General features: G+C 72.2%; 89 protein-coding genes and 3 pseudogenes. 39 read left to right on the top strand and 53 right to left on the bottom strand.

Features of this window, described 5'->3' with window-relative positions:
* The 3 genes from ACFZAX_RS11960 to ACFZAX_RS11970 all read right to left on the bottom strand — a co-directional run.
* The coding region (locus ACFZAX_RS11960; protein ID WP_390961025.1) for a non-ribosomal peptide synthase/polyketide synthase at window positions 1-17,225 on the bottom strand (17,225 nt) is incomplete at its 3' end.
* Between the two features lie 105 nt (window positions 17,226-17,330).
* A complete protein-coding gene (locus tag ACFZAX_RS11965; RefSeq protein ID WP_390961026.1) occupies window positions 17,331-19,628 on the bottom strand; it encodes an ATP-binding cassette domain-containing protein in 2,298 nt (765 codons plus the stop codon).
* 222 nt (window positions 19,629-19,850) lie between these two features.
* Complete coding sequence (locus tag ACFZAX_RS11970; RefSeq protein WP_390961028.1) at window positions 19,851-20,192, bottom strand: DUF5132 domain-containing protein; 342 nt, start codon at window positions 20,190-20,192, stop codon at window positions 19,851-19,853.
* A gap of 582 nt (window positions 20,193-20,774) precedes the next feature.
* On the opposite strand from ACFZAX_RS11970, the gene ACFZAX_RS11975 reads away from it, so the two are divergent.
* The 6 genes from ACFZAX_RS11975 to ACFZAX_RS12000 all read left to right on the top strand — a co-directional run bounded on the left by ACFZAX_RS11975 (window position 20,775) and on the right by ACFZAX_RS12000 (window position 28,817).
* Entirely contained in the window at window positions 20,775-22,358 is a 1,584-nt protein-coding gene (locus ACFZAX_RS11975) for an ABC transporter substrate-binding protein (protein WP_390961030.1), read from the top strand.
* Window positions 22,359-22,371: 13 nt separating this feature from the next.
* Window positions 22,372-23,340 carry an ABC transporter permease subunit gene (locus ACFZAX_RS11980; RefSeq protein WP_390961032.1) on the top strand — a complete coding sequence of 323 codons (969 nt, stop codon included), beginning with the start codon at window positions 22,372-22,374 and terminating at the stop codon, window positions 23,338-23,340.
* Between the two features lie 35 nt (window positions 23,341-23,375).
* On the top strand, window positions 23,376-25,205 hold the full coding sequence (locus ACFZAX_RS11985) for an oligopeptide/dipeptide ABC transporter ATP-binding protein (RefSeq protein WP_390961033.1): 1,830 nt from the start codon (window positions 23,376-23,378) through the stop codon (window positions 25,203-25,205).
* Window positions 25,202-25,993 (top strand): ATP-binding cassette domain-containing protein, encoded by a 792-nt coding sequence (locus ACFZAX_RS11990; protein ID WP_390961034.1) that lies wholly within the window; start codon window positions 25,202-25,204, stop codon window positions 25,991-25,993. The genes ACFZAX_RS11985 and ACFZAX_RS11990 overlap by 4 nt, the downstream gene beginning before the upstream one ends.
* Before the next feature lie 291 nt (window positions 25,994-26,284).
* Window positions 26,285-27,319, top strand: a complete 1,035-nt coding sequence (locus ACFZAX_RS11995) for a beta-ketoacyl-ACP synthase 3 (RefSeq protein ID WP_390961035.1) — start codon at window positions 26,285-26,287, stop codon at window positions 27,317-27,319.
* A 157-nt stretch (window positions 27,320-27,476) separates the two neighbouring features.
* Entirely contained in the window at window positions 27,477-28,817 is a 1,341-nt protein-coding gene (locus ACFZAX_RS12000; protein WP_390961037.1) for a glutamine synthetase, read from the top strand.
* 69 nt (window positions 28,818-28,886) lie between these two features.
* Here ACFZAX_RS12000 and ACFZAX_RS12005 read toward each other — a convergent pair whose 3' ends face one another.
* From ACFZAX_RS12005 to ACFZAX_RS12090, 18 genes and pseudogenes are all read right to left on the bottom strand, one after another.
* Window positions 28,887-29,108 carry a hypothetical protein gene (locus ACFZAX_RS12005; protein WP_390961039.1) on the bottom strand — a complete coding sequence of 74 codons (222 nt, stop codon included), beginning with the start codon at window positions 29,106-29,108 and terminating at the stop codon, window positions 28,887-28,889.
* On the bottom strand, window positions 29,105-30,322 hold the full coding sequence (locus ACFZAX_RS12010) for a type III PLP-dependent enzyme (RefSeq protein WP_390961041.1): 1,218 nt from the start codon (window positions 30,320-30,322) through the stop codon (window positions 29,105-29,107). The genes ACFZAX_RS12005 and ACFZAX_RS12010 overlap by 4 nt, the downstream gene beginning before the upstream one ends.
* Window positions 30,323-30,610: 288 nt before the next feature.
* Complete coding sequence (locus tag ACFZAX_RS12015; protein ID WP_390961043.1) at window positions 30,611-31,147, bottom strand: isochorismatase family protein; 537 nt, start codon at window positions 31,145-31,147, stop codon at window positions 30,611-30,613.
* A 376-nt stretch (window positions 31,148-31,523) separates the two neighbouring features.
* The gene (locus tag ACFZAX_RS12020) at window positions 31,524-32,837 is read right to left on the bottom strand and encodes an MFS transporter (protein ID WP_390961044.1); all 1,314 of its coding nucleotides are present in this window, start codon (window positions 32,835-32,837) and stop codon (window positions 31,524-31,526) included.
* Between the two features lie 890 nt (window positions 32,838-33,727).
* Window positions 33,728-34,165, bottom strand: a pseudogene (locus tag ACFZAX_RS12025) (GAF and ANTAR domain-containing protein); the annotation flags it as partial.
* A 106-nt stretch (window positions 34,166-34,271) separates the two neighbouring features.
* A complete protein-coding gene (locus ACFZAX_RS12030; RefSeq protein ID WP_390961046.1) occupies window positions 34,272-35,171 on the bottom strand; it encodes a glycosyltransferase in 900 nt (299 codons plus the stop codon).
* Complete coding sequence (locus ACFZAX_RS12035; RefSeq protein ID WP_390961512.1) at window positions 35,171-36,046, bottom strand: glycosyltransferase; 876 nt, start codon at window positions 36,044-36,046, stop codon at window positions 35,171-35,173. Before ACFZAX_RS12035 ends, ACFZAX_RS12030 begins: the two co-directional genes overlap by 1 nt.
* A gap of 52 nt (window positions 36,047-36,098) precedes the next feature.
* Complete coding sequence (locus tag ACFZAX_RS12040) at window positions 36,099-37,109, bottom strand: glycosyltransferase family 9 protein (RefSeq protein WP_390961048.1); 1,011 nt, start codon at window positions 37,107-37,109, stop codon at window positions 36,099-36,101.
* Window positions 37,109-38,578, bottom strand: coding sequence for a PfkB family carbohydrate kinase (locus tag ACFZAX_RS12045; protein WP_390961049.1), 1,470 nt, complete (start codon window positions 38,576-38,578; stop codon window positions 37,109-37,111). The genes ACFZAX_RS12040 and ACFZAX_RS12045 overlap by 1 nt, the downstream gene beginning before the upstream one ends.
* Window positions 38,575-39,204 carry an SIS domain-containing protein gene (locus tag ACFZAX_RS12050; RefSeq protein WP_390961051.1) on the bottom strand — a complete coding sequence of 210 codons (630 nt, stop codon included), beginning with the start codon at window positions 39,202-39,204 and terminating at the stop codon, window positions 38,575-38,577. Before ACFZAX_RS12050 ends, ACFZAX_RS12045 begins: the two co-directional genes overlap by 4 nt.
* Entirely contained in the window at window positions 39,201-40,442 is a 1,242-nt protein-coding gene (locus ACFZAX_RS12055) for a glycosyltransferase (protein WP_390961052.1), read from the bottom strand. Before ACFZAX_RS12055 ends, ACFZAX_RS12050 begins: the two co-directional genes overlap by 4 nt.
* Window positions 40,439-41,401 carry a glycosyltransferase gene (locus ACFZAX_RS12060; protein WP_390961054.1) on the bottom strand — a complete coding sequence of 321 codons (963 nt, stop codon included), beginning with the start codon at window positions 41,399-41,401 and terminating at the stop codon, window positions 40,439-40,441. The genes ACFZAX_RS12055 and ACFZAX_RS12060 overlap by 4 nt, the downstream gene beginning before the upstream one ends.
* Window positions 41,398-42,405 (bottom strand): glycosyltransferase family 9 protein, encoded by a 1,008-nt coding sequence (locus ACFZAX_RS12065; protein ID WP_390961056.1) that lies wholly within the window; start codon window positions 42,403-42,405, stop codon window positions 41,398-41,400. Before ACFZAX_RS12065 ends, ACFZAX_RS12060 begins: the two co-directional genes overlap by 4 nt.
* Window positions 42,402-42,956 carry an HAD-IIIA family hydrolase gene (locus ACFZAX_RS12070; protein WP_390961057.1) on the bottom strand — a complete coding sequence of 185 codons (555 nt, stop codon included), beginning with the start codon at window positions 42,954-42,956 and terminating at the stop codon, window positions 42,402-42,404. The genes ACFZAX_RS12065 and ACFZAX_RS12070 overlap by 4 nt, the downstream gene beginning before the upstream one ends.
* Complete coding sequence (locus ACFZAX_RS12075) at window positions 42,953-43,942, bottom strand: glycosyltransferase (RefSeq protein WP_390961058.1); 990 nt, start codon at window positions 43,940-43,942, stop codon at window positions 42,953-42,955. The genes ACFZAX_RS12070 and ACFZAX_RS12075 overlap by 4 nt, the downstream gene beginning before the upstream one ends.
* Complete coding sequence (locus tag ACFZAX_RS12080; RefSeq protein ID WP_390961059.1) at window positions 43,939-45,573, bottom strand: carbamoyltransferase C-terminal domain-containing protein; 1,635 nt, start codon at window positions 45,571-45,573, stop codon at window positions 43,939-43,941. The genes ACFZAX_RS12075 and ACFZAX_RS12080 overlap by 4 nt, the downstream gene beginning before the upstream one ends.
* A gap of 11 nt (window positions 45,574-45,584) precedes the next feature.
* Window positions 45,585-46,580 carry an NAD-dependent epimerase/dehydratase family protein gene (locus ACFZAX_RS12085; protein WP_390961061.1) on the bottom strand — a complete coding sequence of 332 codons (996 nt, stop codon included), beginning with the start codon at window positions 46,578-46,580 and terminating at the stop codon, window positions 45,585-45,587.
* Between the two features lie 270 nt (window positions 46,581-46,850).
* Entirely contained in the window at window positions 46,851-47,186 is a 336-nt protein-coding gene (locus ACFZAX_RS12090; protein ID WP_390961063.1) for a CBS domain-containing protein, read from the bottom strand.
* A 164-nt stretch (window positions 47,187-47,350) separates the two neighbouring features.
* On the opposite strand from ACFZAX_RS12090, the gene ACFZAX_RS12095 reads away from it, so the two are divergent.
* From ACFZAX_RS12095 to ACFZAX_RS12125, 7 genes and pseudogenes are all read left to right on the top strand, one after another.
* Complete coding sequence (locus ACFZAX_RS12095; RefSeq protein WP_390961064.1) at window positions 47,351-47,584, top strand: HVA1 family protein; 234 nt, start codon at window positions 47,351-47,353, stop codon at window positions 47,582-47,584.
* Window positions 47,581-47,922, top strand: coding sequence for a DUF3140 domain-containing protein (locus tag ACFZAX_RS12100; protein ID WP_390961066.1), 342 nt, complete (start codon window positions 47,581-47,583; stop codon window positions 47,920-47,922). Before ACFZAX_RS12095 ends, ACFZAX_RS12100 begins: the two co-directional genes overlap by 4 nt.
* A 337-nt stretch (window positions 47,923-48,259) precedes the next feature.
* A complete protein-coding gene (locus tag ACFZAX_RS12105; protein WP_390961067.1) occupies window positions 48,260-49,147 on the top strand; it encodes an SDR family oxidoreductase in 888 nt (295 codons plus the stop codon).
* A 133-nt stretch (window positions 49,148-49,280) separates the two neighbouring features.
* Entirely contained in the window at window positions 49,281-49,883 is a 603-nt protein-coding gene (locus ACFZAX_RS12110; RefSeq protein WP_390961068.1) for an NAD(P)H-dependent oxidoreductase, read from the top strand.
* 282 nt (window positions 49,884-50,165) lie between these two features.
* Window positions 50,166-50,960, top strand: a complete 795-nt coding sequence (locus ACFZAX_RS12115) for a sigma-70 family RNA polymerase sigma factor (protein ID WP_390961070.1) — start codon at window positions 50,166-50,168, stop codon at window positions 50,958-50,960.
* The gene (locus tag ACFZAX_RS12120) at window positions 50,957-51,937 is read left to right on the top strand and encodes a polysaccharide pyruvyl transferase family protein (RefSeq protein ID WP_390961071.1); all 981 of its coding nucleotides are present in this window, start codon (window positions 50,957-50,959) and stop codon (window positions 51,935-51,937) included. Before ACFZAX_RS12115 ends, ACFZAX_RS12120 begins: the two co-directional genes overlap by 4 nt.
* A gap of 28 nt (window positions 51,938-51,965) precedes the next feature.
* Window positions 51,966-52,327 (top strand): annotated as a pseudogene (locus ACFZAX_RS12125) (cytochrome P450); the annotation flags it as partial.
* A 79-nt stretch (window positions 52,328-52,406) separates the two neighbouring features.
* Here the strand turns inward: ACFZAX_RS12125 and ACFZAX_RS12130 are convergent.
* The 6 genes from ACFZAX_RS12130 to ACFZAX_RS12155 form a co-directional block, all read right to left on the bottom strand.
* On the bottom strand, window positions 52,407-53,450 hold the full coding sequence (locus ACFZAX_RS12130; protein ID WP_390961072.1) for an NAD-dependent epimerase/dehydratase family protein: 1,044 nt from the start codon (window positions 53,448-53,450) through the stop codon (window positions 52,407-52,409).
* Between the two features lie 138 nt (window positions 53,451-53,588).
* Entirely contained in the window at window positions 53,589-54,569 is a 981-nt protein-coding gene (locus ACFZAX_RS12135; RefSeq protein WP_390961514.1) for a TIGR03557 family F420-dependent LLM class oxidoreductase, read from the bottom strand.
* 237 nt (window positions 54,570-54,806) lie between these two features.
* Window positions 54,807-55,655 carry a cytochrome c oxidase assembly protein gene (locus ACFZAX_RS12140; RefSeq protein WP_390961073.1) on the bottom strand — a complete coding sequence of 283 codons (849 nt, stop codon included), beginning with the start codon at window positions 55,653-55,655 and terminating at the stop codon, window positions 54,807-54,809.
* On the bottom strand, window positions 55,655-56,203 hold the full coding sequence (locus tag ACFZAX_RS12145; protein ID WP_390961074.1) for a DUF2243 domain-containing protein: 549 nt from the start codon (window positions 56,201-56,203) through the stop codon (window positions 55,655-55,657). The genes ACFZAX_RS12140 and ACFZAX_RS12145 overlap by 1 nt, the downstream gene beginning before the upstream one ends.
* A 280-nt stretch (window positions 56,204-56,483) precedes the next feature.
* Window positions 56,484-57,149: a hypothetical protein gene (locus ACFZAX_RS12150; RefSeq protein ID WP_390961075.1), complete on the bottom strand. Its 666-nt coding sequence runs from the start codon at window positions 57,147-57,149 to the stop codon at window positions 56,484-56,486.
* Window positions 57,150-57,268: 119 nt separating this feature from the next.
* Entirely contained in the window at window positions 57,269-58,219 is a 951-nt protein-coding gene (locus tag ACFZAX_RS12155; protein ID WP_390961076.1) for an amidohydrolase family protein, read from the bottom strand.
* Window positions 58,220-58,290: 71 nt separating this feature from the next.
* On the opposite strand from ACFZAX_RS12155, the gene ACFZAX_RS12160 reads away from it, so the two are divergent.
* Together ACFZAX_RS12160 and ACFZAX_RS12165 are read left to right on the top strand one after the other, a co-directional pair.
* The gene (locus ACFZAX_RS12160; RefSeq protein ID WP_390961077.1) at window positions 58,291-59,115 is read left to right on the top strand and encodes an IclR family transcriptional regulator C-terminal domain-containing protein; all 825 of its coding nucleotides are present in this window, start codon (window positions 58,291-58,293) and stop codon (window positions 59,113-59,115) included.
* A 389-nt stretch (window positions 59,116-59,504) separates the two neighbouring features.
* A complete protein-coding gene (locus ACFZAX_RS12165) occupies window positions 59,505-60,047 on the top strand; it encodes a hypothetical protein (RefSeq protein ID WP_390961079.1) in 543 nt (180 codons plus the stop codon).
* 447 nt (window positions 60,048-60,494) lie between these two features.
* Here ACFZAX_RS12165 and ACFZAX_RS12170 read toward each other — a convergent pair whose 3' ends face one another.
* The 3 genes and pseudogenes from ACFZAX_RS12170 to ACFZAX_RS12180 form a co-directional block, all read right to left on the bottom strand.
* Window positions 60,495-61,679, bottom strand: a complete 1,185-nt coding sequence (locus ACFZAX_RS12170) for an alcohol dehydrogenase catalytic domain-containing protein (RefSeq protein ID WP_390961080.1) — start codon at window positions 61,677-61,679, stop codon at window positions 60,495-60,497.
* 103 nt (window positions 61,680-61,782) lie between these two features.
* A complete protein-coding gene (locus ACFZAX_RS12175) occupies window positions 61,783-61,983 on the bottom strand; it encodes a hypothetical protein (RefSeq protein WP_390961081.1) in 201 nt (66 codons plus the stop codon).
* A 64-nt stretch (window positions 61,984-62,047) separates the two neighbouring features.
* Window positions 62,048-62,176 (bottom strand): annotated as a pseudogene (locus ACFZAX_RS12180) (plasmid stabilization protein); the annotation flags it as partial.
* 267 nt (window positions 62,177-62,443) lie between these two features.
* Between ACFZAX_RS12180 and ACFZAX_RS12185 the strand changes: the two are divergent.
* The 7 genes from ACFZAX_RS12185 to ACFZAX_RS12215 all read left to right on the top strand — a co-directional run bounded on the left by ACFZAX_RS12185 (window position 62,444) and on the right by ACFZAX_RS12215 (window position 70,845).
* Complete coding sequence (locus ACFZAX_RS12185; RefSeq protein ID WP_390961082.1) at window positions 62,444-63,226, top strand: VOC family protein; 783 nt, start codon at window positions 62,444-62,446, stop codon at window positions 63,224-63,226.
* A 141-nt stretch (window positions 63,227-63,367) separates the two neighbouring features.
* Window positions 63,368-64,063 carry a HemK2/MTQ2 family protein methyltransferase gene (locus ACFZAX_RS12190; protein WP_390961517.1) on the top strand — a complete coding sequence of 232 codons (696 nt, stop codon included), beginning with the start codon at window positions 63,368-63,370 and terminating at the stop codon, window positions 64,061-64,063.
* Between the two features lie 10 nt (window positions 64,064-64,073).
* Window positions 64,074-64,382 carry a CDGSH iron-sulfur domain-containing protein gene (locus ACFZAX_RS12195; RefSeq protein WP_390961084.1) on the top strand — a complete coding sequence of 103 codons (309 nt, stop codon included), beginning with the start codon at window positions 64,074-64,076 and terminating at the stop codon, window positions 64,380-64,382.
* Between the two features lie 38 nt (window positions 64,383-64,420).
* Window positions 64,421-65,473 (top strand): iron-containing redox enzyme family protein, encoded by a 1,053-nt coding sequence (locus tag ACFZAX_RS12200; RefSeq protein ID WP_390961519.1) that lies wholly within the window; start codon window positions 64,421-64,423, stop codon window positions 65,471-65,473.
* Window positions 65,474-65,593: 120 nt separating this feature from the next.
* A complete protein-coding gene (locus ACFZAX_RS12205; RefSeq protein WP_390961086.1) occupies window positions 65,594-67,873 on the top strand; it encodes a catalase in 2,280 nt (759 codons plus the stop codon).
* A gap of 162 nt (window positions 67,874-68,035) precedes the next feature.
* The gene (locus tag ACFZAX_RS12210; protein ID WP_390961087.1) at window positions 68,036-69,514 is read left to right on the top strand and encodes an aminotransferase class I/II-fold pyridoxal phosphate-dependent enzyme; all 1,479 of its coding nucleotides are present in this window, start codon (window positions 68,036-68,038) and stop codon (window positions 69,512-69,514) included.
* 140 nt (window positions 69,515-69,654) lie between these two features.
* Entirely contained in the window at window positions 69,655-70,845 is a 1,191-nt protein-coding gene (locus ACFZAX_RS12215) for an aromatic acid exporter family protein (RefSeq protein WP_390961088.1), read from the top strand.
* Between the two features lie 431 nt (window positions 70,846-71,276).
* Here the strand turns inward: ACFZAX_RS12215 and ACFZAX_RS12220 are convergent, their stop codons facing one another.
* The gene (locus tag ACFZAX_RS12220) at window positions 71,277-71,993 is read right to left on the bottom strand and encodes a hypothetical protein (protein ID WP_390961089.1); all 717 of its coding nucleotides are present in this window, start codon (window positions 71,991-71,993) and stop codon (window positions 71,277-71,279) included.
* 549 nt (window positions 71,994-72,542) lie between these two features.
* On the opposite strand from ACFZAX_RS12220, the gene ACFZAX_RS12225 reads away from it, so the two are divergent.
* On the top strand, window positions 72,543-73,532 hold the full coding sequence (locus tag ACFZAX_RS12225; RefSeq protein ID WP_390961090.1) for an NAD-dependent epimerase/dehydratase family protein: 990 nt from the start codon (window positions 72,543-72,545) through the stop codon (window positions 73,530-73,532).
* 94 nt (window positions 73,533-73,626) lie between these two features.
* Here the strand turns inward: ACFZAX_RS12225 and ACFZAX_RS12230 are convergent, their stop codons facing one another.
* Window positions 73,627-74,733 (bottom strand): ATP-binding protein, encoded by a 1,107-nt coding sequence (locus ACFZAX_RS12230; RefSeq protein ID WP_390961091.1) that lies wholly within the window; start codon window positions 74,731-74,733, stop codon window positions 73,627-73,629.
* Window positions 74,726-75,517 (bottom strand): response regulator, encoded by a 792-nt coding sequence (locus tag ACFZAX_RS12235; RefSeq protein ID WP_390961092.1) that lies wholly within the window; start codon window positions 75,515-75,517, stop codon window positions 74,726-74,728. The genes ACFZAX_RS12230 and ACFZAX_RS12235 overlap by 8 nt, the downstream gene beginning before the upstream one ends.
* 114 nt (window positions 75,518-75,631) lie before the next feature.
* Here ACFZAX_RS12235 and ACFZAX_RS12240 point away from each other — a divergent pair, with 114 nt between their 5' ends.
* Genes ACFZAX_RS12240 through ACFZAX_RS12250 form a run of 3 tightly spaced genes read left to right on the top strand, consistent with a single transcriptional unit; the run spans window position 75,632 to window position 77,690 of the window.
* Window positions 75,632-76,333, top strand: a complete 702-nt coding sequence (locus ACFZAX_RS12240) for a glycosyltransferase (RefSeq protein ID WP_390961093.1) — start codon at window positions 75,632-75,634, stop codon at window positions 76,331-76,333.
* Window positions 76,330-76,950 carry a DUF2064 domain-containing protein gene (locus tag ACFZAX_RS12245; RefSeq protein WP_390961094.1) on the top strand — a complete coding sequence of 207 codons (621 nt, stop codon included), beginning with the start codon at window positions 76,330-76,332 and terminating at the stop codon, window positions 76,948-76,950. Before ACFZAX_RS12240 ends, ACFZAX_RS12245 begins: the two co-directional genes overlap by 4 nt.
* Window positions 76,947-77,690, top strand: coding sequence for a methyltransferase domain-containing protein (locus tag ACFZAX_RS12250; RefSeq protein ID WP_390961095.1), 744 nt, complete (start codon window positions 76,947-76,949; stop codon window positions 77,688-77,690). Before ACFZAX_RS12245 ends, ACFZAX_RS12250 begins: the two co-directional genes overlap by 4 nt.
* A gap of 313 nt (window positions 77,691-78,003) precedes the next feature.
* On the opposite strand, the gene ACFZAX_RS12255 is transcribed toward ACFZAX_RS12250, so the two are convergent.
* Complete coding sequence (locus ACFZAX_RS12255) at window positions 78,004-79,233, bottom strand: molybdopterin-dependent oxidoreductase (protein WP_390961097.1); 1,230 nt, start codon at window positions 79,231-79,233, stop codon at window positions 78,004-78,006.
* 114 nt (window positions 79,234-79,347) lie between these two features.
* Between ACFZAX_RS12255 and ACFZAX_RS12260 the strand changes: the two genes are divergently transcribed.
* Window positions 79,348-80,766: a hypothetical protein gene (locus ACFZAX_RS12260; protein WP_390961098.1), complete on the top strand. Its 1,419-nt coding sequence runs from the start codon at window positions 79,348-79,350 to the stop codon at window positions 80,764-80,766.
* Window positions 80,767-80,846: 80 nt separating this feature from the next.
* Here ACFZAX_RS12260 and ACFZAX_RS12265 read toward each other — a convergent pair whose 3' ends face one another.
* Together ACFZAX_RS12265 and ACFZAX_RS12270 are read right to left on the bottom strand one after the other, a co-directional pair.
* The gene (locus ACFZAX_RS12265; protein WP_390961099.1) at window positions 80,847-81,926 is read right to left on the bottom strand and encodes a SpoIIE family protein phosphatase; all 1,080 of its coding nucleotides are present in this window, start codon (window positions 81,924-81,926) and stop codon (window positions 80,847-80,849) included.
* Between the two features lie 235 nt (window positions 81,927-82,161).
* Window positions 82,162-83,601: an FAD-dependent oxidoreductase gene (locus tag ACFZAX_RS12270; RefSeq protein WP_390961100.1), complete on the bottom strand. Its 1,440-nt coding sequence runs from the start codon at window positions 83,599-83,601 to the stop codon at window positions 82,162-82,164.
* A gap of 128 nt (window positions 83,602-83,729) precedes the next feature.
* Between ACFZAX_RS12270 and trxA the strand changes: the two genes are divergently transcribed.
* A complete protein-coding gene (gene trxA, locus ACFZAX_RS12275) occupies window positions 83,730-84,116 on the top strand; it encodes a thioredoxin (protein WP_390961102.1) in 387 nt (128 codons plus the stop codon).
* Window positions 84,117-84,417: 301 nt separating this feature from the next.
* Here the strand turns inward: trxA and ACFZAX_RS12280 are convergent, their stop codons facing one another.
* Together ACFZAX_RS12280 and ACFZAX_RS12285 are read right to left on the bottom strand one after the other, a co-directional pair.
* Window positions 84,418-84,765 (bottom strand): hypothetical protein, encoded by a 348-nt coding sequence (locus tag ACFZAX_RS12280; RefSeq protein ID WP_390961104.1) that lies wholly within the window; start codon window positions 84,763-84,765, stop codon window positions 84,418-84,420.
* 51 nt (window positions 84,766-84,816) lie between these two features.
* Window positions 84,817-85,839 carry a substrate-binding domain-containing protein gene (locus ACFZAX_RS12285; RefSeq protein WP_390961105.1) on the bottom strand — a complete coding sequence of 341 codons (1,023 nt, stop codon included), beginning with the start codon at window positions 85,837-85,839 and terminating at the stop codon, window positions 84,817-84,819.
* Window positions 85,840-86,139: 300 nt separating this feature from the next.
* Here ACFZAX_RS12285 and ACFZAX_RS12290 point away from each other — a divergent pair, with 300 nt between their 5' ends.
* Entirely contained in the window at window positions 86,140-86,607 is a 468-nt protein-coding gene (locus ACFZAX_RS12290; RefSeq protein ID WP_390961106.1) for a type II toxin-antitoxin system PemK/MazF family toxin, read from the top strand.
* Here ACFZAX_RS12290 and ACFZAX_RS12295 read toward each other — a convergent pair.
* Complete coding sequence (locus ACFZAX_RS12295) at window positions 86,592-87,488, bottom strand: TIGR02452 family protein (protein ID WP_390961107.1); 897 nt, start codon at window positions 87,486-87,488, stop codon at window positions 86,592-86,594. The genes ACFZAX_RS12290 and ACFZAX_RS12295 overlap by 16 nt on opposite strands.
* A 157-nt stretch (window positions 87,489-87,645) precedes the next feature.
* Between ACFZAX_RS12295 and egtA the strand changes: the two genes are divergently transcribed.
* From egtA to egtD, 4 genes are read left to right on the top strand one after another with little or no spacing between them, the layout of a single operon-like run.
* Complete coding sequence (gene egtA, locus ACFZAX_RS12300) at window positions 87,646-88,998, top strand: ergothioneine biosynthesis glutamate--cysteine ligase EgtA (protein WP_390961108.1); 1,353 nt, start codon at window positions 87,646-87,648, stop codon at window positions 88,996-88,998.
* Entirely contained in the window at window positions 88,995-90,341 is a 1,347-nt protein-coding gene (gene egtB / locus ACFZAX_RS12305; RefSeq protein WP_390961110.1) for an ergothioneine biosynthesis protein EgtB, read from the top strand. The genes egtA and egtB overlap by 4 nt, the downstream gene beginning before the upstream one ends.
* Entirely contained in the window at window positions 90,341-91,096 is a 756-nt protein-coding gene (gene egtC / locus ACFZAX_RS12310; protein WP_390961111.1) for an ergothioneine biosynthesis protein EgtC, read from the top strand. The genes egtB and egtC overlap by 1 nt, the downstream gene beginning before the upstream one ends.
* A complete protein-coding gene (gene egtD, locus ACFZAX_RS12315; RefSeq protein ID WP_390961113.1) occupies window positions 91,093-92,055 on the top strand; it encodes an L-histidine N(alpha)-methyltransferase in 963 nt (320 codons plus the stop codon). The genes egtC and egtD overlap by 4 nt, the downstream gene beginning before the upstream one ends.
* Here the strand turns inward: egtD and ACFZAX_RS12320 are convergent.
* The 3 genes from ACFZAX_RS12320 to ACFZAX_RS12330 all read right to left on the bottom strand — a co-directional run bounded on the left by ACFZAX_RS12320 (window position 91,998) and on the right by ACFZAX_RS12330 (window position 95,215).
* Window positions 91,998-92,912: a 1-acyl-sn-glycerol-3-phosphate acyltransferase gene (locus tag ACFZAX_RS12320; protein WP_390961115.1), complete on the bottom strand. Its 915-nt coding sequence runs from the start codon at window positions 92,910-92,912 to the stop codon at window positions 91,998-92,000. The two genes, egtD and ACFZAX_RS12320, sit on opposite strands and share 58 nt — an antisense overlap.
* Window positions 92,909-93,745 carry a GNAT family N-acyltransferase gene (locus ACFZAX_RS12325; protein WP_390961116.1) on the bottom strand — a complete coding sequence of 279 codons (837 nt, stop codon included), beginning with the start codon at window positions 93,743-93,745 and terminating at the stop codon, window positions 92,909-92,911. Before ACFZAX_RS12325 ends, ACFZAX_RS12320 begins: the two co-directional genes overlap by 4 nt.
* A gap of 216 nt (window positions 93,746-93,961) precedes the next feature.
* Window positions 93,962-95,215: an extracellular solute-binding protein gene (locus ACFZAX_RS12330; protein WP_390961117.1), complete on the bottom strand. Its 1,254-nt coding sequence runs from the start codon at window positions 95,213-95,215 to the stop codon at window positions 93,962-93,964.
* A 203-nt stretch (window positions 95,216-95,418) separates the two neighbouring features.
* On the opposite strand from ACFZAX_RS12330, the gene ACFZAX_RS12335 reads away from it, so the two are divergent.
* Window positions 95,419-95,634, top strand: coding sequence for a dodecin (locus tag ACFZAX_RS12335; protein ID WP_390961118.1), 216 nt, complete (start codon window positions 95,419-95,421; stop codon window positions 95,632-95,634).
* Window positions 95,635-96,025: 391 nt separating this feature from the next.
* Here ACFZAX_RS12335 and ACFZAX_RS12340 read toward each other — a convergent pair whose 3' ends face one another.
* Genes ACFZAX_RS12340 through ACFZAX_RS12350 form a run of 3 tightly spaced genes read right to left on the bottom strand, consistent with a single transcriptional unit; the run spans window position 96,026 to window position 99,548 of the window.
* Entirely contained in the window at window positions 96,026-96,799 is a 774-nt protein-coding gene (locus ACFZAX_RS12340) for a phosphatase PAP2 family protein (protein WP_390961120.1), read from the bottom strand.
* A 50-nt stretch (window positions 96,800-96,849) separates the two neighbouring features.
* Window positions 96,850-97,803: a YhjD/YihY/BrkB family envelope integrity protein gene (locus tag ACFZAX_RS12345; protein WP_390961121.1), complete on the bottom strand. Its 954-nt coding sequence runs from the start codon at window positions 97,801-97,803 to the stop codon at window positions 96,850-96,852.
* Window positions 97,803-99,548 carry a diacylglycerol kinase family protein gene (locus ACFZAX_RS12350; protein WP_390961123.1) on the bottom strand — a complete coding sequence of 582 codons (1,746 nt, stop codon included), beginning with the start codon at window positions 99,546-99,548 and terminating at the stop codon, window positions 97,803-97,805. The genes ACFZAX_RS12345 and ACFZAX_RS12350 overlap by 1 nt, the downstream gene beginning before the upstream one ends.
* A gap of 197 nt (window positions 99,549-99,745) precedes the next feature.
* Between ACFZAX_RS12350 and ACFZAX_RS12355 the strand changes: the two genes are divergently transcribed.
* Entirely contained in the window at window positions 99,746-100,234 is a 489-nt protein-coding gene (locus tag ACFZAX_RS12355; RefSeq protein WP_390961125.1) for a hypothetical protein, read from the top strand.
* A gap of 71 nt (window positions 100,235-100,305) precedes the next feature.
* On the opposite strand, the gene ACFZAX_RS12360 is transcribed toward ACFZAX_RS12355, so the two are convergent.
* The 3 genes from ACFZAX_RS12360 to ACFZAX_RS12370 all read right to left on the bottom strand — a co-directional run bounded on the left by ACFZAX_RS12360 (window position 100,306) and on the right by ACFZAX_RS12370 (window position 102,176).
* Entirely contained in the window at window positions 100,306-101,055 is a 750-nt protein-coding gene (locus tag ACFZAX_RS12360) for a DUF6215 domain-containing protein (RefSeq protein ID WP_390961126.1), read from the bottom strand.
* Window positions 101,056-101,382: 327 nt separating this feature from the next.
* Entirely contained in the window at window positions 101,383-101,649 is a 267-nt protein-coding gene (locus ACFZAX_RS12365) for a DUF4235 domain-containing protein (protein WP_327179476.1), read from the bottom strand.
* Complete coding sequence (locus ACFZAX_RS12370; protein ID WP_390961127.1) at window positions 101,646-102,176, bottom strand: hypothetical protein; 531 nt, start codon at window positions 102,174-102,176, stop codon at window positions 101,646-101,648. The genes ACFZAX_RS12365 and ACFZAX_RS12370 overlap by 4 nt, the downstream gene beginning before the upstream one ends.
* A gap of 172 nt (window positions 102,177-102,348) precedes the next feature.
* On the opposite strand from ACFZAX_RS12370, the gene ACFZAX_RS12375 reads away from it, so the two are divergent.
* On the top strand, window positions 102,349-104,772 hold the full coding sequence (locus ACFZAX_RS12375; protein WP_390961128.1) for an ABC transporter: 2,424 nt from the start codon (window positions 102,349-102,351) through the stop codon (window positions 104,770-104,772).
* A gap of 128 nt (window positions 104,773-104,900) precedes the next feature.
* Here the strand turns inward: ACFZAX_RS12375 and ACFZAX_RS12380 are convergent, their stop codons facing one another.
* Genes ACFZAX_RS12380 through ACFZAX_RS12390 form a run of 3 tightly spaced genes read right to left on the bottom strand, consistent with a single transcriptional unit; the run spans window position 104,901 to window position 108,302 of the window.
* Window positions 104,901-105,647 carry a succinate dehydrogenase/fumarate reductase iron-sulfur subunit gene (locus ACFZAX_RS12380; RefSeq protein WP_327179473.1) on the bottom strand — a complete coding sequence of 249 codons (747 nt, stop codon included), beginning with the start codon at window positions 105,645-105,647 and terminating at the stop codon, window positions 104,901-104,903.
* The gene (locus tag ACFZAX_RS12385; RefSeq protein WP_390961129.1) at window positions 105,644-107,593 is read right to left on the bottom strand and encodes a fumarate reductase/succinate dehydrogenase flavoprotein subunit; all 1,950 of its coding nucleotides are present in this window, start codon (window positions 107,591-107,593) and stop codon (window positions 105,644-105,646) included. Before ACFZAX_RS12385 ends, ACFZAX_RS12380 begins: the two co-directional genes overlap by 4 nt.
* 1 nt (window position 107,594) lies before the next feature.
* Window positions 107,595-108,302: a succinate dehydrogenase gene (locus ACFZAX_RS12390; RefSeq protein ID WP_390961130.1), complete on the bottom strand. Its 708-nt coding sequence runs from the start codon at window positions 108,300-108,302 to the stop codon at window positions 107,595-107,597.
* 96 nt (window positions 108,303-108,398) lie between these two features.
* Between ACFZAX_RS12390 and ACFZAX_RS12395 the strand changes: the two genes are divergently transcribed.
* Complete coding sequence (locus ACFZAX_RS12395; protein ID WP_390961131.1) at window positions 108,399-109,319, top strand: LysR substrate-binding domain-containing protein; 921 nt, start codon at window positions 108,399-108,401, stop codon at window positions 109,317-109,319.
* Between the two features lie 29 nt (window positions 109,320-109,348).
* On the opposite strand, the gene ACFZAX_RS12400 is transcribed toward ACFZAX_RS12395, so the two are convergent.
* Window positions 109,349-111,523 carry an EAL domain-containing protein gene (locus ACFZAX_RS12400; protein ID WP_390961132.1) on the bottom strand — a complete coding sequence of 725 codons (2,175 nt, stop codon included), beginning with the start codon at window positions 111,521-111,523 and terminating at the stop codon, window positions 109,349-109,351.
* Window positions 111,520-112,338 carry an SAM-dependent methyltransferase gene (locus ACFZAX_RS12405; RefSeq protein ID WP_390961133.1) on the bottom strand — a complete coding sequence of 273 codons (819 nt, stop codon included), beginning with the start codon at window positions 112,336-112,338 and terminating at the stop codon, window positions 111,520-111,522. Before ACFZAX_RS12405 ends, ACFZAX_RS12400 begins: the two co-directional genes overlap by 4 nt.
* 1,299 nt (window positions 112,339-113,637) lie before the next feature.
* On the opposite strand from ACFZAX_RS12405, the gene ACFZAX_RS12410 reads away from it, so the two are divergent.
* On the top strand, window positions 113,638-114,402 hold the full coding sequence (locus ACFZAX_RS12410; protein ID WP_390961134.1) for a hypothetical protein: 765 nt from the start codon (window positions 113,638-113,640) through the stop codon (window positions 114,400-114,402).
* 190 nt (window positions 114,403-114,592) lie between these two features.
* Entirely contained in the window at window positions 114,593-115,225 is a 633-nt protein-coding gene (locus ACFZAX_RS12415; protein WP_390961136.1) for a hypothetical protein, read from the top strand.
* Window positions 115,226-115,343 lie beyond the last annotated feature (118 nt).

Consider the following 115,343-nt stretch of genomic DNA (forward strand, 5'->3'; position numbering starts at 1 on the left):
TGCGCGAACCGGTTCGCCCGCACATCGAGCTGACGATACGTCAACTCAACCGCACCATGGACCAGCGCGACCGCGTCCGGCGTCAGGACCACCTGCGCCGCGAGGGCCTGCGGCAGCGGGACGGCGTCCACGTCCCGGGCGGTCTCGTTGTCCTGTTCCACCAATCGGTGGAGTTCGCCGGTGTCGAGGAGGCCGATGGCTCCGATCGTCTGCTCCGGGTCGGCGGTGACGGCCTGCAGCAGGAGCGTCCAGCGCCGGACCAGGGAGACGACCGTCGAGTGGTCGAACAGGTCGGTGGCGTATTCGACCGCGCCGACGATTCCGGCCGGGCTCCCGTCGGGACCGAACCGCTCGACCATGCTCACGCCGAGGTCGAACTTGGCGGTCCTGGTCGCGACCGCGTAGGTGGCGACGTCCAGCCCGGGCAGGTCGAACCGGCCCGTGGGGGCGTTCTGCACGGCCAGGATGGTCTGGAAGAGCGGGTGGTGGGAGAGGGAGCGGGACGGGTTCAGCGCCTCCACCAGATGCTCGAACGGCACGTCCTGGTGCGCGTAACCCGACAACGCCGTCTCCCGCACCCGGCCCAGCAGCTCCGTGAAACTCGGATCACCACTCGTGTCGGTCCGCAGCACCAGCGTATTGACGAAGAACCCGACCAGATCGTCCAGCGCCTCATCCGTACGCCCCGCGATCGGACTGCCGATCGCGATGTCCGTCCCCGCACCCAACCGCGTGTACAACGCCGCCAACGCCGCCTGCAGCACCATGAACAGGGTCGCCCCCGATCGTCGCGCCAACGTCGTCAGGGCGGTGTGCAGCTCCGCGTCGAGTTCCACGCCGACATGGTCGCCGTGCCGGCCGGCGACGGCGGGGCGCGGCCGGTCGGTGGGCAGTCGGAGCAGTTCCGGCAGTTCGGAGAGCTGCCGCTTCCAGTAGTCGAGTTGCTCGGCGAACCGGCTCTCGGGGTCGGCGGGGTCCCCGAGCAGCTCACGCTGCCACAGCGTGTAGTCCGCGTAACTCACTGGCAGGGCAGGCCGGTTCACCGTATGCCCTTCGCAGCGGGCCGCGTACGCCTCGGCCAGGTCGCGGGCGAGTGGCCCGGTGGACCAGCCGTCGGCGGCGATGTGGTGCATGACCAGCAGGAGTACGTGCTCGTCCGGCGTGACGGCGAACAGCTCGGCCCGCAGCGGCGGCTCTGTCGCCAGATCGAAGGGCTGCCGGGCCGACTCGGCCAGACGCTCGGGCAGTGCGGCCCGGGTCACCTCGGTCGGCAGGGCCGGAAGACGCACGGCCGAAGAGTCCAGTACGTGCTGGCACGGCACGCCGTCGACTTCGGGGAATACCGTCCGCAGGCTCTCGTGCCGGGCCACCACGTCCGCGAGCGCCTGGTCCAGCGCGCCGCGGTCGAGTGTTCCGGTCAGGCTCAGTGCCAGCGGGATGTGGTAGGTCGCGGCGGCGGCGTCCATGCGGTGCAGGAACCAGAGCCGGCGCTGGGCGAAGGAGAGCGGCACGGTCACGGGCCGCTCGTACGCGGTCAGGGCGGGTCGCGCCCGCCCGGCCCCGGTCAGCGCCTCGGCCAGACCGGCCACGGTGGGCGTCTGGAAGAGGGCGCGCAGCCCGAGCTCCACGCCGAGCACCGAGCGCAGCCTGGCGACCAGCCGGGTGGCGAGCAGGGAGTGCCCGCCCAGCGCGAAGAAGTCGTCGTCGACCGAGACCTTCGGCACGTCCAGCACCTCGGCGAACAGCCCGGCGAGGATCTGCTCCTGCGGGGTGCGCGGCATCCGCCCGCCGCCCTGCGGAGCGGATTCGGGCGCGGGCAGCGCCGCCCGGTCCAGCTTTCCGTTGGGCGTCGACGGCAACGCGTCCCTCACCACGAAGACGGACGGCACCAGGTAGTCCGGCAGGCGCTCGCGCAGGTGCGCCGCCAGCTCCGTGGGACGGACGGCCAGGTCGGCACGGGTGGCCACGTAGCCGACGAGCCGGTCGTCCCTGGCCACGACGGCCGCCTGGGCGACGGCGGGGTGCTCGGCCAGCGCGGCCTCGACCTCGCCGGGCTCGACGCGGAAGCCGCGGACCTTCACCTGCTGGTCGGCGCGGCCCACGTACTCCAGTGCGCCGTCGCTCCGACGCCGTACCAGGTCGCCGGTGCGGTACATCCGTGTGCCCACCGGCCCGAACGGGCAGGCGACGAACCGTCCCGACGTCAGTCCCGGCCGGTTCAGGTAACCGCGTGCCAGGCCGGGACCGGCGACGTACAACTCCCCTTCCACGCCCGGCGGCACGAGGCGCAGCCGCTCGTCCAGCACGTACACCCGGAAGCCCGCGACCGGTCGCCCGATCGGCGGCACACCGGATACCGCGGACAGCGGGTCGCTCATGGTCGCGCACACGGTGGTCTCGGTCGGACCGTACGCGTTGATCATCCGGCGTCCGGGAGACCAACGCTCCACCAGCTCCGGCGGGCACGCCTCGCCCGCCACCACCAGAGTGGTGGCCGTGAGCGCGGCGGTGTCCAGCGCGGCCAGCGCCGAGGGGGGCAGCGTCACGTGGGTGACGGCGAGCCGACGGTCCGTCAGGGCTTCCGACGGAGCCTCGGCCGGGGCCAGGACGAGCGCGGCGCCGCTGAGCAGGGCGCTGCAGAGGTCCCAGAAGGACGCGTCGAAGCTCGGCGAGGCGAACTGGAGCACGCGGCTGCCCGGCTTCACGCCGAGCCGGTCCGCCTGCGCGGCCACCAGGCCCGGGACACCGGCGTGGCTCACCGCGACGCCCTTGGGGCGGCCGGTCGATCCGGAGGTGTAGATCACGTAGGCCGGGTGGCGCACATCGAGCGCGACCTCCGGGTCGGTGTCCGGCCAGTCGCCCTCCGCCACCACGGCCGGATCGTCGACGACCACCACCGGACGGGAGTCCGCCAGCATGAACGAGATCCGCGACTGCGGATACCCGGGGTCCACCGGCAGATACGCCGCCCCCGCCTTCAGCACACCCAGAACCGCCACCACCGACTCCACCGACCTCGGCAGAGCCACCGCCACCACCTGCTCCGGACCGACCCCCCGGGCGATCAGCGCATGCGCGAACCGGTTCGCCCGCACATCGAGCTGACGATACGTCAACTCAACCGCACCATGGACCAGCGCGACCGCGTCCGGCGTCAGGACCACCTGTGCCGCGAAGAGCTCGGGCAGGCTCGCGCCGGGAGCCGGGTCCTGGACGGCGGGCAGCAGTTCGCCGCGTTCGCCGGCGGAGAGCAGATCGATCCCGCCGATCGGCCGGTCGGGCGCGGCGGCGACCGCGGCCAGCAGCCTGGTCAGCCTGGTGGTCAGGAGCTCGACCGTCGGGCGGTCGAACAGGTCGGTGCTGTACTCGACCGCACCGCCGAGCCCGGCCGGCGCGCCGTCGGGGCCGTATTCCTCCGCGAACCCGAAGGTCAGGTCGAGCCGCGCCGTGCCGGTGAGCACGGCCATCCCGGAGACCTGGAGGCCCGGCAGTTCGAAGTCGCCGCCCGGCGCGTTCTGCACGACCAGCCCGGTCTGGAAGAGCGGGTGGTGGGAGAGGGAGCGGGACGGGTTCAGCGCCTCCACCAGATGCTCGAACGGCACGTCCTGGTGCGCGTAACCCGACAACGCCGTCTCCCGCACCCGGCCCAGCAGCTCCGTGAAACTCGGATCACCACTCGTGTCGGTCCGCAGCACCAGCGTATTGACGAAGAACCCGACCAGATCGTCCAGCGCCTCATCCGTACGCCCCGCGATCGGACTGCCGATCGCGATGTCCGTCCCCGCACCCAACCGCGTGTACAACGCCGCCAACGCCGCCTGCAGCACCATGAACAGGGTCGCCCCCGATCGTCGCGCCAACTCGAGCAGCAGACCGTGCAGTTCGGCGTCGATCCTGAGCTCCGTCAGGTCTCCTCCGTACGACATGACGGCCGGGCGCGGCCGGTCGGCGGGGAGTCGGAGCTGCTCGGGCAGCCCGGTCAGCGCCTGCTTCCAGTAGGCGACCTGGCGGGTGAACAGACTGTCGGCGTCGTGCTCGTCGCCCAGGATCTCGTGCTGCCACAGGGTGTAGTCGCCGTACGTCACCGGCAGCGGCGGCCATGCAGGCGCCTCGCCGGCCTGCCTGGTGGTGTAGGCGGCGGCCAGGTCGCGGGCGAGCGGTCCCATGGACCAGCCGTCCCCCACGATGTGGTGCATGACCAGCAGCAGCACGTGTTCGTCCGGCGCGACGGCGAACAGCTCGGCCCGCAGCGGCACTTCCGAGGTCAGATCGAAGCCACGCACCGCCGACTCCCGGAGCAGGGATCGTACGTCCTTCTCCCCGGTGGTGCGCACGGCCAGCGGGGGAGCGACCTCGGCCGTGTCGAGCACCCTCTGGTGCGGGACTCCGCCCGTGTGCGGGAAGACCGTGCGCAGGGTCTCGTGCCGGGCCATCACGTCCACCAGCGCGGCGCTGAGCGCGCCCCGGTCGAGGTCACCGGTCAGCCGCAGGGCCAGCGGCATGTGGTACGTGGCGCTCGGCGCCCCGAACTGCTGGAGGAACCAGAGGCGCCGCTGCGCGAAGGAGAGCGGCATCGGTTCACGGCGGGGCCTGGGTACCAGGGCCCGCCGCGCGGCTTTGGCGTCGTGCAGCCCGGCCGCCATGCCTGCGGGGGTCGGGCTCCGGAACAGGGCTCGCAGCTCGACTTCGACCCCGAGGGTCGCCCGGACCCGCGAGACCAGCCGGGTGGCGAGCAGGGAGTGCCCGCCCAGCGCGAAGAAGTCCTCGTCGACCCCGACCCGGGCGAGGCCCAGGACCTCGGCGAACAGCTCGCACAGGATCTGCTCCTGGGGCGTGCGCGGAGCCCGGCCGCCCGCGGGCGTGGCGGGCTCCGGGACGGGCAGGGCCGCCCGGTCCAGCTTGCCGTTCGGTGTCAGCGGCAGCGCGTCGAGCAGCACGAAAGCGGACGGCACCATGTACTCGGGCACCCGGTCGCGCAGGTGCGCCGCGAGCGCCGCCGCGGTCGCCCCGGTCCCGTCCGAGGGGACGACCCAGGCGACGAGCCGGTCCTCCCGGGCCAGTACCGCGACCTGGGCGACGCCCGGGTGCTCGGTGAGCTGGGCCTCGATCTCACCCGGCTCGATCCGGAAACCGCGCACCTTGACCTGGTGATCGACCCGGCCGGCGAATTCCAGCTCACCGTCGGCGCGCCAGCGCACCAGGTCGCCGGTGCGGTACATCCGCGTGCCCGCCGGCCCGTACGGGTCGGCGACGAAGCGTCCGGCGCTCAGGCCGGGACGGTTCAGATAGCCGCGGGCCACTCCTGCGCCCGCGAGGTAGAGCTCTCCCGTGACGCCGGGAGCGACCGGCCGCAGGGCCTGGTCCAGCACGTACGCACGGCAGTTGGCGATCGGGCGGCCGATCGGCACCGGCTGCGGGCAGTCGGCGGCGTCGGCCGGCAGCGGATAGGCGGTGATCACATGGGTCTCGGCGGGCCCGTAGTGGTTGTGCAGCACCCGGCCCGGCCGGCGGGCCTGGAGGCGGCGCACGGCAGCCCCCAGCCGCATCGCCTCTCCGGCCTGCGCGACCAGCCGCAGGTGCGGCAGGTCAAGACCCGCCTCCTCGGCGGCCTCGGCGAGTGCCTCGATCACCAGGTTCGGCGCGAACAGCTCCTCGACCCGGTGCCGGTCCAGCCAGTGGGCGAACAGTTCGGCGCTGCGCCGCTGCTCCTCGGTCGGCACCACCAGGGTCTTGCCGTACAGCAGCGCGGAGAGCATCTCCTGGACCGAGACGTCGAAGCTGATCGCGGTGAACTGCGCGGTGCGCGTGCCTGGTTCGCCGCCGACGGCCCGGTGGTGCCAGGCCAGCAGGTTGAGCAGTCCGCCGGCGGGCATCACCACGGCCTTGGGCAGGCCGGTGGAACCGGAGGTGTAGATGACGTACGCCGGGTGCCGGTCGTCCACCGGGACGGCCGGATCGTGCTCCGGCAGCGGGCCGGAGGGTGTGACGGCCGCGAGGTCGTCGAGCACCACGGCCGGACGGGCGTCCCGCAGCATGTGGTCGATGCGGGCGGACGGGTAGTCCGGGTCGACCGGCAGGTACGCCGCGCCCGTCTTGAGTACCGCGAGGACGGCGACCACCAGCTCGGCCGAGCGCGGCAGCCGCAGGGCGACGACCTGCTCCGGGCCCACGCCCCGCGTGATCAGCGCGTGGGCCAGGCGGTTCGCCCGGCGGTTCAGCTCGCGGTAGGTCAGCACGGCGTCCTCGAACAGCACCGCCGGGGCGTCCGGAGTCTCCCGGACCCGCTCCTCGAAGAGCGCGGGCAGGGTGGCCTCGGGGGCCTCGCAGGCGGTGTCGTTGCGGCGGACCAGCAGCTCCCGGCGCTCCTCGGCCGTGAGGACGTCGATCCGGCTGAGCGGACGCTCCGGCTCGGCGACCACCGCCGCGAGCAGCCGCAGCCACCGGGCGACCAGTACCTCGACCGTGGCGGGGTCGAAGAGGTCGGTGCTGTACTCGACCCGGCCGACGATGCCCTCGGCAGCACCCGTACCACCGCGCTCCAGCAGGTGGAAGCCGAGGTCGAACATGGTCGTGGGCGTCCGGACCAGAAGAATTTCGGCGTCCAGACCGCTCAGCGCGAACTCGGTGCGAGGCACGTTCTGCAGCGCGAGCAGCACTTGGAACAGTGGCTGGCGGGCGAGCGAGCGGGCCGGGTTGAGGGCCTCGACGACGTGGTCGAACGGCAGGTCCTGGTGTGCGTAGGCGCCGAGCGCTCCCTCGCGGACCCGTCCCAGCAGCTCGGCGAAGGACGGGTCGCCGCTGGTGTCCGTACGGAGTACCAGTGTGTTGACGAAGAACCCGACGAGGTCGTCCAGCGCCTGGTCGGTCCGGCCGGCGATGAGGCTGCCGACCGGGATGTCCGTGCCCGCACCGAGCTTCTCCAGCAGCGAGGCCAGAGCGGCCTGCAGGACCATGTACACGCTGGCGCCGTGCCGCCGGCCCAGCCGGATCAGTCCGTCGTGGAGTTCGGCGTCCAGCTCGATCGCCAGGTGGCCGCCTTCGTGGGAAGGCGTGGCGGGGCGGTGGCGGTCGGCGGGGAGCCGGATCTGCTCGGGCAGGTCCGCGAGCGTCCGCTTCCAGTACGCCGTCTGGCGTGCCGACAGGCTTTCCGGGTCGGTCGGTTCACCGAGCAGTCGCTGCTGCCAGAGGGTGTAGTCGGCGTACTGCACGGGCAGCGGCGCCCACGGGGGCGCCTCGCCGCGGCGGCGGGCCGCGTACGCGGTGGCGAGGTCGGCGGCGAGCGGGCCCAGCGACCAGCCGTCGCCGGCGATGTGGTGCATCACCAGGAGCAACACGTGCTCGTCGGCCGAGATCTCGAACACCTGGGCGCGCAGGGGTGGTTCGGCCGCGATGTCGAATCCGTGTGCCACCGCCCCGGCCAGCAGTCCGGGCAGGCCCGATGCGTCGGCCCGGGTGACCGATACCTTCGGGCGCGCCTCCCCCGCGGCGAACACCTGCTGGTAGGGCACGCCGTCCACGCTCGGGAAGACCGTGCGCAGGGTCTCGTGGCGGTCGGCGAGGTCGCCCAGCGCCGCTTCGAGGGCCGCCAGGTCCAGCGTTCCCGAGAGCCGCCAGGCGAGCGGCATGTTGTAGACCGAGTCCGCGCCCTCCAGTTGGCGCAGGAACCAGAGCCTGCGCTGAGCGGAGGACAGCGGTACCCGTTCGGGCCGCTCGCTCCGCTCCAGGGCGGGCCGGGCCCGGCCCGCGCCGTCCAGTCCGGCGGCCAGCCCCGCCACGGTCGGGGTACGGAAGAGGGTGCGCAGCGGCAGCTCCACGCCCAGCGTGGTACGGACCCTGGCCACCAGCCGGGTGGCGAGCAGGGAGTGCCCGCCGAGGTCGAAGAAGTCGTCGTCGGCACCGACCCGGGGCAGGCCCAGCACCTCGGCGAACAGCCCGGCCAGCACCTGCTCCTGCGGAGTGTGCGGAGCCCGTCCGGCCGGCGTCGCGGTGGTCGCGGGCTCGGGCAGGGCACGCCGGTCCACCTTGCCGCTGGTGTTCAGCGGCAAGGTGTCGAGGGAGACGAACGCGGTCGGCACCATGTAGTCCGGCAGCCGCTCGCGCAGGTACGCCCGCAGGTCCTCCGGCCGGAGCTCCGCGCCGGTGACGGGCACCGGATAGGCGACCAGCCGGGAGTCCTGCGCCCGGTCGTGCCGGACGATCACGGCGGCACGCGCGACCTGGGGGTGGTCGGCGAGGACCGCCTCGATCTCGCCGAGTTCGATGCGGTATCCGCGGATCTTGACCTGGTCGTCGGTGCGGCCGAGGAACTCCAGGTTCCCGTCCTGGTTCCACCGCGCCAGGTCGCCCGTACGGTACATCCGCGAGCCACCGGGACCGAACGGGTCCGCCACGAACCGCCCCGAGGTCAGGCCCGGCCGGTTCAGATAGCCGCGCGCCAGCCCCGCACCCGCGATGTACAGCTCACCCGCCACACCCGCCGGCACCGCCCGCAACGCGCCGTCGAGCACGTGCAGCCGGACACCGCCGAGAGGCCTGCCGATCACCTGGTGCGGGCTGGATCCCAGGAATGCGACGACCGAGTCCACCGTGCACTCGGACGGCCCGTAGTAGTTCAGGGCGGTCACCCCGTCGGCGGCCCGCAAGCGCTCCCACAACTGCTCGGGGACGGTCTCGCCGCCCAGCCCGACCATCGTGGGACGCCACCGCGGGTTGTCCAGCAGGCCGTTCTCGACGAGGAGTTGCAGATAGGACGGGGTGCCGCCGACGGTGTCCAGTCCGGCCCGGGCGGCGTGGTCGAGGTAGGCCCGCGGATCGGACCTGGTCGCCTCGTCCAGCACGTGCAGCTCGTGGCCCGCGAAGAGGGCGATCAGCTGATCGAGTGAGGCGTCGAAGGACACGGACGTGGTCAGCCCGATCCGCATCCGCTTCTTCGCACGGAAGACCAGGGGCAACTGGTTGGCGAACAGGTTGAGGAGGCCGCCGTGGGTCGCCACCACGCCCTTGGGCCTGCCCGTGGAGCCCGAGGTGTAGATGACGTACGCCGGATGGTCCGGACCGACCGGCACCCCCGGGTCCACCACCGGGCACCCCGCCACCGACGCCGCCGTCACCGGCTCGTCCACCACCAGCCGGCCGACCGGCCCCTCCGGCAACCGGCCCCCGGTCCGCACATCCGTCACCAGCAGAACCGGACCGGCATCCCCCAGCAGATACGCGATCCGCGCAGCCGGATACTCCGGATCCACCGGAACATACGCCGCACCCGACTTCAACACCGCCAGAATCGCCACCACCAACGCGGCCGACCTCGGCAACGCCACCGCCACCAACCGCTCCGGCCCCGCACCCCGAGCGATCAACGCATGCGCCAGACGATTCGCCCGCACATCCAACTCCGCGAACGACAACGACGCGTCCGGACCCACCACCGCACACTCGTCCGGACCCTCACCCACCCGAGCCCGGAACAACTCCAGCAGACCGTCACCGGACACCGTGGCTTCGGGACCGGTCCCCAGGGCCACCAACGCGCGGTGCTCGTCCACCGTGAGCAGATCGATGCCGCTGAGCCTGCGCCGCGGATCGGCGACCGCCGCGCGGAGCAGCCGCTCCAACCGCCCGATCATCGTCTCGACGGCAGCCCTGTCGTACAGGTCGGTGGTGTACTCGACGGACCCGTCGAGGCCGTCCGGGGAGCCGTCCTCCGCGAGCCGCTCGGACAGGGTGAAGATCAGGTCGAGCTTGGCCGTGGTCGACGCCGACGGCATGTCGGCGACGCGCAGCCCGGCCGGCGCGAAGTCGGCCCGGGGCGCGTTCTGCAGCACCAGCATGACCTGGAACAGCGGGTGGTGCGCCAGCGACCGGGACGGGTTGAGGACCTCGACCAGGTACTCGAACGGCAGGTCCTGGTGCGCGTACCCGGCCAGAGCCGTGTCCCGGACCCGGTCCAGCAGCTCGGCGAACGTCGGATCGCCCGACGTGTCGGTACGGAACACCAGGGTGTTGACGAAGTAGCCGACCAGTTCGTCCTGCGCCTGGTCGGTCCGTCCGGCGACAGGGCTGCCGACCGGAATGTCGTCGCCCGCGCCGAGCTTGCTCAGCAGCGCGGCGAGCGCCGCCTGGAGGACCATGAACAGACTGGTGCCGTGCGCGCGGGCGAGTTCGCGAAGACCGCGGTGCAGCTCGGCGTCCAGCCCGGCGCTCACGGAAGCACCCCGATGCGAGGCGATCGCCGGGCGGGGGCGGTCGGTGGGCAGCTGGACGCACTCCGGCAGACCCGCCAGCTGCCGGGCCCAGTAGTCCGCGTGTCCCGCGAACAGGCTGTCCCGGTCGGCGGCGTCGCCGAGCAGTTCGTGCTGCCACAGGGTGTAGTCGGCGTACTGCACCGGCAGGGGCGCCCACCGCGGCTCCTCGCCACGTCGGCGCGCCGCGTAGGCGGCGGTGAGTCCCTGGGTGAGCGGACCCAGCGACCAGCCGTCCCCGGCGATGTGGTGGAGCACCAACTGGAACACGTGCTCGTCCGGAGCGAGTTCGAACAGCGAGACCCGCAGCGGCACTTCGGCCGCCAGGTCGAACGGACGGTCCTTCTCCTCCGCCATCAGCGCGGAGAGTCCGGTCTCGGTGGTCCGACCGACCAGCAGCCGCGGGCGGGCTGCCGCCACGTCCAGCACCTGTTGGTGCGGCGCGCCGTCCACTGCGGGGAAGACCGTACGCAGGCTTTCGTGCCGGGCCACCACGTCCGCCACGGCGGCTTCCAGTGACTGCCGGTCGAGGTCTCCGGAGAGCCGCCAGGCCAGGGAGATGTGGTAACTGGCGGCCGCCCCCTCCAACTGGTGCAGGAACCACAGTCGCCGCTGCGCGAACGACAGCGGAACCGACTCGGGTCGCTCGCGCCGCACCAGGGCGGTCTGCGCCGGCCCGGCGGCCACCAGGGCGGCGGCCAGTCCCGCCGGGGTCGGCGCCTCGAACAGGGTGCGCAGCGGCATCTCCACGCCGAGCGTCGCGCGGATGCGGGCGGCCAGGCGGGTGGCCAGCAGGGAGTGTCCGCCCAGGTCGAAGAATCCATCCTCCACACCGGCGGACGCCACTCCCAGTACCTCCGCGAACAGCCGGCAGAGGATCTGCTCCTGCGGGGTGCGCGGGGCGCGGGAGGTGGATGCCGGGGCGGTGTCCGGGGCGGGCAGGGCCCGGTGGTCCAGCTTGCCGTTGACGGTCAGCGGCAGCGCGTCCAGCATCACGAACGCCGACGGCACCATGTACTCCGGCAGCCGCTCCCGCAGGTGTCCGCGCAGCCCGGCGGCTTCGAGCACGGCGCCCCGGGCGGGTACCACGTACGCGGCCAGCCGGGTGTCGTCGGCCCGGTACTGGCGGGCCAGGACGGCGGCCTGTGCGACACCGGGGCACGCGGCCAGGGCCGCCTCGATCTCGCCGAGTTCGATCCGGAATCCGCGCACCTTCACCTGCTGGTCCGCCCGGCCCACGTAGCGCAGCGTGCCGTCCACCGCACGGCGGACCACGTCGCCGCTGCGGTACATGCGCGATCCCGGCGGTCCGAACGGGTCGGCCACGAACCGCCCCGCGGTCAGGCCCGGCCGGTTCAGGTAGCCGCGTGCCAGGCCCGCGCCCGCGACGTACAGCTCACCGGGCACGCCCGGGGCCACCGGGCGCAGACCGTCGTCGAGGACGTACGCCCGCAGGTCCGGGAGGGCCGTACCGATCCGTCCGGTGGCCGGGGAGCGGTCGAGCGCCGCGTGCGTGACGTGCACCGTGGTCTCGGTGATGCCGTACATGTTGACGAGCCGCGGCGCGTCGTCCGGGTGCCTCTCGTACCAGCTCGACAGCCGGCCGTGTTCCAGCGCCTCGCCGCCGAACACCACCGTGCGCAGGGCGAGTCGGCGGCCGGTCTCCGGCGCCTCCGCGTCCGCCTGCGCCAGCTGGTAGAAGGCGGACGGTGTCTGGTTGAGCACCGTCACCCGCTCGCGGGCGAGCAGGTCCAGGAACCGGCCGGGCGACCGGCTGGTCTCGTGGTCGACCACCACCAGGCGGCCGCCGTGCAGCAGCGGGCCCCACAGTTCCCACACCGAGAAGTCGAAGGCGTAGGAGTGGAAGAGAGTCCACACGTCCTCGGCGGTGAAGCCGAACAACTCCCGGGTGGTGTCGAACAGGCGCACCACGTTGCGGTGCGGGACCACCACGCCCTTGGGATTGCCGGTGGAGCCGGAGGTGTGGATGACGTAGGCGGCGTGGCCGGGGTCGAGGGCGATCCCCGGGTCCGTGTCCGGCAGCGCGTCAAGGTCGGCGGTGTCCAGCAGCAGCCGGTCCACGCCCTCGGCCTCCAGCCGCCCGCCGGTCCGGCTGGTCGTCACGAGCAGCGCGGGCCGGGTGTCACGGAGCAGGTAGGCGATGCGGGCGGAGGGGTACTCCGGGTCCACCGGGACGTAGGCGGCGCCGGCCTTGAGTACCGCGAGGACCGCCACGACCAGCTCCGCCGAGCGCGGCAGTGCCAGCGCCACCAACTGCTCAGGCCTTACTCCGCGGGCGATCAGGGCGTGCGCCAGACGGTTGGCGCGTGCGTTCAACCGACCGTACGTCAGGGTGGTCGCGCCGTCACTGAGGGCGGTGGCGGAGGGGTTCGCCCGTACCTGCCGCTCGAACAGCGCGGGCAGGCTGCTCTCCGGCAGCGCCCCGTCCCGGTCGGTGCCGCCCGGCAGCAGGGCCCGGAGCTCGTCGGCGGACAGCACGTCCACCTGTCCGATCCGCCGGTCCGGGCCGGCGGCGACGGCACGCAGCAGCCGCTCCCACCGCTCGACGATCCCGGCGACGGTGGCCGCGTCGAACAGATCGGTGCTGTACTCCACCACGCCCGACAGCCCGTCCTCGTCCGGCTGTTCGGCCAGGACGAAGTTCAGGTCGCACTTGGCCGTCCCGGTGGGGACCAGGTCGGTCGCCACCCGCAGCCCCGGCAGGTCGAAGGTGCCGAACGGTGCGTTCTGGAGGGTGAACATGGTCTGGAAGAGCGGGTGGTGGGCGAGCGTCCGGTTCGGGTTCAACGCCTCCACCAGGTGCTCGAACGGCATCTCCTGGTGCGCGTAGGCTTCCAGCGCCCCGGAGCGCACCCGGCCCAGCAGTTCGGTGAACGAGGGGTCCCCGGACAGGTCGGTACGGAGCACCAGGGTGTTGACGAAGAAGCCGACCAGGTCGTCCAGGGCCTCGTCGGTGCGCCCCGCGACAGGGGTGCCGATGGGGACGTCACTGCCGGCGCCGAGCTTGCCCAGCAGAGCGGCCAGACCTGCCTGCAGCACCATGAAGAGGCTGGCGCCGCCGTCGCGGGCGAGTCCGCGCAGCGCCCGGTGCAGCTCGGCGTCGATCCGCACCGGCAACTGGGCACCGCGGTAGGTCATCGCCACGGGCCGGGGCCGGTCGAAGGGAAGCTCGACCTGGTCGGGCAGGCCCGCCAGTCGCTGCCGCCAGTAGGCGAGTTGGTCGCTGAGCAGGCTGTCCCGGTCGGCGCCGTCGCCCAGCAGCTCCTGCTGCCAGAGAGCGTAGTCGGCGTACTGGACGGGGAGCGGCGACCACGGGGGCTTCGCTCCCCCGCTGCGGGCCGCGTAGGCGGTCGTCAGGTCCCGCGCGAGCGGCCCGGTCGACCAGCCATCACCGGCGATGTGGTGCGTCACCAGCAGCAGTACGTGCTCCTCGGCGCCGAGGCGGAACAGTTCGGCGCGCAGCGGCGGTTCGTCGGAGAGTTCGAAGCCGCGCCGCGCCGCCCGTGCCAGCCTGTCGGGCAGTTCGCGCTCGCCGACTTCGGTCATCCGCAGCCGCGGTCGTGCGGCGTCGGCGTCGAGCACCCGCTGCCGGGGCACGCCGTCGGCCACCGGGAAGACGGTGCGCAGGCTCTCGTGCCGCTCGGTCACGTCCGCGAGGGCGGCTTCCAGGGCGCGCGGGTCCAGGGTTCCGGACAGCCGCAGCGCCAGCGGGATGTTGTAGGTGGCGCTCGGGCCCTCCATCCTGTGCAGGAACCACAGGCGGCGCTGTGCGGAGGAGAGCGGGACCGCCCCGGGCCGCTCGCGCCGCCCGAGTGCCGGGCGCGCCCGGCCGGCGGTGTCCACCGCGGTAGCCAGTTCCGTCACCGTCGGTGCGTCGAACAGGTCGTGCAGCTTCAGCTCCACGCCCAGCACCGACCGGGCTCGGGCGACCAGCCGGGTGGCGAGCAGGGAGTGCCCGCCGAGGTCGAAAAAGCTCTCGTCCAGTCCGGCTTCGGCGACCCCCAGCACCTCGGCGAACAGCCTCTGGAGCAGGTGCTCGACCGCGGTGCGCGGAGCCCTTCCGGGTGCGGCGGGCCGCAGCTCGGGGGCCGGGAGGGCACGTCGGTCGAGCTTGCCGTTCGGGGTCAGCGGCAGCGCGTCCAGCACCACGAGGGCGGACGGCACCATGGAGGCGGGCAGCCGCTCCCGCAGCCGGTCCCGCACTCCGTCCGCCGTGACGGCCTGCCCCTCGGCGGGGACGACGTACGCGACCAGCCGGGGTTCCTCGTCGGTGCGCACCGTGACGACGGCACGCGCGACCTGGGGGTGGTCGGCGAGGACCGCCTCGATCTCGCCGAGTTCGATCCGGTGACCCCGGACCTTGACCTGGTCGTCGGTGCGGCCGAGGAACTCCAGGTTCCCGTCCTGGTTCCACCGCGCCAGGTCGCCCGTACGGTACATCCGCGAGCCACCGGGACCGAACGGGTCCGCCACGAACCGCCCCGAGGTCAGGCCCGGCCGGTTCAGATAGCCGCGCGCCAGCCCCGCACCCGCGATGTACAGCTCACCCGCCACACCCGGGGGCACCGGCCGCAACGCGCCGTCGAGCACGTACAGCCGCGCGTTGGTGACGGGCCGGCCGATGACCGCGCGCGGGCTCGACGACACGGGCGCGGCAACCGAGTTGACGGTGCACTCGGAGGGTCCGTAGAAGTTGAGGCAGGAAGTCCCGTCGGCGGTCCGCAGCCGCTGCCACAGCTCCTCGGGTACGGCCTCACCGCCGGCCGCGACCAGCGCGGGGCGGTGGCGTGGGTCGTCCAGCAGGCCGGCGGAGACGAGGTCGTGGAGGTAGGAGGGGGTGGCCTCGACGTAGTCCAGTCCGTGGGACGCCGCGTACTCGACGAGGGCCTCCGGGTCGGTCCAGGTCGCGTGGTCCAAAACGTGCAGCTCGTGGCCCGCGAAGGGGGCCATCAGCTGGTTCCAGGAAGCGTCGAAGGACACCGAGGTGGTCAGCGCCACCCTCAGCCGCTGCCGGTCCTTCAGCAGCGGTGCGAACTGCACCAGCTGATGGTCGGCGAGCAGGTTGCGCAGGCCGCCGTGGGTCGCCACCACGCCCTTGGGCCTGCCCGTGGAGCCCGAGGTGTAGATGACGTACGCCGGATGGTCCGGACCGACCGGCACCCCCGGGTCCACCACCGGGCACCCCGCCACCGACGCCGCCGTCACCGGCTCGTCCACCACCAGCCGGCCGACCGGCCCCTCCGGCAACCGGCCCCCGGTCCGCACATCCGTCACCAGCAGAACCGGACCGGCATCCTCCAGCAGATACGCGATCCGCGCAGCCGGATACTCCGGATCCACCGGAACATACGCCGCACCCGACTTCAACACCGCCAGAATCGCCACCACCAACGCGGCCGACCTCGGCAACGCCACCGCCACCAACCGCTCCGGCCCCGCACCCCGAGCGATCAACGCATGCGCCAGACGATTCGCCCGCACATCCAACTCCGCGAACGACAACGACGCGTCCGGACCCACCACCGCACACTCGTCCGGACCCTCACCCACCCGAGCCCGGAACAACTCCAGCAGACCGTCCGGGTACGGCTCCGCCACCGGACCCGTACCGAGAACCGCGAGCTCACGACGGTCCGCGGCGGTCAGCAGGTCGATCCCGCCCACCGTTTCGCGCGGGTCGTACTCCGCGACGGCGTCGAGCAGGGCGAGCAGTCGCTCCTGGTGCGCGGCGAGGTCGTCGTCGGCGTATGCCTCCGGCGCACCGTGCAGCCTGAGGAGCGGTGGGGTGCCGTCCCGGTAGTCGAACACCCAGACGGCCAGGTCGGTGGTCGACCCCGACACGAAGTGGTGCACCGAGGCGGGGTGCCCGGCGAAACTCGGCCTCGCGTTGAAGGCCATGATGTTGACGATCAGCGGGAAGGCCGTACCGATACTTCCGGGGGCGCCGAGGTCGCGCAGCAGGTCCTCGCTGCGGTAGCGCTCGTGCGCGACGGCCGACTCGACCTCCCGGGCCGCTTGGGCGACGAGTTCGCCCCAGGGCATGTCGGGGCGCACGGTCAGCCGCAGGGGCACCACGTTGGACATGGTTCCGGGCACGGACAACAGGCTGCGCCCCGAGCCCCGACGGGCGGTGACGGGAAGGGCGAGCACCACGTCCTGGGCGCCGCTCAACCGGTGGGCGTAGAGGGCGGTCGCAGCGATGACCACGCGGGACCACCGGACACCGGCCCGGCCGGCCGCGGCACGCAAGGCCTCGGGGCTCCTCAGTTCCCGCTCCCCGGCCAGGCGCAGGGCCCGGTGCGGGTCGGTCGCGGAGGTGTCGGTGAGCCGTGTCGGAGCGGGCAGATCGGCGAAGCGCCCGGTCCAGTAGGCGCGGTCGGCGGTGAAGTCGGCCGACGAGCGGTATTCTGCGTCGCTGTCGACCAGGTCCCGGAGGGAGCCGAACGGGCAGGGCGGCACGTCGCCGCCCTCGGCCAGGGCCGAGTACACCTCGCCGACCCGCTGACGGACCATGGAGCTGCTGATCGCGTCCAGCACCAGGTGGTGGTAGTTGAGGTACCAGAGGTACTCCGTCGGCGACAACCGGATCAGCGCATGGCCGAACAGCGGGTCGCGGGCGAGGTCCAACGGGCGGGACAGGTCCCGCTCCATCCACCGCATGGCCGTCGCCCGGGGATCCGGATCCGACCCGAAGTCGAGGCGCGCGGGCGCCCAGTCCCACGTCTCGCGAAGGATCTGGCAGGGGCCTTCACCCTCGTCGACGAAGGTCACGTGCAGGGCGTCGACCTCGTCCACGACCAGGCGCAGCGCGGTCTCGAACAGCTCCGGATCGACCGGACCGTGGATCTCCAGGCACTCACCGACGCGGTAGCCCGGGATCGGCGTCCGGGAGCTCTGCTCGGCGAGCCAGATCTCCCGCTGGGCCGCGGTCAGGGAAAGGACGTCGCCGTCGCGACGGGACATGGGGGTACCTCCAGAAGTATCGGGTGGGCATGCACGCAGGGCGTGCCACCGGCGCCGGTCACGGTGTGTGTCACGTGGTCGGCGAGGGGTCGCCTCGTCTGCGGGTCAGGCGGCGATGTCGCCGGCCTGGAGCTGCCAGAGGGATGCGTAGAGCCCGTGCTGGGCGAGGAGTTCGTCGTGGGTGCCCTGCTCGGCGACGATGCCGCGCTTGTCCATGACGTAGATCCGGTCGGCGTGGCGGACCGTGGAGAGGCGATGCGCGATGACGATCATCGTCCGGTCCGCCGCGAAGCTGCGCAGCGTGCGCTGGATGGCGGCCTCGGTCTCGTTGTCCACGGCGGAGGTGGCCTCGTCGAGGATGACGACGGGTGAGTCCTTGAGGATCGCGCGCGCCAGGGCGATCCGCTGCCGCTGGCCACCGGAGAGCGTGGCGCCGCGTTCACCGATCAGGGTGTCGTAGCCTTCGGGCAGGGTGGCGACGAAGGTGTGCGCCTCGGCCATGGCGGCGGCCCGGACCACGTCCTCGTGCGAGGCGCCGAAGGTGCCGTAGCGGATGTTGTCGGCGATGCTGCCGTCGAAGAGGAATGGATCCTGCGCGACGAAGCCGACGGCGTGGCGCAGGTCGTGGCGCCGCAGATCCCGGACGTCCTGCCCGTCGAGCAGCACCCGGCCCGACTCCGCGTCCTGGTAGCGCATCAGCAGTTTGGCGATCGTCGTCTTGCCCGAGCCGGTGGCTCCCACCAGGGCGGTCACCTGCCCGGCCGGGATGGTCAGGGAGAGGTCCTCCAGTGTCGCCGGGCGGCCGGGGTAGGCGAAGGTGACCCCGTCGAGGACGATCTCGCCCCGCACTTCGGTGAGTTCGAGCTGCCCGTCGCCGCTGTCGGCCTCGACGGGCAGGGCGCGCAGGCGCTGGACCCGGTCGTAGGACGCAAGGGTGCGCTGGTACTGATCGGCGATGCCGCCGAGCCGGCTCATCCGCATCAGCAGCATCTGGGGCAGTCCGATGAGTGGGCTGAACACCTCGAAGCGCAGGGTGCCGTTGAGTACCGACCGACCGCCGATCAGAAGGGTGCCGGCCATGGACGCGGTGGTCCAGGCCCGTACGGTCTCGACGTGGCGGATCGTGGTCCGGTCGGCCTGCCGGCTGCTCTCCTGCACCGACTCGCTCAGCTCGTCGACGCGTGTCGCCTCGTACTCCTCGGTGCAGAAGCTCTTGACGGTCGCACCGGCTTCGAGCGAGTTGATCACCTGGCTGCCGAGCCTGGCCCGCTGCTCCCCGGTGGCGGCGTAGGTCGCCGCGGCCTCGCCCTGGTGGCGCAGTGAGAGCCAGGCGACGATCGGGATCGGCAGGAACGCGATCCAGGCGATCTGGGGTGCCAGCAGGAGAAACGCGGGCACCAGGACGGCGAGGCTGGTGCCGAGTTGCAGAACGTCATTGGCCGGGCCGGCGAAGAAGGCGCCCAGCTGGCCAACGTCGTTGGTGAGCGCGCCGGTCACCCGGCTGGTCCGCTCGCCCTCCAGGTGCCCCAGTTCGAGGTGCTGGACGTGCCGGTAGGTACGGCTTCGCCAGTCGTGCTCGATGTCCTGGCCGAGTCGGCGCCATTGGAGGTTCGAGGCGTAGGAGAGACCGGCCACCGCGGCACATGCGGCGGCCACCAGCCCTGCCAGCCCCAGGAGTTGGGCCGATGCCGTGGTCAGGCCGAGGCCGACCAGCGGGGCCGCCTCGCCCTTGATGAGGACGAGGCCGGTCCATCCGAGGAAGGTGCCGAGCGCCATCTCGGCGGCCTGGCAGGCGACGGAGAGGGCCGCCGCCCGGTAGAGGCGGCGGCGGTGCGGACCGACGATCTCCAGCAGCGGGTGGCCTTCGGCACCGGTCCCGGCCGCGTGCCGGGCCCCCTCGGCCGTTGTGCGCCAGGCTTTCCGAAGGACGAACGCGGTCGCTGCGGCAACCCCGCCCGCCGCCACCAACTGCCCCTTCCTCGCCACCCCCTTGATCAGCGTGGCCCCGGCCACGATGCCGCCGACGGCGAGCACCGGGCGCACGACCAGGCCGCGGTCGGTCCGCGGGGCCGCGGTGACGGCGGGGCCGGCCGGCCGTGCCGGACGTCCCGCTCCGGTCGCGTTCTCCGCAACTCGGGTGACGGCTCCGCGGATGATCCGGCCGACGTCCGCGGCGAGCAGCCGCGCGTCGTGCCGGACGAGCACGCCACCGGTGACCGGGTTGGCCCGGGCCTCGGTGATCCCTGGAACGCGACGCAGCACGGCGGCGAGGATCTCGGCCGTGCGGGGGCGCCCGAGCACCAGCTCGACGTCCCAGCGCTGACGGCCCGGGACGACCGAGCGCGGGCTCGCACTCGATTCCACGGCGTGGAATCCGGCTGCGGCACCCAGTAGCGATGGCATGTGTACGATCACCTGTTTGCGGAGGTCGCGGGAATCCGTCGTGGACACGACGGAATGCGGCGACGAAGCGGGAAAGCCTGAACACGGAACGCGGCGACGGGAGGAATCACTGAGCGGCGGATCCCTGCGGCCGGACGGCCTGCCAACGGCCGCCGCCCGGGCACGCTCCGCCGAGATCGATCGGCACGCACGCCTGGCGGCGGCCCTGGTTCCTACGGGCCGTCAGTGGGACTTGCCGGAGGCGGAGCCTGCGGTCGAACGGATCTTCGGGGTCCTCGTCTCCCCTTCGGGGCGGTCGACGGCCGCGTCCTTGGTGGCGGCACGCTGGCCGACGACGGAGTGCCCTTCGGTCTCACTGGCGGCGATCTGGGCGGCCACCACGTCGGCGGCCACCTCGGCCGCGAGGTCGTGCATGTTCTCCCCGGCCTCCTGGGCCGCCTTCTTGACCTCCATCGCGATACCGACCGACGTCCTGACGACTCCGCTCACCAGCGGCTTGAGCAGGCGCTTGGCCAGCGGCGCGACGATGAGGCCGATCAGGAATGGCGGGACTACTGGCGGCATGATTCTCCATCCTCTCCACACATACGTATGACAGGGAACCCGGACATGACGACATCCGAATCAGCACACGACCGGGCGGGATTCATTCTCGAATATCCGGGACTCACCCGGCCCATCGGATTCCCGGACGCGGAACTCACCATCCGATCCCGTGATCACCGTAGCGGAATCACACCCGTCTGGGCCAAGCAGCCCTCCCCGTTCACTCGTGCGAGTGTTCATGATTCTTTGCGCGTAACCCGTGAACCATGCGCCCCAGAAAAGCACTCAATGCGATTATCCGATTATCTCTCTCGCCATATTTCCTTTCCGTGATGCCCGTCGCAGCGGCGACGGCGGGACGGCACTTTGCCTCCGCCCCGATCCGGGGAAGTCCCGCGCCCCGCGCAAGCACCCTCGCCCCCGCCCGGCCGACAGGCACGACGAGTCCAGCCCCCCTCGTACGGGTGAACCGGGATTGACCGCCCCGCAGCCCCCGACCGCCCGCCGCCCAGCTGCCAGGCGGCTCGTGCCATTCGAACGCCCTTACCGCACAAGCCAGTTGGATGACCAGGACCGACACCCCGATGGCACCATGACGCCATGTTCCGACGCTCCCCGCCGGTCGCCCTGGCGGCCGCCCTCACCGCTTCCGCCGTCGCACTGGGCGGCTGCGGCGGAAGCGCCACCTCCTCGACCACCACCCCGCTGGTGATCCGCGGCGCCGTACGGATCGCCGGGACCAGCGAGACCCCGAGTTTCGACCCGTACTCCGCGTTCGGCGCCGCCCAGTCCGGCTACGCCTACGACTCCCTGGTCAACCTCGCTCCCGGCGGTGGCCTGGTCTCCGGCCTGGCCACCTCGTGGCGGGCCACGGCCACCACGGCCACCTTCACCCTCCGCCGGGGCGTCACCTGCTCCGACGGGACCAAGCTCACCGCCTCGGCGGTGGCCCGCGCGCTCACCTACGCGGGCGACCCGGCCAACCAGCTCGCGGGCGCCCAGACCGTCCTGCCGAACGTCCCGTTCGAAGCGAGCGCCGACGACGGGGGCGGCACGGTGTCGGCGACCGCCGCCGCCCCCTTCCCGTTCCTCACCCGCACCATCGGTCTGCTGCCGATCGTCTGCCCCGCGGGCCTCGACCGGCCCGACTCACTGGACCGCACCACCCAGGGCACCGGCCCCTACGTACTGACCCGCTACACCCCCGGCGGACCGTACGAGTTCACCGTCCGCGACGGCTACTCCTGGGGCCCCTCCGGGGCGACGACCAGGGAACCCGGCCTCCCCGCGCGCATCGTCCTCTCGGTGGTGCCCCAGGCGTCCACTGCTGCGAATCTGCTGCTCACCGGGGGCGTCGAGATCGCCGGTGTGAGCGGGCCGGACCGCGCCCGGCTCACCGGACGCGGCCTGTCCACCACCGACGTGGCGACCGTGGTCGGGCTGACCTTCTTCAACCAGCGTCCCGGGCGGGTGCTCTCCGACCGGGCACTGCGCCGCGCCCTGGTCTCCGCTCTCGACCGCCGGGGGCTCGCCAACGTCGCCGTCGGCGGCACCGGAGAACCCGCCACCGACTTCGGTGCCGAGGGCTCCGTCTGCCACGCCGACCTCGCCGACGCCCATCTGCCCGCGCACGAGGCCCCCGACGCCCTCCGGGCGGCCGGCTGGACCCGATCCGCCGACGGCCCGCTCACCAAGGACGGCCGACCGCTCCGGCTCCGCCTGCTCACCAGTCCCGACCTCGGCCCGACCCTGGTCTCCGTCGCCGAGCTCATGACCCGGGAGTGGACGGCGCTCGGCGCCGAGGTCGATCTGGTGTCCGAGAGCCTGCCGGCCCTCGTCAACGCGATGTACCGGAGCGCCGAGTTCGACGTGGTGGTCGGCAGCACGCCGGGGTTCGCCCTGCCGGTCGGCTTCGTCTCCTTCTTCTCCGGCCCCACCCCGGCCCGGGGACTCAACTTCGCGGGGGTGGCCAACCCCGAGTACGACGCCCTGGTCTCCCGGGCTCTCCGGGAGACCGACACGTCGGGATGCGGCACCTGGAACCGGGCCGCCGCCGCTCTCTTCCGCTCGGCCGACGCGCTGCCGATCGCCAACGGCAGCAGCGGCCTGTACGGCTACCGCACCACCTTCACCACCACCTTCGGCGGCCGGCTCGTTCCCACCAGCATCCGCCTCCATCAGTGACCTGGGGCCCACCATGTCTGCATCCCAGCCGTCGCGGCACCCCTGGACCGTGTTCCTCGGCCGCCGCGGCGCCCGGCTGCTCCTCTCCCTGGCAGTCGTGGTCACCGCGTCCTTCGCGATGATCCGCCTCATTCCCGGCGATCCGGTCCGGGCCGCTCTCGGCGTCGACGCCTCCCCCGGCCTGGTGGCCGCCCGCCGGCACGACCTCGGGCTCGACACCCCCTTCCTCTCCCAGTACCGCCACTACCTCCACGGCCTGCTGCACGGCGACCTCGGCACGTCCCTGGTCACGGGCGCACCGGTCGCCGAGCTGGTCCGCACCCGGCTGCCCGCCACCCTGGAGATCGCCGTCCTCGCCTTCCTGACGGCCCTCACCGTCGCTCTGCCCGGCGGCCTGCTGGCCGCCGTCCGCACCCGTGACGGCCGGCGCCCGCGCACCGAGCTGGTTTTCACGGCGGTCACCGCCGGTCTGACGGGGGTACCGGACTTCGTCCTGGCCGCCGGACTCACCGCGCTGCTGGCCGTGGGCCTCCAACTGCTCCCGGTGGCCGGGGCCGCGGGCGCCGAGTCGCTGATCCTGCCCGTCGTCGCGCTCGCCCTCGCTCCCACCGCCGTACTGCTGCGCATCGTCAGGGTGGAGGCACTGAAGGTGCTGAACGAGGACTATCTGCGCACCGCCCGGAGCAAACGGCTGTCCTCGGCACGCCGCTACCTCCGGCACGCGGCACCGAACATGGCGTCCGCCGCGCTCACCGTCGCCGGAAGCCTGCTGCCCGCTCTGATCGCCGGCACCGTGCTCGTCGAGAAGGTCTTCGCCTGGCCAGGTATCGGCTCGGCCATGGCCCAGTCCGTGGTCGCGCAGGACTACCCGGTGGTCCAGGCCATGGTTCTGGTGCTCGGCACCACCGTGCTGCTCGCCGGCCTCTTGGTGGACGTGCTGCTCACCCTGCTCGATCCGCGCTCGGCGATCCGGGAGATGTGACCATGAGGCCCCTGTCCGTACGTCCACGTTCTCCCATGGCCTGGGTCACCGCGGTCATGCTGGCGTCGCTCGTCGCGCTCGCTGTGGCCGGCCCCATGGTCTGGGGTGCGGCGGCCGACCGCCCTGACCCGTCGGCCGTGCTCCAAGGCCCTTCCCCCACGCATCCGTTCGGCACCGACGGCCTCGGCAGGGACCTGCTCGCCCGCGTCCTGACGGCCACCCGCCCTTCCCTGCTGCTCGCGCTCTCGGCGGTGCTGCTCGGCGCGGGCGCGGGAGTACTCCTCGGGGCGTGCACCGCCGTCCTCGGGCGACGCGGACGGCGGCTGACCGGCGGGCTGATCAACCTCCTGCTCGCCTTCCCGGCCCTCCTCGTCGCGATGTTCCTCGCGGTCGTTTTCGGGGCGGGCGCCACCGGGGCGGTGCTGGCCCTGGCCGCGGCGGCCGTCCCGGGGTTCGCCCGGCTCGCCCAGACCCTGGCCGCAGGCGTCGCGGGCACCGATCACCTGGCCGCGGCCAGGGTGCTCGGCCTGCGCCGCCACCGCCTGCTGTGGCGGCACGTCCTGCCCAACATCGCGGAGCCGCTGCTCCTGAGCGTCACCACGGCGGGGGGCACCGCCCTGGTCGCGCTCTCGGGGCTGAGCTTCCTCGGACTGGGCGTCCAGCCGCCCGGCTACGACTGGGGACAGCTGCTCAGCCAGGGGCTCGACCGGATCTACGCCGAGCCGGTGCCGGCGCTCGCCCCCGGCTCGGCCATCCTCTACGCGGCTCTGACCTTCCAGCTGCTCGGAGAGGTCCTGGCCGGGAACGTCGCACGGCGCGGGCCCGTGCGGCGCGACCCCGCACCGGTGCCCGCTCCGAGTGGTCCCGCCGAGGACGGGCTGGTCCTCCAGGTCGAGGACCTCTCCGTCGAACTCCTCACCTCTCGCGGCACGATCCGGCCCGTGCGCGGCGTGAGCCTGTCCCTCCGGCCGGGCGAGATCGTCGGCCTCGTCGGCGAATCGGGGTCGGGCAAGTCGCTCACCGCGCTCGCCCTCGCCGACCTGCTCCCGTACGGCGCCCGGGCGTCGAGGCGCACGCTGCGCCTGCTCGGGAAGGACCTCTCCGCCCTGACACCGAAGGAACGGGACCGGCACCTCGCGACGGGCCTGTCGGTGATCTTCCAGAACCCGGCCTCGGCGCTCAACCCGTCCCTGCGCGTCGGCACCCAGCTCACCGAGACGGTCCGGGCCCACCGGGGTGCGAGCCGCGCGCAGGCCGCCGCGGATGCCGCCGACGCCCTGACCCGCGTGGCGCTGCCCCCGGCGCTGCTGCGCTCACGTCCTCACCAGCTCTCCGGCGGCCAGCGCCAGCGGGTGATGATCGCCTCGGGGTTGATGGTGCGGCCGGGACTGATCATCGCCGACGAACCGACCACCGCTCTCGACGTCACCGTGCAGCGCCAGATCACCCGGTTGCTCACCGACCTCCGGCGGGACACGTCCGCGGCGATCCTGTTCATCAGCCACGACGTCGCGCTCGTGGGCGAGTTCTGCGAACGGATCCTGGTGATGTACGCGGGCACCATCGTCGAAGCCCTGCCCGTGGACCGCCTCGCCGACGGAGCCCGGCATCCGTACACCCGGGCCCTGATCGCATCCGTACCGGACCTCACCGCCGACCGGGGCCGGCCGTTGCCGACCGTCGAGGGCGCGCCGCCCGACCCGTTCGCGCCCGCGGCGGGGTGCCCGTTCGAGCCTCGCTGCCCGCGCCGCCAGGACCGCTGTGCCGAGCAGGCTCCCCCGCTCGAGGACGTCGCCAGCGGCCACCGGGTCGCCTGCTGGCATCCGGTACCGGCGACGGCCCCGGAGGCGGTGCCCGCGTCATGACCACTCTTCAGCTGATCGACCTCATCGTCCGCCACCCCGGGCCCCGGGACTCCCCCGCCGCCGTGGACGGCGTCTCGCTGGAGATCCCGTCCGGCACCACCCTCGGTCTCGTCGGGGAATCCGGATCGGGGAAGTCGAGCCTGGCCGGCGCGATCGTCGGCCTCGTTCCCGTACACAGTGGCCGAGTCCTGGTGGACGGCCGCGAGGTGCGCACCCGTACCGTCGGCGACCGGCGGCGGGTCGGCCGCCTGGTCCAGATCGTCCGCCAGGACCCGGACACTGCGCTCGATCCGCGAATGACGGCTCGTCAGACGCTCGTCGAGGCCGCCACGGTCTTCCGCCGGCTCGACCGGGCCGCCCGCGCCGAGCGCGTCACCGAGCTGCTCGGCCTGGTCGGACTGGATCCCGGGCTCGCCGATCGCCTGCCGCGCCAGTTGTCCGGCGGCCAGCGGCAGCGGGTCGCCCTGGCCCGCTCCCTGTCCGTCGAACCGGGCCTGCTGATCGCCGACGAGGTCACCTCGGCGCTGGACGTCTCGGTGCAGGCCTCCGTGCTCAACACGATGCGGGGACTCCAGCGGCAGCTCGGGCTCTCCATGCTCTTCATCGGCCACAACCTGCCGGCGGTCTGCCACGTCTCGGACGTCGTGGCGGTCATGCGGCACGGCCGGATCGTCGAGATCGCTCCCACCGGGACGATCCTGCGCGCACCGAGCCACCCCTATACCCGGACTCTGCTCGCCTCCGTGCCGTCCCTGCGCGCCGCCGTGCCGGGGCAGAGGTCTTCCTGAAACCCGGGCCGCAGGACGCGGCGGGGCCGACCGCACGGCCGGAGAAGGGTTCCCGGCAGACGCGCTCGCGGGGCACGACACGCATTCCCAGAAATTCACTGTCAAGCGATCAAACAATTCATCACGCTATCGAATGAGAGATTGATTTTACGACCTGATTTCCGTGAGATGATGCGGCGGATTTGAATGGGACGGCCCGCCGTCACCGGGTCAATTTTCTACCGATGGAGAGATACGGAACATGGGAATTCTTCGAGGAGCAGCGGTGGCCCCCGGGCGGAGCGCCGTGACATGACCGTCGCCCCGGAACAGACCACGCTCCACCAGACCGGCGCGGGCCTGTCCGTACCGTTCGCCATCGCCGGAACGGGAATCCACCTGCCGCCGACCGTCGTCACCAACGAGGAGCTCACCCGGTCCCTGGACACCAGCGACGCATGGATCACGAGCCGTACCGGCATCCGCGAACGCCGTCGTCTGGCACCGCACCTGGCCACCTCCGACATGTGTGTCGACGCCGCCCGTCCGGCCCTGGAGGCCGCCGGTGTCGAGCCCGGTCGGCTGGACGCGGTCATCGTCGCCACCTACACCTGGGACCAGCCGCTCCTGTCCACGGCACTCATCGTGAAGGAAGCCCTCGGCGCCCACCGCGCCCTCTCCCTGGACGTCACGACAGCCGCCTGTGCCTCCGGCATCCAGGCCATGCTGATCGCCGCCCACCTTCTGCAGAACCCCTCCATCACCACCGTTCTGCTGCTCGCGGCCGACTGCGCCTCCAGGGTCACCGATCCCACCGACCGCACCACCGGTGTCTTCTTCGGCGACGCCGCGGCGGCCGTCGTCCTCACCCGCACCGACGGCCCCGGTTCGGGCCTCCTCTCCTACAGTCTGGGCTCCCGGCTGTCCTACGACGTCCAGATCCCCGCAGGAGGCTCCCGGATGCCCGCCAGCGCCGCCACCGTCGCCGCCGGGGACCACTATCTGTCCATGGACGGCCGCGCCGTCTGGAACGCGGCGACCACCTGTCTGCCCGAGAGCATCGCCGGCGCCGTTCGACGCGCCGGCGTGCCGATCGACCAGGTGCGGCACTTCTTCCTGCACCAGGCCAACCTGAACATCCTCAACGAGACCACGGCTGCCCTGGGAGTCCCGCGCGAACGCGCCCCCGTCACCATCGACCGACTGGGAAACACCGGGTCGGCCGGTGTGTTCACCGCACTCCACACGGCCGTCGCCGAAGGCTCCCTGCTCCCCGGAGACATCTACGTGCTGTCCGGCATCGGCGCGGGCTTCCAGTGGGGGTCCCTGTGCCTCCGGCACGCTTGACCGACCCATGTCCCGTACGACTCTGCGGCTGCCGGGGGCCGGTGGAACCCCGGCAGCCAGGACGGGGTGTCACGTCGCCGCTCCGGTCGTTCACGGACGAGTGAACTCCCCTACGTCCGCCGGTGATCCCGCTGCCGCGAGCGCCAGCATGGACGGCATGACCATCACGCACTCACAGGCCGAGCGGGCCGCTCGGGCCCGGGCGGCCGAAGTCCGGCTCGCCTCCGACGGAATCGACGGGGTGGTGTTCGGTTGGGTCGACAACGCCGGGCTCACCCGCGTGAAGTCCGTTCCGCTCGCCCGACTCCGGCACGCCGCCGAGCACGGTGTCGGCGCCGTCCCCTGCTTCGACGTCTCCCTGGTGGACGACTCCTTCACCACCACGGCTTCGAGTACCGGCCCGACGGGCGACCTGCGGCTCGTCCCCGACCTGGACCGGCTCACCCCGCTCGCCGCCCAGCCCGGCTGGGCCTGGGCTCCGGCCGACCGTTACGCCCAGGACGGCACCCCGCACCCGGGCTGCCAGCGAGGCTTCGCCCGCCGGGCCACCGAGGCCGTCGAGCGGCGCGGGCTCTCGGTGCGCGCCGGGATCGAGATCGAGTGGGTGGTGGCCGACGCCGCCGGAGACCCCGCGACGTCCGCGCCCGGTTACGGCATGACCCGCTTCATCGAGCACTCGGACTACCTGCGCGAGGTGCTTCGCGCCCTCACCGCACAGGGCCTGACCGTGCTGCAACTCCATCCCGAGTACGCCGCCGGGCAGTTCGAGGTCTCGGTGGCCGCCGAGGGCCCGGTCGAGGCGGCCGACACCACGATGCTGGTACGCCACACCGTCCGGGCCGTCTCCGCCCGTCACGGGCTGCGCGTCTCGTACGCCCCCGTCTTCACCGAGGGCGCGATCGGCAACGGCGGCCACCTCCACCTCAGTCTCTGGCGGCAGGGACAGAACCTCGGGCACGCCGGTCCCGGCCGTCATGGTCTGCACCCCGAGGCCGAGCACTTCTTCGCGGGAGTGCTCGCCGAGCTGCCGGCCCTGCTCGCTCTCGGCGCGCCGGCTGTCGCCTCCTATCTGCGTCTGGTTCCCTCCCACTTCGCCGGTGCCTACCGCTGCTGGGGCCTGGAGAACCGCGAGGCCGCCCTGCGCCTGATCACCGGTACCGCCGCGGGGCAGGCGAACGCCGAGGTCAAGTGCTTCGACGCGGCCGCCAATCCGTACCTGGCGGTCGGCGGGGTACTGGCCGCCGGACTCGCCGGACTCGACGCCGGCATGCCGCTGCCTCCTGAGACGCTGGGCGACCCCGCCGCGGCCGGCAACGCCGAGCGTCTCCCGTCGAGTCTGCCGGAAGCCACCGACGCGTTCGAGAAGTCCGCTCTCCTCCGGCAGGGACTCGGCCCCGAGCTGTACCAGGCCGTACTGGCCGTCCGGCGTGCCGAGGCGGAGCTGTTCGCGGGGCACACGGACTCGGACGTCATCGAAGCCGTTCGCTGGCGATACTGACCGCTCTCCCTGCCCCTCCCCCACCGCTCTCCCGAACGCTCTCCCGAACGGCGCGCACCTCGGCCAGGCTCAGGTCGGGACACCGGTGAAGCGGGTACGGCAGGGCGAGCAGTAGCCGCCGAACTCACCCTCGTACTCCAGGACGAAGCACGTCGACGGCGAGGCACGGTGCCGGGAACGCAGCGTTTCCCGCCACTCGGCCAGGCCGCTCGCCGTGCAGGCACGTGCCTCCAGCGGGACCACCGCGTCCCGGTCCGCCTCCAGGAGGTGGCTGATCCTGGTGCCGGTCATCCGCCTTCTCCGTTCCGGGCCGAGCCGGCGACGCACGTGTACGGCAGCGGCGCGAAGCCGTTGAACCCCCGGGTGGCGTAGGCGACGGCGTACGCACCGCAGGAGTGGACCCAGACCGGGTCACCGGAGGCGATGGTGCGCGGGACCCGTACCAAGCCGCCCTCCTGGGCGTACGCGTCGTCGCTGTCGCACGTCGGACCGGCCACCACCGCGTCGACGAACTGCCCGTGGGGCCCGGCCGGGAACTCCAGCCGGTACTGCAACTGATCCATCTCATAAAGTCCGTTGAACTTGCCGCAGCTGAGGTAGAGCCAGTTCTCACGCGAACCGTCGGCCCGCAGTCGGGAGGTGAGCCGGGCGACGTGGGCACGGATCGCACCGTGGTCGGCGACCAGGTGGCGGCCGGGCTCCAGCAGGAAGGAGAGTGGGGCCCCGTTGACGGCGCGCAGCCGTTCCATGCCGTCGCGCATCACCGCGAACATCTTGTCCAGGGGCGGCTCCAGCGGCCGGCCGCTGCGGTCGAGGACGCCGAGGGCGGGCAGGCCGCCACCGAGATTGATCCGGTCCAGAACGATGCCGTGCCGGTTGAGCGTCTCCAGCGAGCCGGCCAGTGTCTCGATCGCCTCGCTCCAGGCTTCGGCCGTCATCTGCTGGGAGCCGACGTGCACCGACAGGCCGGACGGCACCAGTCCGGCATCCCGGGCGGCGATGAGCACCCGCAGGGCGTCCTCGGGCGAGCAGCCGAACTTGTGGCTCAAGCCCCACAGCGCGCCGTCGCCGGTGGTCGCGATCCGGCAGAACACCGCTGATCCCGGAGCGTGTTCGGCGATCGCGGCGACGTCCTCCCGGCTGTCGGTCGCGAAGTCGCGCACGCCCAGTCGATAGGCGTCGGCGATGTTGCGGTCGGACTTGACGGTGTTGCCGTAGTGGATCAGCCCGGGGGCCACCCCGGTGCGCAGCGCCTGGGCGATCTCCTGCGGGCCGGCCGCGTCGAACCCGGAGCCGAGCCGGGCGAGATGACCGAGCACCTCATCGACCGGGCACGCCTTCATGGCAAACCGGACTGCGGCGCCGGGAAGTTCGGCGCACAGGGCGGTGTACTGGCGGCCGATTCCTTCCAGGTCGTAGATGATGGTGTCCTCGGTCGCGGCGGCGAGCGCGGCACGCAGGGCGGAACCGCCGTACCGGCCGACGGGGGGCGGGGCCGACGTCACTGCGACCGGCGCAGTCGGAGCACGTTGACCGGTTCTGCCGCGGTCGGCCGGCCGACGCTGTTCGGTGATCTGACACTTGTCGGTGGCCTGAGGCCTCACGCGTGAACTCCCTGTTCCGACTGGATGATCGATGCCCTTGGCGTCCGGCACCCATGAGAGGGAACGAGGCAGGTCACTGGTGGTTATGACGCGCGGACGGATTTCCTTCCGGCCGTACTCCACGCACGCGTGACGGCTCGGCCCTGCGCCCGCGCCGCGCAGCGGCTCGCGACCGACGCGGGGCAGTCTTCAGAACTGCGCTGCTTCGGCCGTCGTGATCGTCGCTCCCATGTTGCGTTCCATCATCAGCAGTGCGGCGGCCGCGAGTTCCTCGTGGATGTGGGCGACGGCGTCCTGCGGAATCGTCACCCGCAGGTGGCGGATATGGGCATCGAGGGCGGAGTACAGCACGCACTGTTCGGTGACCTGTCCCGTCAGCACGACGTGATCCGCCCCGAGTTGGTCGAGCAGGTAACTGAGGGGCGTCTCGTAGAAGATCGAGTGCCTGGCCTTGATCACGAACAGGGACTCGTCGTCCGGCCGCACGGGGCGGACCAGCTCCGCTCGCGGTCCGGCCAGGGCGGTCTCGACCAGCTCACCGTGGTGGGAGCGCCACTGCCCGTAGTTGTCGTTGACGAAGATGACCGGCACCCCCACGGTGCGCGCCCGCTCCAGCAGGCGTACGACGTGGGGCAGTGCCTTCCGTACGGACGGGACGAGGAGGTCCGCGTCCGGGTGATCGTACGTGTTGATCATGTCGATCACGATGAGAGCGCTCTTCCCCATACGGACCATGGTGTCAGCGCACCAGGCTCGTGCAAGTCGCGGCCGTGGAGAGCGGTCCGGCCACACTCTCCCGCCCCGGGGCCGGACGGCAGAGGAACGATCCCAGGGGGCCGGGAGCGTGGTGGTCGTGCCGTCCGTCTTCTGCTGGAAGGTCCGGTACGACTCGGGCCCCTGCTCCCGGCATGGTGTGCTCTCCTCGGTCAGCGGGCCGACGGGCCTGGCGGATGCCCGGCTCGCACGCCCGGCACACCTCAGGCTTCGTGCGGGGCGCCGGACGCGGATGCTCCTACCCCGCCGCCGTTCCGAATCACCCGCCCGGCCGGCACCGCATCGCCACGAGGGCGGGCTTCCGATGTCCGGTTCCGGGCGGCCCGCCTCACGACACCGGCAGGAAAATCTCCGTCGCCGGTGCGGCGGTCGGCACCGGATCCAGTCGCACCGGCCGCCGGGCCGCCCTGCCGTGCCGCAGCGCTCCGTAGCCAATGCCGACGGCTATGAGCAGTCCGCCGGAGACCAGAGCTCCCCGGGCTCCGGCGTACTCCACCAGCAGACCGAGGAGCGGCGGCCCGACAAGGCCCCAGGCAGTGCTCGCGCTGCGCCACACTCCGAGTACCCGGCCCCGCATCTCGGGCGCCGGATCGGTCTGCAGCACTGTGGCACCCGCGGTATCGGAGACGGACTCGACCACCGCCATGGGCACGACCAGCAGAATCAGCACGACGAGTCCCGGCGAGAGTCCCGCTGCCACCTGGAGGAGTCCCCCACACGCCGCCAGCGCCCCGACCAGACGAACGGACGGCTTGCGGAGCCGGCCCGCGACCACGGCGCCGGCGATTCCGCCGATGGCCAGCACGGTGGACACCGTGCCGAAGTCGCTCTGGCCGGCATGCAGCGGGCCGACGACCAGCACCGCCAGAGTCAGCTGGTAGTTCCGGCCGAACACCGAGCTCAGGCCGGTGATGGCGGCGAGCGCCACGAGCCGGGGCCGCCGACGGAAGTAGGCGAGCCCGGCCCGAGCGCCGCCCTCGTGGGCGGGCCGGATCCGGACGCCGCGCCGCATCGGCAGGCTTCCCGTGGTGGGACCGGCTCCTGCCTCCGCCACGGTCGTGCCGCTCCCGGTGACATCTGCCGCCCGGTGCGCGCCTCGCACCGGGCGGAGGAACGGTATGACGGCCGCGACGAAGAGGAAGGAGAGACCATTCGCCAGGTACGCCGACGCCGTGCCGAGGGTTCCCACCGCGACAGCCGCCACCGCCGTACCGGCGAGCCGTCCGGAACTGTGGACCACCGAACCGAGGGCGATGGCCGACGGCACGTCCCGGGCAGGCACCAGGTCATTGCCCAGGAGGGACGTCGCGGGGCCGTCGATCGTGTTCACGATGCCGGTGACAGCCGCCAGGAGCAGGAGCACCGGCATGCTGAGCAGATCACCGGCCATGAGGGCGGCCGTGGCGAAGGCGACCGCCCCCAACACCACCTGGCTGACCGCCGCGGTGGTCTTGCGGGGCCACCGGTCGACGGCCGCGCCTCCGACGACCCCGAGCAGCAGCCCGGGGCCTGCCTGCACCGCCAGCGACAGTCCGGTGGCTGCGGCGGAGCCCGTGATCTGCAGGACCAGGAGGTTCTGGACGGTCAACTGCATCCAGGCGCCGGTGTTCGACACGAGGTTGGCGACGGACCACCAGCGCATGCTGCGGCTGCGAAGACAGCGCCATGGGCTCCGGTCGGAAGCGGCGACCGGCTTGCGGGAGCGGGCAACCGCCAGGGAGAAAGGAGGCACAGAACGTACATTTCCGACGAGGACGGGGGGAGAGACACACGTCGGGCTGTGTGGGAGCGGTGCAGTGGTGCCTCGGTGCCGGGCAGAGGTCGCCGGGGCGATAGGAGACCCTCTGGACTGCCGGCTCATTCATCTTGACAAACCCCCCGCGACGACGGGACTCGCGCGCTGCGGCGGGACGGCCGACTCCCCCGCTTTCACCCCAAATCCCCTGGCACGTAGGCGTATACACATGCGGGTGTTTTTCCTCACGCGACCCTCCGGACCATCGGGACAGGGCCTCGTCGGCTCTCCCGTGCGCCTGAGGTGCAGGCGGTCGCCGAGGCCGACACGGCTGCGGCGACAGGCGCGTGCACGATCGCTCGGAGCCGCGGCACCGTGTCACGAGCCGCGCGATCCCGCCGCGGCCCCCGCCGGAGGGGCGCCGCGACGGCGAGGCGGGGTTGCGGGTACCGATGCGCGGTGGGGGCAGCCCGTACTCACCCCAGCCGCTGGGGACCGCTGGAGCTCGCCTCCTCTGCCACCACCGGGCTCGGGACGGACGCGCTGGACCGGCGGCGTGATCAAGAACCTTTCGGCTCAGGTCCTCACCGGCCCGTGACGGAGCGGGCCCGGATCACATCGACGGGCCCGGGGAACCGGGCGGGCGGCGGGGGCTCGACGACCGTCGAGTCGCCGTCGCCGCGTGCCTGGCTCCGGCCGCCCCCTCGCGACTCGGCAGGACCGCGCCATGAGCGCGATGCCACCCCCTGCCGCCTTCCGACCGCACCGAGGCACCGCCCGGGACACGTCACCTGCGCGGGCGGAGCCGCGCTTCGGGGGGGTGCTTCGCCGGTGATGCTGGCGATCAGCTCGGCGCACAGCGAACGAAGCTTGATGTTCCGGTGCTGTGAGGCCGTGCGCAGCACTTCGAAGGCTTTCTCCGGCGTGACCCTCTGCTGGCCGACGATCACGCCGATGGCCTGGTCGATGACCGTACGCGACTGCAGGGCCGCCTCAAGGTCGGCCGCGAACTCCTCCGTGTCCGCGATGCGCTGGGCCAGGGCGATGGCCCCGGTTGCTTGAGCGGCGAGCAGTCTCAGCTTCGTCAGGTCGGCGTTGTCGAAGACGTTCGGCAGCGGTGCGTACAGGTTGAGGGCGCCGGCGGTGTGGCTGTGCGGAGCGATGGGCAAGGAGAGCGAGGACCGGGCGCCGCAGACTGCCGCGTAGGCCGGGTAGTCGGCCCAGCGGGTCTCCCGGTGCGGTCGCCCAACGCCTCGTCAGCCGGACGCTCACCCCCCAAGCGGTGGCCGGAGCCGCGCGCCTGCCGCAGGAGTAGCGCGATCGGTCGTCGGGCCGCGTCCCTCAGCCGACGTACTGTCGAGCGGTGGACGACCTGCGCGCCAGTTCGAGCGCGCGTATGCGTGCCTCGACGTGCGGCGCCACCGGCCGGCGTTGCCGGAGCACCCATGGCAGACCGGTGGCCGCGCGTGCGAAGGCGGACAGCGAAGCCCGGTCGCGAGGGACCGTGCGCAGCAGGTGGAAAGTGCGCCGCACGGCGGAGCCCATGGGACGGCGCAGCCAGGTGAACCAGAGTGTGTTGCGCAGGCCGAGGGTCCGGCGCTCGGTGCTGTCGCGGACCGTGGACGCGGCGTGGTGGACCAGCAGATCGGGGACGTGGGCGAGCCACCACCCCCGGCTGAGCAGGTCGGTGGCGAGCAGCTCCTCCTCCCCGCCCAGCCAGAGGCCGGGATGGAACCCTCCGACCGACCGGAAGGCGTCGGTCCGCATCACCGTCGCACCGGCCAGGAAGGAGCCCAGGGCCGGTCCTGGGAGCCAGTCCGGCCCGGTGAGTGGCGAGTCACGCATGTCGGCGACGACAGGGTCGTCCTCCCCCGAGGGTTCGACGACGATGCGGGCGGTGATCGCGGCAAGGCCCGGGCGGGTGTCGAGGAGATCGGCGGCGCGCCGCAGGGAGTGCGGCTCCCACCATGTGTCGTCGTCGCAGAACGCCACGTAGGGGCTTCTCACCTGCTCCACTGCCAGATTTCTGCCGACCGCGCCCAGGTTGCGGCCGGGGGTCAGCAGGATGATCTCGGGGAAGAGGCGGCCCACCACCTCCGCCGTGCCGTCCTGGGAGGCGTTGTCGGTCACGACGACCTTGGGCGCCTCGGGCAGGGAGCGCAGGGCGTCCAGGGTGCGCAGCAGTTCCGGTCGGCGGTTGTGGGTGATCACCACGACCGTGACGCGGGGGTCCGGGTCCATCACGCGCTGCCCTCCTCTTCGGTATGCCGCACCGCGGGTGGGTGGCGTTCCAGCAGGCGTACGGCGTGTTCGACCCGGCGCGGCAGGCGGCGACGCAGGCGCAGGGCCGCGGGGAGCCGGGTGCCCGCTTGGCGCAGTGCGACTGCGGCTTCCGCGTCACCGCGCCAGGCCTCGACGCCCAACGCCAGCGTGTGCCGCAGGGCGACGCGCACGGGTCGGCGCAGCCAGGCGGTGAGCAGTGCGTTACGGCGCAGGAGCGCGGAGCGGCCGGGGCGCTCGCCGGGGTCGGGGTGGTGGTGGGCGGTGACGGAAGGGTCGTAGGAGACGCCCCAGCCGGCTGCCGCCAAGTCGTAGGCCAGCAGCGTCTCCTCCGCTCCGAAGAACAGCACCGGATGGTAGCCACCCGCTTCCAGGTGGGCGCGCCGCCGGACGACGCAGGCGCAGCCGAGGAAGCCGAGGACCGGACGGCCGGGCAGTCCGGCGTCCGACGGCAGTGGGGAGCGGGACAGCAGTTCGTTCAGCGGATCGTCCCGTTGCTCCGGGCCGACCAGGCTGCGTGCGGCCAGGAGTCCGAGGCGCGGGTGGGCGTCGAGCAGGTCCGCGGCGCGCCGTAGAGCGCCTGGCCGCCACCAGGAGTCGTCGTCGCTGAAGGCCACGTAGGGGGTGGTCGCGTGGCGCACGGCCAGGTTCCGGCCCAGCGCCCCGGTGTTGCGGCCGGGGGCCAGCACCAGCGCACCCATCGGGTGGGCACGCAACGCCTCGGTCACCGCCGGATCGAGTCCGTTGTCGACCACGACGACAGGGGGGCGTTCGGGCAACGCCGCCAGCCGGTCGAGCGTGCGCAACGCACTGGCCGGGCGGTCCTTGGTGATCATGGCGACCGTGGTCCGGTCGTCGGCCGCGCACGCGTCGTCGAGTCCCCGGATGTCACGCACGTCCGTTCACCTTCACCGGCTGGGAGCCCTCCCTGCCCGTGCTCCGGCGACCGACGTGGGACAGGGCGGCGGCGAGCACCTCGTCGGCACCGATGCGCAGCAGCGACGGGTCGGCGGACGTGCCGTGGGGGTCGCCGGGCGGGCCGGGATACCAGAGCGAGGTGTGGCGCGGATCGTCCGGGGGTGGCCCCCACAGACGCGGCGCCACCGGGCCGAACAGCGTCACGGACGGCGTGCCGTGCGCCACGGCGAGGTGCGCGGGCCCGGTATCGCCGCTGACCACGCATCCGGCGTCCGCGATCAGCGCGGAGAGTTCGGCGAAGGGAAGCCCGCCGGTCAGTACGTCGTGGGGCCCGAGCCCCGCGCCCCGGGCCACCGCCGCGGTCAGCTCCTCCTCGGCGGGCCCACCGGTCACCACGACCCGGTGGCCCTCCGCGACCAGTCGCTGGACGACCACCGTGTACCGCCGGACGGGCCAGCGCCGGGCGGCCGCCTCGGCGCCGGGATGCACCACCACGGCGTCGGGCGCCGGTGACGGGCAGGACGGCCTCGCCAGGCGGACGTCGTCGGGGTCCGCGTCGATTCCGTAGGCACGCAGGAGCCGGCACCACCGGACGCGCTCGTGGTCCTCGCGTTCCCACCGGGGGGGCGGGAGCCCGTCCGAGGACGGGCAGGCGTACGCGAGGACGCGGCGCGGACGGAGGGCGGCGAGGGCTGCGTAGCTCTCCGGCCCGTTGCCGTGGAGGTCGACGGCGATGTCCGGCGCGGCGCCGTACCAGCCGGTCAGTGCCGGTACTCCGCGCCGGGGCGCCGTCGCCGGGAGGATGGTGTCCACGGCGCCGGTGGCCAGTGCGGCGTCCCGCAGGGACGGCGGCGTGGCCAGGACGATCTCGTGGTCGGGGAAGCCGCGGCGCAGGCCCCGCAGCGCGGGCACGGCCGCGAGGAGGTCGCCCAGTCCGAGGGCGCGCAGGACGAGAAGGCGGGGCGGCGGGGCGGACGTCATCACCGCCTCCTTGCGGGGCGGAGCGCGTCGGCCGCCGGTCCGCGGGCCGCCCGCTCCGCGAGCCGGGTGGTGGAACGGCCGTCCAGGTACGGCAGGAGCACCACCTCTCCTCCCCAGCTCCGTACCAGCGCGGCTTCGGGGAGCTCGGCCAGGGCGTAGTCGCCGCCCTTGGCCCAGACGTGCGGGCGCAAGGAACCCAGCACATGTTCGGGGGTGTCTTCGTCGAAGACGGCGACGGCGTCGACGCAACCGAGGGCCAGCAGAACCTGGATACGGTCGGCAGCCGGCACGAGCGGCCGCGAGCCGCCCTTGCGCCGCCGGACCGAGGCGTCGGAGTTCACGCAGACGACGAGGCAGTCGCCGATGCGCCGGGCCGCCTGGAGCAGCGCCACGTGGCCGGCGTGCAGCAGGTCGAAGCACCCCCCGGCGGCCACGACCGTACCGCCGCCCTCCCGCACCCGGCCGGCCAGGGCGAACGGATCGGGGCCGGTTTCCGTGGGCGGGGGTTCCACGGGCCGGGCCGTGGCGGACGGCGTCGTGCCGATGCGGAGCGCCCCGGCACCGCCGGCCTCGACGTACCGGGTGGCTGCGCGGACGGCCTCCTGCACCGCGGTCTCCGGCAGCTCTCCGTCGGCGAGCAGGCCCGCGGCGGTCGCGGCGAAACAGTCACCCGCGCCGCAGGCGTCTCCCCGCACGTTGCGGGCCGTGGACAGGACGAGGGGGTCCCCGCCGTGCGAGAGCAGCGCTCCTTCACCGCCGAGGGTCACCGCGACGGAGGTGACGCCCCAGGCACGGACCAGCTCCCGGGCGTCGTCCGCCGGACCGCGGAAGCCGGCGTGGGTGCCGACCCGCACCTCGTCCGGCACCGCTGCCGCCCCCGGGCCGGTGCGGAGGCCTGCCGCGAATTCCCGGGCCTCGGCCGCCGACGGGGTCACGAGGCGCACGCCCCGAACGGGTCGGCTGCCCCGGAGATGGGGGTCCCAGACGACCGGCACCCTCGCGGCGGTGCGGGTGAGGACGTCCCGCAGTGCCTCGGCGGCCCCCCTGCCGTAGTCGGCGACCAGGATGGCGGGGGCAGCTTCGACGGCCGCGATCGCCTCCTCCGTGGTCCCGGACGCACGCCCGTCACCGTCGTCCAGCCGGAGCACCGGGACCCCTCCGGCCAGCACCCTGGTCTTGCGGGACAGCTGTCCGTCGAGCGGCAGTTCGACGATGCGGACCCTGTCCTCCAGGAGCCGCCGCACCGTGCGGGCCGCCTCGCCGTCGCCGAGTGCGGTGATCAGGGTGACGTCACGGCCGTCGAGGGCCGCGAAGTACGCGGCGAGGGCGGCGCCGCCGGGCCGCGCGACCGGTCGGGCTCCCTGGACCACGGGCACCGGTGCGTCGGGGGCGAGCCGGTCGGCCCGGCCGGACAGGTCCTGGTCGAGCAGTGCGTCTCCGACGACCACCAGCGGGACGAGGGCGTTCACAATGCCCCCTCGACCGCGGGTTCCCCCGGAGTCGGGTACTGACCGGCAACGGTCACGCCCTGCTCCCATGCCTGGTCGAACGCCTCGCAGATCATGTGCACCGCTACCAGATGGAGCTCCTGGACAGTGGCCGAAGCCGGCGCGTCGACGCAGAGCGCTTCGTCGCAGGCCGCTTCGAGCGGGTTGGGGGCGGGACCCGTCAGTGCCCAGACGGACATCCCGATCCGCCGGGCTTCGGCCGCCGCCGCCAGCAGGTTGGCGCTTGCCCCGCTGGTGGACAGCAGCACGAGGACGTCGCCGGGACGGCCGTGGGCGCAGGTCTGCCGCGCGAAGACCTCCTGGACGCCGTAGTCGTTGGCGATGGCCGTCGTCGAAGAGGTATCGGCGTGCAGGGCGAGGGCGGAGAACGGCGGGCGGTCGTCCCGGTAGCGGCCGACCAGTTCGGCGGTCAGATGCTGGGCCTGGGCGGCGCTGCCACCGTTTCCGGCAACGAGCAGCCTGGCTCCGCCGCCGAGACGGCGAGCGAGTTCGGCACCCCAGCGGTGGGCCACGGGGCAGGAGGCGCGGAACATGGCGAGAGCGTCCATCAGTTCGTCGCAGTGCCGGCCGTCGTGAGTGGGGTTCATCGGAGGACTCCTGAGAGTGAGGGGGTGGCGTGCACAGCGGCATAGACACGGGCGACCCCGTCCGCGACGCGCTCCCAGCTGTAGTGCTGGAGAACGCGGGCGCGTCCGGCCGCGCCGTAACGGGCCCTGCGGTCCGGATCGTCCAGAAGGGCGCGGATCACGGCGGCGAGGTCCCGGTCGCCACTCGGGTCCGCCTGCACCAGAGCGCCCGTGACCCCGTCCACGACGGTGTCGAGTTGGCCGCCGACCGCGGTCGCCACCACCGGGGTGCCGCACGCCATCGCTTCGATCGGCACGATGCCGAACGGTTCGTAGTCGGGCAGCGAGAGGACGAGGTCGGCGCCGGACATGAGGGCGGGCATGCGCTCGTGGGGCACCGCCCCCAGGAGGGTGACCCGGTCGGCGACCCCGTGCTGCTCCGCCGCCTTCAGGAGTCGTTCGGCCTCCGGTTCGGCGAACAACAGGTCGGCGGGCGGCCCGCCCGCGATGAGCAGGTCGGCGTCGGGGATGTCGGCGAGCGCCCGGATGGCACGGTCGAATCCCTTGCGCCGGACGAGACGGCCGACGGCGACCAGCCGGCGCGGACCGGACCGCGTGCCGGCGGTGCCGGCGACCGGGGCGAAGTGGTGTGGATCCACGCCGCACGGGACGACCGACACCCGGTCCCGCGGCACACCCATCGCGGCGAGTTCGGCGACCTCGTCGGCGCAGGTGGCGAGGACCCGTCGGCAGGATCTGCCGATGTCCGCCTCGATCGCCAGGCGCTGGGCCGGGCTGGAGTCCTCGGCCCCTTGGTGACGCTTCTTCACGGTCCCCAGCGCGTGGTACGTCTGGATCACGGGCACTCCGAGCCCCCGGGCACCGGCCAGGGCTGCCGTGCCGGACATCCAGAAGTGCGCGTGCACCACGTCCGGCGGTGCCGAACGCCAGCGACGGGCGAGGAAAGCTCCGAACTCGGGCATGTGCGCCAGAAGGTCGTCCTTCGGGACCCGCGAAGGGGGCCCGGCGGGCACGTGGACGACCTTCACACCACCGGGCGTGGTGACCTCGGCGGGCAGGCGGGGACCGTCCCTGCGGGTGTAGACGGTGACGTCGTGGCCGCGCCGGGCGAGGTGATCGGCGAGCTGGGCCACGTACACGTTCTGGCCGCCGGCGTCGGGGCCGCCGAGGTCGGCCAGCGGGCTGGCGTGCTCGGAGACCAGGGCGACACGGAGAGAGGCCGGGCGGGCGTACCTCATCGTGTGACCTCCTTCGTCAGTTGTTCCCAGTCGTCCAGGAAGCGCTGCACCCCGTAACGGGCCTGCGCCGCGGACCTTGCCCGCTGCCCCGCGACGGCGGCGCAGTCGGCGTCGGAGAGGAAGGTGCGTACCGCCTCGTCGAGGACGTCGAGGCGGTTGGAGACCACTCCCGCGTCGTCGGGGACCGCTTCGCGGACCTCCGTGGTGTCCAGGGCGACCACGGGCATGCCGAGGAACATCGCTTCCAGGAGGGAGAGCCCGAGCGACGTCCATCGCACCGGATGCAGGTACAGCCGGCAGCGGGCCATGGCCGGATACAGTTCGCCCTGGGGCAGGTCGCGCGCCCGGCAGCGGTCGGTCGGCAGGCCGAGGTGGTGCGCGAGTCCGCCGGTGCGCATGCCGAAGACGTCGAGCGGTGCGGAGCGGGCGAAGCGCGGAAGAAGGTCCGTGCCGGTGGTGCGCCCGCGGCGCACGGGGTCGTTGACGACGACGGCGGCGCGGCGCTCCTCACCGGTCCACAGCGGGCCCGGGTCGATGATCCCGTGCTCGATGACCGTGGTCGGCGCGCGTCCGTTGTCCCACATCAGCCGGTTGAAGTGGGTGACGTGCACCAGCGGGATGTCATTCCGGTCGGCCAGCGGATGGCGGGTGCCGACCGCCGAGGCGTCGGGGCTGTTGTGTTCCACGTACACGGCAGGCACGTCGACCCCCGGCCGCCGCCCGGTCCATGCCGCGGTCAGCTCCACTTCATGGGGCCGTTGGAGGACGACGAGATCGATGGGCTCCTCCCGCAACCGGTCCGGAGTTGCCTCGCGGACGGCGGATGGCCACTGCCAGCTCGTGGCGCGACCGAGGCCGTCCGGCCCGCGGTCGGGCGTCACGGGGACGAGGTACGTGTGGGGCCCCTGGACGAACGACGTGGCCCAGGAGCCGTGGACGTGCCAGATGAGGATGTTCACGCGGTCTCCTCGATGAGCTTGCGGACGGCCATGACGACGTCGTGGGGGGTGACGTCGTCGAGGCAGGGGTGTCCGGGAACGGGACAGTGCCGGGCACGGCTGCCGGCGCACGGGGCGCGCTGGTCGCCGAGCACCACGGCCGGGACACCGAACGGGCCCCACCGCTCCGCCGGTACGACCGGGGAGAAGAGGGAGACGACCGGCGTGCCGACGGCCGCCGCCAGGTGGGCCGGTCCGGTGTTGCCGCTGACGAGGACGTCCGCGCCGCGCAGTACACCGGCCAGCACCCGGGGCTCGGTGCGGCCCCCGAGGTCCACCGCCACCTGGCCGCTGACCAGGCTGGTCAGATCCGTCTCGTCGGGGCCTCCGGTGACCACCACCCGATGGCCCGCGTCCGCGAGGCTCATGACAGCTTCGGCGCACCGCTCGGCACCCCAGGCGCGTGCGGGAGCGCTCGCGCCGGGGTGCACGACGACGTAGGGGCCATTGCCCGTCAGCGTCGCGGTGTCGGGGGGCGGCAGCACCCGCAGTCGGCCGTCGTCGCCCTGCCGCGGCGCGAATCCCATGGCGACGGCGGTGTCCAGGCCCGCCTCCGCTTCGTGCCGGCCCGGCAGTCGGCGGTTACGGACGTCGAGCAGGGTCCCGGGATGGTCCACACTGTCGGCGCCGATCCGTCGCACACCCGCCATGCGCAGCAGCAACGCGGCAGGCAGCGGGCTCTGGTGGAACGAGGTCAGGACGAGGGCCGTGTCGTACGCGGCCTCGCGCAGCCGTCCCACGAACCCTTCGACACCGGCCGTCTCCACGGTGGGTGGGCTCGTCCCCTCCCAGGGGGCCTGCCAGACGACGACGTCGTCGACCCCGGGCAGAAGGCGCGCGGCGGGTTCGCCCAGCGGGCCGCACAGCAGCGTCAGGTGACAGGCGTGTGCGGCGACCGCCCGGACGGCCGGTCCGGCGAGAAGGACGTCCCCGAAACTGTCCAGTCTGACGACGAGCGCCCTCACGACGGCCACTCCCCCGGCTTCAGTACCATCCGCACCGCCGTCAGCAGATCGGGGGCCGTCCAGCGTTCCGCCTCGACCTCGGCGCGCAGGGTGGCCGCGTTCGGGACCAGGACACCCCAGGCCCCGGCCGCTCTCGCGGCAAGGACATCGGCCTGGATGTCACCGATCACCACGCACGTCTCCGGCGGCACTCCGAGCCGGCGTGCGGCCTTCACCACGAGACCGGGCCGGGGTTTGCGGCACGCGCAGCCGGCGTACGGGGTGTGCGGGCAGAACACCCAGGTGCCGAGGGTGCCGAGCAGTTCGTCGGCCCGCCGGTTGACCCGGATCACGTCCTGCTCACGGAGCAGCCCGCGGCCGATGCCCGACTGGTTGCTGACCACGCCGGTGGCGATCCCTTCGGCGCGCAGCAGGTCGGCGGCCTCGCGCGCGCCGGGCAGCAGCCTGACCAGGTCGGGGTCTCCGTTGTAGGGCACGTCCTCCACCAGGGTGCCGTCCCGGTCGAAGAGCACCGCCGACACCCGGCGGCGCGTGGGAGGGGTTTCGCTCACCGGGCGCCTCCCGGGGGACGTACCCGGCGGTGCCTGACCCGGCCCGCGGTCCAGTGCCATGCCGCGGCGGGGGGAATCACCACACTGGTGGCGGCCATGGTGGCGATCTCGTCCCGGGTTCTCGGCCCCGGAGCGATGCGCGCCCGGGCGAATTCCGCCGTGGACGCGGTCCAGAGCACCGCGGCGAGTGCGGCGGCGCGTGGCCGGCCCGCCGCGGCGCAGGCGACCGCGGCGCAGGCGAGGGCCGTGGTGGCCAGGTGTCCGGGGAGCCGGCCTCGGGGCGCCTCGGCGCGTGTCCACCAGTCGCGTCCGTGCAGACGGTTCATCAGCACGTCGTCGGCGTTGCCGCGCTGGGCCCGTACGGAGGCCCAGCGGCCGGCCGGGCGTACCGGATGCCGGGTGGTGCGCCCGCCCCGCGCCAGCGTCCAGCCCGCGTCCATGACGCGAAGCGCAAGGTCGGCGTCCTCGCGGAACGCGCGCGGGAAGCGCTCGTCGAAGCCGCCCACCTCCTTGAGCGCTGTCGCTCGGTAAGCCATGTCGGCGGTGGCCCAGGCCGCGCTCTCCAGCCCGGCTGTGCCCCGCTCCCAGTCCGTGGGCCTTCGGTCCTCCGGCAGGGGGACCGTCAGCCGTCCCTGGACACCGGCTGTTCGTTCACCGGCCGAGGCGAGATCTTCGGCGAGCCGCTCGCCCCAGTCCGGCAGTACCTGGACGTCGTCGTCGAGGAAGACCACCCAGGGCGCGCCCACCGCGCGGGCGCCCGCGTTGCGGGCGGCGGCGGGGCCCCGGCCGCCGGTGGTCAGCACGCGGACGTGCGGCTGGCCGGCGGACCCGGGCGGCAGTCCGTCGCGAGGCTCCGGGCGGTCGTCGACCACCACCACCTCCGCCGGGCGCGGGCCGGTCGATTCGGCCAGTGCGCCGAGGCAGTCGGCCAGGCAGGGCCGGCCGATGGTGGGAATGACGACCGCGTACTCCACCGACGTCTTCATGCGAACGCCCCTCCCCGCCGGACGGCGAAGGGACCGAGAGCCAGCAGGTCCACCGGGGCCGAGCCGAAGCACTCCAGCGCGTCGCGCGGATCGTCGACCATGGGCCGGCCGGCGGTGTTCAGGCTGGTGTTCACCACCACCGGCAAGCCGGTGAGCTGCTCGAAGGCGGTCAGCATCCGGGCCACCAGCGGTTCCGACGCCGCGTCCACGGTCTGGACCCGGGCGGTGCCGTCGACGTGGACCACCGCCGGAATCCGTTCGCGCCACTCTTCGGCGACATCGTGGACGAAGAGCATGTAGGGGCTGGGCAACGGGCCGTCGAACAGTTCGGCCGCACGTTCCGCGAGGACCATCGGCGCTACGGGACGGAACTCCTCTCGTCCCTTGACCGCGTTGAGCCGTTCCAGGTTTCCGGCCCGCCCGGGATGCGCCAGCAGGGAGCGGTGTCCCAGCGCCCTGGGGCCGAACTCGGAGCGCCCCTGGAACCACGCGACGATGCCGTCCCGGCCGAGCTCTTCCGCCACGGTCCGGGCGATGTCGTCGGGCTCCTCGTACGGTACGGCGGCCCGCTCCAGCCAGCCCCGTAGTTCGTCGTCGCTCCAGCCCCGGCCGAGGGCCGGGGTAGGCATCGCCTCGACGGGCTCCTTCTCACCCGCCACGTGCAGGGCCGCGCCCAGAGCCGTGCCGGCGTCGCCGGCGGCGGGCTGCACCCAGATCTCGCGGAAGGGCCCTTCGCGGTGGAGCCGGGTGTTGGCGACGCAGTTGAGCGCCACTCCTCCGGCGAGAGCGAGCACGTCGTCGCCGGTGCGGCCGTGCAGCCACCGGGCGAGGTCCAGTACGACCTCCTCCAGGCACGCCTGGGCGCTCGCCGCCACGTCCGCGTGGTCCTGCGTCCACGGGGTTCCCGGTTCCCTGCCCGGTACGAGTGAGGCCCAGGGCACGGGCCGGGCGGTGAAGCCGCCCTCGCCGTCCGCCCGTACGAATTCCCGCAGGCGCTCGGCGAAGCGCGGCTTGCCGTAGGAGGCGAGCGCCATCACCTTGAATTCGTCGCTGCTGCGCAGGAACCCCAGGTGCTGCGTCAGGTCCTCGTAGAACAGGCCGACGGAGTGCGGCAGCTTCTGCGAGGACAGGACCGTCAGTTGCCGGTCGACGTAACGGCCGGAGAGGTGCGAGCCGCACTCACCGCGGCCGTCGAGCACCAGGACCGCGCAGTCGGGATGCGGCGACGCCTGCCCGGCGGACGCCGCGTGGGCCACGTGGTGGGGGACGAAGCGCACTTTGCCCGGATCGAGTCCAGGCAGAGCCTCGGCGAGGAACTCCGGTGCCCGACGGGCGTATTCCTGGCGCAGGGGGTCCCAGGGGTCGTTCAGTTCCATCGCTTCGGCGGGGCGGGCGAGACCGGGGTCGTAGGAGTAGGCAACGACGTCGAGGTCGGCGGGCCGGAGTCCCGCCTGCTCCAGGCACCAGCGGGCGCTCAGTTCGGGCAGCTCCCAGGCGGAGAAGGGAAGGGGGCGTTTGCCGTGCTTGCGGCGGCTGAATCGTTCCTCCTCCGCGGCCGCGACGATCCGGCCGTCGACGACCAGGGCCGCGGCGGGATCGTGGAAGAGGGCGTTGACACCGAGGACGCGCATGGAAACCTCCGTCAGAGCCGGGGGGCCGGGGACATGGCTTCGGGCAGGGAGGAGAAGTGGGCGATGGTCCGCTTGAGCCCCTCCTCCCAGCTCACTCTCGGTTCCCAGCCCAGCAGTTCACGGGCGAGCGCGGTGTCGGGCCGACGACGTTCCGGGTCGTCCTGGGGGCGCGCGACGAAGGTGAGAGTGGAGGAAGACCCGGTCAGCGCGATGACCCGGCGTGCGATCTCCAGGACCGTGGCCTCTTCGCCGCCGCCGATGTTGACCGGGCGCACCGCCTGGCTGGCCGCCACGCGGAGGACTCCCTCGACCGTGTCGTCCACGTAGCAGAGCGAGCGGGTCTGACTGCCGTCGCCCGCCACCGTCAACGGCTCACCGGCGAGCGCCTGGCAGACGAACGTCGGGACGGCGCGGCCGTCGTGGGCCCGCATACGGGGGCCGTAGGTGTTGAACATGCGCACGATTCCCGCGTTCATTCCCTTGGCGCCGACGTGCGCGGTGACCAGCGCTTCGGCGAATCTTTTGGACTCGTCGTAGACGCTGCGCGGCCCCACCGGATTGACGTTGCCCCAGTAGTCCTCCCGCTGCGGATGGACCAGCGGGTCCCCGTAGACCTCGGAGGTGGAGGCGAGAAGGAAGCGCGCACCGTCGCGCAGCGCAAGGGCCAGCGCGTTGCGGGTGCCGAGGCTGCCGACGTCCATGGTCGCCAGAGGATGGCGCAGGTAGTCGGCGGGCGAGGCCGGGCACGCGAAGTGCAGGACGAGGTCGTAGGGGCCGGGCAGGTCGTCCGTCATGGAGTCCGAGGAGACGTCGCACCGTACGAACCGGAAGCCGGGGCGCCCGGCCAGATGCGCGATGTTGCTCTCGGAGCCGGAGAGGAGGTTGTCCGCGCAGTCGACTTCGACTCCCGAATCCAGCAGTCGTTCGCACAGGTGGGAGCCGAGGAATCCGGCTCCTCCGGTGACGACGGCCCGGCGCCAGGGGCCGGATGGCGTCAGCAGGGGCATGGGACGGCCTTTCGTCCGCAGATGTGGAAGTGCGAGGGCGCGTGGCCGCGGTGATCCCGACGGACACGAGCGGCTGGGTTCCCGAGTCAGCAGCTTTCACACATTGAATTCGGCTTGCAACAGCAAACCACCCGAGCGGGTGATCCGGCTCCGCCACCGGGCTGCCCGCCCCCGCCCGGGGGACCGACCACCCGGTGACGGCCATGAGCCGTCGGACCCGGCCCCAGGACTGGATCCGACGGCTCCTGCGGTCGTCGACGCGCTCCTCGCTCAGTCGGTGGAGAGGGCTTCGAGCAGATCCCCCACCTGGGGGTCGGTCAAGGACCGGGCGACGTCGGCCGTGGCGACCACGCCGACGAGCGTGTGGCCGTCGATGACCGGGAGCCGGCGGACTTTGTCCGTGGTCATCGTGCGCAGAATCTCCTCGGCGTCGTCGTCGGCGCCCATGGTGACCGCCTCGCCCTGGGCCAGCTCTCCGGCGGTGCGCGTGGCCGGGTCCTTGCCGGCGCCGAGCACCTTGGTCACGATGTCGCGGTCCGTGAGCATGCCCTTGAGCTTTTCGTCCGCGCCGCAGATCGGCAGCGCGCCCACGCCCGGGCCGGTCATCTTCTTCGCGGTCGCCGAAAAGGCAGGCCCCGGGCGTCGACGGCCCCGGACGCGAGGTTGCCCGCTTCCGGCATGCGGGCCCCGTCGGCAGCGCCGATGCTGGCAGGAGGCAGCGATGCGTTCGGACGTGACCCGACGCCCCTCCGAGAGAAGGGAACGCCCCCATGCCCGGCAAAAAAGACAAGAAGCTGTCCAAGGGCGACGACGTCAGCTGGAAGAGCCACGGACAGAACGTGGAGGGCTCGGTGCGGCGCAAGATCGACAAGCGCACCGAAGCGGCCGGCCGGACCGTGGACGCCTCCGAGGCTCAGCCTCAGTACGAGGTACGGAGCGACCGGACGGGCAAGTCGGCCGTGCACAAGCCCGAGTCGCTGCGCAAGAGGGACGGCGGCTCGTGAGCGCCGGCGGCGACGAGGACCGGCAGAGCGTGCTCGACAGCTTCGGCGAAGCCGTCAACATGTCCGCCGGCGAGCTGGAGAAGTGGCTCGGGACGGATTCCGCCCGTCAGGTGGGCCAGAAGGAGGGCGGCGGCGAGTCGGCCGGCCACGCCTCCGGCCGGAGGATCGTCGACCTGCTGCGTACCAAGAAGGCGGATCTCGGCGACGACGATCTCGCGCACATGCGCAAGGTCACCGGCTACGTGCACCGGCACCTCGCACAGCGCCCCGAGGGCGACACCAGCGACACCCGGTGGCGCTACTCCCTGATGAACTGGGGTCACGACCCCGAGAAGTAGCGCCCGGCCCGGCGAGGAGCCTCGCGCATCCTACGGCGGGCCAGGCTCCGCGGGCCGTTGACGCGCACCACGCCCTCGGACGAGCCCCGGCCTCGAAGGCCTTCGTCACGGAGAACGGGTAAACCGCCCCAGGTGGGGTACTCGGCAGCTCCGACCGGCCGTCCGGTGGCCCAGCCGGGCAGCACGGCCCCGTGAGGACCGGTGCGCGTACGCGCACGACCGGCCCGGCGGAGAGGCGGCCCGCAGGCCGTCGTCGCGGCGGCGGCGCCCGCCGTCCGTCCCGTATCCCTTCCCACTCCGCCCAGCAGACAGTTCCGTCGAAAGCAGAGGGAGCACCATGCCGAGCAACGACCGGCCGCAGGACCCCAACCGGCTCCATCCACGTCCCGACTTCCCGCAGCAGGAGCAGCAGCATCCGGGCTGGACGGGCCCCATGGACCCGCCGCCCGACCACGGCGAGGACTCCTACCAAGGATCCGGCCTCCTCACCGATCGCAAGGCCCTCGTGACGGGAGGCGACTCCGGGATCGGCCGCGCGGTGGCCCTGGCGTTCGCCCGGGAAGGCGCCGACGTCCTGCTGACCCACCTCGCGGAGGAGAAGGACGAGGCACGCGAGACCGCGCGCCTGGTGGAACAGGCGGGCCGCACGGCGATACCCGTGGCGTGCGACATCAGGGACGAGAAACAGTGCCGGGCCCTCGTCGAGCAGGCCGTCTCGGCCTTCGGCCGCATCGACGTCCTGGTCAACAACGCGGCGTACCAGATGTCTCAGCCCGATGGGATCGCCGCCATCTCCACCGAGCAGTTCGACCGGGTCGTCCGCACCAACCTGTACGGGATGTTCTGGCTCTGCAAGACCGCTCTGCCGCACATCCCACCGGGCGGTTCGATCATCAACACGACCTCCGTCCAGGCCTACAAGCCGAGTCCGCACCTGCTGGACTACGCGATGACCAAGGGCGCGATCGTCACCTTCACCCAGGGCCTCGCCCAGATGCTCGCGGCCGACGGCATCCGCGTCAACGCCGTGGCCCCCGGCCCCGTCTGGACCCCCCTCATCCCGGCGACCATGCCCGACACCACGGAGTTCGGCAAACAAGGCCCCTTCGGGAGGCCCGCACAGCCCGCCGAGATGGCGCCGGCCTACGTCTTCCTGGCCTCGGCGAACGCCTCGTACATCACCGGGGAAATCATGAACGCCACCGGCGGGACTCCCCTTCCCTGAACACGGTCCCGCCCGGGCCCTGCGGGTTGTGCGCAGGCCGGGACCGGAGCGTCGAGTACGACCGGGCGCGGCCTGGTGAAGGCACCGGTGGACCGAGCAGCAGATCCGTCAGCACCCCAAGGAGACATCCGCCATGCGCGCACTCGCCCTCGTCTGCACTCTCAGCGCCTCACCCGCCCGCTCCAGCAGCCATCTTCTCGCCGAGCAGGTCATGGCCGAGTTCGCCCGCCTCGATGTGCAAGGGGAGGTCGTCCGGGTTGCCGACCACGACGTACGGGCGGGAACCGGACTCGACATGGGCCCCACAGACGCGTGGCCGGCCCTGCGCGAGAAGGTGCTCGCCGCCGACATTCTCCTCATCGCCACACCGATCTGGCTCGGCCACCCCTCCAGCAACTGTCAGCGGGTTCTGGAGCGGCTCGACGCGGAACTGTCCGAAACCGACGACCACGGCCGTCCCCACACCTACGGGAAGGTGGCCGCCGTGGCCGTGGTGGGCAATGAGGACGGAGCGCACAAAGTGAGCGCGGACCTCTTCCAGGCACTCGACGACGTGGGTTTCTCGCTGGCCCCGGGCGCCGTGACCTACTGGGTCGGCGAAGCGATGGGCGGCACCGACTACCAGGACGTGGACGAGACGCCCGACACGGTCGCCTCGACGACGCGCACCCTCGCCGTGAACACCGTCCATCTGGCACGCCTGCTGACGGCGAACCCTTACCCCGCATCGTCCTGACCACGCCGTGACCACGACCGGAAGGCGGCGGCCCGCCGGCCGGGCTGGGCGGAACCCGGGCAAGGAGCCGGCCGCCCCCCACGGAGCATCCACCACGTCGGTGAGCGCGGCGACCGGGCACGGCGCGTCGCACGGCCCGACGCGTTTGGTCATGGTTCCTCCGGGTAGTGCACCGGATGTGCTTCGGACATGAGGCGCGCCCGTGGGCACACCGGGCGCCGCATGTCCGGCCCCCGGCGACTCCCACGGTGGATGTGTGGACCTCGGCGAGGAGCGACCAGCATGCAGACCGTTTCCCCAGCGAAGCCGCGCACGCTCGCGGGCGGCCCGTGGGACGCCGACGTCTTCCGTCGTCTGCGCATGCTCCCGCCGGGCCCGGAGCGCGAGGCTCTGCGGGTGGAGACGATCTGCCTGTGGCTGCCGACGGCACACCGGCTCGCATCCCACTTCGCCGACCGCGGCGAGCCGTTGGAGGACCTTCGGCAGGTGGCCGCTCTGGGGCTCATCGAGGCCGTGGACCAGTACGACCCCACTCGGCACCGGACGTTCGTGACCCACGCCGAGCCTCTGGTCGCGGGAGAACTCAGGCGGTATCTGCGCGACGGCGCCTGGCACGCCCCGTTGCCCCGACCGGTGGGAGATCTCCGCGACCAGGTCCGGGCATCGCGGAGACGACTCGCCCGGGCGCGCGACGGGTCGCTTCCCAGCTGGGCGGAGGTCGCCGCCGACACCGGGCTGAGTGACGCCGAGGTCATCATGGGCATGGAAGCCCTCCACCGGCGGCGTACGACAGCGAGGGTCGCGGAAGCGGCTGGAACGAACGGCCGCTTCGCCCCGTACGAACAGATGGACGACGGCGCCCGCGCTCTCGATGCGGCCGTCGACCGTGAGGCGATCAGACCCGCCCTGCGCACGCTGCCCGAACGCGAGCGGACCATTCTGTACCTGCGGTATTTCTGCGACATGACTCAGTCCCGGATCGCCCGGTCGCTCGGCATCTCGCAGGTACATGTCTCGTACCTGCTGAGCCGCTCGTGCCGGCGACTACGTGCCCATGCGCTTCAGGAGGCCGCGTGAACGACGCCACCGAACGGTTTCTGCGGGACGAGGCGACCGGCCTCGTCGGGCGGCTCGACCGTCTGCTCCGCCTGAGGAACCCCGGAAGCCGGGTTCTGGTCACCGGCTGGTTCAGCTTTCTGGACGGCGAGGTGACAGCAGGCGATGCCTTGGCCGAACGAGCGGTCGCCGCCGCACTCGACCATCTGGAAATCCAGCACGACACGGCGTGGAGTCCTGCGTTCGCCCCGGAATCGCTGACACTCGAAGCGGCGCTCCCGGAGGACTACGAAGTGGTCGTGTTCGTCTGCGGTCCGCTGCACGGCGAACGCCTCGCCGAACTCCACCGCCGCTACGCCTCCTGCCGCCGGGTGGCCATCGGAGTGAGCGTTCTGAGTTCGGACGATGCGGCTGTGCGGGGGTTTCACGAGGTGGTGGCACGGGACGGCCCGGACGGCACCGCGATGGCCGACCTCGCGGCGAACGCTCCCGCACGGGCCGCCCCGGCGGTGGCGGGAGTGGCACTGACTTACGGTCAGGGGGAATATGGCAACCGCCGGAACCACGACCGCGTGGGCGACGTACTGCTGCCCTGGCTGGCCGCCCAGGACTGCGCACGGATCGAGGCCGACACCCGGCTGGCCCGCGACGACTGGCACCACTGCCGCACTCCCGACCAGTACCTGTCCCTGGTCGGCCGACTGGACGTCATGATCACCGACCGGCTCCACGGCCTCGTTCTCGCTCTGCGGGCCGGCATACCCGCCCTCGTCGTGGACCCTGTCGAGGGTGGCGCCAAGGTCACGGCGCAGGCCCGGCTCCTTCGCTGGCCCGCCCTCCTGCGCGGTGAGACGCTCCTGCCGGAACTCCTGGACCACTGGTGGGCGTGGTGCCTGTCGTCCGCAGGCTCCGCCGCCGCCCGGCGTCGCCGCACCTGGTTGCTCGGGGACGCGGGGGCTGAGGAGTCGGTCACTGACCGCGACGGCCGCGGCGTTTAACCACTCATGAGGGTGGTACCCGACCACGGGGCGCACGATCCGCCCGGACACGATGGTGCTGCTCGATCTGTACGGACTCGATCACGACCCGGACCTGTGGCCGGACCCCTACCGGTTCGATCCCGGCCGGTTCCTCGGTCGGCCCGTTCCCGAGGACGCGCTGGTCCCGCAGGGCGGCGGCCCGGTGGAGGGGCACCGGTGCCCGGGAGAGGACGTGTGGCAGTCCTGTCCACGGTGGCGATGTTCCTGGCGCGGCTCTCGTACGAGGTGGACGAGCAGGATCTGCGCATCCCGTTGCGCCGCATCCCGACGACGCCCCGCAGCGGGTTCGTCGTCAGCGGCGTGAGCCGCCCGAAGCACGGCGGGCCGCGGCCCGCCGCACATCCGTAGGCTCGTGCGTCCGTAGGTTCGCGCGCGGGCGGGGCCGCTCCGCGGGCGTCGCAAGAGGAGGGCAGCCCCCGTTCGCCGTTCAGCCGACCTTGTTGCCGGTCAGCGGCGCGGTGGCTTCTCCCCTGCCCTTCCGTACCCCTCGCAGGAACGCCTCCAGGGCTTCCTCCGACGAACGGGTCGGCGACCACCCCAGCTCGTGGTGCGCGCGGCTCGGGTCGAGCAGCGGCAGTCGCAGAACGGCGTCGAACAGATGGGGTGAGGCGGGCACCGCGTGCACGCGCCAGGTGGCCGCGACGGCTGCCCGCACCAGGGCCCGGGGAACCCGGACGACCCGGGAGCCGAGGAGTTCCGCGAGCTTCGGAGCGTCGATCACCGGGTCGGCCGCCAGGTTGAAGGCTCCCCGTACGTCGCGGAGGGCCGCCAGCCGGTAGGCCTCCGCGGCGTCGTCGGTGTGGAGCACCTGGAAACGCAGGCCGTCCAGATCGGGCACGAAGGGCAGCAGGTCGGGTCGGAGCAACTGGCCGGGGACGTACCGTCCGGCGAAGATGCGCCGCTGTTCGGGCGCCGCCGTCTCCTTGAAGAGGAAACCGGGCCGCATCCGGACCACCCTGACGTGGGGGTGCCGCAGCTCGAAGGTGTCGAGGACGCGTTCCAGGTAGGCCTTCTCGCGACAGTAGGCGGCGTCCGGCCAGCCGTGCGTCGGCCAGGACTCGTCCACCCCGGGCTCCTTCTTGGGCCCCGGCGCGTACGCACCGACCGACGAGGCGTGCACCAGTGCGGGTACCCCGCTGCGCGCCACCGCGTCGAAGACCCTCAGCGAGCCCAGTACGTTACTGCGCCAGGTCACGACCGGGTCGTGGGTGGGCTGGAAGCGCCAGGCGAGATGGATGACGACGTCCGCCCCGCGCACCAGGCCGGCCAGCCGGTCCTCGCTCCCGGGCTGCGACACGTCGACGGTCTCCCACCCCACACCCGCGATGCCGAGCGACGGCCGCCTTCGGGCCAGCGCGAGGACCGAGGCGACTTCGGGATCGGCGGCCAGCGCACGGACGACACTCGTCCCCACGTTGCCGGTGGCTCCCGTGACCACGATCCGCTTTCCTCCGGACCGAACGGTCTCCATGACGGACTCCTTTCTGCCTTGCCCCCGCGCGCGAAGTACCGAGGTGCCCAGGGTCCTTCCGGGCCGACGGAGGCGGCAACTTCTGGATCGAGGCTCGTGGCCTCGTGCGGCTCGACCGGACCGCGGCGCGAGTCCGGTTCAGCCGCGCGCGCTCTTCGGCGTGAGCTGCCTGACCGGGCCGTCGAGGTCGGAGCGGTAGAAGTCGATGAAACCGTCCGGGTCGGGGCCGGCGTTCTGCATGACGAGGTGGTCGAACCCCGCGTCGACGAACTTCTGCGCCACCTGGAGGTACCGGGCGGGGTCCGCGCCGCAGGCGAACTTCTCCAGGATGTCGTCCTCGCGCACGGTCGTCGTGGCCGCGTCGAAGTTGACGGGATTCGGCAGCTCACTCATGACCTTCCACCCGGTCAGGGCCCAGCGCGAGGTCTGAAGGGCGGCCCGTGCCGCGGTGTGCTCGTCGGGCGCCCAGGCCATCGGCACCTCCGCATAGCCCGGTCCCGTACCACCAGCGTCTCGGTAGTGCCGGACGATCTCGGGCTTCTCCTCGGTGGCGAACAGGCCGTCGCCGAGTTCGGCGGCGATGCGGGTGGATTCCGGGCCGCTCGCGGCCACCGCGATCAGGGGCGGCTCGACGGGAAGATCGAACACCCTGGCGTCCTCCAACCGCAGGTGCTTCCCCTCGAAGGACTGGTACCCGCCGCGCCAGAGCAGTCGGATGATCTCCAGGGCCTCCCTGAGCATCTCGTGCCGGGTCCGGACCGTATCGGGGAATCCACGGCCCACGACGTGCTCGTTGAGCCGTTCTCCCGAGCCGACACCGAGCACGAACCGGCCGTCCGACAACAGAGCGAGCGTCGCGGCGGCCTGAGCGATGATCGCCGGGTGGTACCGCACCGTCGGGCACGTCACCCCCGTCGCAAGCCCGATCCGTGACGTCTTGGCGGCGATGCTGCCCAGCACGCTCCAGGCGAAGGGCGAATGCCCCTGCACGTCGAGCCAGGGGTGGTAGTGGTCGCTGATCTCGACGAAGTCGAATCCCGCCTGCTCCGCGAGCACCGCCTGTCTCACCAGTTCACCCGGGCCGAAAGCCTCCGCGGCAAGCTTGTAGCCGATCTTCACGTAGTCCTCGTTCCTCTCGTCCATGGCCCTTGGCAGCACAGGGGTACCCGTCGGTGTCCCCGCATAACGTCGGTGCCCGCACACGGCCCCCATTGGGCCGAGGACCCACTCGGGTGTTCGCGCCCGACGTGGAAGCAGGTGTGTCATGCCGCCCGGAAAGCCTTCCGGGCGCGCCGATGTCCACCGGGTCCGCCCGCTCGGCCGGCGTGGGGGCTGCTCAGCAGGTCACGCGGCGTCTCACCGCGCTCGGTACGGGGCTGCCGCGGCATCCGGGCCCCGCCTTTCCGCTTTCCCCCACACCCTGACGCGGCGCTCGGGCCGCCACGTGGCCACCAGCGCGACGGCCAGGAGGAGTTCGGCGACGTCACCGCCGTAGTACATGATCTCGGCCCCCTGCTGGACCTGGACGACGGGCGCGTGGATCTGGACGAAGAACCCGCCGTACATCGCCTGCGCGACCAAGGCGTGGAAAGCGATCGCGATGCCCAGGTACACCAGCCGGACCGGGACGCCGGCCCGGTGCGGGGCGGGGTCCGGGCCTGCCATCACGTGGGCGAACAGGTACCCCGACAGGAGGAAGTGCGTGTGCAGCAGCCGGCTTCCCGCGGGGTGAACCATGGCGGTGTCGTACAGCGGGGTGAAGTACAGCAGCGCCAGGGTCCCCGTGCTCAGCAGCAGGGCGACCGCGGGGTGGGACAGTACGCGTGCCGGCGGGCTGTGCAGGACTGCCGTGGCCTGCCTGGCCCTGTCGGCCGGGAGGGCCCGCAGCGCGAGGGTGAGCGGTGCGGCCAGTGCCAGCGCCAGCGGCGCGTACATGCCGACGAGCATGTGCTGGGCCATGTGCGCCCGGAAGTCGGTGTGCGCGGTGTGCCCCAGCGGGGGAAGCAGGGCGATGCCGAGCAGCGCCAGACCGGTGAGGAACGAGACCGACCGCCAGGAGTTCCAGCCCCGCACGGCGTTGCGGCGCTTCGCCCGGCGGACCGCGCACAGGTAGCCCCCTGCCGCGACGAGCAGAACCAGGACGGTCGTCGCCGCCCCCGGCAAGCCCCCACCGCCATGACCGTGGGGCGGCGTCATCCCCTCCATCAGGCACGACCTCCGGACTGCTCCGCACCGCGGTGGACGCTCGGGTCGAAGGGACGGCCGCTGCGCCGGAGGAGGTGGCCGCCGGCCAGGAAGAGCCCTCCCAGGACGAGGAAGCCGGCGTCCCACCAGGCCTGATGGGGGCCGCCGTGGACGTGGTGGATGCCCAGGATCTGGTGGTCCAGGATGCCTTCGACGAGGTTGAAGACGCCCCAGCCGACCACGATCCAGCCCCACAGAACGCGTGAAGTCCACACCGCCCGCCGGTTGTGGGTGACCCGGGAGTACAGGACGGCCAGGCCCAGCAGTACGGCGAGCCAGCACACGGTGTGGAAGATGCCGTCCCAGACGGTGTTCATCTCCAGCCCCGACACGGTGTGCGGGCTGTAGTACGTGACGCCGATGCGGTCGTGGTTGGTGCTGGTGAGCATGTGGTGCCACTGGAGGAGCTGGTGGAGAAGGATCCCGTCGACGAATCCGCCCAGTCCCACTCCGAGGACGATTCCCGGCAGTTGCAGGCTGCTCGGTTCCGCCGTAGTCGTGCCCGCCATCTTCCGTTCTCCGTTCCGTCGACAGCACGCGGACGTTCTGGCCACGCATACCCCCGACCGCCGTCCCCGGAGCACGAGCGGGCGGTACCTCCGTCGATCCACCACCGTCGCCTGGGCCATTCGGCCCGCCCGGCCGGGGTCGCCGCACCGCGCGCCCACAAGGGGAGCGGGTCGATACACCACGTCGGTCGCGCCGGAAGAGCGCAATCCGTGTCTCCGCGGCGATCTGCCGTGTCTTTCCGGTCAGCGAGGACCAGCGGCCCGTCTTCCGCAGTCGTCCTCACCCCGGGTCCGGCCCGGTGTCTTCCGCGTGGTCCCTCCAGTCGTCGTGGACCTCGGTCAGCAGGGGCAGCTCGTCCGTGGTGACCAGGAGTCGTACGGTCCCGGGACCGCCGAGCCGTCCGGGCCCCTCGTGCCCGGCCACGACGGCCCACGGCGCCCACCGCGCGTTGCGGGATGCCCAGCGGGCGAGGCGCGCCAGCGGCCAGGGGCCGTCGACGGGCCGGTGGTCGTAGGCGATCAGCCGCCGCCAGTTCTTCCGCCCTGTGCTGGTCGTACGAGCCGTCGGCCAGGCTGTAGGCGTGCGCTTCCAGCTCGGACGTGGCGGTCGCGGGGTTCGTGACCATGCCCTTGACAGCCTTGTCGCCAGTCTGTCGGCGCCCGGGATCTTGATCTTGGGGATGGGTGGGAGCTTGCGGGTGGCGTTGCTCGCGCGGACCTCGTCCTCCTTGGAGGAGACCGCGGCGAACACGGTGACACCGGGACCGAGGTGCTCGATCGACCACACGCCGCCGCGCGCGGCCTCCCGGGGGTCGAGGTCGGCCGGCAGGTGACCGCCGAGCCGGATACCGAGACGGTTCGCCTCCCGGAGGGCCGCCAGGAAGGTGACCCGGGTCGTCATACCGGCCTTGACGAAGTCGGCGCCGTCCCGGTGCTGTTCGCGCACGGCCCGCACCGCGCCGCCGGCGGTGCTCGCGTTCAGCGGGGTCAGCAGGTCGCCTGCGGTCGCTTCTCTCCTTCATGCCATCACGGCTGATCGCTTCGAGTGACGGGCTTCTTCTGGCGTCACGCGTCGAACAGGCGGCGCGCGTTGCGCGTGGTGAGGTCGCGCCAGGTGTCGGTGGCCGACGGTTGCGCCGCGGAGTCGACGGAGGCGACCTGGGCGAGCGCCCCCGCCACGGGGGTCCAGCAGTAGTCGCTGCCGTACAGCAGGCGCTCGGTGCCGAACGCGGCGTCGAGGGCCGGGATCTGGCGCGGGAAGGGCGTCCCGGCCATGTCGTACCAGAGGCGGCCGAGCTGCTCCACCGCGCCGGGCACGTCCGTGGAGCCGTCACCGAACACGGAGCCGAACAGGTCGATGCGGTCGGCGAGCAGCGGCAACGCTCCCCCGCCGTGGGTCAGCACCCACCGGATCCGCGGGTGACGGGTGAGCACGCCGCCCAGGAGCAGGTCGCTCGCTGTGCGGGCGGTGTCGAAGAGAAACTCCAGCATCGGCCGCGGCCGGCCCAGCGAGACGTCGTCGGCGTGGGGCGGGGACGTGGGGTGGACGAAGACGAGGGCGCCCCGCCGGTCGAAGTCCTCCCACAAAGGTTCGAACCGCGGGTCGCCGAGGTATACGCCGTGGTGGTTGGTCTCCACGGCCACCCCGTCCGCACCGAGTACGTCGAGGGCGTGGGCGGCCTCCGCGAGCGCGCCCTCGACGTCGGGCAGCGGCAGGGACGCGAAGTGGCCGAACCGCCGCGGGCGCTCGCCGCGGACGCCGGCCCCGAACTCGTTGACTTCGCGCGCGAGGGAACGGGCCTCGGCGTCGTCCCCGAAGTGCACCCCCGGCGAGGAGACCGACACGTAGGACTTCTCGATGCCCGAGCGGTCCATCAGGTCGAGATGCTGTTCGACGCTCCACGCAGGCCAGCCGGGCATCCCGTCGGGGTGCTCGATCCCCGCGGTCCGGGCCGCGGCGACGTAGCTGTCGGTGACGAAGTGGGCATGTACGTCGATGAGACCGGCGGGGGCCATGCGGAACTCCTTCGCTTGCAGGTGCTTACCTTCAGCCAGCGTAGGAACGGCGTCGTAGGGTGGCACGTGTGATGCCGATGAATGAAACACCGGGTGCGGACAACGGCAGCCCGAGCGGGCGACGCGGCGGGAAGCCCGCTGCGGGACAGCCTGTCATCGACCGGGCGTTCGCCCTGCTCAGCACGTTCGACACCCACCACCGCGCGCAGACGCTCGCCGAACTCGCGCGGCGGAGCGGTACTCCCCGCAGCAGCGCCCTGCGGCTCGCCCGGTCACTGGTCCACGCGGGTGCGCTGGAGCGTCTCGACGACGGCCGCTACGTCGTCGGCCTTCGTCTGTTGGAGACCGCGTCCTTGGCGCCGCGCGGCCACGGCCTGCGATCCGTGGCCATGCCGTTCATGGAAGACCTCTTCCACGTCACCCGGCAGCACGTCCTGCTCGCCGTCCGCGAACAGGACGAGGCGGTGCTCGTCGAGCGGCTGTCCGCGCTGGACGCAGGACCTGTGCGCTACCGCGTGGGAGGACGCCTTCCGCTCACCACCACCGGCGTCGGACTGGTGCTCCTCGCCTTCGCGCCGAAGGACGTCCAGAACCGGGCCATCACCACCTACGAGCCCGCAACGAGCCGTCTCCGACAGGGCCACGACGACATCCGCACCCCGGCCGACCTGCGCCGCGCGCTCGCCGAAGCACGGCGCGGAGACCACGCGTACGGCCGGCAGAGCCACCCCTGGCCGGTGGACACCATGGCCGCACCGGTGCGAAACGGCGGCGAGGTGGTCGCGGCGTTGTCGGTCGTCGCGCCCAGCACCGGCTTCACGGAAGCCGGCTACGGACCGGCCGTACGGGCGACCGCCCGCGCGATCTCCCGCCGGCTCGAGGAGGACGGCCCGTGAAGGGCCTACCGCCCGGCGATGCCCATGCCGCGCCCTGAGGCCACCGAACCCACGCCGAAGGCGTGCCGACTGCGGCGAGAGTCGGCCTGTTCGAGCGCGGCGAAGCGCCTGGACCGCTGACCGCCGGCTGCTCCGAGCAGGAACGCCTGACACTCCGGCGGTGTGGTCCGTGGCCATCCGCCCTGGCGCCGGCCTCCACGCGGTGATCCGACAGCGCGCACGAGCCGAGAGCGAATCCCACGAAGAGGGTTGCCAGACCCGTGAGTTCACGCAATGCTGTCATGAAGTCACCACAAGTGACCACAGTCTCGAAGTGTGGATCCCTGGCATCCGTACGAGATGTCCGCGATGCAGGCTCCCGCTCGAGTCCGCGTCGCGAAAGGGCTCCCATGAACGACCGGCCCCGCCAACCACTCCGCACGGCCGTGAGCATGCTGGCCGCGCTCCTGCTCGCTTTCACCTCCGCCCTCCTGGCGGCACCCACCGCCCACGCCGACCCCGTGATCATGGTCTGCACCGGTACCGGACTCCAGACCTACTCGCCCGGCATCACCCTCACCACCCAGCAGACGGAGGTCACCAACACCTCCGACCTCACCACCTGCCTCGGCGGCCCCGTGTCGTCCGGCCGGCACAGTTTCGGACCGTTCGACACCACAGCCAGTTGCCTCTACACCCCGCCCATCGGCGACGACGCATTCGACCTCACCTGGAACGACAACACCACCAGTCACTACGAGGGCACCTACGTGGTGGTCGTCACCGGCGGCCAGCTCATCGTCACCAGTACGGGCACCATCACCTCGGGCCGCTTCGCGGGCAAGGCTCTCCAAGAGATCGTGACCTACCTCGCGCCCAACCTCCTCCAGTGCGCAACCCCCCAAGGCGTCACCAGCATCTCGGGACCGATCAGCATCGTCATCACCGGCTGAGCACTCGGAAGCCGGCGCGGCGGCGGCCACCTGACCCCTCGGAGTCTCCGACAACCGCCGTTGAAGCCAGACCCTACGAGGCCCCGCCCGGGGAGTCGCCGATTCACCGGCACCCGCAGCCACGTGACCGGCCACCCCCCGGAAGCGCCGGTTCCTGCGTCACCGACTCTGCTGCCAGGATCGAGACCTGGCCGGACGGTGGCCGCACCGGACTCGTCCGGGCCCGGGCAACTCCCGCCCGGGGCTTCGCCGAACGGGGCCCCTAGGCTCACGCGCCCAGGCAGTGGCCATCACCATGAAAACGCTTCCCACCCGCGGGACGGAGCCTGGCGAGCAGCCAAGGGCGACCGGATCAGGCTGGTCCCGACAACGCGGCGAGCGTACGTGGCGGGCGTCGCCGGGCGGGCGGGACTTTCACGACAGGGCCTGGGCGGCAGAGGACCGGTCTCAGGGGATCAGGAGCGTTTTGATCATGCCGTCGGTCTTCTGCTGGAAGGTCCGGTACGCCTCGGGCCCCTGCTCCAGGGGCAGGTGGTGGGTGGCGAACGTGTCGACGCCCAGGGGGTCGTCGTCGGTGAGGAGCGGCAGGAGGTCGTCGACCCAGCGCTTCACGTTCGCCTGGCCCATGCGGAGCTGGATCTGCTTGTCGAACATGGTCATCAGGGGCATCGGGTCGGCGGAACCGCCGTAGACGCCGGACAGGGAAATCGTGCCGCCGCGGCGCACCGCGTCGATCGCGGCGTACAGCGCGGAGAGCCGGTCGAGGCCCGCCCTGTCCATGAGGCGTTCGCCGAGGGCGTCCGGCATCAGCCCGACCGCCCACTGGGCCGCCTTGGCGACGGGGGCTCCGTGCGCTTCCATCCCGACGGCGTCGATGACCGAGTCGGTGCCCCTCCCGTCGGTGAGCTCGCGGATCGCGTCGCCGAGGTCCTTGCCGTAGCGCCGCAGGTCGAGGCACTTGGCGCCGTAGGCGCTGGCGCGCTCCAGCCGGTCCGGTACGAGGTCCACGCCGATGACCAGGCCGGCCCCGCGGTGCTGGGCGATCCGTGCGGCCATCGCCCCGATGGGGCCGAGGCCGAGTACGGTCACCGTGCCGCCGGGCGGGATCGCCGCGTACTCGACGGCTTGCCAGGCGGTGGGCAGCACGTCGGAGAGATAGACGAAGCGGTCGTCCGGCGGTCCCTGCGGGACCTGGATCGGCAGGCTGTCGCCGAAGGGGACGCGGAGCAGTTCCGCCTGCCCGCCGGGGATCTGGCCGTAGAGCTTGGTGTATCCGAAGAGCGAGGCCCCGGTGCCGCGTTCGCGTACCTGGGTCGTCTCACACTGGGAGTGCAGGCCCCGGTCGCACATGTAGCAGTGGCCGCAGGAGACGTTGAACGGGATCACCACGCGGTCGCCGGGGGAGAGCGTGGTCACCTCACGGCCCACCTCCTCCACGATGCCCATGGGCTCGTGGCCGAGGATGTCCCCGGGGTCGAGGTAGGGGCCGAGCACCTCGTAGAGGTGGAGGTCGGAACCGCAGATCCCGGTCGAGGTGACCCGCACGATGATGTCGTCGGGCTGCTCGATCTTCGGATCGGGAACGGTCTCGACCGTGACGTCCCGCTTTCCCTGATAGGTCAGTGCCCTCATGTCTGTCTGCCTTTCGCATCACGTGCAGGTGTTCCGGGCGCTCCTGCTGCCCTTTCCGCTCGGGGAGGGTGCGTGGTCCGACGCGTTGTCGGGCCGGAGGGATTCAGGAGCGCTTTCGCGCGTCTTCCTGCGCTTCTTCGTTCGGTGTCAACGCGTCCGCGGCTTCACCGTCTCCGTCTCCGTCTCCGGTGGGCTGCTCGCCGGCGGCCACGTCTTCCGTCTCGGCGTCCTCGATCTCGTGGAGAACTTCGTCGGAGGCGCTGTCGGAGGGCTTCTTCCCGCGCTCGTGGTTGCTGGGGTTCATGTTTCTCCTCATGTGGACGGGGGCATCGCGGCCGTGGAGGGCGTCACACCGTCGCCGGTACGGTTCAGCGCCCGGGAGCCTTGGCCGGCTCCGGCTTCTTCATCGACGAGCGGCCTTCGATGCCATGTTTCCTGGCCTCCGCGTACAGCTGGTCCTTCGTGGGCCCCGACCCTGCGGCATGTTCCTCTCCTCTCGCTGGGGGCACACCGTGGACGGCCGCCCACGCGTACATGGGTCGGCGATCTCCGCCTACCCGGTCGTCGGGTACTCACCCCATCTGGCGGCTGGCCCCCGGCAGTGTGCGAGTCGGGAGGGTCCGAACAGCTGAGAGAACGGCCGGGCCCCGCCGCGGCGGGGCCCGGTTCTCCGCGGTGGAGAGAAACGCCCGTTCAGCGGGTCCCGGCCTTTGACCGCGAGGGTGGGAGGCTGGATCAAGCACATGTGGCCGAGGAGGGCTTTGATGTCTGCGATCACCGGGCAGCGGCTGCCCGCGCCGGGTATTCCGTGCTGGGTCAACCTGATGGTGGAAGATCTGCCTGCGGTCCGAGCGTTCTACGCGGCGGTCCTGGGCTGGGAGTTCCAGCCCAGTCCTCTGGGGAATCAATTCCTGGTGGCTTTTGCCGATGGTGCACCGGTGGCGGTGCTCGGCACGCGAAAGCCGGGCTTCGCTCCGGAGTCCGAGTGGACCCCCTACTTCGTGGTCCGCGACGCCCATACGACCGCGGCCAGGGTGCAGGAGCGAGGTGCCACCGTTGCCGTCGGCCCGGTGGCGTTGGGCGCGGGCCGTGCCGGTCTGGCAGCGGATCCGGAAGGCGCGACCTTCGGGTTCTGGGAGGGAACCGTTCCGGCGTGGACGGGTGAGTCCCGGGTCCGTTCTCGGGTCGATCTGCAGACCCGCAACGTCTTCGATGCCGCCTTGTTCTACGGCGGAGTGCTCGGCTGGGCCGAGGAGCCCGGGATCGACGTCGCCTACCAGGACGACCACGTTCTGGTGGAGTCGGAGGGCACGGTCGCCCTCACCTTCCGGGGCGGCGGAGCACCCGGATCGGCCGAGCCCCACCTGCGTCCGCGCTGGCTGGTGAACTTCAGCGTCGACGACGTCGAGGCCGCTGTGGTGGCGGCGGTACGAGCAGGCGGTCGTCGCCCTCGCCTGCCCTCCACGAGTTGGACGCCCAAGGGGTTTTCACGGACGCTGCAGGACCCGACGGGCGGACTCTTCACCCTGACGCACCGTCGTCCCTGAGCACGGGACACCGGGCAGGGATCACGCAGGCGTACAGCCGGGGCCGGGGGGCAGAAGCGGAATGCCGCCGACAGGCCGCTGAAAGGGCGTGACGGTCAGCGGCATGGTGCTATCGCCTACAGAGAGGATGTCGTGATGGTGATGGGACCCATCGCGATGAGTGCGGGCGCTGTCACGGTGCGGCCGAGAAGGACCGTGCGGCTCCCGGGTGTCTACGCCCCTCAGACCGACAGCTACTTCCTGGCCGCCGCCCTGCGGCGGGAGGGCGTCGGCCCCGGCATGGACGTCCTGGATCTCTGCACCGGGACCGGAACCCTGGCAGTGCGGGCGGCCCAGTTGGGTGCGCGGGTGACGGCGGTCGACATCAGTCGGCGGGCGGTGACCGCGGCACGTGTGAACGCCTCGCTCGCCAAGGTGCCGGTCTTCGTGCACCGGGGCGATCTCCTCGCAGCCCTGCCCGGCCGCCGCTTCGACGCTGTGATCAGCAACCCGCCCTACGTACCGGCGCCCCGTCGCACACTCCCCCGGCACGGGCCGGGACGTGCCTGGGACGCCGGTCCGGACGGGCGCGCCCTGGTCGACCGCATCTGTGATGCGGCGCCTGCCGCGCTGCGGTCGGGCGGCCTGCTGTTGATGGTGCATTCGGCGCTCAGCCGCCCCGACGAAAGCGTCCGCCGCCTGGAACGTGCCGGCCTGAGCGCATCCGTCAGCGATCGGCTGTCCATCCCGTTCGGGCCGGTGCTGCGAGGGCGCCTGGGCTGGCTCCGCGACTCCGGTCTGCTGCCACCGGGTGCCACCACCGAGGAACTGGTGATCATCCGTGCGCGAAAGAACTGAGGAGACAACCGTGACCGGGCCGGGCGGGGAAACACCGGCCGGCGCCCCTCGCGCCCGTCTGGTGACCGTGGTCCCCGGGGGGCCGGTGCTGATCGAGGGCCCTGTCACCGTGCGCATGCCCGACGGGCGCGCCGTGACTTCGGAGCGGTTCACCACGGCGGTGTGCACCTGCCGCCGCAGCCGTGCCTACCCCTGGTGCGACACCAGCCACCGCCGGCGCGAGCGGGAGTCCGCACCGCCCGACGAACCCGGGCCGAAGCAGGCAACCGCCGGGCACCGGCCCGCACATCCCTCCGCGAGTGAGGAGACCACACCGTGAAGGCCGCCGCGTATACCGACCCGGCGCGCCCCGCGCCGATACCCACCGGTCCCTCAGGCCGCGCCGAGGCAGGCCCCCGCCTGCCGCGTCCGCGGGGCGTCCTGTCCGCCGCCGTGGTCGCGTACCTCACCGGCAACCGCACGCGCTTGCCGTCGGACGACGACGTCCACCGGGCCGACCCGTTCGGCGACGACCTGCAGCTGCTGATGTACGTCCTGTACGAGACGCACTACCGGGGTTTCGCGTCGGTCGACGAGGAGCTGGAGTGGGACCCGGCGGTTCTGGCGGTGCGGTCGGCCGCCGAGCGGCACTTCCTCGACGCCGTACGGGCACAGACGTCGGGCGACGCGGACGTGGCGAAGGCGGTCGAACCGCTGCTGGTGGAACCGGTGGGCGACGACGGCACCAGCGTCAGCCACCACCTCCTGCAGGAAGCGAGCCTCTGGCAACTGCGGGAGTACGCCGCCCTGCGCTCGCTCTACCACCTCAAGGAGGCCGACCCGCACCTGTGGGTGGTTCCGAGGCTGCAGGGCCGGGCGAAAGCGGCGATGGTAGCCATCGAGTACGACGAGTTCGGAGCCGGACGGGCCGAGGACGTCCATGCCCGGCTGTTCGCCGACCTCATGGCCGACCTCAGCCTGAACACCGCATACGGGGCGTACGTGGACGCGGCGCCGTCCGAGGCGCTCGCCACCGTCAACCTGATGTCGCTCTTCGGGCTGCACCGGTCGCTGCGCGGCGCGCTGGTCGGGCACTTCGCCGCCGTGGAGATCACCTCGTCACCGGGCTCGCGCAGGCTCGCCCAGGCACTACGGCGTGCCGGTGCGGGCCCCGCGGCACAGCGCTTCTACACCGAGCACGTGGAGGCGGACGCGGTGCACGAACAGATCGTGCGGCGCGAGGTGATCGGCGGACTGCTGGAAGACGAGCCGTGGTTGGCCGCTGACATCGTCCTCGGTATCGAAGCCACCGAGCTGCTGGAGAACCGGCTCGCGGCACACCTTCTGACCTCTTGGCGCGAAGGTCGCACAGCGCTGCGCGAGCCCCTGAAACCGGCAGCTTCTCCCCTGCCTGCTGCAGCAGGCAGCTGAGGGTGGCGGTGCGCCGCACCGCCACCCCTCTGAGTCCGAACAGGTGGCGCAGTCGGCGCATTCTCTTCGAATGCACAATTTTGGGCGTTTTTCTTAGCTTTTCCGGCTAAAGGAGATTTCATGACTGAGAAGAAGAACCCTCTGAAAGCGGCGGCGGAGAAGGCGGCGGACGCCCTGCTGGGCACCGACGGACCGCCCGGCGGAGTGCCCGGGGTGCCGGGCTCGCTTCCGCCGTCGGTGCAGGAGCCGACCACACCGCGCGAGCCTCTGCCGCCGAAATCCGACCAGACGGGGCCGGAGACGGTCAGCCCCACCGGGCAGCCGACGGGTGCGGACCAGGCCCGGAACGCGCAGAGCGGGGCGTACCTGACGACGGCCCAGGGCGCCCGGCTGTACGACACCGACCATTCGCTCAAGGCCGGACCGCGCGGACCCGTGCTCCTGCAGGACCACCACCTGCGGGAGAAGATCACCCATTTCGACCACGAGCGGATCCCCGAGCGTGTCGTCCACGCCCGGGGCGCCGCCGCGCACGGCGTCTTCCGCGGCTACGGAACAGCGGCGGGGATCACCAAGGCCGCATTCCTCGCCAAAGACGTGGAGACCCCGGTGTTCGTCCGGTTCTCCACCGTCCTGGGCTCGCGCGGATCGGCCGACACCGTGCGTGACACCCGTGGCTTCGCGACGAAGTTCTACACCGAGGAGGGTGTTTTCGACCTCGTCGGCAACAACATCCCGGTGTTCTTCATCCAGGACGCCATCAAGTTCCCCGACATCATCCACGCCGGGAAGCCGCACCCGGACCGGGAGATCCCTCAGGCACAGAGCGCGCACGACACCTTCTGGGACTTCGTCACCCTGCACACCGAGGCCACCCACCACACCCTGTGGAACATGTCCGACCGGGGTATCCCGCGCTCCTACCGGATGATGGAAGGCTTCGGTGTCCACACCTTCCGCCTGGTCGACGCGGAAGGCCGCACCACCCTGGTGAAGTTCCACTGGAAGCCGAAACTCGGCGTGCACTCCCTGGTCTGGGAGGAGGCACAGATCGCCGCCGGCGTCGACCCCGACTTCCACCGCCGCGACCTCGCCGACGCCATCGAGGCGGGCGCCTTCCCCCAGTGGGAACTCGGCGTCCAGACCTTCCCCGACACCGAGGAACAGACCTTCGAAGGCATCGACCTGCTCGACCCGACGAAGATCGTGCCCGAAGAGCTCGCCCCCGTCCAGCCCATCGGGTTGATGACCCTCAACGCCAACCCGTCGAACTACTTCGCCGAGACCGAACAGGTCGCCTTCCACCTCGGCCACCTCGTCCCCGGCATCGACGTCACCAACGACCCGCTCCTGCAAGGGCGCCTCTTCTCCTACCTCGACACCCAGATCAGCCGCCTCGGCGGCCCCAACTTCGGCCAGCTGCCCATCAACCGCACACACACCCCCGTCAACGACATGCTGCGCGACGGCATGCACCAGACCGCCGTCCACCGGGGCGTCGCACCCTACCGCCCCAACTCCCTCGACGGCGGCTGCCCGTTCACCGCGGGCGCCGACACCGGAGCCTTCATCGACGTGCCCGTCGAGCTCCCCGCCGCGCGCAAGGTGCGCGAGGCGCCGGCGTCCTTCGACGACCACTTCAGCCAGGCCCGGCTGTTCTGGCTCAGCATGACCCCCACGGAACGCGAGCACATCGTCGCCGCCTACACCTTCGAGCTCGGCAAGTGCTGGGAAGAAGCCATCAAGGTGCGCGGACTCCAGGTCCTCGCCAACATCGACTCCGACCTCTGCGCCCAGGTCGCGACCGGTCTGGGGCTCCCCGCCCCCGAGCCGACCATCGCGCCGGCAACGGTCGAACCAAGCCCCGCGCTCTCCCAGATCGGCGGGGAGTGGCCGCTCGACGGCCGGATCATCGGCATCGTCACGGACGGATCCGACGATCTCGACGGGGTACGAGCCGTACGCCGCGCGATCCTCGACGCCGGCATGGTCCCCCTCATCGTCGCCCCGCAGGGAGGCACCCTCGGCCAGGGCGACGACCCCGTCACCGTGCAGCGCACCTTCGCCACCGCCCGGTCCATCGAATTCGACGCAATCCTGCTGGCCGGAGCACCCGGCCCGGCAGCCGACGGCTACGGAGCACGGGACGCCAAGGCGGACGACGCGGCCGCCGCCGTCCTCGCCGTCGATCCCCGCCTGCTGCTGATGATCGGCGAGGCGTTCCGCCACGGCAAGGCCCTCGGCGCCTGGGGCGAAGGAACCGACGCCCTCGCGGCAGCGGGCCTCCCCGCCGGCTCCCTCGGCGTCGTCGTCGACGAAGCACCCTCCCACGTACTCCAGACCATCACCGGCCTGCTCGCAGCACACCGCGCCTGGGACCGCTTCACACCCACCCTCTGACAGAGCTGCCGTTCGGGCGGCAGTCCCATGAACCGCCCGGAGGTCCACCTGGAGCGGCGTACGCGTGGCGCGACCGCGTGTGCGCCCCTCCAGGTGTACGGCACGGCCCCGCCCGGTCCCGCCCTCGAGTTTCGTCCCTCCCGCATCGGAAAGCCGCACCTCATGGACCACTCCGAAGCTCCCGTACTCGACGCCTTGGCCGCGTACCAGGCGAAGGACCAGCTGCCGTTCACCCCTCCCGGCCACAAACAGGGCCGGGGTGCCGATCCGAGGGTCCGGGCCGTCCTGGGCGACGCTCTTTTCCGGGCGGACATGCTGGCGGTGTCCGGTCTGGACGACCGGACGATGTCACACAAAGTCATGGAGCGCGCCGAGGTGTTGATGGCGGACGCGGTGGGCGCCGAGCACACCTTCTTCTCCACGTGTGGCAGCTCTCTCTCGGTGAAGGCCGCGATGTTGTCCGTCGCAGGGCCGCATCAGAAGCTGCTGGTCGGGCGCGACGTCCACAAGTCGGTGATCTCGGGCCTGATCCTCGCGGGCATCCGTCCCGTCTGGGTCGATCCCCAGTGGGACACAGGCCTCCACCTCGCCCACCCGCCGGTCCCCGACGCCTTCCGGGCAGCGTTCGAGGAACACCCCGACGCGCGCGGGGCCCTGGTCACCAGTCCCACCCCTTACGGCACCTGCGCGGACGTCGGAGCCATCGCGGAGCTCTGCCACCGACGCGGAGTTCCGCTGATCGTGGACGAGGCGTGGGGAGCCCACCTGCCCTTCCACCCCGATCTGCCCACCTGGGCGATGGACGCCGGCGCCGACGTCTGCGTGACCTCGGTCCACAAGATGGGCTCCGGGCTCGAGCAGGGATCGGTCTTCCATCTCCAGGGCGACCTCGTCACCAAGGACACCCTCGCCGCCCGCGCCGACCTGCTCGACACCACCAGCCCGTCGGTACTCGTCTACGCAGCCCTCGACGGGTGGCGACGGCAGATGGTGGAGCACGGCCGCGAACTCCTGACCGAGGCCCTCGCGCGCGCCCACCGGGTTCGCGCGGCCATCCAGGACATCGGCGGTCTGCACGTCAACGGACGCGCCGACTTCTGCGGCGCCGGACGAGCCGCGGACCTGGACCCGCTGCAGGTCTTCATCGACCTGAGCGACGTACCGTTCGACGGCTACACCGCCGCCGACTGGCTGCGCCGGAACCACCACATCAACCTGCACACCTCGGACCACCGACGCGTCAACGCCCAGCTGACGTACGCCGACGACGACATCACCACCACCCGGCTCCTCGACGGGCTGCGTGATCTCGTCGCCCACGCGGACGAGTTGCCGGCCGCACCGGACATCCGCCTGCCGGACCCGGGCGAACTCCGGCTCCACCAGGCGACCCTCCCCCGCGATGCGTTCTTCGGAGAGGTCGAGCAGATCCCCGCCGAACGGGCGGTCGGCCGGATCTGCGCCGAAATGCTCACGCCCTACCCGCCCGGGGTCCCCGCCGTCCTCCCCGGCGAAGTACTCGACCAGGCCGTGGTGGACTACCTGCGCGGCGGGGCTCGCGCCGGGATGCTGATCCCCGACGCGGCGGACGGCACCCTGGACACCATCCGCGTCTCCGTGCGCGACGTGGACGCGGACTGACCCGCCCCCCGGGGGCGGCGCCAGCCGCTGCGGCCCCGCGCCCCGCCCACCGCCACCGCCCAGCCCCGCGGCAACCCCGGCTTCGACACCCGGGAACACGGCACTGACCCGGACGAACGGAGAACGGAGGCAGCCACGGCATGGCCGATGACCAGACGACCGCGGGAGAGCCGAGAGGGGCCGGGCGGTTGGCCGGCTGGTGGCGAAGGGCGGCGTACGAAGACAGTTCCGAGCGGCACACCCTGTTGCTGATCGGCAAGAGCACCCTCGCCGCCACCCTCGCCTGGCTGGTGTCCTACGACCTCATGGACGCCACGTCACCGGCGTTCGCCCCGTTCTCCGCGGTGACGATCATGTACGTCACCGTCTACCAGTCCGTCGTGCAGTCCCTTCGCTATGTCGGGGCGGTCACGGTGGGAGTCGCAGTCCAGGCCCTGCTGGGCTTCCTCGCCGGCCCGGATCTGCTGACCTTCGTACTCGTGGCGGTGATCGCCCTGTCCATCAGCCGCCTGCGCGTCCTGGGGGCACAGGGCCCGCAGGTGGCCACCGCCGCCCTCTTCGCGTTCTCCACCTACGTCAGCACCACCGACGACTCCACCAGAGTCAGCCGACTGGGGCAGATCGTGCTCCTGGTCCTCATCGGCTGCGCCATCGGCACCGCCGTCAACGTCGCCATCGCCCCGCCCCTGCGCTACCGCAGCGCCGAACACGCCGTCCGTGTCCTGGCCCGTACGCTTCACGACCTCACGTCCGACATGCACCCCGCCCTGCGCGACGGAACCCTCGACGCGGACACCACCGCCCGCTGGCGCGACCGGGCCGCCCGGACCGGCAGCCTCATCGAACAGGCCAGAGCCGGTCTCGACACCGCCGTGGAGAGCGTCCGCTACAACCCGCGCCGACTGCTGCCCCGCCACCGCGGCCACCTCACGTTCCAGGGCTATGCCTCGGTGCTCGGCGCACTGGAGAGGACCTTGTACCAGCTGGCCTCCATGACCAGATGCCTCGACCAGTGGCACGACGAGGAGAACGAATACGTCTACCAGCCGTTTCTGGTCCGGTACGCCGACTTCCTGGAAGCGGTGTCAAAGACGGCCCTCACGCTGAGCACCCTCGACGAGGCGACCCTGCCGCAGCAGACCGAAAGGCTCGACCGGCTGGCCGGGGAGACCGAGGACCGGTGCCGCGAAGTCGTCGTCGAGGCCGACGCACGCACCCTTCCGCTGTCCGATCCCGGTCGGCCCTACGGCGTACTCGTCGTCGAGGCCACCCGTCTCAAGGAAGAGGTGCGGTACACCTGCGACACCCTCAGCGACTGGGTCAGGGCGTAGGCCCGCAGACGACCCTCCTGCCCGTGGTGAGGGCCCGGCGCGAGGAAGCCGACGGCTCGTGGTGGTACGACCTCCAGGTCCACGTCCGCAGCCCGGGCAGCGGGCGAGACCGGTTCCTGGTCCCGCCGGCCGCCGTGGACCTCCAGGCCCCGGCATTGCTCTGTGCGCCGGTCGACGGAGAGAGCCCCCGGACCGGGTCCCACCGCGAGGTACGGCGTCGATCACGTGCGGACTCCGGGAACCGGCCCCGCCCGGAGGCCCGGTCGGAGGCCCGGTCGGAGGCCCGGTCGGAGGCCCGGTCGGCTGCGGAGAGGCGGTCAGGGACCCTCTGTTGGCTCGGTGTGCCGCAGGTCTCCGGTATCCCAATGTCACGGTCGGAGCGAACCTGTCGAGCACACTGCCGGAACCCCGACGCGACGCTGCCCGCGATGTCAGTGCAGAACGCTGACGGCGCGTGCGATGACGAGCAGTGACGTCGTGAGTGCCGCGATGCTCTCGAAGCTCATCAGCAGTTTGGCGCGGCTGGAGAGCGGCATGGTGTCGGTGGGGCTGAAGGCAGTGGAGTTCGTCACGGAGATGTACAGGTAGTCCACGAGGGTGGGCACCCAGTCCGAGGTGCCGCTCGCACCGTCGGCGACCTCCTGGATCGCGTCGTCGTTCTCGTCCTGGGAGAACCGGAAGTCCGCCAGGGGTAGTTCGTCCCGGGGTGCCTGTGTCCGCGTGACGGGGCCGCCGCGGTCCAGTTCCCAGAAGGCCAGCCCGAACACGATGATGTTCGTCAGCCACACCTGCAGGGCCGCCGTGAGCAGCGCGGCACCGTCCTTCACCCCGGCGTGGATCAGTTCGTGGACCAGGATGCCCAGCGCGGTCATGTTGCTCGCCGCGATCACGAGCACGAGGGTCAGGGACAGCACGCGGAACGTCCGGGTCTGGCGGGTAAGGCGTCGGGGGTTGATCGCCACCAGGGGGACGAGGAGGAGCAGTTCCAGGCCGGGCAGTACGAACCGCGGGGCGACCAGCAACTGTTGCGGAAGGGCCAGGTAGAGGACGATCGCCACGAGGGTCGCCGCGACAGCGGGCAGTCGCGCCTCACCTCGCCGCTCATGACGCGGATGCCTGAACCTCGTCTCTGCCCGGCTCCTCGCCATGCGCTACTCCATTCAGCAGGGACTGCACTGTGATCAGTTCTCTTCCCCCGATTCGGGCAACCCTTCCCGCCACCGGAGCGCCGACATACGGAGCGGCGCGCCGCAAGGTCGGCCGGGGGAGCTTCGCAAGGTTGGTGCAGTCTCACACGGGCGTTACCAACGGCATCCACCCGAACCGAGGAGCGTGCCACCCGGACCGCTTGACGCCGTTGCGCGACCCGGTCGCGCGAGCGTCAGCCGCACGCCTGGTGCCGCGTCGGGCGACGCTCGCCCCAGCCAGGCGGAGTGATGATCTCCGTGGTAGCTTCCGGGCCGCCGTGCAGCACTGCGCATGCGAGGAGGCGCGTCCGATCGACGCTGTCACAGGCCGGGCTCCCTGGCCGCCGCGGTGCCGAAAGCACGGGACACATGGGCGGGCTTCCCGTCGCGGCCCATCCGCCCCAGCCGGACCCCACTTCCTCCCCCGCCTTGCCGGGTGCCTCCTTACGGAGTGATGACGTACCCGGCCTGTCACGGAGTCGTCGTGCACGGCGGGCTTAACGTGCCCGTATGCGTGTTCTGGTCACCGGCGGAGCCGGCTTCATCGGGTCCCATGTCGTCGATGCGTTGCGTTCGTACGGCCATGAGGCGGTGGTGTACGACGTGCGGGACGATCCGGGAGCGGACGTACGCGATGCGGCGGCGGTCGCCCGTTCACTCCACGGGATCGACGCGGTCTGCCACCAGGCTGCCATGGTCGGGCTGGGGAACGGGGTCGCCGACGCGGCGGAGTACGTCTCCCACAACGACCTGGGTACGGCCGTCGTGCTGTCCGCGATGGCGGCGGCCGGCGTGGGCCGGCTCGTGCTGGCCGGGTCGATGGTGGTGTATGGGGAGGGGCGGTACGACTGCGTCCGGCACGGGGTGGTGCGGCCCGGTCCACGAACCGCCGGCGACCTCGGTGCGGGCGTGTACGAGCCGAGGTGCCCGTCGTGCGGGAACCAGCTGTCCGCCGGCCTCACCGCTGAGGACTCCCCTCTCGATCCGCGCAACGTGTACGCGACGACCAAGCTCACGCAGGAGAATCTGGCGGCGGCCTGGGCCCGTTCGACGGGCGGTTCGGCGGTGTCGTTGCGCTACCACAACGTGTACGGGCCCCGGATGCCCCGCGACACCCCGTACGCGGGAGTGGCCTCCTTCTTCCGTTCCGCACTGGCCCGGGGCGAGGCGCCACGGGTCTTCGAGGACGGGCGGCAGCGACGGGACTTCGTGCACGTACGGGACGTTGCTGCCGCGAACGTGGCGGCGTTGGAGGCCGCCGCGCGGGACGGGGCACTGACGGTGTACAACACCGGCAGCGGGGAGCCGCACACCGTCGGCGAGATGGCGCGGGCCCTGGCCGGCGCCTGCGGGGGTCCCGGGCCCGTCGTCACGGGCGAGTACCGTCTGGGCGACGTCCGGCACATCACGGCCGACTCCTCGCGCCTGCGGACCGAGCTGGGTTGGAAGCCGGAGATCGGCTTCGACGAGGGGATGCGGGAGTTCACGAAAGCGGGCTGAGGAGCGGATGAGCCGGTCCGGCGAGCGCCCGTGGCATGCGGGAGTTGTCCGGGGCGGCCCCAGGCGCCCCGGGGCCGGAGCTCCGGTCGGTCGGTCAGGACCGTACGGGCAGGGTGACCTCGAAGCGGCAGCCACCGGGGATGTTGCGCACGGTGGCCCGGCCCTGGTGCGCCTCGACGATCCCTCGGACGATGGCGAGTCCCAGGCCCGCTCCGGCCGGCGGCGTGCGGGCGTCGGTGCCTCGCCAGCCGGTGTCGAAGACCCGTGCGAGGTCTTCCTCGGGAATGCCACCGCAACCGTCCGTCACCGACAACACCACACCGTCCGAGGCCCGTTCGGCAGCGATGGCGACGGTGCCGTCCGCCGGGGTGCGCCGGATGGCGTTGATCAGGAGATTGCCGAGCACCCGGCTCATCTCCTTGGCGTCCACCTCGACCGGAACGGGTTCGACCCGGTCGCCCACCAGCTTGACGCCGTGCTCACAGGCGAGGGGGTCGGCTCCCGCCAGCGCGTCGCCGACGAGGTCGTACAGGGAGATGCGTGAAGGGGCCAGCGCGAGAGTGCCGGCGTGGATACGGGAAAGTTCGAAGAGGTCTCCGACCATGCCGTTGAGCCGTTCGACCTCGGTGCGGATCTGCGCGAGGTAGCGGGCGGGGTCCGGTGCGACGCCGTCCTCCAGCGCCTCCGACATGGCGCGCAGCCCGGCCAGCGGAGTGCGCAGGTCGTGCGAGATCCAGGCGACGAGTTCCCGCCGGGACGCCTCCAGTGCCCGCTCACGCTCACGGGATTCGGCGAGTCTCGCGCTGGTGGCCGCGAGCTCGCGGCTGACCGCCTCCAGTTCGGCGGTGGCCGGGCCGTCGGGTGCGGCGAACGGGCCGTCGCCGAAGGTGCGGGCGGCATCGGCCAGTTCGTGGCTGCGGGCGACGACCCAGCGTCCCAGCAGCAGGGCGGTGGCCAGGGAGACGACGGCCGCCATGGCGACGACAGTCGTCACGACCGTCAGGTCGTGGGGTGAGAGGAACATCGCCCAGGCCACGGCCAGTGTTCCGGCGAGCATGGCCAGCACCCCCACCGTCGCGGCGACGGCGAGGGAGGCGGTGAGCGACCGGCGGCGGATCATCCGCAGGACGACCGCTCCCGCCGAGCCGGTGACGGCGGCACCCGCGAAGGCGTACAGCGCGATGAGGAGGATGTCACCCACGGCTGCCCGCCTGCCGATGCGCCTGTCCGGACGACTGCCCGTCCCGCTCTCGCGCCGCGGGGCGCCGTCCCGGTTCGAAGCGATAGCCGACGCCCCACACGGTCTGGATCAGACGGGGCCGAGCCGGGTCTTCCTCGATCTTGGCGCGCAGCCGCCGGACGTGGACGGTGACGGTCGACAGATCCCCGAAGTCCCAGCCCCACACCTCACGCATCAGATCCTCTCGGCTCCAGGCGCGCCCGGGGTTCCTCAGGAAGAAGGCGAGCAGGTCGAATTCCCGCAAGGTGAGGGCGAGTTCGTTTCCGTCTTTGGTGGCGCGGCGGGCTGGGGGGTCCACGGTGAGTCCGTCCGCCCCGAAGGGACGTGACTCCGAGTCGGGCCTTGAGCGGCGCAGTACCGACTCGACCCGCAGAACGAGTTCCCTGGGGCTGAAGGGTTTGGTGACGTAGTCGTCGGCGCCGACCTCCAGGCCGAGGATCCGGTCGCCCTCGTCGCCGCGGGCGGTGAGCATGATGACGGGGACCGGCCCGCGTTCGCGCAGTCGTCGGCAGACTTCCAGACCGTCCATGCCGGGCAGCATCAGGTCCAGTACGACCAGGTCCGGCCGGTGTGCGGCGGCGTGGAGGAGCGCCGTCGGCCCGTCGGGTGCGCGGTCCACGAGGTGACCTGCCCGGCCGAGGTATCCGGCGACGACCTCGGCGACGGTCGGATCGTCGTCGACGACAAGGATCCGGGGGGACGGACCTTCTGCTGGTGGGCCCGAGGACTCGTACGGCTGTTGCATGTCCCCCACCCTGCACCACCCCGTCAACTTCCTGGCCGCTGGGCCTCCGCGCAGCCCCGACGTCCGCGTTTCGTAAGGACCGCAGGCCCGAACTGTCCGATTCGCGCTCGTAGGGTGAAGGGCGTGACCACACCACCGGACGTCGATGTCGTCCTCCCCTGCCTGAACGAGGCCGAGGCACTGCCCTGGGTGCTCGCGCGCATTCCCGATGGTTGGCGTGCCCTGGTCGTCGACAACGGCTCGGACGACGGTTCGGCGGAGATCGCCCGCGCACTCGGCGCGACCGTCGTGCACGAGACGCGCCGGGGCTTCGGCGCCGCCTGCCACGCGGGACTGACCGCTGCCACGGCCGACATCGTCTGCTTCTGCGACTGCGACGCCTCTCTCGACCCCGCGCGGCTCGTGCCGTTCGTCGAAGAGGTCCGCTCCGAAGGCGCCGACCTGGTCCTCGGAAGGCGTATTCCACACACCCGGGGCGTCTGGCCCGTACACGCTCGCGTGGGCAACCTCGCTCTCGCGCACATGGTGCGCCGACGTACCGGGCTGCGCCTGCACGACCTCGGCCCCCTGCGCGCAGCACGTCGCGATCCGCTGCTCTCCCTCGACCTCACCGATCGACGCAGCGGCTACCCCCTGCAGATGGTGGTACGGGCGGCGGACGCGAACTGGCGTGTCGTGGAGCGCGACGTGCCGTATCTGCCGCGCGCCGGCGCGTCGAAGGTGACGGGCACCTGGCGCGGCACCTGGCAGGCGGTACGGGACATGAGCCGGGTCCTGCGCGAGACGGCCGCACACGCGGAAGGGAGCACGGGGTGACCACACTCCTCGTGATCGCCAAGGAACCACGGCCGGGCCGCGTGAAGACGCGGCTCACGCCGCCCTTCACCCCCGAGGAAGCGGCGGGACTCGCGGAGGCAGCGCTCGCCGACACCCTTCTCGCGGTGGCCGCCACGTCCGCGTCCCGGCGGATACTCGTCCTCGACGGTGCCCCGGGACCCTGGCTGCCTCCCGGGTTCGACGTGGTTCCGCAGTGCGGCGGTGGCCTGGACGAGCGGCTGGCGCGGGCGTTCGCGCACTGCGACGGACCGGCCCTGCTCATCGGCATGGACACCCCCCAGGTGACACCGCACTTGCTCGACGTGGACTTCACCGGGTGCGACGCGTACTTCGGTCCGGCCGAGGACGGTGGATTCTGGGCTCTCGGCCTGTCCCGCCCCGATCCTGACCTGCTGCGGGGCGTGCCCATGTCGACGTCGCGGACAGGCGCCGTGCAGCGGCAGCGACTGGTCGCGGCAGGCCTGCGGGTACGCGACCTCCCGGCCCTCCGGGACGTCGACATCGCGGCCGACGCCCACGCGGTGGCCGCCCTGGCGCCGCAGAGCCGTTTCGCGGCGCGGCTCGCCCGCTTCGCGACGGGGGAGGACGGCCGATGAGTACCACCACCGCACCTCCGTGGGCGGCCGCCGACTCCTACGCCGCGGCCCTGCGCGCCGGACGGGGACCGTTGTTCCTGCGCCGGGACGACGGCTGGCTGCTGCCACTGGAAGTGGAACGGTGGTGTGCCAGAGCCGACCCGGTGGATCTCGACGTACTCGACCGGTGCGAGGGCACCGTGCTCGACGTCGGGTGCGGACCCGGCCGTCTGGTGGCGGAACTCGCCGCCCGGGGCAGAACCGCCCTCGGCGTCGATGTCAGCGAGGCCGCGGTCGACCGTACGGTGCGGCTCGGCGGGGCAGCGCTGCGGCGCTCCGTGTTCGATCCGCTGCCGGGCGAGGGCCGTTGGGGAACGGTCCTGCTCATGGACGGCAACGTGGGCATCGGAGGGGACCCGCGCGCGCTCGTCGAGCGGGTCGCCGGTCTCCTCGCTCCTGGTGGGCTGATGATCGCCGAGACCGCGCCGGTCGACGTCGACGAGCGCCTGCGCGTCCGCATCACGGACGCGCGCACCCCCGCGGGCGCCCGCTTCCCCTGGGCGCGGGTCGGCACCCCGGCGTTGTACCGGCATGCGCCGGAGTGGGAGCGGACAGCTCAGTGGTCGGCCGGCGGCCGTCGGTTCGCCGCCCTCCGCAGCCGCAGGGCGAGCAGCAGCGCCGAGCCGCCGAAGAGGACGGCGGTGATCAGCAGCCAGCGGGAGAGGAACCCGTCCGACGGCAGCCCCGTGGCGAGCCGGTAACGCCTGCTCACCATCCCGCTGATCAGCGGGAACCACACGAGCAGCAGCAGGCCGGACAGTGCGGCGGGAGCCCGTAGGTACATCACCCACTCCCGGCGGCCGGCCGCTTCGAGAGCTTGTACCGCGGCCCGGTCCGCCGCCGCGTACAGGGGCAGCAGCACGAGGTCGTGCAGCAGCGCCGCCCCGACGATCCACAGTCCCACGCGGAGCCAGTCGTCCGCGAGGAGGCGGACACCCGCGTACGCGGTGAGAGCGAACGAACAGGCGAACAGCAGCAGTCGCAGCGGGCTGCCGACGGGATAACGTCGGTGCGTCACAGTTCTCCGAACGTCAGTCGGGCCACCCACTTGGTGTTCAGCACGCCGGGCGCGGCGGGCACGATCACCCGGGCGGGAAACCCGTGGTCGGGCGAGAGGTCCTCTCCGTTGACGTACAGGGCCAGCAGGGAGCGCGAATCGGCGACCTGATTGGCGCGCAGGGCCGACCGGCGGAAGGACCCGTGCCGCTGGAGGGACTCGACGAACACGTCCGGCGGATCGCCGTCGTGGCCCACGAGCGCCGCGAGGTCCCGCAGCCGCACCCCGCGCCACCACTGGTCGGACGTCGACCAGCCCTCGACGCAGGCGATCGGCAACGCCGAGCTGTGCAGCGGGAGCCGGAGAAGGTCCGTACGGGCGAGGCGGACGGTTCCGGTGCGCCCCGTGACGACGAGCCGCCAGGCGTCCTCGCCCGTCTCCGCCCCACCGATTCCGGCGTACGCGGCCGTCTTGTTGATCTGGAACCCGTTCGGGCCGGGGCCGGGTTCGGCACCTCCGTGCGGCGCGAGCAGAGCGGTTGCCCGCAGGGAGTCGGAGCTCCGTCCCACCGTCGTACCGAACAGCAGCAGCGAACCTCCCCCGACGAACCACAGCGCACCCCGGCGGGAGACCGTCGGACCGGCGGGTTCCGGGGCCACGAGTTCGGTCCGTTCCTCCCGCAGACGTCGCACGTTGCGCAGGGCGGCGGGTGTCTTCAGCAGAGCGTGCGCCAGGAACGCCGCGAAGAAGACCCACGCCCCGTAGAAGTGCAACGGGTAGAAGGACCCCGGGAAGACGTAGTTCAGCTGGACGTTGAAGACCCCGGTCACGAAGACGAACAGCCCGCCCCCGACCAGCAGCAGCAGCGAGATCCGCTCCAGTGCGTGGACGACGGACCGGGCCGGCGGCAGGACGAACAGTTTCGGTACCACCGACCACAACTTGCCGAACAGCACCGGGATCAGGGAGATGCCGAGGGTGACGTGGGCACCCTGGACGACTCGGTACGACCAATGGGGGCTCGTGGGCCAGGGAAACAGATAGAACCCGAGGATCCCCTTGCCGGGGGTCTTGTCGTTCACGGGCGACAGACCGGGGTTGTAGGCGGCGTACGAGAGCAGGCCCGTCACGAACAGCACCATGACGCCGCCGAGCAGGACGAGACCGAGCACGGACGTCAGCCGCGGGCCCCGCAGAGGGCTGCGCCAGAAGGCGGGGGACGTCGGGAACCGCGGGTCGTCTCTCATGGTCCGACCGTAGGCCGCAGTCCTTCCGGTGCGGTCCGCGCGACTCATGACGAAACTCTGACGTCCCGCCCGGACGGGGGTGGGCGGAGGTCTTGCCGCCCTAGCGTTCGGGACGTGATCCGCACCGTGCCTCGCACCGAACCGCATCCTCCGCGCCCCGCGCCCCGCCCGTCCGACGGCGACCGCTACGACCTGTACGCCGCCGCGGCGGCCGTGCTGCTGGTGACTGCCGCCGTGCTGATCGGACACCACATCCAGGACACCCGTCACACGCTGTCCGTCGGCTGGCCACCGGTGCTCGGCTCCTGGCAGCCCCACGGAGGACCTGGCACCCCCGCGGCTCTGCTCGTCGCGGTCCTCACGGTCGCCCACGGCCCCGCCCTCTCCGTCCGGATCCCGTGGCGGGTCCTGCTCCCGCTGGCGTGGGCCACGTCCATGGCCTGGATCTTCTCCCTCGCCCTGGTCGACGGCCCCCGCCGGGGCATCGCCGTCCGTCTCACGACGCGCAACGAATACCTCCAGGTCATCGACCGCTTCCAGGACATCCCGGCGGCTCTGCGCGGCTTCACGCAGCACATCCTGATCCACTCCCCCGACAACTGGCCCGCCCACGTCGCCGGACACCCTCCGGCGGCCACCCTGACGTTCGTCCTGCTCGACCGGCTCGGTCTGCGGGGAGGCGCCTGGGCGGGAGTGTGGTGCGTCTCGGTCGGAGCGACCGCCTGCGTGGCCGTGCTGGTCGCGATACGCGCCCTGGCCGGCGAGCGCTTGGCGCGGCGGGCGGCCCCCTTCCTGGCCGTCGCACCGGCCGCGGTGTGGATGGGCACCTCGGCAGACGCCTACTTCGCCGCCGTCGCCTCCTGGGCGGTGGCTCTGCTGGCCGTCGCGCTGACCCGGGGCTCCCTCCGGGCCGCCGCCGCGTCCGGGCTGTTGTTCGGTCTGACCTGCTACCTCTCCTACGGCCTCACGCTCTTCGCGTTCATCGCCGCCGCAGTACTGTTCCTCGGTCGGCACGCAATCCGCGAACGCCCCGTGCTGATCGCCCACCTGCTCGTCGGCGCGGCCGTCGTGCCGATCGCGTTCACGCTCGCCGGATTCGACTGGTGGGAGGGGTACCACCTGCTGGTCGTCCGCTATTACCAGGGCGCGGGCGGCACCCGTCCGTACGGGTACTGGGTGTGGGCCAACCTGGCGTGCACCGTCCTCATCACCGGCCTGGCGACGGCGGCGGGCCTACGGCGGGGCGGCGCGAAACTGGCGAACGGACCGGGTGGTGCCCTCAGCTCCCCGGACGGCTCGGGCGCCCGGGCACCGGCCGACCCCCGCCTCGCGTTTCTGACGGCAGCCGCCCTACTGGCCCTGCTCGTCGCCGACCTGTCAGGGATGAGCAAGGCGGAGACGGAACGCATCTGGCTGCCCTTCGCCATGTGGCTGCTCCCCGCCTGCGCCTTCCTCACCCGCCACCGCGCCTGGCTCGCCGCTCAGGTGGTGCTCCCCCTGCTCCTGAATCATCTGCTGCTGACCGGCTGGTGATGGGGGAGCACCGGGCGACGGCTGTCGCGGGGTCCCGCCGGTCGGACGCCCTGTCCGGCTGCTGTGCGTGCCCCGCGGATTCACGATCGAGCCGCCCCCGGCTTCGTCGTCTGCGGCTGTGGGTCGAGCTCGATGAGGAGCAGGGCGGAGTCGTCGTCCGGTGGCGCTCCGGTGAAGGCCGCGACATCGGCCCGGATCCGGTTGAGGGCTTCTCCCGGGCTGCCTTCGCCCAGCAGTGGCGCGACCCTCTCGCCCACGGGGTAGAAGTTGCCTTCGCCGTCCCGCGCCTCGCTGAGGCCATCGGTGTAGAAGAAGAGCCGGTCCCCGGCATGAAGGGTGAGCCGGTTGACGCCTTCTTGCCGGGCCCCGCCCGTCATGGCGCTCAGGCCGAACGGTGGCATCGGATCGTTCGACTCAACGAACGTCGTACTGCCGTCACGGGCATGCAGCAGGGGCGGGGGGTGGCCGTGGTTGAACGCGACGAGCTGCCCGGAGGGGCTGATCCGGGCGAGGATGCCGGTCACGAACCGCTGGCCGTCCGTTCGGCGTTCCAGGGCGGACTCGATGCGGCGGTCCACGTCCGCGAGATCTGCGAGGTCCGGGCCGGATTCCCGGAAGGCGGCGAGCACCGTGGCGGCGCAACGGACGGTGGCCAGTCCTTTGCCCTGAACGTCGGCGATGATCAGGCGGACGCCGTCGGGTGAGGCCACCGCGTCGTAGAGGTCCCCTCCGATGCGGGTGGCACGGCTGGCGGAGATGTACGAGGCTCCGATGCGGACGGGGCCGATGACCGGCGGTACAGCGGTGAAGAGCACGTCCTCCAAGGTCTCGGCTACTTCCCGCACGTCGATGAGACGTTGTTCGGTCTTCACTCGTGACCACGCCGCGAAGGCGGATGCCAGGGTGACGTAGGCGATGGCGGCGAGCGCGACGCTCATCCGCAACTCACCGAAGCGGTCGGCTTTCCATGCGAACAGCAGGCACAGGAGAACGGCCACGGCACCCATGGCCACGACGTTCCGCAACGGCCCTCGCGCCGAAGCCACCGCGGGTCCGGCGGCGTACACGGGCAGCAGGTTGTACTCCGGGCCAGTGGCCGCGTCCACGACCGCGATGCCCAGCAAGACCCCCAGTGACAGCGCGCTCGGGGAACGAGTCATCCCGTTCAACCATCGACGCCATGGCCTCACCGCACCTCCCGCACTGATCGCCTCGAAGCCCTCCGGCATCGGCCCGACCGACGATGACCATTTGTACGCAAATGGCGGCGAAGAGGAGCGCAACAATCGAAATGCAACGCGCGCAGGAGCGAGGGAATGAGCCGAATGCGCGAGTCGTGCTCTGCGTGGCGCGCTCGACGGCCGAGCCGAGTCCGGCCGATTGCCGATGCCCGCGCTAACCCCTCAGAGTCTCCAGCAGCCTCAGCCACACCTCGCTGATGGTCGGGTAGGACGGAACTGCGTGCCAGAGGCGTGCGAGGGGCACTTCCCCCGCCACCGCGATGGTGGCCGAGTGGATGAGCTCGCCGACGCCCGGGCCGACGAAGGTGACGCCGAGGAGGGTCTCGCGGTCCAGGTCGACGATCATGCGGGCGTGGCCCCGGTAGCCGGAGGCGTACAGGCTCGCGCCCGAGACCGACCCGAGGTCGTAGTCGACGGCCCGGACGCGGAGGCCGGCGCGTTCGGCTTCCGCGAGGGTGAGGCCGACCGAGGCGGCCTCCGGGTCGGTGAACACGACCTGGGGGACGGCGGCGTGGTCGGCGGTGGCCGCGTGGGCGCCCCAGCGGCCGGTCTCCAGGGGCGTTGTGCCCTGGGCGCGGGCGGCGATCGCGGCGCCCGCGATCCGGGCCTGGTATTTGCCCTGGTGGGTGAGGAGTGCGCGGTGGTTGACGTCTCCGACCGCGTAGAGCCAGCTGCTGCCCTCCACCCGGCAACTGTCGTCCACGGTCAGCCAGCTACCGGGCTCCTGGCCCACCGTCTCCAGGCCGAGGTCGTCCGTGCGGGGGGCCCGCCCGGTGGCGAAGAGGATCTCGTCGGCCTCGATCCGGTCGCCGTCGTCCAGTTCGACGGTGACCGGTCCGTCGGGGGCGGGCCGGTGGAGGGCGGTGGCCGAGACGCCGTACCGGATGTGCGCACCGGCTTCGGTGAGTGCCTCGGCGACCAGTTCACCGGCGAAGGGCTCCATCTTCGGCAGGAGTCCGCCGCCCCGGACGAGCAGCGTCACCCGGGCGCCCAGGCCCTGCCAGGCGGTGGCCATCTCCACGCCGACGACTCCGCCGCCGACGACGACGAGCCGGCCGGGCACGCTCTTCGCGCTGGTCGCTTCCCGGCTGGTCCAGGGGTGGGCGTCGGCGACGCCGGGCAGGTCGGGGACGACGGCGCGGCTGCCGGTGCAGACGGCCACGGCGTGCCGCGCGGTCAGGGTACGGACCGTTCCGTCCGGGGCGGTGACGGAGACGCTCTTCTCACCGGTCAGCCGCCCCTGGCCGCGGAAGACGTCGGCGCCGACGCTCTCCAGCCACTCCACCTGTCCGTCGTCCTTCCAGTGGGAGGTGAACCCGTCGCGGTTGGCGAGGACGGCGTCGGCGTCCAGGGGGCCCTGCACGGCGGCTTCGAGCCCGGGCACCCTGCGCGCCTCGGCGCGGGCGACCACGGGGCGCAGCAGTGCCTTGCTGGGCATGCAGGCCCAGTAGGAGCATTCGCCGCCGACGAGTTCGGCTTCCACGACGGCGGCGCTCAGGCCCGCCGCCCTGACCCGGTCGGCCACGTTCTCCCCCACCGGTCCCGCTCCGATGACCACGACGTCGTACTCGGCACTGCTCTCTGCTTCGTTCATGGGCCCAGTCTGTCCGGGCGTGTGCCGTACGGCCACAGGGGCAGGCGGAATAGTGCACGGATGGTCACGGTTGAGCCGGACAGGTCCCCACCGGCACGAGAAACCGGCACAGGAAGAGGTAGCAGAGAATGAGCACCGTAGAGCTCACCAAGGAAAACTTCGACCAGGTCGTCAGCGACAACGAGTTCGTCCTGATCGACTTCTGGGCTTCCTGGTGCGGTCCCTGCCGCCAGTTCGCCCCGGTCTACGACTCCGCGTCGGAGCGGCACCCCGACCTCGTCTTCGCGAAGGTCGACACCGAGGCGCAGCAGGAGCTGGCCGCGGCTTTCGAGATCCGGTCGATCCCCACGCTCATGATCGTCCGTGACAACGTGGCCGTGTTCGCGCAGCCGGGCGCGCTGCCGGAGGCCGCGCTGGAGGACATCATCGGGCAGGCGCGGAACCTCGACATGGACGAGGTGCGCAAGTCGGTGGAGGAGCAGAAGAAGCAGGCGCAGGGCCAGCAGCAGGCGTAGCACCCCGGAGCGGAGGCTCCTGGACGCCCGGCCTTCGAGGCCCCGGGTGGAGTGCACCGGTGTGTGCCGGTGTGCTCCGGCCGGGGCCTCTAGGGCGTGTCTGACAATTCGCGTCGGGTCGGCGGGCGGTGTCCGGTGCGGTGCATCGCAAGGCGGAGGACCGCCCGAGTACTGGATGTACTCGGACGGTCCGACAACGCCGCGAGGTGCCGTGCCGGGCGCCGACCGCCCGGTGGGAATTGTCAGACACGCCCTAGCGTGGTCGGATCGCCGGGCGGGACTTCCGCCGGAGGCCGAGGTCTCAACCGCCCGCTCGGCCCGCGGCCGGGTCGCCGCCCGGTGCGGGGCTGCGGTCCGCGACGCGTACCGAGAGGCCGTAGTCGATCTCGGCGCCGTCGATCAGGAGCGCTTCGACCGTCCGCGTGGCCGGGTCGATGTCGGCCTCGATGCCGTCTCCGGCGTAGCGGGGGTAGCCGGACGCGCCGGTGGCGCCGGTGGCCTCCACGATCCCGGACCGGATGGCGCTGCCGGGCCGCGGCGGGTCGTCCCGTTCGCTCTCCCCCCTCTTCACCGGTCCCGGCTTGTCGGCGCCGGACGCGTCGGCGTACTCGGGTACCAGCAGGATTTCGTAGCTCTGCGGATGGCTCATGGGCCGACGCTAAGGGCTGTCCGGCGGTGGCCGGTGGACCGGCGCGCGCCGTCAGGTCGAGTCGCGGGGCACCGCCACGGCCCGCAGGAGTTCGTGGTGCTCCGGTTCGCCGCCGGGGTGCCGGACGAGCCGGTCGATGAGCTCCGCGAGGGGCTGTCCGGTGGCGAGCGCCATCCGTACGGTGCTCAGCCGGGGGCGGAGCAGTCTTCCGAGCATCAGGTCGTCGGCGCCGATCACGGCGGCCTCGGCGGGCACCCGGATCCCCGCGTCCTGGAAGGCCCGCATCAGCAGCATCGCGTACTCGTCGTTGTAGGCGAAGACGGAGTCCAGGCCGAGGTCGCGCCAGCGGGAGGCCAGGCGGGCGGCGGCCCCCTCGTCGTACGCCAGGACGAGTTCCTCGGTCCGCGCTCCGGCCGGTCGCGCCGCCTGCCGGACGCCTTCGAGGCGCGGGACGGCGAAGGGGGTGGTCGCCTTCTCCTCGGGCACGACCACGCCGATCCGCCGGTACCCCCGCTCCAGCAGGTGGGCCGCGGCGCGGCTGCCGACCTCGCGTTGGTCCAGCACCAGGCCGTGCGCTCCGTCGACCGGGTGCGGGCCCAGGGTGATGACGGCCTTGGCGCCGGAGCGGTGGAGGACGGCGATGCCGTAGGCGGTGAGGGCCAGCCCGGCCGGCGCGACCACGGCCACGGGGCGGAGTTCCGCCCAGGCCCGCGCGGCCTCGTCCGCGCCGAGGCCGGCGCTGCCGTACTGGACGACGGTGTAGTCGAGTCCGCGCAGGCCCGCCTGCAGTTCCTGCAGGAAGTGGCGGTAGAGGGGGCCCTCGGGGAGGTGCCCGGCGGGCAGCAGCACCATACGGGTGTGTCCGGCGCGCAGGCTCCTCGCCGCGGCGTGGGGCACGTAGCCGAGGTCTCGGGCCGCTTCCCGCACCCGGCGGCGGGTGGGTTCGCTGATCCGCATGGTGGGGTTGTTGTTGAGTACGTAGGACACGGTGGCCCGGGAGACGCCCGCCAGCCGCGCCACGTCGGCGCTCGTGGGGACGGGAGATTCCGAGGGCTGCTTGGGTAACTGGCTCATGGCGACGGGCAGTCTTGCAGACGCACCGGAGGGGGTCGCGTCCCGGGGCACCCCGAGACACTCCGGCTGCGCGCGGGGGCGTACACGCGCTCCCGTCGTGCGCCTCCCGCGCCGCCCCGTGCCGAGCCGTCGTGACGCCACGTGCCGGGCGTTCGCACCGCTTCGCTTGGGTTCTGACGGTCCTTCGCACCGCCTTCCGCGCCGCCTTCCCCCTCGGCCTTTGCCCCGCGTCATGTGCGCCGCCGGTCGCGGTCCGCTGCCGGTGCGGAACCATGGGAGCGATTGTCCTACGGTGTGTTGATGACATATCAGAACGGCATGCCCGAGACCGTCTTCCCGCCCACCTCCCCCGGCCGTACCGGCCCGTTCGCGACCGCCGAGGCGGAGCCGCGCGAGGTGGGCCCGGTCCGCACCTCGTACGCCCCCGACCGCGACGGCGACCCCGACCCGGGGGAGATCGTCTGGACCTGGGTGCCGTTCGAGGAGAACGACGGCCGGGGCAAGGACCGGCCGGTGCTCGTCGTGGCACGGGAACAGGCCGGCACCCTGCTCGCGGTGCAGCTTTCCAGCAAGCAGCACGACCTGGACCGGGAGTGGGTGGCTCTGGGAGCGGGTCCGTGGGACAGTTCGGGCCGGGCCTCCTGGGTCGATCTGGACCGGGTGCTCAGGGTGCACGAGGACGGGATGCGGCGCGAAGCCTGTGCGCTGGACTTCGAACGGTTCCAGCGCGTCGTGGAGCGGCTCCGGGAGCGCTACGGCTGGAGCTGAGCCGGGTCCGCCCGGCCCCGGAGACGCGGCCCCACGTCCCCGGGGTCCGGCGCGGCGCTCGCCCGGAAGCGGTCGGCGAACGCCGCTCGGGTGGCGGAGCCGGGCGCGCGGTCGAGGATGCCGAAAACGACCTGCTCGAAGTGGCCGGCGAAGCGCCCGCCGTCCGCGAGCAGCCCCCCGAAGGCATCCGCGACCTGCGCGGGACGGTTCTGGAAGACCCCGCAACCCCAGGCGCCCAGGACGAGCCGGCGGTATCCGCAGGCGGCGGCGGTCTCAAGCACCCGTTCGGCCCGGCTCGCCAGGGCGGCGGGGACGCGGTGCGCCTCCTCGGGGGTCTGGCGCCGGATCACGCCCGCATTGGGCGCGGGCGAGGTGAGGAAGCCCACGAGGTACGGGGTGTCGAGCAGCGCGCCCCGGTCGTCGCGGAAGACCGGCACACCGGGTGAGTGGATGACCCGGTCCGAGTAGAACGCGCTGCGGTGCGCGCGGTGGTGCGCGTAGTACTCGGGGGCGCGCAGCAGGGTCGCGTGGAGCGCGGAACCACGGCAGAGGTCCTCCTCCTGCGCCCGTGCGCCGTTCAGATATCCACCGCCCGGATTGCGGGCCGAGGCGTAGCTGAGCACGGCGATCCGGCCCGGCCCCTCCTCACTCAGCCGGCGGGCGGCACGCAGGCTGCTCTCGCCGGTCACCTCGAAGGCGGTCGCGCGGTCGGAGCCGAGTGCGGGGACCGCCACCGGGTCCGGTCCGTACAGCCCGGTCCCGGCCAGGGCGGCGGTCGTGAGGCTTCCGATGGAGACCTCACGACCGCCGGACGTGCGGTAACGGCCCTCGTGGACGATGGCCTCGGTCTCACGCGCCAGAGCGCGCATCCGTGCGCTCACGAGCGCCCCCTCCAGCGATCCCCCCGAACAGTGCATCACGCACATGTTCGACGTCGGGTGAACTCCGCGCAACGCCTTTACGCCGGGGCGGGGCGCCCTTGTGCGATCGGTCGGCAGGGGTTTGGGTGGAAGGGAGGCATCGGAAGAGGAGGCACGTATGCCCCCGAACGCGACCACCGGAACCGGCACCCGCACGCATGGATCGCCTCTCGGCGAGAGCGAGGCGGAGGATTTACTGCAGGCCATCTGTTTCAAGACGGGTCCGCCCCGCACCGTCGGCGTGGAACTCGAATGGCTCATCCACGACGCCGTACATCCCGACCTCCGCGTCACCCCGGAGCGCCTGGACGGCGCCTTCGCCGAGGTACGGGCGCTGGCGCTCGACTCGGCGCTGACCTTCGAGCCCGGAGGGCAGCTCGAACTCAGTTCGCGGCCCGCCGGATCGCTGATGGCGTGCGTCGACGCGGTCTCCGCCGACCTGGCGGCCGTACGCGGCACGCTGGGCCGGTCGGGCCTGGTCCCGACGGGACTGGGCGTCGACCCCTGGCAGTCGCCCCGGCGGTGGCTGAGGGAGCCGCGTTACGACGCGATGGAGGCGGCCCTCGACCGCTCGGGCACGGCCGGGCGGGCGATGATGTGCACCTCCGCGTCGGTGCAGGTCTGCCTGGACGCGGGCGAGGAGGAGCCGGGTCCGCTCGGTTACGGCCGCCGGTGGCAGCTCGCGCATCTGCTGGGCGCGGTGCTGGTGGCGGCGTTCGCCAACTCACCCTTCCAGCAGCGGGCGCGGACCGGCTGGCGGTCGACCCGTCAGGGGCTGTGGGCGGCGCTCGACCCGGACCGCACGTTGGCTCCACCGGGGCATCTTCCGCCGCGCGAGGCATGGGCCGCGCACGTACTGGACACCAGCGTCATGTGCATCCGTACCGAAACGGGCCCCTGGGAGGTGCCGGACGGGCTCACGTTCCGCCAGTGGATCCGGGGCGGTGGCCCCCGGCCTCCCTCCGCCGAGGACCTGGAGTACCACATGACCACCTGCTTCCCGCCGGCCCGGCCACGCGGTCATCTGGAGCTGCGCATGATCGACGCCCAGTCCGGGGCGGACGGCTGGCTGGTGCCGCTCGCGGTCGCCACCGCACTGTTCGACGATCCGGAAGCGGCGGAGACGGTGTACCGCACCGTGAAACCGCTGGCCGAGACGGCCGGGCCGAACGCGGCGCCGCGCAATCCGCTGTGGCGGGCGGCGGCCCGCGACGGGCTGACCGATCCGGAGCTGCGGGCCGCGGCCACCACCTGCTTCGAGGCGGCACTCGGCGCACTCCCCCGGATCGGTGCCACCACCGCGGTGCTGGACACCGTGGCGGACTTCACCGAGCGGTACGTCGCCCGCGGGCGATGTCCCGCCGACGACCTGCCCGACCTCCTCTCCCCCGCAGCGGCCGCCGCGTGGGCGGAGGCGTCCTCGGCGGGCGGCTCCCGGACCACTCCCTCCGGAAAGGGACTCCCGGCATGACCACCGTGTCCGACAGCAACTTCCCTCTCACGCCGGAGTCCGACGCCGAGGCTCTCCGCAACCGGGCCCTGACCGCCCTGCTCGCCGCCAGGGCCCGCACCTCCGTTCTGACGGACAGCGTCGAAGACGGCGAACTCATCGCCCAGCATTCGCCGTTGATGTCCCCACTCGTCTGGGACCTCGCCCACATCGGCAACCAGGAGGAGCAGTGGCTCCTGCGGGCCGTGGGCGGCAGGGACGCGATCCGGCCGGAGATCGACGGCCTCTACGACGCGTTCGAACACCCGAGGTCGGCCCGGCCGTCCCTGCCGCTGCTGGCCCCCGCCGAGGCCCGGACGTACGCCTCGGACGTTCGCGGCCGGGTGCTGGAAATCCTGGAGAGCGCCCCGCTGCACGGCGGCGGGCGCCCGCTGGAGCGCGCCGGGTTCGCGTTCGGCATGATCGCCCAGCACGAACAGCAGCACGACGAAACCATGCTGATCACCCATCAGCTGCGCTCGGGGCCGGCCGCGCTGACCGCCCCCGAGCCGCCCCGGGCCCAGGACTCCGTACGTCTCCCGCACGAAGTGCTGGTGCCCGGCGGTCCGTTCACCATGGGTACGTCCACCGAACCCTGGGCGCTCGACAACGAACGCCCGGCGCACCGGGTGGAGGTGGCCGCGTTCTTCCTGGACACCACCCCGGTCACCTGCGGGGCGTACCAGCGGTTCATCGAGGACGGCGGGTACGCCCAGGAGCGCTGGTGGCGTCCGGCGGGCTGGGCGATGGTCCGCGAACACGAGCTCACCGCACCGCTTTTCTGGCACCGTGAGGCCGGCCAGTGGCTGAGGCGGCGGTTCGGGGTGACCGAGCCCGTGCCGGACGACGAGCCGGTGCTGCACGTCAGCTGGTACGAGGCGGACGCCTACGCCCGATGGGCCGGGCGGCGGCTTCCGACCGAGGCCGAGTGGGAGAAGGCGGCCCGGCACGACGCCGCGGCCGGGCGCTCGCTGCGCTACCCCTGGGGCGACGCCGACCCCACGCCGGAGCGGGCGAACCTCGGTCAGCGCCATCTGCGTCCGGCCGCCGCCGGCGCCTATCCGGCCGGGCAGTCGGCCGACGGGGTGCGCCAGTTGATCGGCGACGTGTGGGAGTGGACGGCCAGCGACTTCCTGCCCTACCCGGGATTCGTCGCCTTTCCGTACCGCGAGTACTCGGAGGTCTTCTTCGGTCCGGAGCACAAGGTGCTGCGGGGCGGTTCGTTCGCGGTGGACCCGGTCGCCTGCCGGGGCACGTTCCGGAACTGGGACCTGCCGGTGCGCCGCCAGATCTTCGCCGGTTTCCGCACCGCCAGGGACGCCTGATGTGTCGTCACCTCGCCTATCTGGGGCCTCCGGTGGCGCTGGGAGAGGTGCTGGTGGCACCGGAGTTCTCGCTCGTACGGCAGTCCTGGGCGCCGCGTCGGCAGCGCAACGGCACGGTCAACGCGGACGGGTTCGGGGTCGGCTGGTACGCGCCCGGCGACCCTGTGCCGGGCCGGTACCGCAGGGCCGTCCCGGTCTGGGGGGACGAGACGTTCCAGGAGCTCGCCCGGGTGGTCCGCAGCGGGGCGTTCCTCGCGGCCGTGCGGGACGCCACCGAGTCGGGTGCGGACGGGGAGGCCGCCGCCGCCCCGTTCAAGGCGGGCCCGCTGCTGTTCAGCCACAACGGCGCCGTGCTCGGGTGGCCCGGCTCCCTCGCACCGCTCGCGTCCACGCTGCCCGCGTCCGTCCTCCTTTCCCTGGACGCGCGCAGTGACTCGGCGGTGCTGTGGGCAATGATCCGCCACCGGGTCGAGGAGGGCGACGACCTCCCGCAGGCCGTCGCCGACACCGTCCTGGACGTGGCGCGGTCCGCGCCAGGCTCACGTCTCAACCTGCTGGTCGGCGACGGGACGACCGTCGTGGCGACCGCCTGGGGCGACAGCCTCTGGTATCTGCACCGGCCCGGCCTCCGCACGGTGGTGGCCTCGGAGCCGTACGACGACGATCCGGCCTGGCGCGAGGTACCGGACCGCACCCTGCTGGTGGCGACCGTCGACGAAGTCCTGCCCACCCCGCTCAAGGAGACCCCCCGTTGAGTCCCTTCCTGCTGACCCGCACCCTGCCGGTGGACGCCACGGAGGCATCGCTCCGCGCCGATGTGCTCGCCGGTCTGTCCCGGCGTCCCAGGACACTGCCGCCGAAGTGGTTCTACGACACGCGGGGCAGCGAACTGTTCGAAGAGATCACCCGGCTGCCCGAGTACTACCCGACCCGCGCGGAGCGGGAGATCCTGGTGGCGCACGCGGCGGACATCGCAACCGCCTCGGGTGCCCGGACTCTGATCGAACTGGGCTCGGGCTCCTCGGAGAAGACCCGCCATCTGCTCGACGCCCTTCCGCGGCTGCACAGTTACGTCCCCGTGGACGTGAGCGAGAGCGCGCTGACCGGCGCCGCCGAGGCGCTGCTCGCCGAGCGTCCGGAGCTGAACGTGCACGCGTTGATCGCGGACTTCACCGGCGGCCTCGCTCTGCCGGGAACCCCGGGCCCCCGGCTGGTGGCGTTCCTGGGCGGCACGATCGGCAATCTGCTGCCGGAGGAGCGGGCCACGTTCCTGCGCTCGGTCCGCTCGATCCTCTCCCCCGGCGACGCGCTGCTGCTCGGTACGGACCTGGTGAAGGAGCCGGCGACGCTGGTCGCGGCCTACGACGACGCGTCCGGGGTCACCGCCGCGTTCAACAAGAACGTCCTGGAGGTCGTCAACCGGGCACTGGACGCGGACTTCGACCCCGCGGACTTCGACCACGTCGCGCGCTGGGACTCGGACGCCGAGTGGATCGAGATGCGGCTGCGGGCCCGTTCGGCGCTCACGGTGAAGATCCATGAGCTCGATCTCGTGGTGTCGTTCGAGGAGGGCGAGGAGTTGCGTACGGAGGTGTCGGCGAAGTTCCGTCGGGACCGGGTGCGCGAGGAGCTGGGCGACGCGGGGCTGCGGCTCGATCAGTGGTGGACGGACACGGCGGGGAGGTTCGCGGTGTCGCTGGCGACGGCCGTCTGAGCGAGGCGGGCGAGTGTCCGTCGGTCACCCGCCCGGTCCGCCGGGAGCGCCGGCAGCAGGGTGACCTCTGCTGCGACTCCGGCGGCCCGCACCACCCTCCACAGCGAGGCGTGGAGCGGGTCGTCACCGACGAACGCGACGGCGCGGGCCGGGAGGCGGGCGGCGTGGTCGCCGGCTCCGGCGGGGGCGGGCTGGACGCGGTAGGTGATCCGGGCCGGCCGCACCGTCGCGCCCGCGTCGACGGCCGCCTGGAAAACCGCGTGGCGGAAGGCGCCCGGCGGGCCGCCGCCGCACCGCGTGGAGCCCTCCGGAAAGGCCACCACCCGGTCTCCGGCGCGCAGCGCGTCGGCGACGGCGCCGACGGATGCGGGCAGCGCCCGCAGGCTGTCCCGGTCGATGAAGAGGGTGCCGCCGCGTGCGGCGAGGGCACCGAGCAGTGGCCACTGCCGTATCTCGGACTTGCCGAGCATCCGCGCGGGGAGGGCGGCGGCGACGAGCGGTATGTCGAGCCAGGAGATGTGGTTGGCGACGACCAGTTCCCCGCCGCTCCTGGTGACGGCCGGTTCCCCGCCCGGCCCTTCGACGACCGGTTCGCCGCCGCTCCCTCCGCCCGGGTTGCCGGTGACCCGCGTGCGCACTCCGAAGGTGCGCAGGACGGTCCGTGACCAGCGGCGGACCAGCCGGTCGCGGACCGGCTGCGGGAGCGCCGCCGCGAGGGGTGTGCACGCGGCGCCGCCCAGCGCGAGCAGACTGCCCGCCACCAGCCGTGCCACCGCGGGCAGGAGGGGGCGGACCGCTCCGTGGTGGCCGGCGCATGCCCGGGGTGTGCACGGGGAGACGGGGGACCAGGCGTTCATCGCAGAGGCGCCATGGAGAGGAAGTGCCGCAGGTAGCGGGGATCGGTGCGGCGCAGGGAGAGGAGTACATAGAGGTCGGCGCAGTCGAAGTCCGGGTCGTACGCGGGCGATCCGCACACCCAGGCGCCGAGGCGGAGGTAGCCCCGGAGTAGCGGCGGCAGGTCGGTACGGGCCCCGGCGGCCGGTCGCGGGCCGGGTGCGCTCGGGGTGCCGGACCAGAGGCGGTGCGGGGTGACCCAGTACTCCTCGGGGGCCAGGTGCCTGGCGCGTACGGTCTCCCAGCTGCGGGCGGCCCGGATGCCCCCGTCGCCCAGGGGAAGCGAGCAGCATCCGGCCAGCCAGTTGTGGCCGGTGCGCTCCATGTAGCGGGCGAGGCCGGCCCAGATGAGGGCGATGACCGCGCCGTCGCGGTGGGCGGGGTGGACACAGGAGCGGCCCACTTCGACGAGGTCGTCGCGCAGAGGGGCGAGCCGGGTGAGGTCGAACTCGCTCTCCGAGTAGAGGCGTCCTGCGGCGCGGGCGCGCTCGGGGGGCAGCAGCCGGTAGGTGGCGACGACGTCGCCGGTGGCGGTCTCCTTCACCAGCAGGTGGTCGCAGAAGGCGTCGAACTCGTCACTGTCGAGGCCGGGTTCGGGGCCGTCGAGGAGGGCGCCGAGCTCCCCGGCGAACACCTGGTGGCGCAGCCGCTGGGCGGCACGTACGTCGTCGGGGCCTGCGGCGAGGGAGAGGTGGTAGGCGGGGGCCTGGGACCGGGCCGAGGGGGCGGGGGGCCGGGCGGGGGCCGGCACTTCAGAGACGGGGCGTACCGGTGGGGCGACGGGCAGCGCGGTCATGGCGGTCTCCGGGGACGGATCAGCAAGCGGGGCCGTCGGACCTCCGCGCGGCGGCGAAGGTCCGGCCCCCTACTTCTTCCGCGTCCGGCTGGATTCGACGTGGCCGCCATGGAGCGTGCGGATGTGCGACGGCTTAATCCCGGGGTGCGGCCCGGGCCCGCCCTTTCCCCGCACCACCTCACCGGTCCCTCGGCCCCGGCGGCCGGGCGCGGGGCGTCAGCTGCCCGCCAGGAGTGAACTGATGCGCTCCGAGGCCGACTTCGCCTCCTCGGCCGGGTCGCGTCCCTCCAGCACCGCGGTCATGTACGGCTTGATGGGGTTCTCGGCCTCGACGTCCGCCCACTGGGCCGAGTTGGGAGTGGCCCGTCCCTGGGCGGCTCCCTTCGCCATCGCGGCGGTGCCTTCCTGGTCCTCGACGGCGCCCGCGAGCTCCGGCTTGTTGGGGACGTAGCTCATGGCCAGGGCGAGTTCGCGCTGCCACTTCTCGCTCGCCAGCGCCTCCACCACTGCGACGCCGGCGCTGCGGTGCTCGGCCTTCTCCGGGACGATCAGGTCGGAGCCGCCGGTGAAGACCGCGCCGGGCTTCTTCGTGGTCTTGCCGGGTATCGGGAAGTAGCCCAGTTTCCCCTTGAGTCCGGGGTTGGCCTGCTCGATGAGCCCGGCGCTGCCCGGGGTGGAGATGATCTGGGCGACGTCGCCTCGGGCGAACACGTCGGTCTGCGGCGGGTTCTCCTCGTCGGCGTCCTTCGGGCCGGCACCGAGCGCCTGGAGCTTCTTGTAGAACTCCATGCCCCTGAGTGCCTCGGGGCTGTCCAGGGCGCCGGTCCAGTCGCCGTCGTCCCCTTCGGCGAGTTCGCCGCCCTCGTCCCAGATGAATCCGGCGAGGACGTACCAGTTCTGCCCCGCGAGGTAGATGCCCTGGTTCCCGTCCGAGTCCAGGCGTTCGGTGTCGGCGATCCACTGCTCGCGGTTCTTCGGCGGGGTGTCGATCCCCGCCTGCGCGAAGAGGTCCTTGTTGTAGATGACCACCCGGTTGGCCGCGTACCAGGGGATGCCGTACTGCACTCCGTTGATGCTGCCCGGGTCGGCGAGGCCCGGCAGCCAGTCCTCGCTGCCGAGGTCGCGCATGGCCTCCAGGGTGAGGTCGCGCAGGCCGCCGCTCTCCGCGTACTGGGCGACCTGCGTGTTGCCGACCTCGATGACGTCCGGGGAGTCCTTGCCCTTGAGCGCGGACAGCACCTTGGGGCCGATACCGCCCCACTCCTGGAACTTGAACTCCAGTTCGACCGAACTGTGTTCCGCCTCGTACGCCGCGGTGAACTTGTCCAGGAATTCGGTGGAGGCACTGCCCTTCATCAGCCAGACCGTCACGGTGGTGTCCCCCGCGGCGGAGGGGGACAGGTATCCGCATCCCCCGAGGGCCACGGACGAGACGAGTGCGATGGCTCCGGCGAGAATCCGGTTCTTCACGAGCGTCACCTTCTGCGAATCAGCACGATGGAATCTTGACCCGGTGTGGGGGGACGCGGGCGGTGCTCGCACGGGTGTGTGGCTGGATTTTGGTATGGACCATTGAGCAGGTCAAGGGCCGCCCGTCGCCCGGGCGCGGCCGACCGCTCCCTCGCGCACCACCCGGGAGTAAGGCACCGTGGAGACACGAAGGGAGACATACGATGTCCAATCACACCTATCGGGTCACCGAGATCGTAGGAACCTCCGAGGAGGGCATCGACGCGGCGATCCGCAACGGCATCGCCCGAGCGTCGGAAACGTTGCGCAATCTCGACTGGTTCGAGATCAAGGAAGCGCGCGGACACATCGAGGACGGCCGGGTGGGGCACTACCAGGTGACGCTCAAGGTCGGCTTCCGGCTCGACGGACCTTCCTGACGGAGCCGGGGACGACAGGGCGTGGTGCGGCGTGGTGCGGCCCCACGCCACGTGACCGGCGCCGGACGATCCCTCCGCGGCGGTACGTCCGCGGGCGCTCTCGGCTCCGTCACCGCGCAGTACGGGGGACGGGGGCCCGGCCCCCGTACTGCCGGACCCTCTGACGCCGCCACGGGACTCCCGCGCTTACGGGACGGGACGGCACGGGACGGCACGGGACGGCACGGGACGGCACGGGACGGCACGGGACGGCACGGGACGGCACGGGACGGCACGGGACGGTACGGGACGGCCACGCCGGGGACGGCGACCGCGGACGGAGCGCCGCGAGGGGCCCGCCCCCGGAACCGGAACCTCGGGTGGCGGGCCCCTCGCGTGAGCGGGCCGTGGGTCAGGCCTTCTGGCGCTCCGGCTCCGCGCCGGTCAGCTCGGGCTCCAGGCCCTCGCCGACCTCGGTCCGCCGGCGCCCCACATCGCTGCGCCACGCCTCGAAGGCCCAGGCGGTGAGCGCGACCACCGCCGCGCCGAGCAGCCAGCCGCCGACCACGTCGCTGAACCAGTGGACGCCGAGCGCGACCCGGGTGAACCCCACCCCGACCACCGACAGGGCCGCCACGCCCCAGCACACCGCGTGCCAGGCGCGCGGCACCATCGGCAGCAGGACGAGCAGCAGGACCGCGGAGGAGGTGGTCGCGGTCATCGCGTGCCCGGAGGGGAAGGAGAAGCCGGGCGCGTGCGCCACCGGGTCCTCCAGGGAGGGCCGGGTGCGCTCCACCACGGTCTTGACGAGCAGCCCGATCAGCCCTCCGCCGACCGCCGTCACGGCGGCCCAGGACGCCAGCCGCCAGGCCCGCTTCCACAGCAGCCAGGCCGTCAGCAGCGCCACCGCGGACCGCAGGGTGGTCGGGTCCCACACCCAGTCGGAGAGGAACCGCAACGTGCTGGTCCACGCGGGGTGGTCGAGGGCCGTGCGGTTGAGCCGCAGGGCCGCCGAGGCGTCGAGCCGGCGCAGCGGCTGCCAGTGGCCCTCCACGAGGACGAGCAGCAGGGCGAAGGGCACCGCTGCCACGGCGGCGACCGCGACCGCCCCGAGCAGCCGGGCGCCGAATCTCCGGTCGGCCCGGCGGCTGTCGCGGAGGCGGCGGGCGGTGGTGCGTACGGGCATTCGGGCTCCCGGGTCCGGGGTGGATCGGTTCGGTTCGGTCCGGCGGGGCCTCAGGCCCCGGGGTCGGGCTGGATCGGTCCGGGCCGTCGGGCCCGCACCGCTTCGAGCTGCGCGGCGAAGGACAGCCCGAGGAAGAGAGCGATCGAGGTCAGATAGGCCCACAGCAGCAGCGACATGAAGGCGCTGAGGGGGCCGTAGACGGTGTCGAACGAGCCGCTGAACGCGAGGTACTTGCTGAGCAGCCAGGTCAGTGCGGTCCACAGCACCAGGTAGACGGCCGCCCCGAACGCCAGCCAGGTGTAACCGGGTTGCTTGCGCCGGGGCGCCCGGCGGAATATCGCGCTGGCGGAGATCAGGGCGAGAATCACCCCCAGCGGCCACCTCAGCAGGTCCCAGGCGGTCCGGGCGCCGTCGCCGAGGTGGTAGACGGTGGTCGCGGCGGCCACCAGGTCCCCGCCCGCCACCATCAGCAGCGAACCGATGCCGAGCGGGATGCCCGCGCTGAGGGACATGACGAGCCCGCGCAGGTACTTCCGGTGGAAGACCCGGTCGCGTTCGACACCGTAGATCCGGTTCGCACCCCGCTCCACCTGGCACATCGCGGTGGTGGTGTTGACCATGGAGAAAGCGAGTCCGAACCAGAGCGCCAGACGGGCGCCGATGCCCGTCTGGCGTCGGCTCTGGTCCAGCGCCTCGTCGACGACGTCGGCGCTGGGGCCCGCGCTGAGCCGGTGGATCGTCAGCTCGGCGAGCCGGCCGATGTCCTCGGTGTGCATCTCGGCGGAGAGGCCGACGAACGCGATGACCAGCGGTATCACCGCGAGCACCGTCTGCAGGGCGAGGGCCCGGGAGTGACTGAACCCGTCGGAGTAGCGGAAGCGGACGAACGAGTCGCGCACCAGTTGCCAACTGCCGTACCGGCGCAGGGTGGCCAGCGCCTCGTCGGCGGAGAGCTCGTCGCCCGTCATGTCGCGGGTCTGCGGGACCCGGGTCGCCGTACCCATCACGCGCCCCCGTCGGGGACGAGGACGGTCAGTGCCCCGGGCACGACCTCGGCGGTGAGCCGGAGACCGGCGCCCACCGGGTCGCCGTCCATCTCGCGGGGCTGCGGCGACGCGAAGCGGAGTTCGGCGCGGCGAAAAGTGAAGAACTCGACGGGGCCCCCGTCCCCGCCACCCTCGGAACCCGTGCCCGAGGACGGCCGCAGCAGCACCCGCAGGGCGCGCAGCCAGCCGGCCGGGCCGTGCGGATCGTAGAGCGCGAGGTCCAGCAGGCCGTCGTCCGGTCGCGCGGCGGGTACGAGGGCGGTGCCGCCCTGCACCGTACCGATGTTGGCGAGGAGCACCATCCGTACGCTCCGGTGCAGCTCCGGCCCGCCGTCCAGCGAGACCGTCAGCCGGGTCCTGGGCGACCGCAGCTCCCGCAGCCCCGCCACCACGTAGGCGGGCCAGCCCACCGCGGACTTGGCGCGGTCCGAGGTGTGCTCCAGCATCGCCGCGTCCAGGCCCGCTCCCGACATGGCCGTGAAGTGGGTCGCGGGGACGCCGTCACCCTCCAGCCGGCCCAGGTCGAGCCGCTGCGGGGTACCGGCCAGCGCCGCGTGGAGGGCCTTCGCGGGGTCCAGCGGCAGCCCGAGGTGACGGGCGAGCAGATTGCCGGTGCCGCAGGGGACGACCGCCAGTGCGACGCCCGTACCCGCGAGGACGTCGGCCACCGCACGGACCGTCCCGTCGCCGCCGCAGACCACGACCAGACCCGCGCCCTCGCGGACCGCGTCCGCCGCCTGCCCGGCGCCCGGGTCGTCCGCCGTCGTCTCCGCGAAGACCGGTGCGCCGTACCCGTGCTGGGCCAGTACGAGCCGCAGGGTGTCCCGGACCGCGGGGCCGGTGACCGTGGGGTTGACGATGACGACAGTGGTCCCGGTGGTCCCGGTGGTCCGCGCGTCGGTCTGCTCGGTACGGGACTCGGCCGCGGCCACGGCGACGTCGGTCGCGGCGGCGGGCACGGGGGCCGCCGCGTAGTCGTCCGCGAGGACGGCCCGGCCCACGATCAGCAGGGAGAGACCGCCGTTCAGCAGGCCGCCCACCACGTCGGTGGGGTGGTGCATGCCCCGGTAGAGCCGGGCGACCCCGACGAGCAGGGGGATCAGCAGGAAGACGGCGCCCAGCACCTTCCGCCAGGGACCGCGCACCCGGGAGAGCACCAGGACGGCGAGTCCCCCGTAGAGCGCGGTGGCCGCCCCGGTGTGCCCGGAGGTGTAACTGGAGGTCGGCGGTGAGGCGTCCAGGCGCTCCACGTCCGGGCGGGTCCGGTCGACGGACTCCGTGATGACGAGGAAGACCAGTGACTGGAGGGACACGGCGACCGCGAGGAAGACGGCCTCCCGCCACCTCGGCAGCCGCGGGATGAGGATCAGCCCCACACAGACCAGCAGGGTGATCCCGACCACCGTGGACGTGTTGCCCGCGCCGGAGCCGATGAGCGAGGCGGAGGTGAGCGCGTGCGTGCGTATGCGCTCGAAGCCTTCGTTCACCTCGTCCTCGACAGTCAGCGGCCACCAGTCCCGCGCCGGGCCGGTGATCAGCAGGCCGAGGCCCGTCATCAGCCCCGCCTGGCAGACCGTCAGCGCACCGACGCGTACGGCGGCGCGACCGGTACCGCTGGTCAGGGCAGGGGAGCGGCCGGGGCGGGAGATGCCCGGCCGCTCCTCGTCGACTCCGGCCCGTCTCGCCGGCAGGGCAGTCGGCATGGAACCCCCACGTGTGCGCACTCGCGTTCTCGGATCCGGGCGGCGACTGCGGCCCGGCCATCGGCGTATGCCCTCGAAACGGGGCGGCAGACCTCGGCTCTGCCCGGCGGAGTCGTACGGTCGGGGGCGGGGCGGCCCGGAGGGGATGCGAGCGCTCCGCCGGGGCCCCGTGCCGGGCGGGGGCCTACTGTGGAGGGATGACCGACGACGCCCGGCCCTTCGCCGTATTCGACCTGGACGGCACTCTCTCGGACAGCGCCCACCGGCAGCACTTCCTCGAAGGCGCCCGCCGGGACTGGTCCGCGTTCTTCGCCGCCGCCGTCGACGACCCGCCGCTCGCCGAGGGAATCAGCCTCGCCGTGCGGAGCGCCGACGAGTGCGAGGTCGTCTACCTGACCGGCCGCCCGGAACGCTGTCGCAAGGACACCCTCGACTGGATCTCCCTGCACGGGCTCCCCGAGGGGCCGCTGCACATGCGGCGCAACGACGACCGCCGTCCTGCCCGCCGCACCAAGCTGGAGGTGCTGAAGCGGCTGGGCCGGGGGCGCGAGATCCGGATGCTGGTGGACGACGACGAGCTGGTCTGCGACGACGCCGAGGCGGCCGGTTTCACCGTGGTGCGGGCCCGCTGGGCCGAGTCGTCCCAGGCACTGAAGGACGCCCAGGAGCGTCTGGGGCGTACCTGAGGGCGCGCACGGAACCCCGGGTGACGAGGGGCCGCCGCGAGGAGATCCTCGTGCCGTCCCGTGGTGATGCTCTAAGGACTGTCCAGCACCTCCGCTCCGGCCTCCCACCCCGGGATCGTGGGCAGCACGGCCTCGGCCACCCGGAGGAGGGTCGCTTCGTCCGGCTCCCAGCCGTCCTCGCGCCACATCGCCACTTCCACGGATGCGCCGCCGTGCTCCGCGTCGACGGAGAGAACGCGGGACGGGACTCCGGGGGCACTCCGGGCGTCGCTGCCGTCGAGGCGGAAGCTGAGGCTGATGGTCCGGTCGGAGTAGAGGACCGCCGGGCGTCCGAGGACCGTCCGCTGCCGGGCGGTGTTCCCCAGGAGGGTGGCCAACGCCGCTGCCGGAAGTCCGTCGTGGCTCATCTCCAGCGTCACGGTGTAGGGGCCGAGTTCGACCCGGGCCGAGGGGTCGTCGGTCCCCTCACCCTTGCCCGCGGACGACTGCACGAGGCCGCCACTGCCGCTGGCGCTCAGCGCGGTCTCACCGGTGGCTTCGAGCAGTTCGGCCAGGTCGGGCCGGTTCAGCGCGGAACACAGCTGGAATCCGGAGACGGCGAGGAGCGCGTCACCGGCCTTTCCCCGGGGCGTGTCCTTCCCGCTTCGGCCGTCCTCGTCCGGGGAACAGGTGGCCGGGCGGGCTTCGGTGTCCGTGCCCGTGTTCTCGGTCTCCCCGATCGCCCACAGACCGCCACAGAGCATCCCCACGAGTACCACCGCGGAGACTGCCTGCCCCCACGGGTTCGTCCCACTTTCGGGCACGCCAGTACGTCCGTCCAAGTCCCCCACCCCTTGCCGCTGTTCCCCCGGGCACGTGCGCCCGGGGGAACGTAGCCCGCTCCTGGCGCTCCCCACAACGCGATTGATCTTTCTCCGCGTTCGCGGTGGCCCGTCGGAGGTCGAAGCGCGCCACACCGGCACAGAACGTCCGCCCGCCGGAGCGAGGGCGGTGGCCCGCACCGGCCGGCGCGGGTGAGGAGTTCGGAGCCGTCCGGCAGCGCCGGACACGCGAGGAGTCCGCCACCGGTGCGTGTTCCGGTGGCGGACTCCTCGTTGGATCCGAGGGCGTGGGAGTTGCCGGGGTCTTCTGCCCGCCGGCCTCGGCCCTCAGTCCGGCCAGGTTCCCGTCAGGCGCCGGACGGTGATGGCCCCGCCGCGTCCGACCGCGGCACGGACGGTGGAGAAGATCGCCCCTTGCAGGGCCGCCGCGGCGAGGATCTCGGGCCAGCCGCGGTCACGGTCCGTCGGACTCGGCGCGTCGTCCTCACGGGCGACCGTCTTCCACACCTGACGGAAGACGGCCCCGGCGACCAGGCCGCCCGCCATCCCGACGGCGAGGCCGACGGGCTTGTACACGAGGGCGGGGACGTTCATCCGCGCCGCCGGTGACGCGCGACGGCGACCACCGCGACGGCGGCCACTCCCCCGGCGACCAGCAGCCCCTCCTTGCCCCGCGCGGCGTGGGCCACGCGGTCGGCGCCCCGGCGCACGGGCTCGGGCGCGCGCTCCTGGAACTTCTCCCCCAGGGTCCGCACGGCCGCCCCGATCTGCTGCTGGGCCTGGGCCGCGGTGCCCAGCACGGCGTCCGGAGTCCGCTCCCGCGCCTCCGCGCGCGCCCCGGCGGCCTTCTCCGTGGCCCGGGCCCGCAGCTCTTCGGCCTTCTCGACGGCCCGGTCCTTCGCTCCGGCCGCCTTCTCCTGCCCCAGCGCGGTCACGTCCGCGGTCTTCCGACGCGCTTGCGAGGTCAGCTCGTCGGCCTGGGCGCGTACGGTGGCGTCGGCCGTCGCCGCCAGTTGCTCGACCGTCCGGCCGAGTTCGTCCCGTGCGGCCGACGCCTGTGCCCGGAGGTCCTCCGGTGTCGGTACGGAACCGTCCTCGCGGGGGTTCTGGTCATCCGTCATCGCTCAGCACTCTCCTTCTCGTCCGTGCCGGCCGGACGGTCGCCCGCCCCGGCCGGCCGTGGATCATCGGCATGCTCCCCGCGTGCCCCCGGTCGGGCGGGCAATGCCTCCCCCCGCCGCGCAGCCCTTTAGAATGTGACTGTTTCTCCCCACATGTTCGGAGTCCGCACCGATGTCCACCCCCCACGATCCGTACGTCCGGGTGCGCGGCGCCCGCGAGCACAACCTCCAGAACATCGACGTGGACATCCCCCGCGACACCCTGACCGTCTTCACCGGGGTGTCCGGTTCCGGCAAGTCGTCGCTGGCGTTCGGCACCATCTACGCGGAGGCGCAGCGGCGGTACTTCGAGTCGGTGGCGCCGTACGCCCGCCGACTGATCCACCAGGTCGGCGCTCCGGCCGTCGGCGAGATCACCGGACTGCCGCCGGCCGTCTCGCTGGAGCAGCGCCGCTCCACGGCGGGCGAGCGTTCCTCGGTGGGTACGGTGACCACGCTCTCCAACTCGCTGCGGATGCTGTATTCCCGGGCCGGGGAGTATCCGGAGGGCGCCGAGCGGCTGGACTCGGACGCCTTCTCCCCCAACACCGCGGCGGGCGCCTGCCCCGAGTGCCACGGGCTCGGACGGGTCCACCGCACTTCGGAGGAGCTCCTCGTCCCGGACGCCTCGTTGTCGATCCGGGAGGGGGCGATCGCGGCCTGGCCGGGTGCCTGGCAGGGCAAGAATTTGCGGGACGTGCTCGACGCCCTCGGGTACGACGTCGACCGGCCCTGGCGCGAGCTTCCGGCCGGTGAGCGGGAGTGGATCCTCTTCACGGACGAGCAGCCGGTGGTGACGGTTCATCCGGTGCGTGACGCGGGCCGCATCCAACGCCCTTACCAGGGGACGTACATGAGCGCCCGGCGCTATGTGATGCACACGTTCGCCGACTCCCGGAGCCAGACCCTGCGGGCGCGGGCGGAGCGATTCCTGACGAGCGTTCCGTGCCCGGTCTGCGGGGGCGGGCGGCTGCGGCCGGAGGCGATGGCGGTGACCTTCGCCGGGCACACCATCGCGGAACTGGCGGCGTTGCCGCTGGCGGCCCTGTCGGAGGTGCTGCGCGCGTCCGGCGGTGACACGACGGCGCGGGTGATGACCACGGATCTGCTGGCCCGCATCGGCACGGTCACCGAGCTGGGTCTCGGCTATCTCAGCCTCGACCGGACGGCCCCGACGCTCTCCTCGGGCGAACTCCAGCGGCTGCGACTGGCGACGCAGTTGCGGTCCGGTCTGTTCGGTGTGGTGTACGTGCTGGACGAGCCGTCGGCGGGTCTGCACCCGGCCGACACGGCGTCCCTGCTGGCGGTGCTCGGCAGGCTGAAGGAGGCCGGGAACTCGGTCTTCGTGGTGGAGCACCAGTTGGACGTGGTGCGGCAGGCCGACTGGCTGGTCGACGTGGGACCGCTCGCCGGGGAGCACGGCGGCCGGGTGCTGCACAGCGGCCCGCCCGCCGCTCTCGCCGAGGTGGCGGAGTCGGCGACCCGGCGCTTTCTCTTCGACGGGGCCGCGCCCGCCGCCCGCCCGCCGCGCACCCCCTCCGGGGAGCTGCGTCTCGAAGGGGTCCGGCGCCACAACGTGCGGGGCGTGGACGTGGCGTTCCCGCTCGGGGTCTTCACCGCCGTGACGGGCGTCTCGGGTTCGGGCAAGTCGACCCTGGTCGGCCAGGTGCTGGCCGGGGTGCTCGCCGACCGCCAGGCGTCTTCGGCGGCGGACCTGCCGGACGCGCCCGCCGTACGGGGCTGCGTGTCCGCGCGTGGGCTGGAGGCGGTGGACCGGCTCGTGCAGGTGGACCAGAAGCCCATCGGCCGTACGCCGCGCTCGAACCTGGCTACGTACACAGGGCTGTTCGACGTCGTACGCAAGCTGTTCGCGGAGACGGAGACGGCGCGGGAGCGCGGCTACCGGGCGGGGCGGTTCTCGTTCAACGTGGCGGGTGGGCGGTGCGAGACCTGCCAGGGCGAGGGGTCCGTCTCGGTGGAGCTGCTCTTCCTGCCCAGTACGTACGCGCCCTGCCCGGACTGCCACGGGGCGCGCTACAACCCGCCGACGCTGGAGGTCACCCTGCGCGGGCTCTCCATCGCCGGGGTGCTCGACCTGACGGTGGAGGCGGCGGCCGGATTCTTCGCGGGGGTGCCGGCCGCCGAGCGGAGCCTGCGCACGCTGGACGAGGTGGGACTCGGCTATCTGCGCCTCGGGCAGCCCGCCACCGAGCTGTCGGGCGGTGAGGCGCAGCGGATCAAGCTGGCGGCGGAGCTCCAGCGCGCCCGGCGGGGCCACACCCTGTACGTGCTGGACGAGCCGACCACGGGGCTGCACCCGGCCGATGTGGAGGTGCTGATGCGCCAGTTGCACGGGCTGGTGGACGCGGGCGGCACGGTGGTGGTCGTGGAACACGACATGGCGGTGGTGGCGGGTGCGGACCATGTGATCGACATGGGTCCTGGCGGCGGCGCGGAGGGCGGGCGGATCGTCGCGGCGGGCGCCCCGGCCGAGGTCGCGCGGGCGGCGGGCAGCCGCACGGCCCCGTTCCTCGCCCGGGCGCTCCGGACGGGCTGAGCGGACCCCCGGTACACGAAAGCCCCGAGGGGGTGGAGCGGCCCCTTGAAAACCGCTCCACCCCCTCGGGGGGAGTCCCGTCGGCGCCCACGGTGCGGCGGCGGGACGGTCGGGTGGCGCTTCCCCGATCAGCGCCGGACCTTGCGGGTGGCGCGCAGCCACTCCTTGTTCATGGCGGCGATGGACGGGAGCGGGATCCCCTTCGGGCAGGCGGTGGCGCACTCGCCGGTCAGGGTGCAGCCGCCGAAGCCCTCCTCGTCCATGGTGGCGACCATGTCGAGCACCCGGGTCTCCCGCTCGGGCGCGCCCTGCGGGAGCACGTTGAGGTGGTTGATCTTCGCCGAGGTGAAGAGCATCGCCGAGCCGTTGGGACAGGCGGCGACGCAGGCGCCGCAGCCGATGCACTCGGCGTGCTCGAAGGCGAAGTCGGCGTCCGGCTTGGGCACGGGGGTGGCGTGGGCGTCGGGGGCCGTACCGGTGGGGGCGGAGATGTAACCGCCGGACTGGATGATGCGGTCGAAGGCCGAGCGGTCGACCACCAGGTCCTTGATGACCGGGAACGCGGAGGCGCGCCAGGGCTCGATGTCGATGGTGTCGCCGTCGTCGAAGGACCGCATGTGGAGCTGGCAGGTGGTGGTGCGCTCGGGGCCGTGCGCGTCGCCGTTGATGACGAGGCTGCACGCCCCGCAGATGCCTTCGCGGCAGTCGTGGTCGAAGGCGACCGGCTCGTCGCCTTCGAGGATGAGCCCCTCGTTGAGGGTGTCGAGCATTTCGAGGAACGACATGTCCTGCGAGATGCCGTCGACTTCGTAGGTGGCCATGGCGCCGGGCGCCTCGGCGTCTCGCTGGCGCCAGACGCGCAGGGTGAGCTTCATGCGTAGCTCCGCTGGGTGGGGTGTACGTACTCGAACACGAGGTCCTCCTTGTGCAGGACGGGGGCCTCGCCGGTGGCGGTGAACTCCCACGCGGCGGCGTAGGAGAACTCCTCGTCACGGCGGGCGGCTTCACCGTCCGGGGTCTGCGACTCCTCGCGGAAGTGGCCGCCGCAGGACTCGGCGCGGTGGAGGGCGTCGAGGCACATCAGCTCGGCGAGCTCCAGGTAGTCGACGATCCGGTTGGCCTTCTCCAGCGACTGGTTGAACTGCTCGCCGGTGCCCGGGACCTTGACGCGGCGCCAGAACTCCTCTCGGATCAGGGGGATGCGCGCGAGCGCCGTGCGCAGGCCCTCCTCCGTGCGTGCCATCCCGCAGAACTCCCACATGAGTTCGCCGATCTCGCGGTGGAAGGAGTCGGGGGTGCGGTCGCCGTCGACGGCGAGCAGCAGGTTGAGCCGGTCCTCGGTCTCGGCGACCGTCTCCGCGACCGCCGGGTGGTCCGCGCCCACGGGGGCGGTGTGCGGATTGCGGGCGAGGTAGTCGTTGATGGTGGACGGCAGGACGAAGTAGCCGTCGGCGAGGCCCTGCATCAGCGCGGAGGCGCCGAGGCGGTTGGCACCGTGGTCGGAGAAGTTGGCCTCGCCGATCGCGAAGAGCCCGGGGACCGTGGTCTGGAGGTCGTAGTCCACCCAGAGGCCGCCCATGGTGTAGTGCACGGCCGGGTAGATCCGCATCGGGGTCTCGTACGGGTCCTCGGCGGTGATCCGGGCGTACATGTCGAAGAGGTTGCCGTACTTCTCCTCGACCTTGGCGCGGCCCATCCGGGCGATGGCGTCGGCGAAGTCCAGGTAGACGCCCTGGCCGCCGGGGCCGACGCCGCGGCCCTCGTCGCAGACGTTCTTCGCGGCGCGGGAGGCGATGTCGCGCGGTACGAGGTTGCCGAAGGCGGGGTAGATCCGCTCCAGGTAGTAGTCGCGCTCGTCCTCGGGGATCTCATTGGCCGGGCGGTCGTCGCCCTTGGCCTTGGGGACCCAGATCCGGCCGTCGTTGCGGAGCGACTCGCTCATCAGGGTGAGCTTGGACTGGTGGTCGCCGGTACGCGGGATGCAGGTGGGATGGATCTGGGTGAAGCAGGGGTTCGCGAAGCGGGCGCCGCGCCGGTGGGCCCGCCAGACGGCGGTGGCGTTGGAGTTCATCGCGTTGGTCGAGAGGTAGAAGACGTTGCCGTAACCGCCGCTGGCCAGCACGACCGCGTCGGCGAAGTAGGTGTCGATCCGACCGGTGACCAGGTCGCGGGCGACGATACCGCGGGCCCGTCCGTCGACCACGATCAGGTCGAGCATCTCGGTGCGCGCGTGGAGTTCGACGTTGCCCGCGGCGATCTGCCGGGAGAGCGCCTGGTAGGCGCCGAGGAGGAGCTGCTGTCCGGTCTGACCCCGGGCGTAGAAGGTGCGGGAGACCTGGACCCCGCCGAAGGACCGGTTGTCGAGGAGGCCGCCGTACTCGCGGGCGAAGGGGACGCCCTGCGCGACGCACTGGTCGATGATCTCGACGGAGATCTGCGCGAGCCGGTGCACGTTGGATTCGCGGGCGCGGAAGTCGCCGCCCTTGACGGTGTCGTAGAAGAGCCGGTGGACCGAGTCGCCGTCGTTGCGGTAGTTCTTCGCGGCGTTGATGCCGCCCTGGGCCGCGACCGAGTGGGCGCGGCGCGGGGAGTCCTGGAAGCAGAACTGCACGACGTGGTAGCCCTGTTCGGCGAGGGTGGCGCCGGCCGATCCGCCGGCGAGGCCGGTGCCGACGACGATCACCGTGTGCTTGCGGCGGTTCGCCGGGTTGACGAGCTTGGCCTCGAAGCGGCGGGTGTCCCAGCGTTCGGCGACGGGCCCCTCGGGGGCCTTGGTGTCGACGAGCGGCTCGCCGGTGCGGTACTGCGTGTAGTCGCTCATGTCAGCTCACGACTCCGGTCATGACGGCAACGGGTACGGACACGAATCCCACGGTGAGCACCACCGAGATCACGTTGGCCAGGGTCTTCAGGACTCGGTCGCGGGTGGCGCTGCCGACTCCGAGGGTCTGTGCGGCGCTCCAGAATCCGTGCTGGACGTGGAGGCCGACGGCGAGCACCGCGACGATGTAGATGACGTCGCCGTACCAGGTGGAGAAGGTGTCGACGACGTTCTGGTACGGGTGCCCGGCCTGGAAGCCGCCGCTGTGCACGGTGCCGGTGGTGAGGTCGAGGATGTGCCAGACGATGAAGAGCGCGAGGATGATGCCGCCCCATCGCATGGTCCGGGTGGCGTAGCTCGCCCGCGCCCTCTTGTGGACGTAACCGACGGGGCGCGCCCGGAGGTCGCGCCGGCTGAGCTGGTACGCGGAGACGGCGTGCAGCACCACGGCGGCGACCAGCACCAGGCGGACGATCCAGAGTGCCCACTCGTGGTGGAGGAAGGGCTCGCCGAGCGTGCGCAGCCAGTGCGCGTAGTGGTTGAACTCGCCGGGCCCGAAGAAGATCTTCAGATTGCCCAGCATGTGGACGACCAGGTAGCCCAGCATGATCAGGCCGCTCACTGCCATGATCGTTTTCTTGCCGACGGTCGAGTCCCAGAGCGTGCGCGTCATGGACGGCCGTCGTTCCGCCCGTGTTGCCAGTGCCATGGGCACGACGGTAGGGCCGGACGCCCCCATCGGTCCAAGAGATGGACGCGCTCATCTCCATAGGCATGGCCTATGCAACGGGTTTAACCTGCCTTTATGCACTTCCAGCAGCTCACTTATTTCGTCGCCGTCGCCGAGGCCCGGCACTTCACCCGGGCCGCCGAGGCGGTGCACGTCTCCCAGCCCTCGCTGTCCCAGCAGATCCGGGCCCTGGAGGACGAGCTGGGCGCGGAGCTGTTCAGCCGGGCCCGGGGCAACATCGCGCTGACCGATGCGGGCGAGACCCTGCTGCCACTGGCCCGGCGCATCCTCGCGGACGCGGAGAGCGCGCGCCGCGAGGTGCAGGAGCTGGTGCGGCTGCGGCGCGGGCGCATCCGTCTCGGCGCCACCCCCAGCATCTGCACCGGCCTGCTCCCCGACGTACTGCGGGCGTACCACGACCGGCACCCGGGGATCGAACTGCTTCTGGAGGAAGGCGGTTCGCACGACCTGGTACGTCAACTCGCGCGCGGGGCACTCGACATCGCACTGCTCGTACTCCCGCTGCCCGCCGCCTCGCCGGCGTTGACCACGGTGGAGCTGCTGCACGAGGACCTGGTCGTGGTGTCGGCGGCGGACGCGCCCGCCCCGGGACGGGGGAAGTCCGTGCGGATCGCCGATCTCCAGGGCGTACCGCTGGTGATGTTCCGCCACGGCTACGACCTGCGGGAGCTCACCGTCGCCGCCTGCCGGGCGGAGGGCTTCGAGCCCACCTTCACGGTGGAGGGCGGCGAGATGGACGCGGTGCTCGGTTTCGTACGGGCGGGGCTCGGCATGGCCGTGGTGCCGCGCATGGTCGCGGGCCGGGCCGGGCAGGGCCTGCGGATGACTCCGCTGGCCCCGCCCGGGCTGCGGCGGACCATCGCGCTGGCCCACCGCACCGACGTGGCACCACCCCGCGCGGCCAGGGAGTTCCAGCGGATGCTGCTGGAGGCGGACCCGGGCAGCCTCCTCGGCGGGTCCGCCGGGCGGGGCTGAACAAGCCCCGGAAAGCCGTCCGCCTCCGCTCACACGGCGTCGGCCAGCACCAGCGAGTGGATGCGGTCCGGGGCGCCGGGGCGGGCGTAGTACCACCCCTGGGCCGTGTCGCAGCCCAGCTCCCGCAGCTGCTCCGCCTGGGCCGCCGTCTCCACGCCTTCCACCGTGACCGCCAGTTCGAGGCTGTGCGCCAGGGTGACGATCCCCTCCACGATCTTCAGGTCGACGGGGTCCGCCGGATGCCGCTGCATGCCCCGGGTGAAGGACCGGTCGAGCTTGAGCACGCTGACCGGGAGGCGGCGCAGGTTGGCGAGGTTGGAGTAGCCGGTGCCGAAGTCGTCGAGGGCGATGTCGACGCCCATCTCCGCGAGCTGGCGCAAGGGTTTGAGCAGTCCGTCGTCGGCGCCGATCAGGGCGGACTCGGTGAGCTCCAGGCAGAGCGCGCCCGGCTCAAGACCGGACCGCTCCAGCACGTCCACGGTCTCGGCGACGAGCCGGGGGTGGTGGAGCTGGGTCGGCGAGAGGTTGACGTTGATCCGCAGGGGGCCGCCGTCGCTGTGACGCTCCTGCCAGTGGTGGGCCTGGCGGACGGACTCCTCCAGCACCCAGCGGCCGAGCGGCACGATGAGGCCGGTGTGCTCGGCGAGCGGGATGAACTGGTCCGGTCCGAGGATGCCGTGCTGCGGATGCAGCCAGCGGACGAGGGCCTCCGCGCCGTGCACGCTGCCGTCGCCGAGGTGCACCAGCGGCTGGTACTCGATGAAGAACTCGCCCCGCTCCAGGGCCGCCGGGAGCGCGGTGGTGAGCCCGTGCCGGGTGATGGCCCGGGCGTCGGCCTCCTCGTCGGCGAGCTCGAAGCGGTTGCCGCCGGCCGATTTGGCGCGGTACATCGTGATGTCCGCGCTGCGCAGCACTTCGGCGGCGCTACGGATGCCGGAGGGGCCTTCGACGACTCCGATGGAGCCGCGCACGGTCAGTTCCCGCCCCTCGATCCGGATGGGCGTGGACAGCACGTTCAGAATGCGGCAGGCGAGGTCGCCCACCTCCCGCGCGGTGTCCGGTCCGGTCGTCAGCGCCACGAACTCGTCGCCGCCGAGCCGGGCCACCATCTCGCCCTGCGCCGTCGCGCAGCTCTGCAGCCGGTCCGCGACCTCGACGAGGAGGCGGTCGCCCGCCGCGTGGCCGAGGCTGTCGTTGATCGCCTTGAACCCGTCGAGGTCGAGGTAGCAGAGCCCGAAGCGGGTGCCGCCCTTGGCCGCCACCGCCTTCTCCAGCCGCTCGAAGAAGAGCGTCCGGTTGGGCAGTCCGGTGAGCGCGTCGTGGGTGGCCTCGTACCGCAGCCTGAGGTTCAGCAGTCTGCGCTCGGTGGTGTCCTCCATGAGCGCCAGCTGGTACTCGGGGTCTCCCTCGGAGTCGCGCAGCAGCGACACCGTGAGGTTGGTCCACAGGACCGTGCCGTCGTTGCGGTAGTAGGGCTTCTCGACGCGGTAGTGGTCGCGTTCACCGCGTACGAGTTCGTGGTAGTACCGCCAGACGTGCGGGGTGTCCTCCGGGTGGGCCCAGTCGGTCAGCTTGCGGCTGCGGACATGGCTGTCGAGGCCGCCGAACATCCGGGTGAGGGTGTCGTTGCTCTCCAGCAGGTTGCCGTCGAGGTCGGCGATGGCGATGCCGATGGCCGCTTCCGCGAAGACCGCCCGGAAGCGGGTCTGCGTCTCGTGCAGCACCTGTTCGGCGTGCGAACGCGCGGTCAGCGCGGAGCGGGCGATGGCCTCCTGCTCGCCCAGGGTCCGCTCGCGCAGTGCGTGACTGTACCCGCCGGCCAGGGCGTGCTGGATGCGCGCGCTGCGGGCCCGGCTGTCCTCGGTCGAGAGCTCGGCGGGGCCGTTGCCGCCGCAGTAGAGCACCAGGTACGAGTCGATGACGCCGAGGGTGGCGCTGAGGGCGTCGGGGTCGGTGCAGTGGGCGGCGACGAGTGCGGTGCCGACCTGTTGGGCGGGTGCCGCGTCGAACGGGAGGGCGTGCAGGGTCTCGTTCAGCTCGCGCGCCAGGGGCAGCAGATGCTGTTCGAACTCGGGACGGGTCAGCGAGGTGGCCGTCGACGGGAAGATGGCCCGGCTCCAGATCGTGGCGAATCTCCGGAGCCGGTCCTCGGGGCCGTCCGGTTCCTCGTCCGGCGCTCCGGACTTCTGGGTGGGGATGCTCACGCCTTGCGCCCCACACCGGCGTAGCCCGAGAAGGCGAACGGGTCTTCCGGCTCGCCGGCCGTGCCGGGGTCGGGCCGCCAGTCCGGCATCGGGACCAGCCCCGGGTCCACCAGCTCCCAGCCCTCGAAGAACCGGGCCACCTCCGCGGGCGAACGCATGATGAGCGGATTGCGGATGCTGCTGTACACGCCCACGGCGCCGCCCGCCTCCTCACGGGTGAGCGGGATGCCCTCGTACGCGGCGTGAGTGACCACGAGCAGGCTGCCCGGGGCGAGTGCCGCGCGCAGCTCGGCGACGGCGGCGTACGGGTCGTCGGAGTCCTCGACGAAGTGGAGGACGGCCACCAGCAGGAGGGCCACCGGCCTTTCCAGGTCGAGCAGTTCGCCGATCTCCGGGTTCTTCAGGATCTCCTGCGGACGGCGCAGATCGGCGGCGACGACGGTGGTGCGGTTGTCACCGTCGAGAACCGCACGGCTGTGCGCCACCGCGACCGGGTCGTGGTCGACGTAGGCGATCCGCGCGGTGGGATCGGCACCGTGGGCGACCTCGTGGACATTGCCGAAGGTCGGTATGCCCGAGCCGATGTCCAGGAACTGGGTGACGCCCGAGGCCACCGCGTAACGCACCGCCCTGCGCATGAACGCGCGATTGGCCTGCATGATCTTGGGGAGACCGGGCATGAACTCCATCGCCCTGCGGGCCGCTTCCCGGTCCACCTCGAAATTGTGCGAGCCGCCCAGATAGAAGTCGTACATGCGGGACACGCTCGGCACCGATATGTCTATGCCTTGCGGTGCCCAGGCGGGACGCTCCATCGATGTCTCCAACAAGTCGCCACGACGATCCGGCCATGTTCATGGTCAGTGTTGACCAGAGGCTACTGACCGACCGCCAAGAGAGCGAGAGGAAACGGAAATTAGCGGTCCGTTATTGGTCACACCCTGCTGACAGGTGTGACCACCGTACGTATCAGCAGGTGAACGCGGAGCGACCGGACATCCCGCCGGGTCGCCGAGGGGCGATCCGGAACCGGCCAACTCGGCACCGGTGTTGAATCGGGCATCTCCGGACCCTTCATATCACATATCGCCCGGCGCTCTTCCACGGGCCTCACCGGAGCACTCTCGCGGCATCACCGCCCTTTATCGAAAGGCGAGTTGTCGGCCCGCGATCGGAAACCGACCCCCCGGTAACCGCACACCGGGGAACGTGGCCCCCGAGCGGCATATCAAGCCATGCCGAATGGGGAGCACGGGGCGAGAGGCGGGATCCCGCGGCGGGTTCCGCCACCCCGCCGCGCCGAACACGCCCGCCGGAAAGAGAAGTCGGACCTCACCGTCCGTCAGGGGCCGCTCACCCGAAACAGTCCGCGCGGTCCGAGTAGGGCGGCCAACCCCTCGGTACCTCGCCGCCGAAGACACAGCACGCTTCCCCGTTCCGTACATGAAAATCGGCGATTGTCCCACCATCAGGCGAATCACCCGAGTGCTTCGTGCGTATCCCCGCGGGGAGGACCATGATCCGGGGCGTGCACGGATCACGTATCGGACGGCTCACCGCGGCCACCGCGCTCCTCTGGCTGATGTCCGCGCCCGCTCCGGCGGTCGCGGACGCCTGCGCGGTCGCCGTCATCGGGCCGGACGGCGGTGTCACCGCGGTCGCCGTGGCGGGAAGCGGCGTATGCACGCCGCCCCCGACACCGCCGCCCTCGCCCGAACCCACACCGCCTCCACCGTCCCCCACTCCCCCGCCCCCGGCGCCCCCGGCGCCCGAACCGTCCCCCGCTCCGGAGCCCCCGCCGCCGCCGAAACCCCGGCCGCCGGCACCGCGCGCGCTCCCGCCCCCCACTCCCCGGCCGACGCCTCCGGCTCCCGCACCCGCGCCACCGCCACCGCCCGCACCGGAGCCGAGTCCGTCGCCGACCCCCTCACCCACCCCGTCCGCGCACCCCACGGCCCACGTCGTCGCGCTGCCGGTCTATCGCAAGCCCCGGCGCCAAGTGCACGACAGCGGAACCTCGTTGGTGACGCTGACTCTGATGATCACGGCTCCCGCCGTGTTCGCCGTCGCCGTGCTCCGGCCTCGTTCGTCCCGCTGACCCGACGGAGGACACCTTGTCGGAATGGATCGCCCTCTCCATCGCGATGGCATCGGTCTGTGCCGTCGTACTCACCATCGCCGTCCTCAACAACCGCCGCGTCGGCGAGGACGACGACCCCTCCGAGACGCCCGACGTCATCGAGTACATGACGATGATGATCGGCGTGGTGTACGCCATCGTGCTCGGCCTCGCCATCGCGGGCGTCTGGGAGGGCCGCAGCTCCGCCCAGGAGTACGTACGTCTGGAGGCCCAGGCGCTGCACGAGGTGCACGCGCGCTCGTCCGTCTACCCGGCGGAGGTCCGCGACCGCATCCGCGCCGACGTCGACACCTACGTCTCCTACGTGGTGGACGACGAATGGCGGTACATGGAGAAGCACGGCTCCCTCACGGATCGTGGGACCCGGCTCCTCGACACCCTCCGCGCGGACGTCACCGAGTACGTCCCGCGGAACGACCACGAGGGCCAGGCCTACCAGCCGCTCGTGGACCAGGTCGCGGCGGCCGACGACGCACGCAGCGCGCGCGGGCAGAACGCGGGCGCCACGATGCCGGGGGTGGTGTGGTTCGGCCTCATCATCGGCGCCCTGGTGACCGTCGGACTGATCTTCACGCTGCAGATCCGCAGAACCTTCAGAGAGCTGCTCCTCGCGGGCCTCTTCAGCGTGCTGATCGCGTTCCTCCTCTTCCTGATCTGGGACTTCGACGCCCCCTTCGGACGGGGCATCTCGGCGACCGCGGCACCCTTCTTCGACCTCTTCCCGCACGCCGCGCGCTGAGGAGGACCCCGGACGGACGCGTCCCCCGGGCGGTGAGCCGCCCGGGGGACGGCGCTGCCCCATTCGCCTTACTCCGATCGCGGGTGATGTGACGGGCTCCTAGCGTGTCGGACACCGAGACGTATTTCCTCGTGCTTCCCGCCTCGCGGAAACCGGTTCCGCGGATACGCCTCGGTCCCCGGAGGCTCACATGCGCGCGATACGTGTCGCACCCCTCGCCCTGTCCGGCGCCACCGCCCTCCTCCTCGCGACTCCCGCCGCCCACGCCTCACAGGACGGGGGGAGTACCCCGCCGTTCACCCCCACCGTCACGCCGTCGGTGACAGCACCCGGCGGACAGGTCACGCTGGGCAGCGGCGGGTGCACGGGCGGGACGACCGTCACCTCGGGAGTCTTCGACACCGTCGTCATCCCCAGCGGGACCACCACGGCCGTCGCCACGGTGGACGGAAGTGCCCAGCAGGGTGCCATCTACGCGGTGACCTTCAAATGCGGCTCCAGCGGCGACGCGAGGAACACCGGCCTCACCATCACCGGCGGAGCGACCACGGGCACGAGCACCACCACGAGCACGGGTACGGGCACGAGCACGGGCTCCTCCACGGCCCCCGCCGCCGTCACCCCGGAGATCGGCACCGCCACCGCAGTCGCGACGGCGAACTCCACGTCCCTTCCCGCCCCGGCGGGCGTCCAGGGCGGTCTCGGCGGAAGCATCGGCTCGCTCGACGGCGAGGAGCTCGCCCTGGGTGCGGCCCTCGTTCTGGTCGCCGCCACAGGCACCGTCTTCTTCGTACGCCGTCGTGGCTCCGCCGGCCGGCACTGACCGGTGACGGCCGGCCGGGGCGCGCGGACGTCGGTCGCCCCGGGTCCCTGGTCCGGGACTCGGGGCGACGGGCGTATCGGGCCGGGCGGCAAGGACGGCCCGAGGGTCTGATCCGGAC

It is taken from the genome of Streptomyces sp. NPDC008125, from assembly GCF_042957125.1.
Lineage (GTDB): Bacteria > Actinomycetota > Actinomycetes > Streptomycetales > Streptomycetaceae > Streptomyces.

Excerpts from the sequence above, each read along its gene's own strand:
- ACFZAX_RS12210 (WP_390961087.1), top strand. The coding sequence starts at position 68,036 with ATGGACCACTCCGAAGCTCCCGTACTCGACGCCTTGGCCGCGTACCAG.
- ACFZAX_RS12280 (WP_390961104.1), bottom strand. The coding sequence starts at position 84,765 with ATGAGCCATCCGCAGAGCTACGAAATCCTGCTGGTACCCGAGTACGCC.
- ACFZAX_RS12175 (WP_390961081.1), bottom strand. The coding sequence starts at position 61,983 with ATGAACCCCAGCAACCACGAGCGCGGGAAGAAGCCCTCCGACAGCGCC.
- egtB (WP_390961110.1), top strand. The coding sequence starts at position 88,995 with ATGACCACCGTGTCCGACAGCAACTTCCCTCTCACGCCGGAGTCCGAC.
- ACFZAX_RS11980 (WP_390961032.1), top strand. The coding sequence starts at position 22,372 with ATGTCTGCATCCCAGCCGTCGCGGCACCCCTGGACCGTGTTCCTCGGC.
- ACFZAX_RS12380 (WP_327179473.1), bottom strand. The coding sequence starts at position 105,647 with ATGAAGCTCACCCTGCGCGTCTGGCGCCAGCGAGACGCCGAGGCGCCC.
- egtC (WP_390961111.1), top strand. The coding sequence starts at position 90,341 with ATGTGTCGTCACCTCGCCTATCTGGGGCCTCCGGTGGCGCTGGGAGAG.
- ACFZAX_RS12220 (WP_390961089.1), bottom strand. The coding sequence starts at position 71,993 with ATGGCGAGGAGCCGGGCAGAGACGAGGTTCAGGCATCCGCGTCATGAG.
- ACFZAX_RS12040 (WP_390961048.1), bottom strand. The coding sequence starts at position 37,109 with ATGACGTCCGCCCCGCCGCCCCGCCTTCTCGTCCTGCGCGCCCTCGGA.
- trxA (WP_390961102.1), top strand. The coding sequence starts at position 83,730 with ATGAGCACCGTAGAGCTCACCAAGGAAAACTTCGACCAGGTCGTCAGC.
- ACFZAX_RS12405 (WP_390961133.1), bottom strand. The coding sequence starts at position 112,338 with ATGGAGCGTCCCGCCTGGGCACCGCAAGGCATAGACATATCGGTGCCG.
- ACFZAX_RS12095 (WP_390961064.1), top strand. The coding sequence starts at position 47,351 with ATGCCCGGCAAAAAAGACAAGAAGCTGTCCAAGGGCGACGACGTCAGC.
- ACFZAX_RS12225 (WP_390961090.1), top strand. The coding sequence starts at position 72,543 with ATGCGTGTTCTGGTCACCGGCGGAGCCGGCTTCATCGGGTCCCATGTC.
- ACFZAX_RS12170 (WP_390961080.1), bottom strand. The coding sequence starts at position 61,679 with ATGAGGGCACTGACCTATCAGGGAAAGCGGGACGTCACGGTCGAGACC.
- ACFZAX_RS12030 (WP_390961046.1), bottom strand. The coding sequence starts at position 35,171 with ATGGACCCGGACCCCCGCGTCACGGTCGTGGTGATCACCCACAACCGC.
- ACFZAX_RS11975 (WP_390961030.1), top strand. The coding sequence starts at position 20,775 with ATGTTCCGACGCTCCCCGCCGGTCGCCCTGGCGGCCGCCCTCACCGCT.
- ACFZAX_RS12355 (WP_390961125.1), top strand. The coding sequence starts at position 99,746 with ATGACCGACGACGCCCGGCCCTTCGCCGTATTCGACCTGGACGGCACT.
- ACFZAX_RS12320 (WP_390961115.1), bottom strand. The coding sequence starts at position 92,912 with ATGAACGCCTGGTCCCCCGTCTCCCCGTGCACACCCCGGGCATGCGCC.
- ACFZAX_RS12165 (WP_390961079.1), top strand. The coding sequence starts at position 59,505 with ATGAACGACCGGCCCCGCCAACCACTCCGCACGGCCGTGAGCATGCTG.
- ACFZAX_RS12270 (WP_390961100.1), bottom strand. The coding sequence starts at position 83,601 with ATGAACGAAGCAGAGAGCAGTGCCGAGTACGACGTCGTGGTCATCGGA.
- ACFZAX_RS12130 (WP_390961072.1), bottom strand. The coding sequence starts at position 53,450 with ATGGAGACCGTTCGGTCCGGAGGAAAGCGGATCGTGGTCACGGGAGCC.
- ACFZAX_RS12390 (WP_390961130.1), bottom strand. The coding sequence starts at position 108,302 with ATGGCACTGGCAACACGGGCGGAACGACGGCCGTCCATGACGCGCACG.
- ACFZAX_RS12350 (WP_390961123.1), bottom strand. The coding sequence starts at position 99,548 with ATGCCGACTGCCCTGCCGGCGAGACGGGCCGGAGTCGACGAGGAGCGG.
- ACFZAX_RS12255 (WP_390961097.1), bottom strand. The coding sequence starts at position 79,233 with ATGAGAGACGACCCGCGGTTCCCGACGTCCCCCGCCTTCTGGCGCAGC.
- ACFZAX_RS12365 (WP_327179476.1), bottom strand. The coding sequence starts at position 101,649 with ATGAACGTCCCCGCCCTCGTGTACAAGCCCGTCGGCCTCGCCGTCGGG.
- ACFZAX_RS11970 (WP_390961028.1), bottom strand. The coding sequence starts at position 20,192 with ATGCCGCCAGTAGTCCCGCCATTCCTGATCGGCCTCATCGTCGCGCCG.
- ACFZAX_RS12190 (WP_390961517.1), top strand. The coding sequence starts at position 63,368 with ATGGGACCCATCGCGATGAGTGCGGGCGCTGTCACGGTGCGGCCGAGA.
- ACFZAX_RS12235 (WP_390961092.1), bottom strand. The coding sequence starts at position 75,517 with ATGCAACAGCCGTACGAGTCCTCGGGCCCACCAGCAGAAGGTCCGTCC.
- ACFZAX_RS12015 (WP_390961043.1), bottom strand. The coding sequence starts at position 31,147 with ATGGGGAAGAGCGCTCTCATCGTGATCGACATGATCAACACGTACGAT.
- ACFZAX_RS12160 (WP_390961077.1), top strand. The coding sequence starts at position 58,291 with ATGCCGATGAATGAAACACCGGGTGCGGACAACGGCAGCCCGAGCGGG.
- ACFZAX_RS12115 (WP_390961070.1), top strand. The coding sequence starts at position 50,166 with ATGCAGACCGTTTCCCCAGCGAAGCCGCGCACGCTCGCGGGCGGCCCG.
- ACFZAX_RS12265 (WP_390961099.1), bottom strand. The coding sequence starts at position 81,926 with ATGACTCGTTCCCCGAGCGCGCTGTCACTGGGGGTCTTGCTGGGCATC.
- ACFZAX_RS12250 (WP_390961095.1), top strand. The coding sequence starts at position 76,947 with ATGAGTACCACCACCGCACCTCCGTGGGCGGCCGCCGACTCCTACGCC.
- ACFZAX_RS12080 (WP_390961059.1), bottom strand. The coding sequence starts at position 45,573 with ATGCGCGTCCTCGGTGTCAACGCCCTCTTCCACGATCCCGCCGCGGCC.
- ACFZAX_RS12110 (WP_390961068.1), top strand. The coding sequence starts at position 49,281 with ATGCGCGCACTCGCCCTCGTCTGCACTCTCAGCGCCTCACCCGCCCGC.
- ACFZAX_RS12020 (WP_390961044.1), bottom strand. The coding sequence starts at position 32,837 with ATGCGCTGGTGGTCCGTCGCCAACCTCGTGTCGAACACCGGCGCCTGG.
- ACFZAX_RS12415 (WP_390961136.1), top strand. The coding sequence starts at position 114,593 with ATGCGCGCGATACGTGTCGCACCCCTCGCCCTGTCCGGCGCCACCGCC.
- ACFZAX_RS12145 (WP_390961074.1), bottom strand. The coding sequence starts at position 56,203 with ATGGCGGGCACGACTACGGCGGAACCGAGCAGCCTGCAACTGCCGGGA.
- ACFZAX_RS12205 (WP_390961086.1), top strand. The coding sequence starts at position 65,594 with ATGACTGAGAAGAAGAACCCTCTGAAAGCGGCGGCGGAGAAGGCGGCG.
- egtA (WP_390961108.1), top strand. The coding sequence starts at position 87,646 with ATGCCCCCGAACGCGACCACCGGAACCGGCACCCGCACGCATGGATCG.
- ACFZAX_RS12185 (WP_390961082.1), top strand. The coding sequence starts at position 62,444 with ATGTCTGCGATCACCGGGCAGCGGCTGCCCGCGCCGGGTATTCCGTGC.
- ACFZAX_RS12075 (WP_390961058.1), bottom strand. The coding sequence starts at position 43,942 with ATGAAGACGTCGGTGGAGTACGCGGTCGTCATTCCCACCATCGGCCGG.
- ACFZAX_RS12155 (WP_390961076.1), bottom strand. The coding sequence starts at position 58,219 with ATGGCCCCCGCCGGTCTCATCGACGTACATGCCCACTTCGTCACCGAC.
- ACFZAX_RS12035 (WP_390961512.1), bottom strand. The coding sequence starts at position 36,046 with ATGATCACCAAGGACCGCCCGGCCAGTGCGTTGCGCACGCTCGACCGG.
- ACFZAX_RS12335 (WP_390961118.1), top strand. The coding sequence starts at position 95,419 with ATGTCCAATCACACCTATCGGGTCACCGAGATCGTAGGAACCTCCGAG.
- ACFZAX_RS12055 (WP_390961052.1), bottom strand. The coding sequence starts at position 40,442 with ATGAGGTACGCCCGCCCGGCCTCTCTCCGTGTCGCCCTGGTCTCCGAG.
- ACFZAX_RS12325 (WP_390961116.1), bottom strand. The coding sequence starts at position 93,745 with ATGACCGCGCTGCCCGTCGCCCCACCGGTACGCCCCGTCTCTGAAGTG.
- ACFZAX_RS12385 (WP_390961129.1), bottom strand. The coding sequence starts at position 107,593 with ATGAGCGACTACACGCAGTACCGCACCGGCGAGCCGCTCGTCGACACC.
- ACFZAX_RS12215 (WP_390961088.1), top strand. The coding sequence starts at position 69,655 with ATGGCCGATGACCAGACGACCGCGGGAGAGCCGAGAGGGGCCGGGCGG.
- ACFZAX_RS12105 (WP_390961067.1), top strand. The coding sequence starts at position 48,260 with ATGCCGAGCAACGACCGGCCGCAGGACCCCAACCGGCTCCATCCACGT.
- ACFZAX_RS12000 (WP_390961037.1), top strand. The coding sequence starts at position 27,477 with ATGACCATCACGCACTCACAGGCCGAGCGGGCCGCTCGGGCCCGGGCG.
- ACFZAX_RS12340 (WP_390961120.1), bottom strand. The coding sequence starts at position 96,799 with ATGCCCGTACGCACCACCGCCCGCCGCCTCCGCGACAGCCGCCGGGCC.
- ACFZAX_RS12290 (WP_390961106.1), top strand. The coding sequence starts at position 86,140 with ATGACATATCAGAACGGCATGCCCGAGACCGTCTTCCCGCCCACCTCC.
- ACFZAX_RS12375 (WP_390961128.1), top strand. The coding sequence starts at position 102,349 with ATGTCCACCCCCCACGATCCGTACGTCCGGGTGCGCGGCGCCCGCGAG.
- ACFZAX_RS12285 (WP_390961105.1), bottom strand. The coding sequence starts at position 85,839 with ATGAGCCAGTTACCCAAGCAGCCCTCGGAATCTCCCGTCCCCACGAGC.
- ACFZAX_RS12090 (WP_390961063.1), bottom strand. The coding sequence starts at position 47,186 with ATGACCGGCCCGGGCGTGGGCGCGCTGCCGATCTGCGGCGCGGACGAA.
- ACFZAX_RS11965 (WP_390961026.1), bottom strand. The coding sequence starts at position 19,628 with ATGCCATCGCTACTGGGTGCCGCAGCCGGATTCCACGCCGTGGAATCG.
- ACFZAX_RS12050 (WP_390961051.1), bottom strand. The coding sequence starts at position 39,204 with ATGAACCCCACTCACGACGGCCGGCACTGCGACGAACTGATGGACGCT.
- ACFZAX_RS12345 (WP_390961121.1), bottom strand. The coding sequence starts at position 97,803 with ATGGGTACGGCGACCCGGGTCCCGCAGACCCGCGACATGACGGGCGAC.
- ACFZAX_RS12005 (WP_390961039.1), bottom strand. The coding sequence starts at position 29,108 with ATGACCGGCACCAGGATCAGCCACCTCCTGGAGGCGGACCGGGACGCG.
- ACFZAX_RS11990 (WP_390961034.1), top strand. The coding sequence starts at position 25,202 with ATGACCACTCTTCAGCTGATCGACCTCATCGTCCGCCACCCCGGGCCC.
- ACFZAX_RS12370 (WP_390961127.1), bottom strand. The coding sequence starts at position 102,176 with ATGACGGATGACCAGAACCCCCGCGAGGACGGTTCCGTACCGACACCG.
- ACFZAX_RS12395 (WP_390961131.1), top strand. The coding sequence starts at position 108,399 with ATGCACTTCCAGCAGCTCACTTATTTCGTCGCCGTCGCCGAGGCCCGG.
- ACFZAX_RS11995 (WP_390961035.1), top strand. The coding sequence starts at position 26,285 with ATGACCGTCGCCCCGGAACAGACCACGCTCCACCAGACCGGCGCGGGC.
- ACFZAX_RS12085 (WP_390961061.1), bottom strand. The coding sequence starts at position 46,580 with ATGCCCCTGCTGACGCCATCCGGCCCCTGGCGCCGGGCCGTCGTCACC.
- ACFZAX_RS11985 (WP_390961033.1), top strand. The coding sequence starts at position 23,376 with ATGGCCTGGGTCACCGCGGTCATGCTGGCGTCGCTCGTCGCGCTCGCT.
- ACFZAX_RS12140 (WP_390961073.1), bottom strand. The coding sequence starts at position 55,655 with ATGGAGGGGATGACGCCGCCCCACGGTCATGGCGGTGGGGGCTTGCCG.